This window comes from Pseudoalteromonas sp. PAST1, from assembly GCF_021532515.1.
In the GTDB taxonomy this organism is placed as follows: Bacteria; Pseudomonadota; Gammaproteobacteria; order Enterobacterales; family Alteromonadaceae; genus Pseudoalteromonas; species Pseudoalteromonas simplex.
Window position 1 is genome coordinate 1 of record NZ_JAKGBH010000018.1, and the last position, 89,810, is coordinate 89,810.

The following is an 89,810-nucleotide window of genomic DNA, read 5'->3' on the forward strand; positions in this document are numbered from 1 at the left end:
AGGATCTGTAATTGAATTAAAATGTTTCAGAAAAGTAGTGCTCATATTTATGCGACCAAGTAATTATTATGCCTTGATCTGATCACTACTTGCTCTATAAGTTCAATTTATAATGATCTTGCCGTGAGTGAATAACTGATAAAGTGATTATTAGATTAGCACTCCCACATTTTAAAAATTTATTTGGTACAATCAGCCTTTGATATGGCTAACAGATAGGTTTTCCTTAATGCATCCGCGAAATCGCCACTTTAATGGCTACGACTTTACTTTGCTATGTAAAGATACTCCTGCCCTAACACCTTATATAACGCAAACGCCAGCGGGCACTGATACCATTGATTTCACCAATGCGTTAGCAGTTAAAACCCTCAACCAAGCGTTATTAAAAAGCCATTATAAAATCGATTTTTGGGATTTACCCGACAACTACCTTTGCCCGCCAGTTCCTGGCAGAGTGGATTACATTCATCATTTGGCCGATTTATTAGCAAGCGATAGCCAAGGTCGTATTCCTACGGGTAAGCAAGTAAAAGTGCTTGATGTAGGCACGGGTGCAAATGTGATTTACCCGCTTACGGGTAATCACGAATATGGCTGGCACTTCACAGGCTCAGATATTGATGTATTGTCTGTTAAAATTGCTAAGCAAATTGTGCAATTTAACCGCCTCAAAATAAATGTTAAGCAGCAAAGTAACGCCAATAAAATGTTTACGGGCGTAATATCGAATAAAGATGTCTTTCATCTAACTTTATGCAACCCACCGTTTCATGCCAGCGAGCAACAGGCAAATGCAGGTACTGAACGTAAATGGAAAAACTTAAACAAAGCGCCACAAAAAGCGCTTAATTTTGGTGGCCGTCAAAACGAGCTTTGGTGTGAAGGCGGTGAACGCGAATTTATCAGTAAAATGTGTATTGAGAGCCAAGAGTTTGCAGAGCAATGTATTTGGTTTACATCACTTGTTTCAAAGTCTGACACTTTACCTCATATAAAAAAGTTACTCAGCACACTTGATGTGAAAGAAGTAAAAGTTATAAAAATGGCACAAGGCCAAAAAATAAGTCGCTTTATTGCTTGGAGCTATTTTGACCAAACCGACCGCGAAGCCATTCTTAACGAACTAGTATAAGGATAATAAAATGATCGACTTTCGTTCAGACACAGTTACAAAACCAACAGCAGCCATGCGCGCGGTCATGAATGACGCCCCAGTAGGTGACGACGTTTATGGTGACGACCCAAGCGTTAATCAGCTTGAACAATTTGCTGTTGAGCGCCATGGCTTCGAAAGCGCCCTTTATTGTAGCTCAGGTACGCAAGCCAATTTACTAGCATTAATGGCGCATTGTGAACGTGGCGACGAATACATTTGTGGTCAACAAGCGCATAACTACAAATTTGAGGGTGGCGGTGCCGCTGTATTAGGTTCTATTCAGCCGCAACCAATTGAAAATAATGCCGATGGCAGCATAGATTTAAACAAAGTTGTGGCTGCAATTAAAGCTGATGACTTTCACTTTGCTAGAACCAAACTACTTAGCTTAGAAAACACCATTGGTGGCAAAGTTCTCCCGCTAAGTTATCTTAAACAAGCTAGAGAGTGTGTTGATAAACATAACCTTGCTCTGCACTTAGACGGTGCCCGCGTGTATAACGCGGCGGTTAAGTTAGGTGTTGATATCACTGAGATCACCCAGTATTTTGATTCAGTGTCTATTTGCTTATCAAAAGGACTCGGTGCGCCGGTTGGCTCACTATTACTAGGTAGCAAAGCACTGATTGATAAAGCGCGCCGCTGGCGTAAAGTACTTGGTGGTGGTATGCGCCAAGCGGGTATGCTGGCAGCCGCTGGTCAGTATGCACTTGAGCATCACGTAACAAGACTTGCTGAAGATCACGATAACGCGGCGTATTTAGCAGAGCAATTAAACACGTTAGCTGGTTTTGATACATCACCTTTTCAAATCGATACCAACATTGTTTACGCAAACGTTGCCGAACATATCGACTTAAAAGCAGTGGCACATGCGCTAAAAGAACAAAATATGTTATTTTCGCCAGGAAAACCACTGCGATTAGTGACCCATTTAGGCGTCACTAAGCAAGATATTGATAGCTTTATCTCAGCATTAGCGGCCGAGATTTAACGCTTCTTTATAATGTTTGCGGCACACTGATACATACCGGTCGTTGCCGCCAATTTCTACCTGATTACCGTCTGCAATCGCATTGCCATGCTCATCGGTACGCAGTACATGATTAGCTTTACGACCACAATGACATACTGTTTTCAACTCAATTAGTTTGTCAGCCCATGCAAGTAAGTATTGTGAGCCACTAAATAACTCACCTCTAAAATCGTTACGTAAGCCATAACACAGCACTGGAATACCAAGCTCATCAACCACATCCGTTAATTGCATTACTTGGTCTTTTGATAAGAACTGGCATTCATCAACTAAAATACAATGGCGCTTTTGCTCTGCATTTAAAGATTTGATTAGCTCAAATACATCTTTCTCTGCATCAAAAATATGCGCATCAGCCTGTAAGCCAATACGTGAAGACACCTTGCCAACACCTGCTCTATCATCAATAGCCGCTGTTAAAATAACCGGTTCCATACCACGTTCGCGGTAGTTAAATGCAGATTGTAAAAGTGTGGTAGATTTGCCTGCATTCATTGCAGAATAATAAAAGTACAGCTGTGCCATGATGTTGCCCAAATTTTAAAGTCGCAATATGCTACCCTAATCGAACGACAACATCATCCTTTACCTTATTCTTTTGTCCCATAATGAGTGTTTTGTTCTGAGCTCATATTTTGCAACATTCTTGCATAAACCCCTGCCAATTTTTTACTAGCGAGCTGCTCCCAAACTAGGTTTGCATCTAGTTTATGCTTATAGAAAAACTCATTTGAAAAAGCCAAATATGCTATTGAGGTATTGATCGGTGGGAACAGTGGAGCAAGTTTAAATTGGTAGTACTGACTAAGATCGACTTTATTCTTAGAAATCTCACAAATCACAAGTGCTGCATCAGCATTTCCCTGAGCAACTCGTTCAATCGCAGTTTGTAGCGTAAATGTGTGCTCAATAAAAAACGCATCTTCACTTGCAGCATCACCAACAAAATGGCCATTAGCAACAGCTAACGAGAATGCTTTTGATTGAAATACCTCACGTGAATTCCACTTTGAATGAAAACGTCGTTTACCGATTAAACATTGGCTCAAAGATGCGAATGAATATTTATCGAGAGGTTTGCCCTGTTTATTAACAGGGAAAACAGCATAGTCACTTTTAAGCGCGTTAAAACCAGAAATAAATGCATCAACAGTGCCGTGCTTTATTGATGATATACATTCTTGCCAAGGCATTTGTTGGTATTGAAATTGAACTTCATCTATTGCGAGATCTAATTCCTTTAGAGTATTAATTTGTGCTTGGCTATTAATAATGGGGATTTCGTTTTTAGCATCGATAAACATCGGCGCTTTATTATGATCCGCCACACAAATTTTAATTAGTAAGGGAGACGCCTCTTTCGCATAACAAGTAAAAGTAAAAAACAACCCTGTACACAAAAATACTCTAGTAAAAAACAACATCACTGTCATAATAAGTTACTAATTTAGTTAAGCTTTAAATAGTGTAGAAGGCAATTTAACTTTTTACAAAATTCCTTCGTGTTTCAGTAACCACTCTTTTCTTTCAAGGCCACCCGCATAGCCTGTGAGTTTACCGTTTGCGCCAATAATCCGATGGCACGGTACAATAATGCTAATCGGGTTTTTACCATTTGCAGCGCCCACTGCACGCACCGCTTTTGGGTTATTAATGGCAAGTGCTATCTCTTGGTAACTCTTATTTTGACCAAACTCAACATCCATCAGCGCACGCCACACTTGCCTTTGAAAGTGGGTACCTTGGGTATCAAGGGGTACTGTAAAACGTGTACGCTCACCGTTAAAGTATTCATTAAGCTCACTTATACACATTAAAATGGGTGTAAGGGTGTGCTCATCAACAGCCTCTGTTTGCATCGTAACCACTGGGTAGAAGCCAACGTAACTGACACCTTTTGCTGTACTTTGAATGGTAATATCGCCAATGGGGCTTGGCATTATAACTTGTTGCATACTCATAATTGTTGCCATAGTTGAAAAGTTAAATATGAACGAAATGGTGCACAGTGCTCACTGTTAAATTCGCTTATTCCAGCGAGGGCTTTTTTAACCCCTAAGTCGCCCGCTAGTAAAATGTCGGGGTGGCTTTGACCGCGTAGCTTGGCGTAATTAACTGTCCACGGACCAATGCCTTTGAGCTCAAGCCAATTATCAAGCTCTTGATTCTCTGGGTTTTGCTGACAATAAGCACTTAAACGCCGTAGTGCATCTTTGCGTGATTGTGGCATTTTAAAAAAGTCGAGTTCAGAATTGGCAACCCAATCAGGGCTTGGAAAATAGTGGTTAGTACTTTGCTGATTAAATTCATTCACAAGCTGAGTTACGAGATTGTGAGCCGCAGTAACACTCACTTGCTGACCAAGAACCGCACGTATGCCCGCTTCATAGTCTGACCAAATTCCCGGCAAACGCAACCCAACACAAAGCGGCATTGCGCCTTTAAGCTCTGCATCTAAATGCTGTTCAATAGTTTGCGTGTCGGCGTCTAAATCAAGCACACGACGAATGTTATGGATCACTTGCTGTAAATAACGGGTGTTATCTATATCAATCGCCACTTTAAAATGGTTTTTATGCTCAACAAAATGCGCAGTGAATTGCCCTTGGCAATATTTGTCTTTAAAAGTACGACCATAGCTCGTTGCACTCAGCCATTCTAGGCCACTAATTAAACGGCGCTGCAAAAAGTCATGCAGTGCTTGCCAGTTATAAGGCGGCCTAAATGCCAGTGTTAAGGTTAGCGTGGCGCTTGGTTTTTTATCTGACTTGCGTAACTTTGAAGGAGCGATATTTAACTGCTTCAAAAAAGCATCATTAAAACGACGAATACTATTAAAGCCAGAAGCAAATGCGATATCTGCCACCGATAAATCTGTTTCTTGTAATAACTGCTTTGCAAAATTGCATTGGTTAAATAATCGATATTGGGTGATCGAGAGTCCAAAGTGTTGGTTAAACAAACGGCGTAAATAACGGCTCGACACCCCTAGCCTGTCTGCTAAAACCTCACAATCGTAGGCCTCACCTTTATCAATCAGTTGTTTTGCGCGTAATGCGGTGGTTTTAGTACCTAGCCAAGCTGGGCTATTCGGTGCACTATCTGGGCGACAGCGAATACATGGCCGAAAACCATCTTGCGCAGCTAAGTGCGCGTATTGGTAGTATTCAACGTTCTTTTCTTGTGCCGTTGGTGCGGGGCAAATGGGTCTGCAATAAATGCCAGTACTTTTTACCGCCACAAAAAACACCCCATCAAAGCGTGGGTCGCGGCTTTGCCTTGCTGTTTGCCATTGTTGGCTAGTCATAATTATTCTCGTTACACGCTAATACCGTTAGCTTAACTGAATATTATTTTTTGACTAGCCAGTTTCGGACCTTAACTATTTAAACAGCTATTTAACTGCGGCTAGATATCGGCGTTCAACTTCCGGCCAATTGATCACTTCGTAAAATGCCGCAATATATTCAGGGCGACGATTTTGATACTTCAAGTAATATGCATGCTCCCACACATCTAGCCCTAAAATAGGTATGTGATTTTGCATAAGTGGACTATCTTGATTGAAGCTACTTTCAACAATCAATTGGTTATTTTCATCAACACATAACCACGCCCAGCCACTGCCAAAGCGACTTACCGCTGCATTCGTAAATTGTTCTTTAAACTCATTAAAGCTACCGAATGCTTCAACAATTGCTGTATTTAATTCACCACTAGGCTGACCGCCGCCATTAGGAGACATAACTTGCCAAAATAATGAGTGATTATGATGGCCACCCACATGCTCTTGTACTGCTTTTTGTAAAGACTCAGGCATTGATGAAATAGTGCGTAGTAATGTTTCAGCATCTTGCTCAGAGTAATGGCTGCCCTCGAGTGCAGCATTCGCTTTATTGATATAGGTTTGATGATGCAAGGTGTGATGTATTTCCATGGTTTTCGCATCAATGTGCGGTTCAAGTGCATCATAGTCATAAGCTAAATCGGGTAATGTAAAAGGCATACTGATTCCTTATCGTTAATGTAATAACTGCGTTTTATGGGGATGGTCAGCTAATAGCTGGTTGATTCGGTTAATGAGTGTCGGAAATGCCGATGCCATGCTGGCAAACTTAACCAGCTCATAATAGGTTTTGTGATGATGGTGCAGCACCAAGATGCGAACCTGCTGCTCTGGGTGATTTAACAGCGCGCTTAATCGTTGATGAGCATGGCATAGCCAGGTGCAGGCTTTATCTGGTTTTTGCATGACTTTAAATGTGTCGGCAAGATTCAAAGTGGCAACAACAAATGCTGCAATACAATGCTCTAACGAGCGAGTTACCGAATGGTTGATTGGAAAATTAGAAAACTGTGCGAGTAGTGTTTCAGCGCAGCTGCTGGCAACCGTGTAATGATCACGCGCAGTAATAAGCTCACCAGATTCAAATGCTAAGTTGCCTTGATAAATTGCACTTTGCCAAGGGGCAAGCGCGTCATCAATGGCGTTCGAGGTTAACGGTGTGTGGCGTGTTGTTTGAGTCATAAAAATCACCTGCACTTATACCAATCATTCTATGTGTATTTAAACTACACATAGAAAAGATCAAATGCAAATGATTTTTATTTATATTGTTATTTGTTGATTTTAAGCTATAACAACATTACTTATTGATGCGCAAAGTCGATAAGCTCTTGGCCTGTTAGGCGGTAAATAATCCATTCGTTTTGCGGTTTAGCACCAATGCTGTCGTAAAAATCAATGGCTGGTTTATTCCAATCAAGTACCACCCACTCAAAGCGACCACAGTCTTTTTCGAGAGCTTGCTTAGCGAGATATTGCATAATTTGCTTACCAGCACCTTTACCACGGCTATCTGCACTGACGTAAAGATCTTCTAAATACAAACCATTTTTGCCAAGCCATGTAGAGTAATTATAAAAATACACGGCAAAACCAATTGGCGTGTCGCCGTCTAAACAAATAACACTGTGAGCTGTAGCACCTTCACTGAATAACGTTTTTAAAATAGCTTGCTCGTCTGTTTTAACTGCGTCGGGTTCTTTTTCGTAGATAGCAAGTTCGGTAATAAAATGTAGGATTGTTGCAGCATCACTTGCGACTGCCGGACGAATTGTAATTGCGTTACTCACTCTGTATTCCTTTTTTACATCATTATTGTAACGCCCAGTTTATAAGGGCTTTAGCATGGTGTAAACGCCCTTTACAGAAATACACGGCATTAAAAAGGGGCTACTAAAAGTTAGCCCCATATGCTTTATTTACTCATCGACTTATAAAGAACCGGAAGTACAAATAAAGTTAAAAAGGTAGCACTGACCAAGCCGCCAACAATAACCGTGGCAAGGGGCTTTTGTATTTCGGCGCCTATTCCTGTGCTAAGTAGCATTGGAATTAGCCCAAGCATTGAAGTAAGCGCGGTCATAAGTACGGGTCTAAGCCGTGAAACTGCGCCTTCAAATACTGCTTTATCTTTGCTATCTCCTGCACTAACCCTTTGATTAATGCTTTCGACCATCACCACACCATTCAATACCGCAACACCAAATAGTGTAATAAACCCTACTGAGCTGGGTACAGACAAGTATTGCCCAGAGACATACAATGCAATCACTCCCCCAATCACAGCCAAAGGAACATTGACAAGAATAAGTACCACTTGCGATAGGTTACTAAAGGCAAAATACAGCAATAACGCAATGAGTAATAAGGCTACTGGCACTACTATCATCAGCCGCTGCTGTGCCCGTTGCTGGTTTTCGAACTGCCCACCAATGGCTACACTGTAACCACTTGGTAGCTGTATTTTATCGGCTATGGCAGCGCGTATATCGGCAACTACAGAGCCCATATCTCGCCCCTGCACATTCGCTTGAATAACCACCCGCCTTTGAACATCATCGCGACGAACTTGTGGAGCGCCAGACTCTATTTGTACATCGGCCACATCCCCTACCCTAACAATGGCACCCGCTGGGGTTCGCAGTCGAAGATCAGCAACCACATTCGGGTTTTGCCGAAAGCTTTTTGCTATACGCACATAAATATCATAGCGCTCATTGGCATTAATGATTTGCCCTGCAGATTGCCCGCCAATACCGTGCTGAACTACATCCATCAAATCAGACACCGATAAACCAAAGCGCGACAATGCCAAACGGTTAGGTTTAACTATCAGCTGCGCTTCACCGCCTATTTGCTCCATAGCAACATCTTTAGCACCAGGTATTTGCTGAACTAGCTGCTCAATTTGTTGGCCTTTTTCAGTTAAAACGCCTAGGTCACTGCCGAATAATTTAATGGCCAATTGCGCTTTAACACCGGATAAAAGCTCATCGACTCGGGTTGCTATGGGCTGCGAAAAGTTAAACAAAAGCCCTGGGAACTGCTCAAGCTTGGCTTCCATTAGTTGCTGTAATTCGACCCGCGTTTTCGCGTTTACCCATTGCTCATGAGGTTTTAAGCCTAAATAGATTTCAATGTTATTAACCGGTTCAGGATCTCCCCCCACTTCAGCCCGACCGATCCGGCTCAGCGCATATTCCACCTCACTAAATTCAAGCAGCATGGCTTCAAGCTTTGGTGCAACTAAGATTGCCGTATCGAGACTTGCAGATGGAGCAAGTGTCACACGAAGGTTAATAGTGCCTTCTTCAAGCTCTGGCACAAATTCAGTACCCAACCTTGGAAGCATAATGGCCGCTACAATCAGTAATAACCCTGCTATAGCTAAAACGCTACGTTTAGCCTGCAATGCTTTTTGTAAAGCCCGTTGATAAAGCATATCGATAGGTTTTAACAGAATACTTTGCTTTACTGTCACGCCCTTGGCAAATAAGTACACGCACAGAGCTGGCACCACAACCAAGGCAACGATCACAGCGCTAATAATCGCAAGCATAATACTTACAGCCATTGGCTGAAATAACTTCGCCTCAACGCCTTCAAAGCTAAACAGCGGTAAAAATACCGTTAGTATGATCAAAGAGGCAAAAAAGATAGGCCGTGCGACTTCTTTTGCAGCAATAGCCACCAGCTGCGAAGAAGGCTTATGTTGATTATGTTTAAGCCCTAAGTGCCTAAATACATTCTCAACCATCACAACAGAGCCATCTACCAGCATACCGATTGCAACAGCAATCCCACCTAACGACATTAAGTTTGCCGACAAGCCAAGCCATGCCATTACACTCAGTGCTAAGCCTATCGAGATAGGGATCGACAACAACACCAAAAATGTTGCCCTTAAATCCAACAAAAATAGCGCTAATACAATGATAATAAATACAAAAGCTAAAAGCAGTGCGTCAATAACCGTTTGTACCGCTTGGCTTATAAGCTCTGCTTGGTCGTAAATGGCTTTAAATTCAACCCCTTTTGGCAGTGCTTGATTTATCATCTCGACACGCGCGTTAATGCCATCAATCGTTTGCTTGGTATTAGCGCCCATTCGCTTGAGCACTATACCAGTCACCACTTCACCACGATTGACTATTTCGCCTTGTTCATTGCGTTTAGATAAGGTGACAGCGCCTTGGCGAATTTCACTACCAAGCTCAACATTCGCAACATCAGCCACTTGAACAACCGTCCCATCAATGGTTTTGATAGGTGTTTGTGCAATCTCAGCAAGCCCTTTTTCGCCTGGGGTAAACCAACCTGTACCACGAATAACAAGCTGCTCTTGACCACGGTTCATATACCAGCCACCCACATTACTGTTGTTAGCATCTAGTGCGTTACTAACATCTTGCTGTGTTAAGTCATAAGCAAGGAGCTTATTGGGGTTTATGTTCACTTGATACTGCTTTACCTCACCGCCAAATGACAGAATATCGGTCACACCATCAATAGGTAATATAAGTAATTTAACCACCCAATCATTCAAACTACGCAATGCCATGCTATCTATGTTGGCATCTGGCTTTGCTTCAAGTAAATACTGATAGACTTGTCCAAGTCCTGATGTATTAGGGCCCATGGTTGGCATACCCACACCATCTGGGATCAACTCTTTAGCAGACTGCAAACGTTCAAAAACCAGTTGCCTAGCAAAGTAAATATCGACGCCTTCTTTAAACACCACAGTGACGCCCGATAACCCTGTTTTAGAAATAGAACGCACCTGCTCTACATCGGGCAGCGCATACATAACCGCTTCTATCGGGTATGTGATCAGCTGCTCTACTTCTTCAGCCGCAAGCCCTGGCGCTTCGGTATTCACTGCAACTTGCACATTCGTCACATCAGGAAAGGCGTCTAAATTAAGTTTTGGGATCATAAATGCACTCACTGCAATCGCTGCAAGCAAGGCCAATACAACCAGTAAACGGTTCTTTATCACCGCCTCTATTAATAAATTAAACATGTATCACCTCTAGTGGTTATGCGGATCAAATCCGCCTTTAGCTAGCTGTGATACAATAAAAAAAGCACCTTGGGTGACAACTTCAAGCCCGGCTTTAATACCTAACACTTCGCGATAATCACCAAAACGTCTGCCAAGGGTTACTTCTTGGGCAGCAAAGCCACCATCGTCATCAACGACAAATAACTGCCAGTCACCATCTGCACTGCGTGTTAATGCGTTTTCAGGTACGGCAAGTACCTCTTGGTCTGTTTCAAAATGAAAATACACATCCGCAAACATGCCTGAGTGCAAACTATGCTGGGTGTTTTTTACCTCGAGCCTAACGGTTCGTGAACGTGTTTGTTCATCAATGGTATGTGCTTCTTGAATAACCCTTGCTTGATAGCGATTGCCGTTAACTTCTAAAAGCGCCGTAGAGCCATTACTGATAGTACGGTCTTGATTAGCTGAAAGCTGAGCAGCAACCCAAAGCGCAGATTCATCGGCTATTAGCATCAGCTCAATCCCCGAATCTACTCGCTGACCTTGGGCAAAGTTATCGGTTAAAACAGCCCCCGATGTTTGTGCAAATAAGGTGTATTCACCGAGTTTTTCTGGGCTTATGGTGAGTGTTTGTGCAATAGCTTGTTTTGATAAACCAAAGGCAACTAACCGGCTATAAGCCACTTCATATTCGGCTTTGGCAGTTAAGATTTGTTTTTCGCTGACTGTGCCTGCGGTCATTTTAGTAACGCGTTGCCACTCGGCTTCTGCTAATCTAAATTCTGTTTGCTGGCTAGCCACTTCGCCACTAAATAAAGTGACTAAAGAGTCTCCTTTATTTACATGCTGCCCTAATAAGGCATGGCGTTTTACAACGATAGAATCAACGCGCGGTGACACCACATAACTGGCGTAGCCATTGGCTTTTATTTCGCCCGGTGCATACAAGGTTTGCTTGTGTTTTTTCAGTACAAGGCGTTCTACTTTGATATTAGCGAGTTGCTGTTGCTGCTCAGTTAAACTGACTTCATTAGCATGCTAAGCTTGCTCATTTTCTTGGTGGTAATGCGCTTGCTCTGTCGCATAAATATTTGTCACAGTCATATAGCATACGCACAGCAATGCATAACGCATAAAATTTCTTAAATACATAGAGTGTCTCTTACTTAAAATGGGCTAAGCCCAACTAAAATCTAAAAAAGGTTTTGGATTAAGTAAGAGCTAAAATAGGTGGGCGATGTAGCGGTGCTAAGTCAGCCGATTTGAAGTTGAAATCAAGTGATTCAATTTTAGCGAAATAAACATCAGTAGGTTCAGACAATTGCAGCGAATCGACAAACGCAGGGCTGTGACAAACATGACAATGGCCTTTCTCGGCTGAGTCAGACAACTGTTTGCTAAGCTCGGCATGCTCTGATTGATGTAACTGGTGATCGCCATTGGCTGCGCAATGGGCTTCAAGGTCAATTTCTTCTGATAACAGTACCGAGGTGTGATTAAACGCAGCATTATGATCGGCCACATCAAAGCTATCCAGCAGTGGCTGGAGCAATAATACGCTAATCAAAATAATAAATGCAGCTTTCACATTGAGCCTAAAAATTAGAACTAAAAATTGGTACAACGGCGCTAAATTAACAAATCCACCGGCATTTGAACAGTAAATTATAATCTGTACACGACAAATCATTACAAACATTTCAATACCACGGCACGCATGGTATAAAAATAAAGCAAATCAATAACTCGGTATTTTTATGGGACACGGACACCACCACCATCATCACGATACAAATAACCAAAGCACCCGCCAACTCATGCTGGCAGTTGCAATCAATGTGTTATTAACTGTTGCGCAGGTGATTGGCGGCCTTGTTTCTGGCAGCTTATCGTTAATTGCTGATGCACTGCATAATTTAAGTGATGCCTCGTCGTTATTCATTGCCCTAATCGCCCGAAAAATTGGTGCCAAACCTGCCAATGATCGTTATCAATACGGTTATAAACGCGCTGAAATTTTAGCAACCTTATTTAATAGTTTAAGTTTAATTGTGATTGGTGGTTACTTAATTGTTGAAGCTATCTCCAACTATTTAAACCCTGAGCCCATTGATGGTTGGATCATCATTTGGGTTGCGGGTTTTGCGCTAGTTGTTGACCTTGTCACCGCCCTTTTAACTTACAAAGCAGGTGCTAAAGACAGTATGAATATTCGTGCTGCGTTTATACATAATGTGTCTGATGCATTAGCTTCAGTGGTGGTGATCATAGCAGGTACCTTAATTATTCTTTATCAATGGTATATTGTTGATTTAATTGCCACTATGCTGATTTCTTTGTATGTCATTTACCATGGTGTTTTGCTGTTAATAGCGAGCAGTAAAATATTGATGCAGGCAGCCCCTGATAATTTTGCTTTAACAGCAGCTATTACTGAGCTCAAAACCCAATTTGCAATTACTGATATTGATTATCTCAAAACGTGGCAAATAGACGATCATCACGTTCATTGCGAGCTAAAGTTTAGTGCCAAGCACAACATCAATAACGATGAAATACGTCACTTTTTGCATGATAACTTTGCAATTGAAAGCTGCACCATTGAACAAGTTTTAGTGTAAATGTTACGCGTTATCATTTACTATTCAGTTTTGTTTTGACAGCAAACTGAAGGAACAAACCTTGTTGAAGTTGTGGTTACGTCGTACGCATTTATTGCTTGCCTTAGTAAGCGGTTTATTTTTGATTTGTTTAAGTTTGACCGGTGCGTTGCTTATTTACGCAAAAGACATTCAATACCTTACTCAAAGCGATAAATGGACTGTAACACCAGCGGCTTCAGCACTTGATTTTGATAGCCTCATAAAACATATTTCAGCTTCAACTAAACAACCGGTTACCCTGTTAATGCCTGAGCAGCGCAGTGATCTTGCCTGGCAATTACAGTTAGCTAATAACCGCTATGTCAGTGTTAACCCATACAATGGTCAAGTTCTACATGAGTACGATTACTACAGCACGATTTATGGTTTTACCATGGCTTTGCACCGCTGGTTGCTTTATGAAGATGCCGATAAGAACCGCCCGCTAAGAAATTGGGTTTCGGTATGTGCTCTAATACTCATTTTTGAGATTCTGCTTGGCTTTTATATTTGGGTTAAGCCAAAAAATCGTATTAAACGTTTGGCTATTAAGCGTAAAGCAAAATTCAGAGTGTTAATGTATCAGCTACATACCGTTCTGGGTGTGTATTTTTTAATTCCACTCATTTTAATCGCTTACACAGGTATGGCGTTTAACTGGAAGCCACAAACCAAAGCCGTATTAGAATTTGTGATGCAAGGCACTGTTGAAGAGAGACCTAAACCGCCAGCCGTTATTCCCCCTTTAGCGGACACGCCTTTACAAGTGCAAAAAGCGTTTGAAAACGCACAAACTGTATTTCCTGAGGGTAAGTTATTTAGAATTTATTTACCGAAAAAACCAACTGATAACATAGGTTTTAGAATAGAGAACCCGGGTGAAAGCCATGCCTATAGTTGGGTATGGGCGAACCCATATTCAGCAGATATTGTTGCAAGCTATGATGCCAGCCAAAGCTCATGGACCACGCAAACATGGAACTTTAAATATAAGTTTCATATTGGTGATTTTGCAGGCTCTATCGTGCAATTACTGTGGTTACTATTTGCTTTATCACCGTTGTTTTTCACGATTTCAGGTGTTTACTTTTGGTACAAACGGCATTACAAATAAACAACCATTACTAAACATACCATTCGCCATGAATAATGAGCTCAAAAATGCCTTTAACACCGAAATGATATTGGCTAGAACTAGTTATGAGAAAGCAGATTACACAACCGCCTTTTATCACTTAGAGCGGGCTCATATTCTCGGTCAAAGCTATATTATTCCGCACACTTACTCACATTGGTGGATGTGTAAAATTGGTTTTAAAACCCATAATACCAAGGAAATAATTGGCCAATTTGTTCGTATGGCTGCTTCAATTGTATTTTCGCGTATTTGGGTACCACTCGGTAACACCGGCGGCACTAATGTTAGCCCTTTCAAACCAATGCCTATACCTGACGACTTAAAACGCTTTTTAAACTAAAAATACATCTTTCTTCTTGCTAAACCTAATAGCTATTTGCTTAATAACTAATTTAAAAAGTAGGTACAAAACAACACAGTTAATTATTGCAAACAATTATCATTAGCCTTGCCTTTACACTTCTTTACATTTAGACTGCCGCACAATCACATAATAAATACCGATTTAACAAGGACAAGCATGTTAAAAACCTCACTTACTCTGGTCGCTCTTGCAATTAGCGGCCAATCATTTGCTGATAATGCCATCAATAAAAAACTTACCGCAGAAGAAATGGAACACGTTGTTGTATCGGGCAGCCGTGTATTTGAAAGCATTGATGAAGTACCCGCTTCTGTCACGATTATTAGCCAAAAGCAAATTGAAGAGCATTTAAAAGTTAATCCAGAACTACAAAGCTTACTTGCGCAAATGGTACCTGGTCTTGCACCTGATACAGGTAGTTCGAGTAATACAGGTCAGAGTTTACGTGGCCGTGCACCACTTGTGATGATTGATGGTGTGCCACAATCTACACCACTCAGAAACGGCTCGTTAGGGGTCAAAACACTCGACCCAAGTGCCATTGCACGTATTGAAGTGATCAAAGGGGCTACCTCTGTTTATGGAAATGGTGCATCGGGCGGTATTATTAACTACATCACAAAACAAGCAACAAGTGATGGTCAGCCTGAAGGTGAAATTAGCCTATCTTCACGCTTTAGTGCAGTAAAACTTGAAGAAAGCGCTGGTGCCCGTGTCTCTGCAGCGATTAACGGCCGAGCTGATAAAGTTAGCTACTTATTTACCGCAAGTTACGAAGAAAATGGTGTTCAACGTGACGCAGAAGGCGATATTCTTGGCTTACAATATGGTTTATCTGATGCAGTAACCGAAAACTACTTCACCAAACTAGGTTATGATTTTGACGATGAGAAGCAACTGCAATTTAGCTATAACTACTTTAGCTCTCAACAAAAAACCGATTTAGGTGACGTAGTTGGTAACCTAAACGATGGCGAAAAAACCTATGCCATTCATGTACCTAAAGAGCTGCAAAAGAAAGGTAAACCACAAGGCCCAGATGGTAACGAAAACATTACCTTAAAATACACAGACTATGCCCTGTTTACTAATACCCAAATGACGCTCGATCTTTACATGCAAGACATCGAGAACGTGTTTTTCTTTTCTACCAACCTAGCTAACCCAGACGAAGGCTACGAAGGCGGCCAATCAATTATTCGCTCTGAAAAGAAAGGGGCGCGCGCTACCTTTAATACCCTTGTTGATTTTGACAATGTTGAAGCTACCTTCATTTATGGCCTAGATGCACTGAATGATGTGACGTCTCAGCCACTTGTAGATGGCCGTGTTTGGGTACCAGAAATGGATATGGAAAGCCTTGCTGGCTTTTTACAAACAAAATGGGTTATCAATAATGATTTAGTTATTAAAGCGGGTGTGCGCCAAGAGAGCATTGATTTAACCGTTGATGACTATGAAACCTTAAAGCTTTGCCGCTCAGAAACACAGTGCTCAGTGCCGCTTAGTGTAAAGGGTGACACCATAGATTATGATGCAACCACTTATAATGTAGGTGTGAAATACAATTTACTTGAGGCCTTCAGCCCGTTTGCCAATTATTCACAAGGCTCTGATATCTCAGATATTGGCCGCCTATTACGTGCAGCAACGGTAAATGATATTGGCTTAATTCAAACAGAAGCATCAATCATAGATAACTATGAGATTGGTTTTACCTCGCAGTTTGATGACTTACGTTTTGAATTTGCTGCTTACCGCAGTACATCAGAGTTTGGCACCACAAACAGCTTTAATGAAGTAACCGGTGTGTATGAGCCGGTACGTGCACCGCAAGAGATTTGGGGTTACGAAACATTAGTTGATTATAAAATTAACCCAACTCTAAAACTGGTTGCAACTTACAGCTATGTTGAAGGTAAAAACACCGAAGACGACATTTACTTAGGTTCGCGCCAAATAAGCCCACCAAAAGGCACTGCTAACTTAAACTGGCAGCCTAATGATGAATTATCACTGACGGTGAGTTATTTATATGTGGGTTCACGCAAACGCTTTGAACCAAATGCAGACGGCGACTATGTTGGCGACCAAGGGCCAATTAGCAGCTACAACCTGTTCAACCTAAGCGGTCGCTATAACTTTAGCGATAACTGGCAAGCGTTTATGGGGGTAGAAAACCTATTTAACAATGATTACTACCCTGCCCGTGCCCAGTCATACACCTACGGTGGCTATAACATTAAAGGTTTAGGTACCACTGTGACACTTGGTGCAACCTATAGTTTCTAAATTAAACTTTGTTTAGAACAACAAGCCCTTCTTAGTAAGGGCTTTTTTCATTTAAGAATAGAAACGATAAACTGTTCATTTATCAACCATTAACGCAAACTTAAACGAGAATCACAATCAATAGTAAACAACTGATTTACAAAGGAAAAAGTTTGCAATCTTGTTTTTATATACTACAATTACCGCAACTTGGAATTTGAGGACAGCATTATGAAAGGTAACCAAAAAGTCATCGATAGTTTTAACAAACTACTCGCAAACGAATTAGCTGCTATAGATCAATACTTTATTCATTCTCGTATGTATGACGATTGGGGCCTAAATAAGCTGTATGAGCGCCTTAACCACGAAATGGAAGAAGAAAAAGATCACGCTGATTGGTTGATCAAACGTATTCTGTTTTTAGAAGGCGTACCAAACATGACTAAGCGTCGTGACCTTTTAATTGGCTCAGACGTAAAGAGCATGATGCAAAATGACCTTACACTTGAGCTAGAAGTGGTTGACTGTGTTAAAGAAGCCATTGCCATCTGTGAACAAGAAAAAGACTATCAATCACGTGAAGTGCTTGAGAAGCTATTGTTTGATACAGAAGAAGATCATGTTTACTGGTTAGAACAACAGCTTGGTCTAATCGACAAAATTGGTAGCCAAAACTACCATCAATCTCAAATGGGCGAATAGAGGCTAATTGTATGAAAGGTGATAAAAGCGTCATTGCTGCACTTAATAAAGTATTAGCGAATGAATTAGTAGGTATTAACCAATACTTTTTACACGCTCGTATGTTTAAAGATTTTGGTTTTTCAAAATTAGACAAAGCTGATTACAAAGTATCTATTCAAAAAATGAAAAACGCCGACCGTTTAATTGAGCGTATTTTGTTTTTAGAAGGTTTACCAAATTTACAAGATTTAGGCCGCCTACGTATAGGTGAAAACTCTGAAGAAATGATCGAAGCGAATATGAGCTTTGAACTTGATTCATTACCTGATCTTAAAGCGGCAATTAAACTTGCTGAAGAGAAAAAAGATTACATCAGCCGTGAAGCGCTAGATAACATCTTAAATGAGCAAGAAGAACAGATTGATTGGCTTGAAACACAGCAGCAGTTAATCAAAACCGCAGGGCTTGAGAATTACCTGCAATCTCAAATGTAATTTGCTAAAACTTAAAAAAGCAGCCTAGGCTGCTTTTTTTATGGCTAAAATTTGTGATTAATCGTCTTCGCGATCAATGATTGACACTTTATTACTTAAAATTAAAGAATTAGGAATTAAATGCACCGCTCCCTCGCCTTTAATTGTGATATAGCGCAAATTAAGATCAATCACAGTGCCCTTTGAGTTACTCACTTCAATGTAATTACCAAGCTTAATGGGTTTATAAAGCACAATCATGACACCTGCGACTAGGTTTGAAATAGCATCCTTCAACGCAAAACCCAAAGCAAAGCCTGTTAGGCCTAAGCCAGCAACTAACGCGGCTACGTCAAAACCCAGTTTCGATAACGCCAGCACAATACCAATGAATAATAAAATAGCGCGCTGCGAGTTAGAAATCAGCCGAAAAGTTTCAAGAGCGGTTGAATCAAAGCGACGTTGAAACTGTTTAATAGCGCGGTCAATAATAAGGCTTGCTATATAAAAAGCAGCAAGCACTAAAAATGCTTGAATAAATTGGCTAGTCATAGAATTATCAGTTAAAAAATAAAGCCATCATAGGCTTAAAATTGTGTGAGGGAAACTATTATTGCTTTTCAAACACACAAGACACGTCAGGTTTACTCAGCGTGTAAGTAATATCGGCATTATCTTTAAAACGCAGATCTTCTGTTGTTGAACCGTTGTCGCCTTCATTATCACAGCGAAAATAGCGCTTAGTTCTAACAATGCCATTTACAAAGTATTTTAACTTCGAACTGACAACACAGTAGTTAGGGATCTTCTTCACCTGGGTTCCGTTATGTAAGTCACTAAAGTCGATTAACGTTCCTAACCTAAAGCCTTGCGTAGGTTCTTTTATCAATGCAAAGGATGCGTTTTGGCAAACCGCATCGCTACCCTCTTTTACTTTATAATTGCCTTGTTTATCTTTTATCAAAGCCAAAAACTGCGTTTTATTGCTTGGCTTTACATCAAGCAAAGCACTTGCATAAGACGATGTTGAAAACAAAAAAAACACTAAACAAAAGTAATATCTCATTGAAAATCCATAAACTTATAGACACTTAACTAGCATAGCATGCTGATTATGGTTGGTGAATTAATTACCTACTAGTTAATACGACTAAAACATGAAATTAGTTCTGTGATTTAACTTCTCATAGGAAACAAAGCTGTTTATATGCTATAAATTTTAAAGTGACATCTTTGGAGGGAATCTTATGAAATTAATCAAACTAATTACCTTAACGACATTTCTTGCTTTAACAAGCATGCAAAGCCTGGCGAGTGATGACGAATGGAAATCGATTGCCGAGAAAAAGGTAAGCTACAAAAGCGAAACCGATACTGTTAACCCAATCACTAGCAGTCGTTACAGCCATATTAAAATTAAATGTACTCATGGCACAGTGAATCTTAAGAAAATTAAAGTTATTATGAATACCGGTGAAGAAAAGGTGTTTGATAACCTTGGTGTTTTAACCAAAGGAATGTCATCACGTAGCTTAAGTTTACCTGACAAAAACGACGCCAAACTCGATAAAATCAAACTTGAATATGAATCGGTAGGCAGCACAGCCCTGAGTATGGCAGGTGTAACCGAAAAAGCCGAAGTCGAAATTCTCGCGAAAAAAGCTAAGAAAGATGATTAAAGTTGCGAGTCAATGATCTTTGAGACCATGCACCTTAAGTAGCAGCAGCTTTATACTGCTACTTTTTAAATACAAACGCGCGAAACACGTTTCACGCCTTCGAGTGCCCATGTAGGTCGTCATTTATGGCGACAAAAACCGTGGAAATTTTCACGTAGGAACGGCTTCAGCCGTGAACCTTAGATGTTCGGCGTTAAAACGCCTCCTAAACGATGCGCTATTTAATATTTTTTGGCAATAAAAAAGGCCATGTTGCGCTTACAACATGGCCTTTTTGCATTGACACAACTTAGAAATCTAAGTTTGATAAAACGTCATCATCAACGTTATTAGACAAGGTCACTTTAAGTTTAGGGGTACGAGCCATTTCACGTTTAATCGCAAAATTAGCTTCTTCGTTACGCGCCCAACTACGACGAGCAATACCGTTGTTTACATCAAATAAGAGCATAGATTTCAAACGACGCTCGGCAGCTTCACTACCATCGAGTAGCATACCAAAACCGCCGTTGATCACTTCGCCCCAGCCAACACCGCCACCGTTGTGGATAGATACCCAAGTAGCACCGCGGAAACCATCACCAATTACATTGTGAATCGCCATATCTGCTGTGAAGCGGCTACCATCATAAATGTTTGATGTTTCACGGAAAGGTGAATCAGTACCACTTACATCGTGGTGGTCACGCCCAAGAACAACCGGACCAATTTCGCCACGATTAATAGCATCATTAAACGCTTTAGCAATTTCAGCGCGGCCTTGTGCATCGGCATATAAAATACGAGCTTGCGAACCAACAACCAGTTTGTTTTGCTTCGCATCTTTGATCCATGTGATGTTGTCTTGCATTTGCTGTTGGATCTCTTCAGGCGAGTCTGCCATGATTTTATTTAAAACGTCTGCAGCAATCGCATCTGTTTTATCAAGATCTTCAGGTTTACCTGACGTACATACCCAGCGGAACGGGCCAAAGCCGTAGTCAAAACACATTGGGCCAAGAATATCTTGTACATAAGATGGGTATTTAAAATCAATCCCATTTTCAGCCATTACATCGCCACCAGCGCGTGATGCTTCTAGCAAGAACGCATTACCGTAATCAAAGAAGTAAGTACCTTTTGCCGTGTGTTTGTTAACAGCATCGGCGTGGCGTTTAAGCGTCGCTTGTACTTTTTCTTTAAATACTTCTGGCTCTTCACGGATTAAACGATTTGACTCTTCATAGCTGATATCAACCGGGTAGTAACCGCCTGACCATGGGTTATGAAGTGAAGTTTGGTCTGAACCTAAGTGAATGAAAATATCTTCAGCTAAGAAGCTTTCCCATACATCAACCACGTTACCGATAAAGGCAATTGAAACCACTTCTTCATTTTGTTGAGCCGTACGTACACGCTCAACAAGCTCTGGCATGTTATCAATTAGCTCATCAACCCAACCTTGTTGATGACGCTTAATAGCCGCCTTAGGGTTAACCTCAGCACATACGGTGATACAGTTAGCAATGTTACCCGCTTTAGGCTGAGCACCACTCATACCGCCTAAACCAGCAGTTAAGAAGATCTTACCTTTTGGTGATTCGCCTTTTTCGAGCACTTTACGGAACGCATTCATTACCGTAATGGTTGTACCGTGAACAATACCTTGTGGGCCAATGTACATAAATGAACCCGCAGTCATTTGACCGTATTGAGTTACACCCAGTGCATTGAATTTTTCCCAGTCATCCGGCTTCGAATAGTTCGGGATCATCATACCGTTCGTTACAACCACGCGCGGTGCTTCAACTGATGATGGAAATAACCCCATAGGGTGACCCGAGTACATGTGTAGCGTTTGGTCTTCTTCCATTTCGCTTAAGTACTTCATAGTTAATAAGTACTGCGCCCAGTTTTGGAATACCGCACCGTTACCACCGTAAGTGATTAGCTCTTCAGGATGCTGTGCTACTGCAGGATCAAGGTTATTGTCGATCATTAACATGATAGCGGCAGCTTGTTCGCATTTAGCCGGGTAATCACTGATTGAGCGCGCTTTAAGCTCATAGTTAGGCTTAAAGCGATACATGTAAATACGGCCAAATTGCTTAAGCTCTGCGGCAAATTCAGCGGCTAATTCTTTGTGCCATTCTTTAGGGAAATAACGCAATGCGTTACGAATCGCTAATTGCTTTTCGTCAGCCGATAAAATGTCTTTACGTTTTGGAGCACGGTTTGCATCACTTGGATACGGTTTTGGCTCTGGTAATACGCTTGGGATACCTTGCTTAATTTGTTCTTGAAAAGTCATTATTTGCTCCCTTAGTTAACTTTAAACGCTTGCGATTTAACAAGTTCTACCATGGCATCAATGTCTGGCTTAAGTAAGCGGTCTTCTTCTAGTTTGGCAACTTTGCTGCGAATGAGCGCAAAGTTTTCTTCAATGATGTCTGAACACTTGTTAGGACGTCTAAATTCGATTGCTTGCGCTGCATACATCAGCTCAATAGCAAAGATTTTATCAAGGTTACCTAAAATCTGGTTTAACTTACGACCAGAGATACTACCCATAGATACGTGATCTTCTTGGCCCATTGATGTTGGTACGCTGTCTGCTGATGGTGGGAAACACAATGATTTATTTTCTGTTACCAATGCCGCAGTCACATATTGCGGGATCATCATGCCAGAGTTTAAGCCACCCGATGTCGTTAACAAACGTGGTAAGCCGTGTAAGCCCTCAAGCAGTAAGTAACAACGACGATCAGCAATGTTACCAAGCTCTGCCGCTGCGATTGATGCGTAATCTAATACCATAGCAAGTGGTTGACCGTGGAAACCACCACCCGAAATGGCTTCTTCTTCGCTGATCACAATTGGGTTATCTGTTACAGAGTTCATTTCTGTTTCAGCAAGCTCTTTTAAATGGTAGTACGCGTTACGCGATGCACCATGAACTTGTGGAATACAACGTAATGAGTAAGGGTCTTGAACACGGTCACAATCAGTGTGTGAAGCCATGTTTTCAGAGCCTGCAAAAAAGCTACGCATACGTGCTGCAACTTCAACATTACCTTTAAAAGCACGAATTGCGTGTAACTCTTCACGGAACGGTGATTCGCTACCTTGCATACCTTCAATGCTCATAGCACCTGCGATATCTGCAAGGTCTAATAAGTAACGCATTTTAGTAAGCGCAGTAATGGCATGCGATAAAATAAACTGAGTACCGTTAATTAATGCTAGGCCTTCTTTAGCATGTAAATCTAAAGGCGCTAAACCATGCTCTTTTAATACGTCTGCTGCTGGCTTGATTGTGTCGTTTACCCAAAACTCACCTTCACCTAAAAGAGGTAAGAATAAGTGTGATAACGGTGCTAAATCGCCTGACGCGCCAACTGAGCCTTGCTCTGGTACAACAGGGATAATATCAAGTTCAATAAACTTAAGCATACGCTCAACAACGGTTAAACGAATACCTGAAAAACCTTGGCTTAATGCGTGTACTTTGGTGATTAGCATCAGCTTTGAAATCGGTTTAGCGATTGGCTCACCCACACCAACAGCGTGTGTGATCAATAAGTTCTTTTGTAATAAGTTAGTTTCTTCTGGAGAAATTTGTGTATCACACAATGGGCCAAAGCCCGTATTGATACCATAAATGGCTTTATCTGAGGCAGCCATTTTGTCTACGTTTTGGCGGCTTTTATTAATTTTATCAATTGCTTCTTGGCAAAGCTCTGCCTGTAACGTACCGGCTGCAATAGCATTAACGCTATCTAACGTTAATTGGTCAACACCATACTTAAATGTCATTTATAATTCCTAAAGAACAGGATTAAGTTTTATTTAGGTGGAGTCTAGCTTGCTCTAGTTGTTTTACAAATGCATAATTATCGTTATTCATTCCAGATTTATCGAACTTAAAGAAGAGCTATGCAAGTTCATGACGTAGACCTGCGCTTATTGCGCGTTTTTGTAGCAATTGTTGAGTGTGGCGGGCTTTCAGCCGCAGAGTCACGTTTGAATATTGGCCGCTCCACCATCAGTGCGCATTTATCAGATTTAGAAGTAAGGCTTGGTATTAAATTATGTAAACGTGGCCGCAGTGGTTTTGAAATTACAGACGCTGGCGCCATCACTTATCAGGCATCGATAGAACTGCTTCAGCAATGCGAAGCCTTTGCTAATACCGTAGCAAGCTCTAAAAACGAGTTATCGGGACGTTTAAGTATTGCCATGATAGATACCATGGTCAGCGACCCGCGTTGTGCCATTCCCCGCGTAATCGCAAAGTTAAAGGGCAAAGGTAAAAACATTCAGTTCGATATTAATGTGTGCGAGGCACGAGAGGTAGAAACCGCAGTAGCCAATGGCCGTTCATTAGTGGGAATTGGTGTTAGCCGCCATCATATTCGCGGCTTAGATTACACCGCCCTACACAATGAAACTAACTTTTTGTATTGCGCAGTCGGTCACCCATTATTTGAGTGTGAAGACAAACAAATAGATGAGCTCATTAAAGAAGCCGAAGTGATTACCAGTAACTACATGCGTGATAAAGAAAGCCGAAACGACGGTTTAAACTATCAAAACAGTGCTGTTGCTTATCATGATGAAGGTATTGCACATTTAATTTTATCGGGTGAGTTTATTGGTTATTTACCCGATCACTACGCACAGTTCTGGGTCGATAAAGGTATTTTTAAAGCTATTCAACCGAGTAAATATCACTACGATATTCCTGTGGTATTGATCACCTCAAAAACAAATGCCAGCTCGCCTTTAGCAAATGCCATGATTGACGAAATTAGGCGTTGTTACTCGGTTTAGTGTTTTTGTTTAAAGATTTTTGCTCTTTAATGAGCACAAGGCTAAAGGCGATCATGGCAATGTTTGTAGTTACAGGGTTAAACGCTTCGATTAAAAGTGCGGGTTGTAAAACGGCAACAAACAGCGCTAGCCCAACTAAAGCAGCAATGTTGAGAATATTGATAAAGATTGAACGATAAAAAATAAAAAACAGCACGGCAAATATAATTTCACCTATGCCAGCTGCCCGAGTGATGAGCATTGAGATTTCAGCATTGAAGCCAAAACTGGCCGTCATTTTTAATTCAAGAGGAGCAATATGAATTAGTTTTGGCATCAGCCCATGATAAAGCCAACTAAAGCTGATAATAAATCTAGCTATTTGAATCGTTGTTAAATGCTTCATTAGACACGTTTGTTTTGTGTGCTCTGATATCCAGAGCACACAATAAAGCTTATAAGCTAGTAGGTTTACCGAAACGGTTCTCAGCTTCATCACCTGCTAAAAAGCCATTTTCGATTAACGCCCAAATACCACCAATCAGTGGAACTAAGCCAATCAGTACCCACCAACCTGATTTATTACGGTCGTGCCAGCGTTTAACTTGAACCGCAAGCGAAACCCACATAAGCGGGATATAAAAGATGAGTGTGATTACAGAGATTGCTGTTTCATTACCACCTGTTAATAATGCAACTACGAACATAAAAACAAATGAAGCTACAATAATACCTAAGAAAGAATACCAATAAGTCTTACGAGGAATACGTCCTTTAAAAGAAAATAAGATTTCTTTCATGCTTAAGGTAGTTGTTTCTGTTGACGCTGTAGCAAGGTTTGCTTCTGGTGCTTGATATACGTTTTCTGACACTGTCATTTCCTTTGATATGTGTTAAGCAAACTAATTAAACTTAGCTTGCTGATTTATATTGTTAAATTAGCTGAATATAGCGTGAATAAGATACCACAAAATGATTAAATATAGGTACTAAAAATTTCTGAAAGCTATAGAAAAGTAAGTATTAGCGCATAAAAAAGCACCCTTAGGTGCTTTTAATTAGTTCGGTTGTTGCCAATATTTGGCGTATAAATTTGGATAGGTTTGCTTTAAAAACTTGGCCTTATCTTTAAAGCGTTTACCTTTTGGTTGCTCAAGGCCAGATGGTACAAAGGGTAATTCGTCATCATTACGCTCTTCGTAAAGCATACCGGCAATTAGGTCATATTCATCTAAATACGGGTAAGGCTGTTCGTTTAAATGATAAACAGGCGTACACTCAGCAATTGAGTCTGGGTTTTCAAGCGCTTTCAAAAAAGCCTGTTCACCACGTGAAATAAGCCAACATAAAAACTCAGAAAAACCATAATCGTCGTTACATCCGGCCATCACATATGCAGCGCCAAATAAATCCCAGGTATAAGCTTTGCGCATACGTAGGTTAAACTGCTTATCGAACTCCATCAGCTGTTGGTCAGATAAATCAGTCAGCTTTGCTTTTAATGCATTACAAACAGACTCAGGCTCGGCAGTTTTATCTTCGGCGGTTACGAGTTGCCAAAATTCACTTTCGCTTAAAACACTCATGATAAAATCTCTTTCACGCGCCCTACTTGACCATCATCAAGCTGTACTTTAATACCATGCGGGTGATTTGGTGATTTAGTTAAAATACGTGATACCACACCTTGAGTTAACTGACCTGTTCGTTGATCTTGTTTTAATACAATGTTGACTTCGCAGCCAATTGAAATTTGTGAACGCGTAGGCACTGCCATTGCTATATCTCTTTCAATAATTTTTGCCGATTATAGCCATTTGCAGCTGGCTTACCAAATTAAACCTGTTTGATTGGGCTGTTTTTAAGCAGCGCCTTTGGCAATATCTCATTTAAACGTTCAGTGATGGCTTCAGCTTTACCTTTTATTTGAAAGTCATAACCTTGGCCGTTGTTATCTAATATGACGGCTAAATAGTTATCAGCAACTTTCAGTTGCGTAATACGGCTTAATTCAAGAGTCTTTTCTTGCTCGCCATAATAAACCTGCTTAACCGTTAAACTCGTGTCTGTTGCCGTGAGTGTTTTACTAAGCGCTGATTTGGCTGCAAATTTTTCTGTTGAGCGATAGGCTTGCACCATAAAAGCAATTGCAAATATAAAACCGGTAAAACTTGAAATAGGTAATGAATCTGATTGCAAGCTGTACACACCTACACAAATAAATAACACAGCAAGAGCCAGGTTTAATCTAACCATCTGTTTAGGGGTTAAATTTAAGTACATTATTATTCCTTTAAAAATGAAATTGCTTTTACATTGATAGTTAAATCTTTTGCACTCAATTCTTTGATAATTAGACTGCTAATTAACTGGGTTTGCTCAGCGGTTATCGGCAGCTCTTTACAATAACAACTGACTTTTAGTGATTGCGGTAGCTTTTTTAGATCAGCAGTATGCGTTAACCATGAAAATTCGTGTACGTGCTCTTTTGCTAGTTCGCACGCTTGCGTTAAAGCAACTCGAATAACTTTATCTAGACGCTTTTCTGTTTTAGTCATGTTCTGCTTGTTGTTTTTTAAATTCTTCGTAACTGTCTTGCTGGCGTTTAACACACTCATGGTATTCTTTATCTGCCAAATAATTGCATTCACTTAAACGTGCTGATTGAATTTCATGATAACGGGCATCAGAGCTACACGCTGATAAAGCCACAGCAAGCGTTGCAATCACGGCTAATTTTAAAGCGTTAAAAAACATTAAATTTCCTTCATGTAGTTATACATTGGTGCTGCAATTTCCTGTATATTGCGTGGGTTTAAATATTACAACCAAAGGGTTCTATATGATGTTGTCGCAGTTACAACAGCTGTTTCAGCGTATCGATAAAAGTAAAATTTTTCAATCATTTGTTATTGCTGTCATTGTTATTTCAGCACTAACTGTGGGGGCACACACCTATTCGTTACATCCAACAGTTGAGCTTGCCTTACATTGGATGGACTTAGGTATCACGGTATTCTTTTTAGTTGAACTGGTGATCCGCTTTATCGCAAGCCGAGGCTTTAAAGACTTTTTCAGCAAAGGTTGGAATATCTTCGATTTTATAATCGTGGTGGGTAGCCTTTACCCTGCAGCAGGCTCAACAATTTTTATCGCTCGATTACTGCGTATTTTCCGCGTATTGCGACTTGTATCCATGATCCCAGAGCTTAGACTGCTGGTTAACTCGCTTCTAAAAGCTATTCCGCAAATGGGCTATATCGCCCTGCTCATGTTCGTGATCTTCTATATTTATGCCGCCATGGGTAGCATGCTGTTTGCTGACATCAACCCAGTACTGTGGGGCGATGTGTCTATTTCGATGCTCACCCTATTCAGGATTGCCACGTTTGAGGATTGGACCGATGTTATGTATGAAACGATGGCTGTATATGAGCTCAGCTGGATTTTTTATCTAACCTTCATCTTTTTAACAGCCTTTGTATTTTTAAACATGATGGTTGGTGCGATTTTAGAAGTTATGTCTGAAGAGCATCGTAACGCCCGTGAAGAGCAAACATCTGATGCCGACATGCCCGCAACCAAAGGGCAAATAGCTCAGCTGCAAGCTGAAATGGCTGAACTAAAACAACTACTGAAAGAAAAGCAGTAAGGTTTTTAAATAATTGTTTTTAGCTATTAGGCGCTAGACCTTAGCGCCTTTTTTTACCCTCGTTTTTCTACTTTCCATGGCGGGTTTAAGCGGTTTTCTCCGGCCCAATACAATTTAATTTTATTCCCTGATGGGTCTTTTAGAATTGCTTCCGTCCATAAATAACGCTGTGCAGTAGGCGGCTGTTCAAAGCGAATGCCTTTTTCAACAAGGCTTGCATAGAGCTCATCGAGCTGCTCATGTTCAAAATATATTACCGCACTATTACTAAATTCTTCAGTTTCTAATGACAGCGAAAATGTGGCACCACCATCTGGGCATTGAAAGCGTGCGTAATGCGGGGTATCTACAATCTGAATCATTCCCAGTGTTAAGTAAAAAGCCACCGCTTCATTCGTATCCTTTACAGGTAACGTCACCTGATTGAGATTCATTTGCTACTCCCATGTAATGCTTTATTCGCTGCTTCAGCATATCGTGTTCATTAAATTAAGCAAAAGATAAGTGACGACAGTAAATTTAGTAAGAGTTTGTAGGAGGCGTTTCAACGCCGAACATCTAAATTCACGGATGAAGCCGTTCCTACACGATTTCCATGTGCAATATTGGGAATGGTTTGCCCATATCATCTAAGGGCGAGCGTGAGGCAATTTTAAAGCCCCTATATTGATAAAATCCAACCGCAAGTGGGTTTTGCTCATTAACATCCACTTTGTTGGCAGCTAATTGCTCAACTGCATAGTTGAGTAGTGCTTTACCTATGCCCTTACCTCTTGCGGCATCTAAAATGAACAACATTTCTATTTTGCATTCATGTACGCCTATAAAGCCTAAAATTGCCTGATGCTCATCCTTAATGCACTTTAAAGTCACATTCGGAAACGCTTGCTCGATAATAATTGGCTTAAAAAAAGTGATGTCGTCTTCTGTTATAAAATCATGGGTTGCTCGAACTGAGTTTTCCCATACAGCAAGTAGCTCTGGGTAATCTTCAGCGTTCACACTATCTATTTTCATTATTTGCCATTTTATAGGAGTTTTGTGCCTTGTGTTCTCTAATCAAATAACAAAATGATTCGTTACACGCTTTAGTTATTTATTCCATTAAAGCATGCAAAGTATATGAAACAAAGAGTATTTTACACTTTAAACTTACCCACTAAATCATTTAGAGTTTTCGATAACAGGTTTAGTTTTTCACCATTGCCTCTGGCACTATGGGCAATTTCGCTTACATCATCAGCCGCATTTTTTATTTCAACAACATTGCGGTTAATGTCTTCTGCTACATGTTGTTGCTCTTCGGCTGCAGTGGCAATCTGTGTATTTAAATCGCTGATATTGACGATAGACGCTGTTATTTCGCTAAATTGCTGTTGTGCTGAATGGGCTAACTCCACTGTTTTGTTTGTGCGATCTAAGCTGGTTGTCATCTCTTTTGACACTTGATCAGACATCCTGCGCAACGTATCTAACTGACTTGCTATTTCTTCTGTCGATTCTGAGGTTCTTTGTGATAACGCACGCACCTCATCTGCGACAACTGCAAAACCTCGACCATGCTCACCCGCCCTCGCCGCTTCAATTGCTGCATTTAAAGCTAACAAATTGGTTTGCTCTGCGATGCCTCTTATCACGCTTAAAATCGACATGATATTTTCACTTTCAGCATCGAGTTGGTTTATATCTTTAGTTGCTTTGGTGATCACCTTAGATAGAGATACAACGCTATCAACCGTTTTAGATATAACACTTTGTCCAAGCTCAGAGGCCTGTTGTGTTTGCGATGCAAGTTCGGCTGCATTGGCACAACTGGCAGAGACTTCATTGGCTGTCGCTGCCATTTCATTAATCGCTGTGGCCGCCATTTCGAGGGCTTGTTGTTGCTGAGATGTTGAGCCAGATAATTGCGCCGCTTGTGATGACGTTTGCGCCGAGGTATCACTCACATTTTGCGCACACTCATTAATTTGCGTGACTAAATCAGAAATCAAATTCAAAAATAAATTAAAGCTGTTAGCCAGTTTGGCCGTTTCATCGCGTGTTTTAATCACTAACCGCTTTGTTAAGTCACCACCACCTTGCGATATTTCAGTTAGACCATCACTTACTTCAACAATAGGTGCAGAAATTAATTTAGAAATATAGCTAGCAACTAAAATGAACACAGCAATCAAGATTGCACTGATGACTAAAATAGTAATCGTCATCGCGTTTGCAGCACTCATCACTTCAGATTTTTCTACTAAGCCTATAAATTTCCAGCCTAGTTTTTGCGAGGTATAAATATTCGCTAAGTAATCTTTGCCATTAATGTCGATTTCAAATTGACCCTGATTATTTTCAGCGAGCTGTTTGTATTTTCCGTTATTGACTTGTGCTAGCTGCTTAAACCTGTAATCAGCATTTTTAACGTCAACGAGTACATTGCCACTATCTTCAATCAACATTAGATAGCCAGTTTCACCAAGTTTAATGTTCGCAATAATATCGGTAAGGCCCTGCAAGGATACATCCATGCCCTGTACACCAATAAGCTCCCCCGCTTCCTTAATCGCTTTAACAGTAGAAACAATTACCATGTCATCTGCTGCCCAATAATAGGCATTGGTTCTTACCGTTTTACCATTTGCTGCTTTGCCAGTTTCGTACCAAGGCCTTACTCTTGGGTCATAATTCGCTGTAACTTCACCCTCTGGCCATTGAATATAACCACCTTGCTCATTCCCCATGTAGATATAAGCAAGTCCCTGATGGGTGGCACCAAAGTGATCAAATAAACGAAAGGCGTTTTTTTCGATGTTACTACCACTTAGATGATCAAGCTTTTCTGCACTAGGTGATTGCATATGGGTTTTAACACCTTGCTTGGCGTCTAAGATAGCGGAATGGGATGCAAGATAATTGACGTTTTTCTCTATTTCAGCAAAAAACATACTGATACCGTTATCAACTTGTTTCGCTTCTCTTTGACTAAGCTCGGCGAAACTATCGAGGGCTTGTTGTCTTGTTTGTGTAATTACAAGCACAGCAATAATTATCAACGGCAGCGCAATTGCTGACGCAAAGGCGAGTTTTAATTTTTTGAAATGTTCATAGCCAACTTCCAACTAAGCACTTAAGAAAATATAGTGAGACCTCGGAAGTTCAGCAAATAATTAAGTGTTTATTTTTATGGGGCAAAGCAAGCTTGACCACATAAAGTTAACGTGAAATTTATACCCCTTATGCTTGCTTTTACTCAAAACTTACCTGTTAAAAATATGACATTTAGTTGACAGACACGTGGAATGTACTAACTTTAGTTTTAGTAATTAACATGCTTTTAACAAAGTGTTGCTAGATACTTTCCAACCAATTGGCAGCATTTGCTGGATGCAAATTAGCTGCCTATTCCTACTTCATGTTTAAGCATATAGCAAAGTAAAGCTTGGGCATCAGGGTGTTTATCTGCTTTTAACCCTGTTAAAACACCTTGTTGATCCGCCGCCGACTTATGCTGGCCTAACTTCTCTTTTGCCTGAATTGAGTCAAGTTCGATTTTAATACCCACTATGCCACGCAGTAATTTGGCTTGATAATCAGCTGGCAACAAACTGGTGTCGTTTAAAATACTTGGCTCGTATTGGCTAATTAACTCATTTAGGCAGGCTAAGGTGTTGTCATCATCAAGGTATTCTACTATGCCTTGGGCATGCACCGCAGCGTAGTTCCAGGTCGATACAGCTGGCTTCTCACTATACCAAGTGGGTGAAATATAACTATGTGGGCCATTAAAAACCACTAATACACGGGTATCTTGCAAGCTTTTGCCATGACGATTAGCCTGTGACACATGACCATATAAGGTACCAAACTCGCCCTCATCGGGTTTATACACTAATGGTAGATGGGTTGCCTCAAACTCACTATCAACCATTAATGCAAAGCTGTAGGTTTTGATAAACTGCGATACTCGCTCTGGTGTCATTTTCCACTTGTTGGGTGTGTGCATGCTTTTCTCAATTTATTAAAAATTGCTCCGATTGCTTGAATCTAACATTGTAATTGATCAAGAGTTTTCTACTAGCCTTTAGCCACGACTTAAATCACAAATAATGTTATGTCCTTTAACCAATTCGAAAAAACTAACAAATCAAAAGGCCTTTTAACTGCACACTTAATAAATGATAATAATTTACATTACCATTTATTAAGTGATATATTCCGATTAATCGGTACAGGGTGTTGCGGATTTTAATTAATTGGAGACTGAAGAAAAACTCTTCTTGTCTCTTGGTTACTAAATCAATGTTAAAGGATATACACAATGGAAATTTTTAAACTGCCGCAATATCTATGGATTAATGATTCCAACTATCTAAAGAGAAAAACCTCCGTTTTGCTGGGGATATCATAAGCCCACTCCATGATTTTCCACTCGTCATGACTTTCAACATGACACAACAATAGCCTAAGCATAGGCCTCACTATTTATAGACGTAATAGGACTACGGATAAAAAATGACAAAGACTAACTACTTTAAACTCACGCCTGTCGCACTTTCTTGTTTAGCGATATTTAGTCAATCTTTACAGGCTGAGCAAAAAAAGCATCACGATATGGAAGTACTCACAGTCGTGGGTGAACATAACAATGCTCAAAGCTATAAAGTTGAGCAAATGAGTACCGCAACGGGTTTAGAGTTATCGTTTCTTGAAACACCACAATCAACCACAGTCGTAACTCAGCAAGCGATAAAAGATCAACAACTAAACTCAGTTATTGAAGTGATGAACAGCGTAGCGGGGATTAATACCCGCCCTTCTGACAACGACCGATACTCAATCAGTGCCCGCGGTATTGGCGTAAGTAGTATTTTGTATGACGGTGTGGCGACAACCTACGATACACGCTTTAACTATGGTGACAACTTAATGGATAGCGCAATTTATCAGCGCATAGAAGTTGTTCGCGGAGCAACTGGTTTGATGTTAGGTGCGGGCAGTCCATCGGCAGCTATCAATTTAGTGCGTAAGCGTCCGACAGAACAATTTCAAGCAAACGTAAGCCTAAGTATTGGTTCATGGCAACAGTTACGCGGTATTGTTGACTTATCGGGAGGCTTGAATCAAGACGCAAGCGTTCGAGGTCGAGTCGTCATAGCATATCAAGATCGCGAAAGTTATCAGCATCGTTACGAGCAACAAAGACAAACCCTTTACGGTATTATTGAAGCAGATTTAGGGCGTGACACATTACTAACCTTAGGAACTGATTATCAAGATACAAAGCCTGAAGGCTCAATGTCTGGTGGATTACCGCTATTTGACAACCAAGGTAATAGAACTAATTACAGTCACCGCACATCAACTGCTCCTCGCTGGGCATCATCTAAAACCAAAGCGTTGAACAGCTTTGCCACGATTGAACATAACTTTAGTGATGACTGGCAAGTTAAAGCAAGCTACATCTATGGCGATAACGATTTAGAATATGATGTGTTATGGCCAACGGGTAACCCAGACCCAATAACCAATGAAGGAATGATACCTGGCTCACTTTCATTTATTGATGGCAATCGCACTCAACATACATACGACTTAAAATTATCGGGCCGTTTTATGTTACTCGATCGTTCTCAACAAGTTCTAATTGGTGTAAATCAGCAGAAACAAGAGTTTGCCAACCCATATTATGGCTCTTTAAATGAAGCACCGCCTTTGGGTGATTTTAGAGATAAAAACTTTACTTATCCCACCCCTCAATGGAGTGATGAAATCTTGTATGGCTCATGGGGAGAAACAAAGCAACAAGCAATATATCTTGCTTCTGATATTGAAGTAACTGACGCGCTTTCAATGGTTATAGGCGGACGGATTGATAATTGGGAAACTGAGCAAGACAATTTCGGAACCATTCATAATTACGAAGTTGATAATGAATTTACCAGTTACATTGGCGCTACCTATACTGTTGGGCAAAATGTATCTTTGTATGCTAACTACACCGATATTTTCACACCACAAAGTAGAGTTCAATCCGATGGCAGCTACCTAGATCCTGTTAAAGGAAAAAACTACGAAGCAGGTGTTAAAGCAAGCCTATTTGAAGAAGCGCTAGATACCTCATTTTCAGTGTTTGAGATCCTTCAAGATAATGTTGGCGAAGCAACAGGAGAAACATTACCTGGTACTACTGTGCCTATTTACCGTGGTATTGATGGCACCAAAACGCAAGGATTCGAATTTGAAGCAAATGGTTCAATTAATGAGCATTGGAATGTTTATTTTGGATATAGCCAATTTGAAACAAAAGACCCTGATGGAGAAAAGATAACGACCACTAGCCCAAAACACCAAGTAAAGCTTTTCAGTACATATGAATTAAATAATATACTAAGTGGTCTACAACTGGGAGCTGGTTTTAATTGGCAAAGTGAAATCAATAGAAATGTCACTAAGCCTGATAGAAGTTCAGTTGAGGTTAGTCAGCAAAGTTATGCGCTTTTTCGACTAATGGCAAGATACAACGTAAACGAACAACTTACATTGCGCGCTAATTTAGAGAACGCATTTGATAAACGTTATTACAGCCAAATTGGGTTTTATAACCAGTTTCAATATGGCGCACCGAGAAACTTTAGTATCACTGCTCAATATCGTTTTTAATAACATTCACGAGTAATAACTAAATTCGCCTCTATATACGAGGCGAATTTAGAAACAGAGTAAAAATCAGCTGAGTTTTCAACAGAAGCTCTGAGTTAGTAGAATAAGGTTTTATACACAAGTAAAACCAGTTCTAGCCATCAACAATAATACGTAACATGCGACGCAGTGGCTCAGCAGCACCCCATAACAGTTGGTCACCAACCGTAAACGCACTGATATACTCTGGGCCCATCGCTAATTTACGAATACGACCTACCGGAATAGACAGCGTGCCAGTTACTTTTACAGGCGTTAAATCTGTAGCGGTAATGTCGCGATCATTCGGGATCACTTTGACCCACTCATTGTGAGAAGCCAGAATTTCTTCAATTTGCTCAACGCTAATGTCTTTGCGCAGCTTAATTGTCATTGCTTGTGAGTGACAGCGCATTGCACCAATGCGAACACATAAGCCATCAACAGGGATAGGTTGTTCACTGCTGCCTAAAATCTTGTTCGCTTCAACTTGCGCTTTCCACTCTTCTTTACTTTGACCGCTTGGCATTGGTACATCAATCCAAGGGATAAGGCTACCAGCTAGAGGAACACCAAACTGGTCTTGTGGTAAATCGCTTGAGGCAATTTTTTCGGTGACTAACTTATCAATCTCAAGAATCGCAGCATTTGGATCTGCAAGCTTGTCTGCCACTGTTTCGTGAATTGCACCCATTTGCGCAATTAACTCTTTCATGTTGCGTGCGCCTGCGCCAGAAGCCGCTTGATATGTCATTGGGCTTACCCATTCAATCAAGTCTTGCTCAAATAAACCGCCCAGTGCTAATAGCATTAGTGATACGGTACAGTTACCGCCCACATAGGTTTTAACACCTTGCTCTAAACCCGCACTGATAACGTCTTTGTTTACCGGATCTAGCACAATAATACTGTCGTCACTCATACGCAGTGCCGATGCGGCATCAATCCAGTAACCTTGCCAACCTGATTCACGTAATTGCGGGTAAACGGCTTTGGTATACTCACCGCCTTGGCAAGTGACAATAATGTCCATCTTCGCAAGCTCAGCGATATCATTGGCATCTAAAAGCGGTTTAGCAGGACCCGCAAGGTCAGGGCCTAATTGACCGGTTTGTGAGGTGGTGAAAAAAGTCGTGTCGATACTAGAAAAATCATTTTCTTGCTGCATACGTTCTAATAACACAGAGCCAACCATGCCCCGCCAACCGACTAATCCTACTTTTTTCATTGTTTGTTCCACTGTTTGATTCATTCAAATTACCTAAACTGTTAAAAATTAAAGTCCATTGCGTGAGAGTTTAATTTTTACAGAAGTAATCTAGCATTGCGGCCTTAGCAAAACCAGCGCAAACCGAGTAACATCAAAATTTTTCATCATCGTTTATTTAAGTAATGGGCAAGCGTCTGGCAGTACCATGTTTAGCGCACCAGCATGCACTTCAAAACGTTGTTGCTTTGAGCTGATTGGCTCGCCATCTAAGTTTATTGGCATTTCTGTTTGTGTTTGCCATTCAAGCCAAGGCACTTGAAAGCGTTTTACCCACTGTTGTGAAGAGTTAGGGTAATTACTGAGCTCTTCAATAACCGCTGGTACATCTGAGATTGCAAATGATGTAAACGCCACTAAATCAACCAAGCCATCATTTATGTACGCATGTGGCGCAAGTGGCTGGCCACCGCCCGCTTGGCGGCCATTACATACGGCAGCGGCAATAATATCGCCCGAAGTACGTTCACCATCAGGCAGCGTTAACTCGCCACTGTAAGGTACAAAACTCAGCGCTTGTACAAGACCAGCCAAGGTATACGCGCCACCACCGAGTAAGTTTTTCAGTGCTGGCGGTGTGGTTGCGGTAATTTTTGCCCCAAAGCCTGCACTGGCTACGTTCACAAAATAACGCTTATCAACCTCTACCGTATCAATTGCATGCGGCTGACCCTGTGCGGCAAGTTTCAGTGCTGGCAAGTACCCGTGAGGAATATTAGCGGCTGTAGCAAAATCATTTGCTGTGCCCATAGGTAAAATAGCAAGCTCTAAACGTTGTGACTTTTCCAGTTTCATTAATGCATTAACGGCTTCATTAACGGTGCCATCACCACCAGCTACGACAATACGTTTTACACCCTCTGCGACGGCTTCATTAATAAAGCGCTCAATGTCACCGCCTTCATAAGTAACACGCACTGCAAGTGGCTGACTAGTTCGAAATTGACCGATGGCGTCACGAAGCTGCTCATCAGCCGCTTTTTTGCCATTTATAATTAACCGTAAGTCCATTTTTAATCCCTGTTTTAACACTTAGAACTACCATAACACGCAATGGTTTAATATACCCAAACTACCTCAAGATGCGAGTTTCAGTTGGAATTAAAAGCGATTTAGGCAAGGCATTGATTGCAAGTAATAGTGGTTCTATTGTTAAAATCAATAACGCAGTATAAATCGCTTTTAAACCAACCCTTTGGGCGCTTCACAGGCACTTACTCTCATCGTTGTTACTTCTTAAAAGGGACTGCCATTCTTGCAAAGTAACGCCTTGATATTAAGCACCTGTGAAACGCTGAATTCTGCATCTTGAGGTGGTTTGGGTATAGAAAAAAGCCCTGCTAGTGCAGGGCTAAATCAACGTTAGGATTTATTATTGTATCCTTCCTTGGTCAGAGTATTAGAACTGGTATTTGTACTCAATTGAGAACTCAGTGCCTTTCTCTTTAGAGCGAGTTAAAGTTCCCGCTGACTCTATTTCAGATTTTGCGCCCAAGATATTAGTCACTTTGAACTTCAAGCTTGAGTTGAAATCAGGGAAATAGGTGTAGTTAAAGTCTAGAGAGTGGAAAGGTTGCTCCATCCAATCTTCTTGACCTTCAATGCCAGGAATAATAATTCGCTCACCAAATACGTTATAGATTAGCGTTGAAGCATGCTGCCCACTAGGTGCGTCATAGCCTAACTGCATATTCACAACATATTTTGAATGGCCCGTCATGCGACGTGTTGTATTTGTAACCGCTGCAGAAACTCCTGTTTGTTCAACAATCGCCTGACGGTCCATGTTGATTTCTGAGTCACTTAACGTCACGTTACCTGTCATGAACACGTCTTGCCAGAATCCACCTAAGAAAGCAAAATCTTTCAGGTATTCAAATTCAACACCCGCAACATAACCATCTTCTGCATTAGCAATACGTACCAGAGGTGGACCATCTTGTGCAGGTGATTGAACGGACTCAATTGGGTCAACCATGTCTTTATAGAACACACCAACAGAGAAGTTCTCGCCCGTATCAAAATAGTTTTCCCAGCGGAAATCATAGTTTTTGATTTGCGTTGTACGTAGACCTGGCGTACCACCTACAGGGTATTCAGTAAGCGGATCGATGTAAGTTGCGTCAGAAATCTCACGTAAATCTGGGCGAACAACAGTTTCACCATAGCTTAAGCGCCATTGCGTTTCGTCACTTTGTACATAAGTTAAAGCTAGTGCGCTATAAACGTCATCTTCACGGAATGCGAGCTGATCTAACTCATCATAATCAATTGAAGATGCAAGGCCACCAGTAAATGGGTCAAGAGGAACAGATACTTGACGGAAATCTTCCCAACGTAAACCACCGGTAATACGCCATGTATTATTGAAGAAGAAATCTGCTTCGAAGTAATAGGCATCCACTTTCTGCGCTGACTTATAGTCATCGCCTGAAACCGTTGTGTCGTTCAGGATTGGTTGCGTTAGTGTCGCGTTCGAGAGTACATCATCAGACAAAATAGTGTTTAACTCATTTCCGTTTAAGTCAACATCTGAGAATGCACGTGTATTGATATCAAAACGACGGTTAGTTGCTGAACGCTCTTTAGAGATAAAATCAGCACCTGATTTAAGCTCAACATCCACGCCATCTAGCATAATAGGCAACGTAAAGTTAAAACCGTAGTTCTCTACTTCATCATCCAAATCTTGGAAAGTGTAACGTGCAGCTGTTGTTGCATTGGTTAGTGCACTTTCGTTTACTGTATCGTAAAACCCATCTTCGTTAGCATCAGTAACAATGAAACGAGTTTCCATGTTACCTGGTGCGTAACGGTTTGAGCGACCAATTGAATACTTCCAGTCAAAACCCGCGTAATTCAACCAATCAAAAGTATGCATACCTTTTAATTGATTAACGATCAGCTCACGCTCTTCATAACGAACATCATAAGAACGTACACGCTTGTTGTCTGAGGTATTGTTGTTTTGGTCAATACCTAAACGATCTGAAATTTTATCTTCAGTATCACGTAGGATTAAAGCTGTGTAGTCAACTTTATGCGCTTTGTCATACTCAACACCAACCGTAACCATCCCTGATGTTTTAACCGTGTGCTCTGTACTTAGTACTTGGTCATAACCACGGATCATGGTTGTTGAATTTTCACCAATCAAGAAGCCTTGACCTTGATACTCATCTGCAACAACGTGCTTATTATCGTAGCTAAGCGACGATAAGAAACCGTAGCGCCATTTATCTGATTCGAAGCTGTTACCTAATGTGGCAGTAAACTTCGTATTCGGGTCAACCTTTGCTGATTTTGGATCATAATCGCGATTTAACGATAGGGCTAAAGCACGGCTTTGCTCAGGTGTTAAATCATCAAGCGATTGACCACTTTGGTATACATCAAGGATAGGACGTGGAATTTCGCGTGTGCCATCATCAACACCGTACCAATCATCCGAACCACCGTTGTATTCAAGGCCATCATCAAAGTTATTAGTGTTGTAACCAAGCTGACCCGACACATCAAATACAAATTGATCAGGAATTGATTTCAAACGAATATCAACGTTACCACCACCAAAAGACGCAGGCATTGACGGTGAATACGATTTTTGTACTGATAAACTTTCGATAATACCTGATGGAAATAAATCCAGTGGTAATACAGAACGTGTTGGATCTGGACTTGGTACAGCAGAGTTATTTAACTGTGTACTTGAATATCGCTCACCTAAACCACGAACATAAATAAACTTACCATCAACAAGTGTTAAACCTGTTACACGGCGTAGCGCTGCAGCAGCGTCACTATCACCACTTCGTGAAATTTGCTCTGCACCCATAATATCAGCAACGAATGCTTGCTGTTTACGCTCTTCTAGAACAGCTGTTGCAGTGCCTTTTAAACGACTTGCACTAACAACAACTTCTTCAAGAACAGCCTCTTCGTCTGCTTCAGCTGCGTGTACTGAGACACTCAAGCCGCATAAGATAGCTGCGCTTAGTGCTGTTAAGCTGAACTGTTTTGAATATTGTTTCATGTTTACCTCTATCTGAAATAAGTTACAGAAAGTTGTTTAAAGGTGCTAAACACGTTGTTTAGCACCTCGCTTACTGTGTTATTCCAGACCTACCGTCCAACCTTCAGTCCAGTTGTTATCAGCAGATACTGCACCAATGTGCGTTGTTGTATCGAAGAAACCGTCGATTGCTTTCACGTCTGTCGCTGTTGTTGTATCGATAGTAAAGATACCATTTACAACTTGCGTTTGACCTGTAGCAACTAAGTTACCTAATGTGTTTGTCCACCAGTTTTCAACGCTGAAATCTACACCACTTGGGTCTTTGAAGTTTTCAGAACATGCAATCACTGATGATTTAATCATTAAGGTACCATCTTGGGCATTGTTCACTGTTTCACTTTCACCAGAAGCTGCACCTTCAATCTCAAGACATTCGCCCATGCCTTCAGGGCCCGTTACGATTGTGTTATAGATTTGCGCACCCGTACCTTCACGGAAGTACATACCTTCTGAGTCATCTTCACCGTCAAAGGTATTACCAATGATTGTTAAGTTAGCAATTGTTGGGTTTGACTTAGGCGTTTTAGACGGTGTAGACCCATCGTTGTCTGCTTCAATACCACGGTTCGCGTCTGAGTTATCAGCTGCTTGCTTAACAAGAATATGCTGCATTTTACCTTGGAAACCATTGTCCCAGTCGATGCTGTCATCTTGAATGCTTGTTAGTACTAAGTACTTCGCTTGTACGTTACCACCGAAGAATTCAACACCGTCATCCGCGTTTTGGTGAACTTGCACATACTCAACAGTAGTACCAGAACCAACACCACCGAAAGTAATACCGTTTAATTCGTTATCTGGTGCGATTTCGTAACCACCATTCATCACACGAACATAACGCAGCGTACCTGAGTTGTCCGTTGTATCAGTACCACCGAACACGGCACCTGACTCCACACCTTCAACTTGAAGTGCACAATCGCCTTCTGCTGGACACTTGTTCGATGGTGCATTACCAAGAAGAACTAAACCACCCCATTGGCCCGCAGCTGTAGTGCCGCCCATAACATCTTGGCTTGAAGTGAACGAGATTGGCTCATCTTTAGTACCGTTAGCATTAATTTTTGAACCACGGCTAATTACTAAGTAATCATCACCTGTACGGCCATATACTGTTACGCCTGGCTCAATTGTTAAAGTTGCTGAATCTGCATTATCTTCACCTACAAATACAGCACCGCTTAATGCATAGTAGTTACCCGCTGTAAGTGTTAAATCTGCAGTAATGCGACCAGACACTTCACATGTTGTTGTGCTGCCATCAACTGGAGAAATTGACGTTGTACCTGATGGACAACCTGCTACAGCTGGTGGTGCCGTTACTTCACCGCCACCGTAACCAAATGCCCAACCTTCACGCCAGTCATCTGAGTCATTTAATGCACCAACAAAGTCAACTGTATCGAAGAACGCATCAACAGTATTTGCTACATCTTGGCCAGCACCTAGTAATGGCGAGCCTGCAATTGGTTGACCGTTTGCACCAAGCATTGGCTTGTCATTGATTACGTTACCAGATTGTGCTGTAAACCATGTTTCAAGCTCAAGTAACGTGTTGCCGCTACCATCAACTGGATTTTTGAAGTTTTCGCCATTAGTACACGACATAAACGTGTTTTGCATTAAGATAGTGCCATCGTTAGCGTTATTTACTGTTTCGCTTGCACCGTCTTCTGCACCTTCAATCTCTAAACACTCACCCATTTCATCAGAGCCAGTGATCACTGAGTTATAAAGGTGTAAACCTGTACCTTCACGAAGGTAGATACCTTCAGCATCATCTTCACCATCAAAGTTGTTACCGATGATTGTTAAGTTAGAGATGATTGGTAATGATTTTGGTTCTTTAGAAGGTGTGCTACCGTCGTTATCTGCTTCGATACCACGGTTTGCATCTGTTGAATCAGGATCTTGTTCAACATAAACGAATTGCATTTTACCTTGGTAACCATTGTCCCAGTCGATGCTATCGTCATCGATGCTTGTTAATACAACGTGCTTAAGGTTTACTGCACCACCGAAGAATTCAACACCATCATCTGAATTATTGTGAACTTGTAAGTATTCAACTGTTGTACCAGAACCTACAGCACCAAACGTAATACCATTTAGTTCGTTATCTGGTGCAATTTCATAACCAGCATTTTTAACAACAACATATTTTAATGTACCTGAATTATCTGTGTTATCCGTACCGCCAAATACAGCACCTGATTCAACACCTTCAACTTGAAGAGCACAATCGCCTTCAGCAGGACACTTATTAGAAATACCATTACCAAGAAGCACCATACCGCCCCATTGGCCTGCAGATGTTTCATCACCCACTACATCTTGCTTAGAAGTAAAGATGATAGGGTCGTTTTTAGTACCTGTAGCTTCAATTTTAGAGTCACGGCTAACAACTAGGTAATCAGAGCCGCTGTTACCGAATACGACCGCACCTGCTTCAATTGTTAATGTTGCACTGTCTGCTTTATCGTTACCAACAAATACTGCACCATCAAGTGCCCAGAATGCGTCTGTTGATAATGTTGTATCTTCTGTAATTACGCCTGAAAGAACTTGAACTGTTACATCACGACCTAATGCAGCAGATACTTCATTCGAAAGGCTTTGGCTGTATACACCTGGTAACTCTTCAGTTGTTGGTGGTGTAGTTGGGTTAGTAGGTGTAGTTGGTTGCTCAACTGTTTCGTCCACGTTGATGTTGATGTCACCACCGCCACAACCTGCTAAAGAGATTGCTGTAGCTACAAGACTAACCTTGAATAAGCCAGATAATTTCATTGTTCACTCCGTTAAGATAGATATTTAATTATTGTGTTAGCGCATAAACTCAAGTCACCGAAAAAGCACTGCAAAATAATGCTTTTGGGTCACTTGAGTTTTAAACTGCGACTACCTTACGGGAGCTGTATGACAAACTAGTTACACTTTAATAAACATAAAATGACAATATTAATTATTTAAAAAAGAGTAAGTTAGTAAATTTTAGGAACGGAAAAAAGCCGCCCGAAGGCAGCTTTGGTGTTGCGATTATAAATTAGTTCTTTTGTACGCTTACCTGTTGAATACGATTTAGAGTAAAGCGGTACGTAATGTTTCGGCGTGCACTTTTTCACGCTTCACATACTTGATCCATTGCTCAGCTAAACGCTGCGACTTTTTGTGTTTTTCCGCTTGCTCAAACGCTAAAATCGAGGCATCAAAGTTTTGTAAATTGTACTGCGCCATACCTAAGGCAACATACACATTTGATTCAAACTCTAAGCCTCCTTTATCTAGGGCTTTACGTGCAGCATCCGCTGCTTCTTCATATTTTTCAAGGTTAATGCTTACCTCTGCAATACGTTGTTCGTACTGACCATGCGACACTAAATCAGCGGCTTTTGCAAAATAAGCAAGTGACTTTTCACCCTCTTTTGCTTGTACCATTGCTTCTGCAACAAAGGCATAGTTTTTCGCTGATTTTTCAGCGACACCGTCTTGCATAGCTTTACTCATCACGTTCGCCGCTTTAAAAGCCAGGCCGTTGTATAAATAAACTTGCGATAATTGACGTAAATCTGATTTAGATTTCATGAAACCTTGTTGATATGCCGCTTCTAAAATCGCTAATTGTTTTTTTTCTGCGCCCGTTTCACCGTACATGCCACCTAACTGAACCCAGTACTCTGGCTTGTTGTAAAGCTTAACTAAACGCTCAAGTACCTCGACCACCTTGTCAGACTGATTAAGTGAGTAATACATAGCACGCTGTAAGATTAACCAGTTTTCTTTTGGCATTTCACCTTTGCTGTCGGCTTCAGCGATAGCAAGGTTAATGTTCTCAATGCCTTTTTGGTAATCTTTAAGCTGATAATACGCTTGAGATTTTAATACGTAATAAGCATCTGTTTTCGGCTTGTCGTTAATCACATCCCACTGTGCTAAATATTTGATTACCTTTTCGTAATCGCTATTAGCCATGGCAAGTTGCGCTAAGCTAAAGGTGGTGCTTACACGTAATGTTTCTGGAATAGCATCTTCGTTTACTACTTTTTCAAACGAGGCAATTGCTTTATCAAGGTCATTTTCGTTGTAGTAAATAAAACCGTAGAAATTATGCATCATGGCAATTTCATACGAGTTCATGCTTGAAGAGCGCTCTTGAATACTATCAAGTGCTTCTAGCCCTGCTTTTGCATCACCATCATCAGCCAGCTTTTGTGCTCGTGCTAATTGGCTATACACTTTTTCACGCAGTGCAGGTACTCGTTTGGTTTTTTGCTCCTCAGCGTAAGCTGTTGCCAGTGTGACACCTGGTAACATGCTAACAACGCTTGGAATTACCAGGCTGCTTGTGAAAGCAGCCGCGCAAATCACGGCAACTTTTAAAGGTTTCATAATCGCATTCCTCTTTTCTAACCGTTAATTTGGAAAGAAATTTTGTTCTGTACGCCCGCTACTTCAACAGCTTCACCGTTAACAACGCGCGGTTTATATTTAAATTTAAGTGCTGCATCCATCGCAGCGCGGTCAAACAGTGATTCTGGTTCAGCTTTAATCACTTTCGGGTCACGAACTGTGCCTTGCTTGGTTACTGTAAACTCAACAATCACATAGCCTTCGATACCACGCGATAAAGCTCGGCGCGGGTAAACAGGCGCTACTTTTACAATCGGTAGGTATTCACCATCGCTTGATTCAAGGGCTAAGCCGCCAGCTAAGTTAACGTCGGCTTCAACACTGGCACCAAAGTCAAAGTTGGCATTACTCGCGTTAGGATCACTGTTTTGCATTTGCGGTGATTCCATTGGCGGAGGTGGCTCTTTTGGCGTTGGTGGCTTTTGCGGTTTACGTTCTTTCTTTTGCACTGTCTCTTCTTTTTTCAGACGAACAAAATCAAGTACGTTTCCTTTTACGGGCTCAGACATGGCCCCTTCACCACCGGTGATCAGTGCCTGCATGCCTAAAAACAGCATAACAGTCACGATACCAGCGATGATTAATGCAACTATATAACGCATTGCTCACATTCCTTATGATGCTTCTTGCGCAGCAATCGACACATCAAATGCGCCTGCAGCACGCGATGCATCCATTACTTTAATAAGTACATCGGTTGTGGCTTTCTTATCAGCTTGAATAACCACGCTACCTTGTGGGTTTTCAGCTTTTAAGCGCTCGATATTTGCTTGAACTGCACGAACATCTACTTGGCGTTTGTTGATCCAAATTTCACCTTTGTCAGAAATAGCAACTAAGATGTTGGCACGCTCTTTTTTCACTGCTGTTGCTGCTTCAGGGCGGTTTACATCAATACCGGCTTCTTTTACGAATGATGCAGTTACGATAAAGAAGATAAGCATGATGAAAACAACGTCTAGCATTGGCGTCATGTTGATTTCTTCAGCGTCGTCTTCTTGAAATAAGTTACCTAGTGGCGCTCTCATTATTAGTCTCCTAGTGGGTGATGCTCACATCACCCTAAAATTCGTTTAGTGGTCTAAGACCATGTTGTCTTCAAGTAATTGCACTTCGCGTTTTGCACGACGTTGTAAGAACGTTGATGCGAAAACCCCTGAAAGTGCACCCACCATGCCGGCCATTGTTGGAATAGTGGCTTTAGACACCCCTGATGCCATCGAACGTGCACTGCCTGTGCCTGTGATTGCCATTACATCAAATACTTCGATCATGCCAGTTACGGTACCTAACAGACCTAAAAGTGGACATAACGCAACCATTACGTTGATTAGCGCAAGGTTATTATTTAGTTGCATGCCAGCGCGTGAAATCATCGCTTGGCGAATTTGCTCTGCGTTCCAGCTGTTACGCTCTGCTCTATTGCTCCAAGTGCTTTTTACGTCTTTCTTGTAGCGTTTAAAGCCACCAAAAAAATACATAAAACGCTCAAGTATCAATAACCACATCGCGAAGATGAGGACCCCGATGACCAAGAGAACTTGGCCACCTGTGTCGAGGAAATCACGTAGAGCATTGATTGCATCAATCAATAGCACCATGATTTATGCTCCTTTCTCGCTTCGCTCTGCGATGATACCTGCGCTTTGCTCTTGTAAAATCAACAGCATGTTTTTAGAGCGCGTGTTAAGAAGTGTGTATAAGAATACTGTAGGGATAGCCACAACCAGACCAAGTACCGTTGTTACAAGTGCCTGAGAAATACCACCCGCCATTAGTTTAGGGTCACCTGTACCAAACAAGGTAATTGCTTGGAAGGTGTTAATCATACCGGTTACCGTACCTAGTAGACCAAGTAGTGGTGCTACCACAGAGATAATCTTAATTAGCGTCAGGTTACGAGTAATTTTTGGCATTTCACGAATGATTGCTTCGCTTAATTTAAGCTCAAGCGTGTCGTACGCTACATCTGGGTACTGATCTTTCACTTTCATTACGCGACCAAGAGGGTTGTCATCACGTGCCACTGTGTCTTTAAGCTGACGACGGATTTTGCTACCCATAATCATCAGAGATACAAAGCGCTCAAGTGCAATTAGTAAAGCGATTAAGCCAACACCTAAGATAATGTAACCAACTGTACCACCTTGATGAACTTGCTCCTCAGTATCTGGTGCTTGAACTAAAAGACCTAAAATTGAACCGCCAGTTGGGTCAAGTGCAAACGGTACAACACCTGAGTTTGCTTGTTGTAAATCAGCAGCCGTTGCTGTGTAACGGCTGCTAGGCTGACGCGTAAGCTGGCTGATTGTATTTGTAGCTGGTGTGTACTCTAGGTATTTACCATCAGCGATTAAGTTAAATGCACCAACGCGCACCACTTCTTTTTGTGCTTTGCTGCCACCTTCGACGATAACATCTGTTGTAAAGCGAGATACTTTACCTTGCTCAGTCATTTCGCGCTGTAATTCAAACCATACTTTTTCGATATCATCGATAGAAGCAAGCTTTGACGTTGAACCCATTTTTTGTGCCAGCTCATCCATGAAGTTACTACGACCAGGAAGCTCTGCAGAAACAACTGACGTCATGAATTTATTGCTTGAATCACCCGCTACTTGTTGTAACACACCGAATAGCTCTTTAAGTGAACCCATGCGGTTTGAAAGCGTGTCTGTTAAGTTAGCTAGCTTTACTTCGTTTTCTTCAAACTGAGTTTCTAAGCGCTCCGACTCGTTAAGCATTGCAGTACGTTTTGCTTGTGTATCTTTGAGCATTTGTACTTGTTCGTTTTGACGCGCCATGAACTCTTGTTCACGTTGTTTATTTTCAGCGCTTTGCTGTGCTTTACCTTGCTCTAATGTTTTTAGTAATGAGTCTAAATCCATTGGCTCAGCTGCTAGGCTGCTACCAGCAAAACCAAGGCCAGCTGCAAACACGGCCATTTTTGTCATTTTCGTTAATAATTTCATCTCAAACCTCTTATTCAGCAGCGTGGACTGGCAGTGTTAACATATCTGGGGCAAGTTGCTTACGTGCAATGCGTAAACCTTTGTTGATTTGGCTGATTGCAGAATCTGGTAATTCAACAAACGATTTTGTTTGTGTATCCCAGCTACCTGCTTTTTTGCCGTCGCGTGTTAAATAAATAAGTTCTAAACGACCGATGCGTAAGAAATCCACTTCGCGCTCTTGACCATCTACGTTAAGTAATGCTGTGTACGCTTCGATAGTGCGACCGTAATCTACTTCTACTTGGTAAGCTTCAAGTAAGCGGCGGAATTTTTCACTTGAAGTAATGTCTGCGCGGTCCATCATTTCTTTTAATGATGCAATACGGTTGCTACGTTCTTCAGTTAAGAAAGGCACGTCTAGTGCAACGAATTGCTCAAGACCTGTGATCATACGCATCATTAACGGCGTAATTTGACGCTCAATAACTGATACCTGATCCATTGACTCGTTTAACGCGTCCATTTCTGCAATTTGGTTGTTTAATTGCTTAGTAAGTTGCGCGTTATAAACAGTTAAGCCGTCAATTTCTTTATTAAGGGCTTTGAATTGTTGTAAACGACCTTGCATTGAATCTGCAATCTTGTCGATTTTAGTTTGTGATTGCGCTGCAGATTTGTTTATCTCGCTGCTTTTATCAATTACTTTATCTAGATCGTTTGCATGTACTGCTGCAGATGCCGCTACAATACCTGCTAAAATCAGTGGTTTAACGCCTTTCATCGCATACACCTTTACTCGTTAAGTTAGCTTAATTTGCTAGTTGGGTTGTTTTATTGTGCGAAAGGATAACGATGAAAAATGACAAGCATGTTGCGCAAAAAATACAAAAATATGACAGCTGTAACAATTAGTTTATATTGCGCAAAGATAAGTCAAAAGTTGCAGGGTTTCGGGAACTAAATATGAGATGTTATTTGCTGATAAGTACTTTGCCAGTCTTGATAATTAACAGGGACAGCAGCATAGAGCCCTTTATTTTCAAGGACTAAAGACGGAAAGCCTTGAATTGGTAAGTTTCTCGCTTGGTTTATTTCGTCCATAAGTAATGAATTTATTTTTTCACTTTCTATTTCTTTAAGGAATGCGTTTTTTTCTAACCCTATTTGCTCAGCAAGGCTTGCAAGGGTGCTGATGTCAGATGGATTCTGTGCATCTAGGTAGTAGGCTTTTTGAATGGCATAAAGCATCTCTTGCTCTTTATTTTGCTGCCTTGCGACAAGCACTGCACGGCATGCTGGGTAAGTAGAACGGCGCGGTTGCGCGGTATGCCAAAACTCATGATTAAATGGTGTGCCAAGTTGCTGCTCAATGCGCTGCCATGTTTGCTGTAAAAACTGCTGCATTTCTTTTCGCATTGGCTCATCTGAATCAGGCGCAAGGCCACCCACTTTATATTCAATAGCAAGTTTGTCGCCAATGGCTGCTTGAAGCTTTAACCAAGTTTCTCTGAAGCCCCAGCACCAACTACACATTGGGTCATAAACATAAATTAGCTTTGCCATTTAATTAACCTCACTTAAACCTGATACAACTAGATTGCGCCCTTTTGCTTTGGCCTTATACAAGTTTTCATCAGCATGCTTAATTGCTTTACTAAATTGGCTTCCCCTTTCGAGGCTGGCAATACCAATACTGCAAGTTATAGATATAGATTGCCCAACATCATAGGGGATCTGTTTTTGAGCAACAAAAGCGCGCAACTTTTCAGCTACAGAGTGTGCAATTGTTAGCCCTGTTTTAGGTAGCAAAATAATAAACTCTTCGCCGCCATAGCGTGCTTTTATATCGGTTCCTCGCAGTTTATCGTGCAACATAGAAGTAAATGCAATAAGTACTTGATCACCAAAATCATGGCCATAACTATCGTTGAGTGACTTAAAATTATCTAAATCAATTAATAATACCGACATAGGTAAGTAGTTTGCCGCTTCAGCTTCAAGGCGGGGTTGAATATGTTCATAAATATAACGACGATTAGCAAGACCTGTAAGTGGGTCAGTCAATGCATCGCGTTTTTCTATTAAGGTAATACCAGCAATTTTTTGATGGCTTTTTTGTCTAAAGTATTCACTAATCGCAGCGAACAAAATTACTAAACTAAAGGACGCTAAAAAGCGTGAAGTTTCAACTTGCCCATAGTGTGCTTGACCAAAATTAGGGCTAAACAGCAGTGCAACTGCACTAGCATACATAATCCCAACCAACACACTGCCCACTTTTAACCCTAAGGTGACATAAGCCACAATAGGGTAAAACATTAGCCAATATAAAGCGGTATTCTCTTTACCGCCGGTGTACACTAAGGCCAGACAAAGCAATAAGATAATAGATAAAATAATGCAGCTAACAGGCACCAGAGCACCTGTGCGAAAGTAATACAGCATGCACAGCACGATGGTTACATCACTCACAACCAACATAATAGTTAATGGTAAAGCGTAAATTTGATAGTTAGATAACACCAACGAAGTGATTAAAACAATGGCAAAAAAAGCCATGGTAAATAAGGTGAAGGCACGGCGCTGTTTATCCGCCGTGTCGACACTGTTTAAAGTAATGGCATTAAGCCAGTTTTGATCCAAGATTGCAGTCTCTTAACAACTAAACTTTAAATTTGAGCACTAATTTTTCGAGCTCATAAAACTGGGCTTTTAATTTTGTACACTCGTTTAAGGTGTTATTCAGATTGCTCTGGCCTTGATTAGAAAGCTCGCTAATTGAGTGTATGTCACTGTCTAGGCTTTGAATGACTTGGTTTTGCTCAGTCGTGGCATTTGCAACACTGTGGTTCACCTCATCAATTGACTCAATGGCACGAGTTACTTCAGCCATTTTATCGCCTGCTACATGTGCTTGTTCAACACTCTTTTCGCTATCACGAATACTTGCAGTCATTACTTCAACCGCAGACGCAGAGCCTTGTTGTAACTGAGAAATTGTGTCTTCGATTTCTTGCGTTGATTGCTGTGTACGATGCGCAAGTTGGCGTACTTCGTCGGCGACAACCGCAAAGCCTCGACCCGCTTCACCCGCACGGGCAGCTTCAATTGCAGCATTAAGGGCTAGTAAATTAGTTTGCTCACTAACCCCTTTGATCACTTCAAGCACTTGGCCGATGCTTACGGTGTGTGCATCTAAACTATTAATGGTTTTTTGCGCCTGCTCCATATTACGAGACAAGGCATTAATTGCCGTTAAATTATCAGCTAATGCAGATTGGCTTTGTAATGATTGGCTGTTAGCACTGGTTGCTAAGGTTGACGCATTACTTGCACTATTTGAGATTTCTACCGCACTCGATGTCAGTTCATTGATTGCAGTTGCTACGTTATCTGTACGCTTTGTTTGGTCAGCATACATGTCGAGCGTGCCTTGCGTTTGATTAACTAAACTCTCAACTAAGCGCTCAAGCTCAACGGTGGTATTTTTAACTTGCTCGATTGATGTATGAATCTTCTCGATGAACGCATTAAAGTAATGGCTCAACTCACCAAACTCGTCATTATTTTCAACTTCAAGACGACGGGTTAAATCCCCCTCGCCTTGTGCAATATCCTTAATTGCATCGTTCAAGCGCTGCATTGGGCGCATTAAGTAGCGAAGTAAAAACTGCATCATCAGTACAATCGCGACAATACCTAACAGCATATAAATAGCTGCCATATTTCTAAATGAGGCAACCGATGAATAAGCTATTTCTTCGTTAATAACTACACCTAAATACCAATCAACGTTTTGAATACCTTTAACCTTGGTAAACGATACTAATTTGTCTGAGTCATCAATTTGAACTTCAACGAACTCAGATTGAAGCGATAAGTCTTTGCCAAATAAGTCACGCATGTTTTTATCGATAAACTTCGTTTCTGGGTGGCTTAAAATATGCCCTTCGCTATCAAGTAAAAAGCCATAACCAAACCCTAAAAAGTCAATTTCGTTGACGATTTTGGTAATCGTTTTCATGTCGATGTCGGCACCCGCAACACCACTAAACACACCGTTTGCTTGCATTGGCGCTACAGCAGAAATAGTTAGTTCATTGGTAGTTACATCAATATAAGGGGCTGTAAACGCAGTACTGCTTTTATTTTCAACAAGTTTGTACCATGGACGTTTGGTAGCATCGTAATCAGGTGGTAAAACAACCGATTGATCATTCAATACAAAAGTGCCATCAGTGATACCAATATAGGTATTTTTAAAATCACCTGCTTTGTCGGCTGTGTTTAGTTGTTTAAGTGTTAACTCTTTACTATCACCTAGCTGATAGGTGTCTGCGACAGACGAAACAATCGCTAATTTAGCGTTTAACCAGTTAGCTATATTTTGCGATACTGATTGAGAAATCTCTTGCAGAACAAGCGAAAGCTGCTCCTGCGTTTGGCTGCGCATAGAGACGAAGTTATTGACGGTAAATAATCCGAGCACAATCACTAAAACCAGTGATGCAGCCGCAGTTACCTTGGTGGTAAATTTCAAAGTGCTTTTGGAGCTTTGCATGACAAACCTATTTGTTATTTTTTTCGTTGTTAGCACTTTTATATTTAACAAATTTAAAGCCATTTGTCTTATAAAATTAAGCTAAAACTAGGAAATCGTTACTTATAATTAAAGTACGCTTTCTTTATAAATCAATTACTTTATTAGCGGCAGCACATTCAACTTCTAAAGCCACATTAATAAAAAGCAGCAAAACACTTTTTGGAACGTTCCTATAAATTACTGCTTTAATCACCCCTGAATACGTATTCATTAAATCATTCTGTCATCTAATTTTGTTGGCTAAAGCAAAAAATGGCACAAAAAAACCCCGCAACTCTGTGCGGGGTTTTTATTAATAGTTATTTTTAGTTGATGCGTTTTTTCCAGCTATCTGCTAAACGTACAACGTTTAAGCCATACCAAGCGATAAAAGCATAACAAATCACAGGTACAAAGAAGCTTTGTTGAATGTTTACTGTATCAGCTACCACACCTTGTACTAATGGTACTAAGGCGCCACCAACGATTGCTAAACATAACCAACCCGAACCTTTACTTGTGAGTGAACCTAGGCCTTCAATAGCAACAGAGAAAATAGTCGGGAACATGATTGAATTGAATAAACCAATCGCAAGTACTGAATAAAGCGCCACATCACCTTCAGTGAATATAGTCACTAACAGCAATACAATAACCATCATGGCATTAAAGAATAACGCTTTTGAAGGCGCAATCTTTTGCAATGCTGCAGAGCCAATGAAACGACCCACCATTGCACCGCCCCAATAATAAGCAATTAGGCTTGCCGCCGCATGCTCTTCAAGGCCTGCAATGTGCGCTTCGCCAAAGTAGTTTACTAAGAAGCTACCAATTGAAACCTCAGCACCGACGTAACAGAAGATACCTACAACACCCATCATTAAATGAGGTGCTTCAGCTAGGCTGTGGCCTTTCGCTTTGCAGTCTTGCTCTTCTGTGTGCTCTGCAATCACGGGTAATTTAAAGAAGGCAAATACTACAGCAATGGTCAGTAGTGCAGCTGCAAGCATGAGGTAAGGCACTTTGACAGATTCAGCGGTGGCCGCGTTTGCAGCTAGTGTGCCTGCTGTACCAAAGAATAAAATACCACCCACATATGGACCAACTGTGGTACCGAGTGAGTTAAGTGCTTGAGCTAAATTTAAACGTGACGACGCCGTTTTTTCAGGACCTAACGCCACAACGTACGGGTTAGCAGATACCTGTAATACGGTAATACCTGCCGCTAATACAAATAACGCACCTAAAAATAACCAGTACTCATGTACTACAACCGCTGGGTAAAATAACATACAGCCAATTGATGCTACGACTAAGCCAGTTAGTACACCATTTTTGTAGCCCATTTTTTTAACCAACATACCCGCTGGTAGCGACACAATAAAGTAAGCACCAAAGAAACAAAACTGAACCAGCATTGCTTCTGTGTAGGTTAAATCGAATACCCCTTTTAAGCGCGGGATCAACACGTCATTTAAAACTGTAATAAAACCCCATAAAAAGAACAGGGTTGTCATTGCTGTCAGTGGTAGCAGGTAGTTTTTATTTTGCTGCGAACCATCGGCGACAAACGATTGGTTTGTATTTATTTCACTCACGTGGTTTTCACTCCGTTAACAAGTTACCTTTGATTCTACACATTGAAGTAAAAATAGCACAAAGATTTACTAGGAACGTTCCAATATTTTTATTTCCTGCTATAGTTGCAAGATGTACACAGATTTATTAATAACGCATGGCCACAGTTAACTTTAAAAGCCCTGATTTTCTTAAGCAGCATATTCAAGATACCCTTGCTTTTTATCACCCCCATTGTGTTGATCATTCAGCCCATGGCTTAGCTGGCTTTTATCAGTTTTTTAAAAATAATGGCGCGATCTACGATAAACACACTCGCCATTTAGTCTCGAGCACCCGCTTTGTTTTTAACTATGCAATGGCGTACATAGAGTTTAAAGAGCCAGAATATTTAAGCCTCACTAAACATGGTTTAGCTCACCTTGAACATGCGCATAAACAAGCATCTGGTGGTTATGCTTGGCTTATTGAGCAAGATGATAACGGCAAAGTAACCGTGTTAGACGACACCAATCATTGCTACGGGCTTGCCTTTGTTATGCTTGCAAACGCAGTAGCCTTAAAAGCAGGGGTAAACGACTGCAAAAATACCCTTTCGCAAGTTTGGGATTTATTAGAGCAGCACTACTTTGAACCCCAGCATAATGCCTATTTAGATGAGCAAAATGCCGATTTTAGCTGTGCAGATGACTATCGCGGCCAAAATGCCAATATGCATTTATGCGAAGCCTTACTGATGTGTTTTGAAGCAACCAACGAGACCCGTTATTTAAAACGTGCTAAACAACTTGCCGAAACTTTCACAGTAAAACTGGCTGCACAGAGCCAACAGTTTGTCTGGGAACACTATTCTAAAAATTGGCAACTCGATTTAGATTACAACAAAGATGACCCGCAGCATTTATTTAGACCTTGGGGATTTCAACCAGGTCATCAAACTGAGTGGGCAAAACTGTTACTTATTTTAAACCGCCATATTGATGAACCTTGGCTGGTAACGCGCGCTAAAAGCCTGTTTGATGAAACCCTTAGGATTGCATGGGATCAGCAACATGGGGGCATTTTCTATGGCTTTGCACCAGATAAACAAATTTGTGATAGCGATAAATACTTTTGGGTGCAGGCCGAATCATTAGCCGCAGCAGCCCTACTCGCTGATGCCACAAATGACGAAAGCTATTGGCAATGGTACGAAAAAATTTGGCAATACAGTTGGCAACATATGGTAGATCACCAATATGGTGCGTGGTATCGCATTTTATCAGCACAAAACCAACCCTACAGTGACGAAAAATCGCCAGCAGGCAAAACCGACTACCATACTATGGGTGCCTGCTACGAAGTATTAAGAACCTTAACCTTGAGGAATGCATAATGAGTTTAGTGTGTTTTGGCGAAGCATTAATCGACTTTTTATCAGATGGTAAACAACCAGAGTCATTTACCAAATACGCAGGTGGCGCACCTGCCAATGTGGCTGTTGCAGCAGCAAAACTAGGCCTAAACACCAGCTTTTGCGGTATGCTAGGCGATGATATGTTCGGTCACTTTATTAAACAAGAGCTTGAGCAGCATGCGGTAAACACTGATTACTGTACATTCACCGATGCGGCTAAAACAGCATTGGCGTTTGTATCACTCGATGAAAATGGCGAACGCTCGTTTAGTTTTTATCGCCCACCAGCTGCCGATTTACTGTATCGAGTGGACGACTTTGAGCATGCAATGTTTGCAAATCACGCCATCATGCACGTATGCAGCAACAGTTTAACTGAGCACAATATCTATCAAACAACAATTTATGGTTTAACGCAGGCGAAAAAAGCAGGTGCAATTTGTAGCTTTGATATGAATCTGCGCGAAAACCTGTGGCCAAGTATGCGCCATACGCTTGATAGAATGTGGCATGTTATTTCTCTGGCAGATATCGTTAAACTCTCATTTGAAGAGCTTGAGTTTTTAAATCAAAGAAGCCATCAAGAAATGCCACTTGAGCATACTATTGATGCCATTTTAAAGGCCGGTGTAACCTGTTTGCTAGTTACCAATGGCGGCGAAGCAATCAGCTTTTATCACGCAGACTTTAAAGGTCAAGTTAGCCCACCAGCTACAAAAGTAGTTGATACCACAGCCGCAGGCGATGCGTTTATTGGCGGCATGCTGTCAAAGATTGGCCAGCACTGTGAAAACAAACAAAGTTTTAAAGCGTTTTGTCAAACCCCAGCTAACATCGAACAAACCATTGCTTATGCAGCTAAAGCTGGCGCTTTTGCTGTAAGCCGTTATGGTGCATTTGCGTCTTTACCAAGCGCAGCCGATTTAGCCTAGAACTTTGTTTAGGTTGAGTAATAAGCCCAGTATAAAGTAGTTTATGCTGGGCTTCTTCGCTATTGGTCAGTTTTACATTTATCGATAATTGGTAAATACCTAAACACCTTCATGTTTGGATCGATCACCACATGATCCCCCGCTTTTAAAGCAATGCTAATCTCGCCATTTTCAACATAATAAGTTTGCAACGAACCGTTTATTTGCACCGGAACTGGCATAGGGAATGGCTTATCTTGCAAAGAGTTTTTGTTCCATTTCAGCGTTAAGCTGTTAGCTGATTGAATAACATCAAGTTCAGGTAATTGAGCCTGTTTTAAATACACATCAAACAGCCAGCTATAATCTTTCGCCGTTAAGCGGTTAACAATAGCAATAAACTCATCGGTATTTCGATATCGCGGTGAAATTGGGTAAGCTAATTGCTTGGTGTCGTTCACCCCATAAAGCAGCTCACGGGTGGCTTGCCAAAATAACTCATCACCAATTAACCAGCGTAAGGTATGTAAAGTCCAACTGCCTTTGCCATAAATATCAGGGTTGAATGCTTGATCTGAGGTTATGTCGCCATCAAGTACAATGGCCTGACAGTTTTTAAGCCCTAAATACGACTTATACATGCTGTGGTTATAGCCCGCTTCACCGAATTTATACAAGCTATAACTTGGCTGCATGTAACTGCCAAAGCCTTCGTGTAGCCATGCATCGTTGAGTTTTTCATGGGTCATTAAATTACCAAACCACTCATGAGCTAACTCATGCTGTAATAACCAATCATAACCGCCAGCATCACGCTTATATTTTTTACCATAAGCATTGATCGTTTGATGTTCCATACCTAAATGCGGTGTTTCAACAAAGCCCAGTTTGTCATTCCCCCATGGGTAAGGCCCTAAAAAGCGCTCAAAAAACGCGACTTGAGAACGCAAATCCTGCTCTATTAGCATCGACGCTTGCTGTGTGTGTTTAGCAAGTGCCCAAAATTCAATCGGAACCTCAGTGCCATTAATACTAGTATAACTACGCTCAATACGTTGATACGGGCCTATGTTCAGGGCAATGTTATAGTCGCTTGCAGGCACAGATAGCAGCCAATCAAATTGTTGTTTGTTTGCTCCGACTGGTTTTACGCTTTGCAATACCCCGTTGGTTACTGCACTTAAGCCATTTGGTACCGTGAGCCTTATGCGCATGCTATCGGCTTTGTCAGCAAAATGATCTTTACAAGGCCAGAATAAATCACAACCTTCGCCCTGCACTGCGGTAGCTATCCACGGCTCGCCGCTTTCTGTTTCAGCAAATACAAACCCGCCATCCCAAGGCGCGTTTTTAGCAATATGGGGGTTGCCCTCATAGGCCACAGCAACACTTACTGTGCTACCCGCAGGGTATTGCTTAACTAAATCAATGTTTAGCACACCTGCATTGCGGGTATAGTTAAGTGTTTTATCGTCTGAGGTAATTGCAGTGATTAAAAACCGGCTATCAAGTTTTAGTTCAACAAATTGGCTTGCAGATAGCATTTTAAACTGCGTTTTCGACACCCCTTTAATGCGTTTATCATCAGGAAACACTTCAAGTGATAAGTCGTAAAATTGCACATCGCTTTTCAGTGCAACTGCCGATAATGGCTGACCGGTATCACCAACTCTTGGCTCAAGTGGCAAAGGTTTAACACTACAGCTCGCTAGAATGGCGGTCATAGCAACGGCTGACACGCTTTTAAATAATTGAGTTACCTGCAAAACATCTACTCCATGTTGTTATTTGTATTATTAAAATATGACATAGGTTAAAAGTTAAAACTGTGCTTTGCGGTGAATAACTTGTTACAAAAATTCAATCCGTTTAATACAGCAACATTGGTCAGAAAACGGCTTTCATGGTATGTTTTCTCCTAATTTTAGAAAAAGGAATTCATCCTATGAATAATAAGCTTCTTGCTGGGGGCGCAATTGCCATTGTTGCAGGTGCGTTGTTGTACTCACAAAATAAAGCCAGTGTTGATGTAGATTTACCTGAGCTTGCATACGTTCCTGCCGATACGGCAGTTTTTTATGGTCAACTTAAACCGTTTCCGTACAGCAAATACTTTGCGCTTATGCCAGATGCAATGAAAGGCACGAGCGATTTAACGCCCATCATTGCTGAGCTTAAAACAGTTGATGATAAGAATGCCCTATTCCTTGCATCACTGATGGAAAAATACCAGCAATCATTGAGCTCTTACGATGCCTTCAAATCGATATGGGGCTTTGGTGATAACTACAAAGGCATGATGTACGCGCAAGGTTTAATGCCGATTGTGCGTTTTCAGGTCGCTGATCAAAGCAGCATTATCAAAAGCATTAAACAATCTGCTGATGAAGCCGGTATTGCTTATACTACAGAAAGCCTTGAAGGTGTAAGTTACACGCGCTTTGCCATTGAGCTTGAAGGCTTAGATAACTTCAACCTAATTGCATCAACTCACAATAATTGGGCTACCTTAACGCTGACCACTGCTCTTTCTAATGACCAAGACTTACGTATAGCCCTTGGCGTAGAAAAACCGGCTCAATCACTGGCTGAAACTAAAAAACTACCTGAGCTTATTAAAACTTTTTCGCTTGATGGTAACTCGGTTGGCTTTGTTGATCATCAACGTATCGCCAATGCTGTAACAGGCAAAGAAGACTCTCGCTTACACCAAATGCTCAAAGAACTACTTGATAAAGCCCAGCAAGCGAATGCGTTAGCAATGATTTCAACACCTGAGTGTCAAGATGATATTGCTGCCATTGCCGCTAAATGGCCTGCAACAGTATCAGGCACAACAAAAACCCGTATTACCGCCGACTACGCCGACTTTGACGTAAAAGCGGTACTGCAAAGCACAGATCAAGACTTACTAAATACCCTACAAGCTGTGCGTGGTTTTGTACCAAAACATACCACCGGGCTTGACGGGCAAATGATGAGTGTTGCCTATGGTATTGATGTTGCAAAAGTCCTGCCACTTGCCAACACACTAACCGGTGCAATTAAGTCAGCTGAGTTTAACTGTGGCCCAATTGTCGCACTACAAAATGAAATGCAAGAAGTAAGCACTGCTGGCCTTGCTATGATGTCGGGCTTTGCTAATGGCGTACAAGGTATGAGTGTGAGCGTTCAAGACGCTGCATTTACTATCGATGACTACAACGGCCCACAAATAGACAAGCTTGATGCCATCGTTACCCTATCGGCGACTGATGCCCATGGCTTGTATTCAATTGCGCAAGGTTTTGTACCGCCGCTTGCTAACATAAAACTACCAGCCAATGGTGATGCAGTACTGATCAATGAATACATTCCATCGCCTGTGCCACTTAACTTTGATATAAAAATGGCACTTAAAGGCAATCATATTGTGATTTTCACGGGTGATAAGTCAGCACAAATCGCCGAAACCTTAGAGTCGCAAAGTGTCACTAAAAATGGCTTTGTGAACATGGCATTCGACGTACAAAAAATCTTATTACCTTTACTTGATACAATTGCATCAACGGGTCAATTAAGTGATGAAGAAATGGCTGAGCTTGACTCCCTTCGCGACCAACCTGTCGGTGTTTATTTTGCCACAGACATTACCGATAACGGCATCGGCCTTGAGAGTAACGTACAAATTACTAAAAAGTAATTTTGAGTTTGAATCTAAAAAGAGCGCTATTTAGCGCTCTTTTTTTGTTGCCATTTAAGTGAGTTGTTGGTGTCTCGACTATTACAGATGGTGTCGTTAGAACTCTCAATACCACCGAGTTTGGCAAGTCGGTCGTACAGTACAACATTGCAGGTTGCAGCTAGGTTCATACAGCCTATGGTTGGTACATAAACCACTTCATCACACCATTTCAGCACGTCTTTACTCACCGAGCCATCTTCAGGGCCAAACACATAAAATGCGTTTTCAGGGTGCTTAAATTCGGGCAGCGGCGTTGCACCTTCAACAAGCTCAATCACCACAGTTGTGGCACCTTCAGGCTTTGCTTGCTCTAGGCTTTCGACTTGCGTAAGTGGGATATGCTCAAGCACATTTTTGGTATCGGTGTGATACTTATTAGCGCGTAAATAGCGGCTACCAGTAAAAAACACCTGCTTGGCGTTGTAACAACCCGCGGCACGTAATACGCCACCCACATTGGTTGGGCTTTTTGGGTTTAACAGACCAATGCTTGCTTTAAGGGCGCTCATTAATCAATGTCTCTGGTTGGCCATTCGGCCACGTAAAGGTCAAAGTCATCTAGGTCAACATCACAGTCTTTCACTGTTTTGTCACGCACAGAAATACCCAGCTGATGCATCATGTCTTTACTGCCACCGTTCAGTAGCGGGTGCCAAGACGCAAGGCCACGGCCTTCGTAAAGGCGACGGTAGCTACAGCTTTGCGGCATAAAAAAGATATCTTTAAGGTTTTCTTTAGTGAGCTTTACACATGAAGGCACCAAAGTTTGGCGGTTCGCATATTCGCTACACCCACAGGTGTCGTTGTCTAGGTATTGGCAAACGATATTAGTGAAAATGAGTTCTTCACCCTCGCGAAGTTGATCCGTTGCGGTAAATTCATCTTCGTCTTCGCTGTCGATAAACGTGTTTAAACAACATTTACCACAGCCGTCACAAATGGCTTCCCATTCGGGTTGTGACATTTGCTCAAGCGAGCGCTTAAGCCAAAATTGATCTTCTAACATGGTATTACTCAAAGCCCCTAAACAGCGCGCATTCTAGCGTAAAGCCAGCATGCGCGCAAAGGTGCTATTTTTGCTCGTTAACCCAACGCTTAATTTTCTCTTCAAGAATCGGCATCGGTAATGCGCCATCAATTAGCACTTGCGTATGGAAAGCTTTAATATCGAACTTATCGCCTAACTCTTTGCTCGCGTAGTCACGTAGTTCTTGAATTTTGAACTGACCTAACTTGTACGACAGCGCTTGGCCCGGCCATGCAATATAACGCTCAACTTCGGCAATAATGTCACTTTCGGCCATTGATGAGTTAGCCAACATGTAATCAATACCTTGTTGACGTGTCCAACCTTTTGCGTGGAAACCAGTATCAAGTACTAAGCGCATTGCACGTAATTGCTCATCTGATAAACGGCCGTACCACATGTAAGGGTCGGTAAATAAGCCAAGCTCTTTTCCTAAGCTTTCTGCATACAATGCCCAACCTTCTGCAAATACCGTGTAGCCACCAAATTTACGGAATAGTGGTAATCCTTCAATTTCTTGTTGCAAGGCAATTTGAAAGTGGTGACCCGGTGCCGCTTCGTGAATAGACAAGGTTTCAAGTAAAAACTTAGGCTGTGCTTTTAGATTAAAGGTATTGATATAGAAAATACCTGGGCGTGAGCCATCTGGTGCTGGCGACTGATAAGATGCACCTGCAGCTGATTCAGCGCGAAAATCTTCAACTGCTTTTACAACGTATGGCGCTTTTGGCGCAATATCGAACATTTGCGGTAGCTTAGCATCAATCTTTTCTTTTACTGCTTCGTACGCAGCAATTAGCTCTTCTGGCGTATCGTAGTAAAACTCATCTGAGGTTCTAAGGTGTTCAAAAAACGCTTTTAAATCGCCTTCAAAACCAACAGTCTCTTTGACTTTTTTCATCTCAGATAAAATGCGCGATACTTCGTTTAAACCAATGTCATGAATTTCATCGGCGTTTAGGCTAAGCGTTGTATGCTGTTTAATTTGATACTCATACCATGCTTTACCATTTGGTAGGTCGCTGTAACCAATGCTTTCACGGGCATTTGGAATGTATTCATTCGCTAAAAAGTCAGCCATTTTTTGATACGCAGGCACTAAACGTTCGCTGATCATCGCCGTGTACGCGCTTGTTAGCTGTGCTTTTTGCTCGTCGCTGAAAGATTCAGGTAACTGAGCAATTGGCCCCCAGAATAATGACTCTTCTGGTTTTTCTACAATATGAGTTTGAAATTGCGGTAATAGTTTTTCAGCAAGCGGTTTAGGAAGAACCACTTTGTCTTTCATGCCTTGGCGCATTGATTGCTCAACACTGTCTAACCACGCGATAAAACCGTCAGCACGTTTTTCAAATGCTTGATAATCTTCAACCGTGTTAAAAGGCTGTGCACTTTGCCCAGAGCCTAACGCAGCAAAGGTATTGTGCGCCCCGCCCATTTGGTTAATTGGCATTAAGTAACTTGGAAATTGAGCACCTTCAATCGCAAGGTCTAAATCGCGCGCTAGAATTTCGTAGCTCAATAATGACTGACCCTTTAATTGCGCTTTGTCGATATTTGCTAATTTATTTTGGTATTCTTTAACAAAATTAAGCCGCTCGTCGCGGTTGGCTTTACTAATGGGTGCAATAAATTGATCGTTAAATTCGCTACGGCCAATGTAAGTGCCGCTAACAGGGCTAAATTTTAAACCTGCTTCAAAGTAATCTGCTAGTAATAAATCAAGTTGCTCTGTGGCTGACGTTGCGCTTGGTGCTTGTTTGCTTACTGCCTGCGTTGTTTTTTCGTTGCTTGGCGTTGATTCATTACAACCAAGTAATGCAAACATCACTGCCGAACTAAGTAGTGCTAGTTTTACGTTTTTCATTCTTTCCCTGCCCTTATATTAAGTACGCGTAAATTATGAGGGTTTAGTTCCCTATTTAGCAAGTATCGCTGCAACTTATCGCAGTTTATTTACACTTTGTAAGCTGATTGCTAGAGTGGCGGCTCGACTTACCAATTTTGAATAAAAATGAAAAAGACAGCTCTTGCTATTAGCTTAGGCCTAGCTTGCCTAACACCTTTAAATACCTATGCAACCACCTACTTATCGGCAAAAGCCATGGTAGATGTAAATTCAGGTAAACTGATTAAATCACCACTTATTAGTATAGATAATGGTCAAATTACAGCTGTGCAAAGCAATAAACAGCCAAACTTAAAAGACGGCGATAAGCACATTCAATTACCAGAACTGACTTTGCTGCCGGGTTTAATGGATATGCATGTGCATTTAACGAGCGATCCTACCGTGCCGCGCAGTGAGCGAATTGGTCAATCGATTCCGCGTAAAGCAATTAAAGCTGCACACTTTGCCGAAAAAACACTGTATGCAGGTTTTACAACGCTGCGTAACTTAGGCGCAGAAGGCTACAGCGTGATTGCTGTACGCGATGGCATTAATGCAGGCGATATTGTTGGCCCGCGTATTTGGGCGGCTGGCCCGTCTTTAGGTGTTACTGGCGGTCACTGTGATAACAACCGTTTACCACCAGAAATGAAATACACCGCCGAAGGTGTTGCTGATGGCCCATGGGCAGTGCGCGCTAAAGTACGGGAAAACATTAAGTACGGTGCCAATGCTATTAAGTTTTGCGCTACAGGCGGGGTATTTTCAAAAGGCACAAAAGTCGGTATTCAACAATATAGCCAAGATGAAATGAACGCCATTGTTGACGAAGCTCATTTACGTGGCCTAACCGTTGCAGCCCATGCGCACGGTACCAGTGGTATTAAAGCGGCCATTGTTGCCGGTGTAGACAGTGTTGAGCACGTTAGCTTTGTTGATGACGAAGCCATTAAACTTGCGAAAAAACACGGCACTTGGTTTTCAATGGATATTTACAACACTGAGTACACCCTTGCCTTTGGTGAACAAAATGGGGTTGCAGAAGAAAACCTCAATAAAGAACGCCAAGTATCTAAAAAGCAACGTGATAGCTTTAGCCGCGCAGTAAAAGCAGGTGTAAACATGGTATTTGGTACCGATGCAGCGATTTACCCTCATGGCGATAACGCAAAGCAGTTTTCGCGTATGGTTGAATTTGGTATGACACCGCTGCAAGCATTGCAGTCTGCCACCATCAATAGTGCCAAACTACTTAAAGCTGATAATCAACTTGGGCAAATCAAAAACGGTTTCTTAGCCGATATTATCGCCGTTAAAGGCAACCCGCTTGAAAACATTGCAGTACTTGAAGATGTACAATTTGTAATGAAAGACGGTAAAGTTTTTAAATAAGCCACAATGTTGGCTTTGCACTTGCAAAGCCAACCACACCTCATGTAACCATTTTGAAAACAAATTTACCAACAAAAAACACACCCGTTAAAAAAATGTATCTAGGTTAAAAAAATACTCATAATGGTTAAATAAAACTTGAAATGAAAATGTCTCGCATTATCATTGCCGAAAAATTTCGACAATTACCTATAATCATGACATATAAATATTCAATTTTAGCCCTAGCCTGCTTAAGCGCATTCAATGCAAACGCCAACGATTTAGACTCAGTTGAACGTATTACCGTTTACGACAAACAAAACCGTGTGGTACTTGAATCTGGCCTTGCCACAAAGTCAAATATGACCCTAATGGAAACACCTGCACCTGTTGTAGTTGTTGATCAAGAGCTTATCAACTCGCAAGGCGCAACTAACTTACAAGACTTAGTGCGTAACATCAGTGGTGTAACCCAAGCCGGTAACAACTACGGTATTGGTGATAACTTAGTGATCCGCGGTTTAGGCGCTAACTATACTTACGATGGCATGTATGGCGGTGCAGGCCTAGGTAACACCTTTAACCCTACACGCTCAATGACCAATGTTGAATCTGTAGAAGTACTTAAAGGCCCTGCAACAGGTTTATATGGTATGGGTAGCGCAGGTGGTGTTATCAACCTAATCGAGAAGAAACCACAATTTACTGAAAAACACACGGTAAATGCAGAACTTGGTCAATGGGATAGCTACTCATTAGGCTTTGATAGCACAGCAGCATTAACCGACAACCTTGCTTATCGCGTTAACGCAAAAACCGCTCGCAGCGATGGCTACCGCGACTTAAAAGACGACCGTGATGAAATTTATGGCGCGTTAAAATACGTATTAAGCGACAAACAAGACATCATGATTTCTGCCGCTTATATTAAAGATGCCATTGCCGTTGACTCAATTGGCCACCCTATTCGTATTTTTAACAGCGACTCAGTGAATGGCAAAACCGCAGGTGAAGTAACCGCCGCCGATTTAATTAACGACGCAACTGCACAAGGCCTGCAACTAACCGAACAGCAACGCCAACAATTAGCTGACTCACTGGCAGCAAATGATGGCCTAACACCTTACACTTTTGGTCATAACGGTATCATCTCGCCAATGGCGAATGACAACGAAGGCGAAGAGCTGCGCTTTAAGTTAACCCATAACTACTTTATTACTGATAATTTATTTTTAAATCAGCAACTTCAATACCGTAATTACGAATCGAGCTTTGCCCGCCAAACGGGTGCTTATAACTATGTTTATTGGAACCGTAATGGCGTGATCAATGCCGACCCGCGCGCTCCTTTAGTGGTTGATGACGTACTTTACCCATTTGCAGCGCGTCGCCAAGAATACCGCCAAGTAGAGGCTGACGAAAAATCATGGCAATACTTTGCTGACTTACGTTATGACTTTAGCTTTGCCGGAATCGATAACGAACTACTTGTAAACGCCAACTACGAAGACCGCGATATTCGTTTTAAACAATACTCAATTTACGATGCCGACAAGGTCATTAAAAACAAAGATGGAGAGGTTATTTACCAAGGTCAATTACCTTACATTTTTGATATTCGTAACCCGAACTGGGGCGAAGGCAGCTTTTACGACTACGATCCGCTAAAAACCAGCGATTACAACAAAAAGGTTCAAGCTTGGGGTGTGGGTATTCAACATGTTGCCTATATTCACGACACTTTCACTACCCGTGTAGGCGTTGCCTTTAACCGTATTAAACAAAGCTACGAACACTTTGGTGTTGATGCGCGCTACCGTGCTAGTGCCGCCGAGCCAACGCCAGAAGCAGATACATCAGACAGCGGTATGACCTATAACCTAGGTGCAACTTATAAACTTAGCGATGATATTTCGTTCTTTGTAAACCACTCTAAAGGCCGCACAGCCTACAGCGTACTTGGTAGTGTATCGGGTAACGAAGCAGACCGCGATGACGCCGAGTCAGTCAGTAACGACATTGGTATGCGTGTAAAAGCCTTTGACGATCAACTACTGGCATCACTTGTGGTATTTGATAGTGCCCGTACCAACCTTGAGTATGCCAACCCAGAGTACGAAGCCGGTGTATCTGATGCCTCAGTACCAAAAAGCTTTTACGATGGTGAAGAGCAAACCAAAGGTGTTGAGCTTGATTTAAATGCCGATTTAAACGAGCAGTGGAAACTTAACGTAAACGCGGTGTATCAAGACGCGCGCGATAAGCAAAATCCAAATTCATCAAGCTTTGATTCTCGCCAAAAAGGTGTGCCTTATGTAACAGCAAGCAGCTGGTTAAGCTATGACGCTAAATGGTTTGATTTAGCCGAGCCACTGACAATTAGCGCAGGCGTACAATATGTTGATGACCGCAGCACAAACTCAACCTCGTTTGGTATACCTGATGGCTACGTACCGAGCTACACGGTTTACGACGCCGCCATTCAATACCAAACAGATGATTGGAAACTACAGTTAAACCTAAATAACTTGTTTAACAAAACCTATTACTCAAAAGCAATGTTCTTAGGCGGAATGCCAGGTGAAGAGCGTAATGCTAAATTAACCTTTAGCTACACACTTTAATTGTGAAATAGATAGCAAAAAGTGCGGCTTAGTTAAGCCGCGCTTTTTTGTTTTAGAGCAACGCCCCATTTAAAAATGAATGCGCTTCTTCTACTAATTGGTTTCGTGAATTGGATGTGCCACGTTTAAAATTGCACCGCAAAATTCTATTTGCTATTTTACACGCTCATAAATGGATGATTTAAAGATTTAAGGATGAACCCACTACAACAATACCCTATACCAGATAGACCAAGTAACCCAACCCCTTTAGAAATGGCTATTTATAATTATGAATTACTAGCCAAAAAACACTACGACGATAAACGCCGTAAATCTGCTGCGTCTAAAGAAAAGCTTCAAAGAGATTACGAACACTTACAAAAAGAACGCACACGTTTAGAGTATTTGCTTATCGCACAACAAAGTTTAGAGTCTTACCAAGCTAAAAGTGAAAATTAAAAATCATATGATGCCAGCCAACGTTATGTTACCCAAAAATGTTAAGTGGGATGGCAAAACATGAAGCTGTTTTCATTAAAGCCTGTAACTAATTCTTACGACATGGTTGAGTGGGATATACTTTCATTCGCAGATAAAATACAACCTGAGTTGCCATCTCATCAAGATGCTTGCATGTTCCTTCTAGATATACATATGAATAATGACTCTTTATTGGAGTATTGGCCTGTAGGGTATGAGTTATCTTTTTTACCTGAGTACTTAGAAGATAACCATGATATCAGTATCATGGATGGGTTTATTGCTCTTCGAATAAATGCATATGAAGTTTTAAAAGACTTGTTAACCCCTTTAGGGGAGTTCATTGAAACAAAGGCTGATGGTGAACCTATTGTAATTTTTAACTTGCGTACATTTGGACAAGAAGATGAAGCTAAATGTGAGCGTGAATATTTAGATGGTTACCCGCTAGATTATACCAAGATTGCTTTTGTTAATGACGATGTAAAAAATAAGCCTGTCTTTAAAAGCAAGTTTACCGGTGGTTCTCGTTTGTATTGTACAGATGAGTTTAAATCTGCTGTAGAAGCTAATAATTTGACTGGTGTCTTTATTGACGAGGATCTTAATAATATTTTTTCTAGTTAAGTAATGGTCTTAGGCGGTATGCCAGGTGAAGAGCGTAATGCTAAATTAACATTTAGCTACACACTTAAATTGTGAATAAAGAGCAAAAAGCGCGGCTTAGTAAGGTCGCGCTTTTGTTTAGTGAGAGCAAGTTTGAGTAGTAGATTATTGTTGGACAAAAACGAGTTTCGTAAATCAGAATATTAGTACTTTGTGAATTACTTGAGGTATGGGAAAGTCGCTTAACTCGGTGTCCAAAAATAATGGTGCAGATAACTATCACTAAAGCTAAAGCGAGTAGCCTGGACTATTGAGTTTGTTAACTTTCGTTCAAGCCCTGTTCAAACCGATCCTTAATTTTCGAAACATCCACTTCTTTTAGCTCAACTCCCTCAACACCTGGCATCTTATCACCTTTATAATTTATGTTCCCGTATGGGAAGACATGAGGGTTCTCTTCATTAATTTCTTCCAGCATACAATCTAGAACAAGTCTAGATTTCGAAGTTGGCTTAGCTCTAAAGCTATTGCCATCAATGCTTGGTAACATTTTTAACTGCTGTGCAAAAACATTATTGCTATTATTCAAAAAGCGATTATTAGCGAAAATATATGATTGATTGGCTAAAAAGCCTCGACCAATAAAAATTACAAATCCGATATTTCTGTAATCTTTATGAAAATTAAATCTAGTAACACGATTTAAACCTTTATGTTCAATGTCGTGATATTGACAGTACCCATCGGAAAGTAAATGACATAACTCCAACACAGTTATGCTCAATTGATGGGAATCTAAACAGTTGGCATGCTTCACTTTGTCTTCTGACTCGAGGCAGTAAATCAAGCCTGTATTGAATGATTTTAAGCCTTTTTTATCTCTGTTATTGGCATATTTCCTATTGATCTCATTCAGCTTATTTGTTACACCTTCAATGAGAGGGGTAAGTTGTTTAGATAGTTCAATACTTACAACTTTTCCTATGGACTTATTTGCAAACGCATCTGCTTTTGATCGCTCGATCTCTTCAGAAATCGCTATATCAACCCTTGTTAGTAACCCACCTTTAGGGCCATTAACATCAACAAAACAAATCTCTTTGAGGCTATCTTCTTCTGGGTTCGAGCTAACAATAAAATCTGGGGTCCAGTAATCTCGACTCATAGACTTTAAACGCTCCATGCAATTAAAACTACTTGTGTGCCCTTTTTGAACTTGACCATCAAATTTCTCAATGTGATTCGTTGGTAACTTTAATTTCTTTATAAGGTAATTGTAAGAAAAATCTTCACTATTCATGACTTTGCGCCTTTTTTAAGATAATTATGCGTTGTAATCAACAAATTAATTTTAGTAAAAGCATTGCCCTATTTTTGTAATAGAATGTGACCATTGCTAATAAGTTTTGGTATGGCAAATTAACGCCAATTAGGTGTGAGTCACTTGTCACCACAACAAGAAAAGGGACAATAACAATTTACAGTTCCCTGCTTTTAGCACCTGAAAAACTGTCAGATTCAATTGATTACTCAACAAACCTGACAGCGTTAACTGACTCAGCTTAAAGCGTCATCACGATTCGGCCTGTGATATCGCCTTTTAACATGTCGTCAAAAATATCGTTGATATCTTCTAGGCGTTTTTCTTCAATAATGGCTGTAACTTTACCTTTGGCTGCAAAGTCGAGGCATTCTTGTAAGTCTTTACGGGTACCAACGATTGAGCCTACAACAGACACACCATTTAATACGGTGTCGAAAATTGGCAATGGCATATCTTCGGGTGGTAAACCTACAAGCACGCATTTACCGCCACGGCGCACGCTTTTATAAGCTTGCTCAAAACCTGGTTTTGATACGGCCGTACACACAACGCCATGTGCCCCGCCTACTTGTTCAAAAATGGTTTCTGAAGGCACTTGCTTCATAAAATCTATGGTGATGTCTGCGCCAAGCTCTTTGGCCAGTGCCAATTTGCTCTCGCCGGTATCAACGGCAATTACATTAAAGCCCATTGCTTTTGCGTACTGCACTGCTAAATGGCCTAGGCCGCCAACACCAACAATTGCAACCCAATCACCCGCTTTGGCATCAGTCACTTTAAGCGCTTTATAGGTTGTAACCCCCGCACAAAATAGTGGTGCGGCTTCTGAAAAACCTAATCCTTCAGGAATTTTAACCACGTAATCACCATGGGCTACACAGTACTCGGCGTAACCACCATCGACTGAATAACCTGTGTTGTGCTGCTCAAGGCATAAAGTTTCTTTACCTTCTAAACAAAACTCACAATGACCACAGGCGCTGTATAACCAAGGAACACCAACACGATCTCCCACTGATAAGTGTTTAATGTTTGCGCCTACTTTTTCGATAGTACCTACCCCTTCATGGCCCGGTACTAATGGCATTTTAGGTTTGACTGGCCAATCTCCATGACAAGCATGTAAATCTGTGTGACACACTCCACACGCGGCAATTTTAACTAGCACATCGTTAATTCCCACCTCAGGGCATGGGATATCTTCGATTGTTAATTTACCTTTGTACTCTTTATTTACTGCAGCTTTCATAACGTTCCTCCATGGTATTATTGGATTTCAGCCTATACGATAAACTTATTAACTGTCACTATTATTGATCCACATCAAATAGCTAATCACTGCGGCATTTAATTAAACTACACTTTAAATTCAATAACTTAAAACTAAATAATGGCGTATCTACACTTTAGTAGTAGCAGATTGCATAGTGGCTATTTCTTTTAGTTATACCCCGAGCGTGCTAGCATTTAATTTCTGAAATTTTTGAATACTAAAAATTATGAGCCTATCTGAAAAAAACTTAGCTTTTGTTATGCACTGCGGTGAAATGGGTAGCCGTTGGGGCTTTAACCGCACCATTGGTCAAATGTGTGGATTATTAACCATTACTAAAGAGCCAATGACCGCCAATGAAATTGCCGATACCTTAAGTATCTCGCGCGGAAACGTCAGTATGGGTATTAAAGAGCTACAGTCTTGGCGCTTAATTAAAGTGCATCATATTCCGGGTGACCGTAAAGAATACTACGGCCCTGCTGGCAGCATTTGGGATATGGCCAACCGCGTATTCGAAGAGCGTAAAAAGCGCGAGATAGACCCTACCCTTAGCCTGCTTCGCGATAACATTTTAGAAGAAGCCCACAATGATGATGAACGCTTTGCTCAGCAGCAAATGCAAGAAATTCACGACCTACTTGAAACCGTAACCAAATGGTCAGCAGAGCTACAACGCTTAAGCCCTGAACAACTTCAAAGCCTAATGAAACTAGGCTCTGGCATTGGCAAGGTGCTTGATTTTAAAGATAAGATTTTGAAAAAACCGGGGAAAGGGGAATAAGTTAGCGAGTTGCTAGGGGAAAGTTTGTAGGAGGCGTTTCAACGCCGAACATCTAAACTTCACGGCTGAAGCCGTTCCTACGGGACTCACCGTAGGCGTGAAACTTGTTTCGCGCGCTCTCTTGTAGGCCGTGCTTTAGCGCGTTTTGAATGGATAGTCATAACTACTCTTGCCTTTGCTATACTAATAATTAAGCGTTTATTTACGTTCTGACTTAAATGGATATTAAGCTATGTATAAAGAGACAGAAATAAATTACTCGTTAATTATTATTTTATTAGTAATTAGTGCCTTTATAATTTTCTCGCCTGAACTGGCTGACCTCAAAATAATTATATTATCGATAAACCTGCTTGTTACTTTGCTGTTCTTTTCACTAACAATAGTCATCGATGAGCAAAAGCTACGTTGGTATTTTGGGTTTGGGATTATTAGCAAAGATGTTGAATTATCTCAGATTGTAGAAAACTCAGCTTACAAAACAAAGTGGTATCAAGGAATTGGCATTCGTATGCTAAGTGATGGCTGGTTATACAATGCGTCAGTTGGTCAAGCTATTAAAATAACTTTAGCTGACAGAAAAAACATATACCTTGGCTGTAAAAACGTTGATGCACTGCAACAAGCACTCAAGGTAAAGGTTTAAAAATTGTATCGAAGGGAAAGTTACAGGAGTAAAGTTAGCAAGTATAGATTAATAATTTTGTATTTTTCCTCTTAAGCGCAGCGTCTCTTGGCCTCTTTGTGAGTAATTCACTTAGAGATCTTTTGCAGTAGTAATATTTAACATAAAAAGCGCGAGATAAACTCGCGCTTTATGCAAATCCCCTAGTACCTAGTTACCTAGGCTCTAGTATCTAATTACTTAATCGCTGGGTAACCGATGCGATCTGATAAGTAACCAACACTGGTTGCAAAGTAATACGAGCGATTCCAGTGCATAAGTGCTTTGTAGTTATCGTAGGCTAGATACATACGACCGTTTACGTCATCTGGCATTACCATTGCGGCGGTAACATCAACGTTTGGTAGGTCGCTACCATCCATTTTACGAACACCTATTGCTTGCCAATCAGCAAGGCTGCGCTCTGAATCTTTCCAATACTCTAACCATTGGCTGCGCGTTTTAGTGCCACGCTTAAGAATATTTGAGTTATCAAAGCCTTCAGGTAGTTTAACTTGGCGACCCCAGGTTAAATCATCGTTCCAACCTGCTTGCTTAAGGTAGTTAGCAATTGAAGCGAATGCATCTTCTTCTGTAGTCCAAATGTCTTTGCGACCATCACCGTTGTAATCAACAGCGTAAGCGTTAAATGAGGTTGGCATAAACTGCGTTTGCCCCATTGCGCCAGCCCATGAGCCTTTGAACTTATCAAGGGTAATATGACCCTCTTTTAAGATATCAAGTGCTGCCCAAAGTTGGTTTTTGTACATGGTTTCGCGGCGACCATCAAAAGCAAGTGTAACTAATGATGCAATGACACTGTGACCACCTTGGATTTTACCAAAGTTACTTTCAAGGCCCCAAAGTGCAACAATAAAGCGTGCTTGAACGCCGTATTCTTTAGCGACTTTTTCCAGAACCTCTTGATTTTCTTTGTATAGCTTACGCGCGCGGTCAATTTTCCATTGCGGCACACGTTTTGGTAAATAAGTTTCGAGGGTTTCTTTTACTTCAGGCTGATTTTTATCAGCTGAGATCACTTTCTTTTTGAATTTAGCTGTTGCAAGTGCTTGATCAACTAAGGCTTCATCATAGCCTTTTTCAAGTGCTTCTTTTTTTAATGCTGCAACGTAAACGTCAAAATCAGCTTGTGTCTTTTGTTCTGCCAATACTGAAGTACTTAGTGAAGCACTGAGTAAAATGACGGCAAGTTTTTTAATCACTCTCAACTCCCTTGTCTTTTTTAAATTGGGTTAACAAATTTTCTTCCGGCGGAGGTAATTGCAAGTAGAACCCTTGGTCAATTAACGCTTGCTTAACCGCGTCTAAGTCTGCCACACCTAACTTTTCACGGCTTGCTAGATTAATCATCATCACGTACTTAGGTTGACCAAACGTTTCTAGTAATGGTTCAGGTACGCGTGAGAAATCATCTCTTTTTTCTACAAAAAGGTATGTATCCGCTTTTTTAATACTTTTATACACCGCAGTTAGCATTATGGCCCTATAATATCTTGCTTAACGAAGGCGCACACTATAACATGAGTGATATAATAAGTTAGAAAAAATAGATTAGATTTTTAATGTATATCCCTTGTTCAGCCTGTGTTTATACTTAAATAATGCTAATCCAGACAATTCAATTGAGCGTGTATGTCGGAACAAATTTTTGAATTAAAAGGGAACCTTTTTACGTTATCTGTTTTACATTTATTTTCAGCAGATACAGTCCTTTTAAGTAAGCAGTTAGATGAGAAAATCGCCCAAGCACCTAAGTTCTTTGCCGGTGCGCCTATCGTAATCAACTTAAGCGACGTACAAGATGAAGCGCTTGATTTCTCTTTCTTAAAATCAATGTTAAGCGGCCTTTCGTTAAACCCTGTTGGGGTTTGTAATGGCTCTCAAGAGCAAAACGAAAGCGCAAAAGCTGCGGGCCTGTCGGTGTTAAATTATTCACAAGACGTTAAGGGTGCAACCGCTAAACAACAAACAAATACATCTATCGTTGAAAAAACCGTTCACCTGCCTGCGCAAGTTATTCATGGCACTGTACGTTCGGGCCAGCAAGTGTATGCAAAAGACCGCGACCTAATCGTAATTGGTGCTGTAAGTCATGGCGCCGAAGTGATTAGCGACGGTAACGTGCACATTTATGGCACCCTTCGCGGCCGTGCAATTGCAGGGGCTAAAGGTTACAACGAAGCAAATATATTTTGCCAAAAATTAGAAGCAGAACTTGTTTCGATTAATGGTAGTTATTGGATCAGCGACTCTCTACAAGGTGAACACTGGGGCAGCGCAGTACAAATCCAACAAAAAAATGATTCATTAGAAATTTCAGCTTTGGTTAAAGGATAAATCTCATGGCAAAAGTGATTGTCGTTACTTCTGGTAAAGGTGGTGTTGGTAAAACCACATCGAGTGCTGCGATTGGCACAGGTTTAGCGCTTAAAGGCTTTAAAACCGTTATTATCGACTTTGATATTGGTCTACGTAATCTTGACCTTATCATGGGTTGTGAACGCCGTGTTGTTTATGATTTCGTAAACGTAATCAATGGCGAAGCTAACCTAAATCAAGCACTTATTAAAGATAAGCGCGTAGATAAGCTACATATTTTACCTGCCTCACAAACCCGTGATAAAGACGCCCTAACCCGTGACGGTGTTGAGCGCGTACTAAACGAGCTGAAAAAAGATTTTGATTACATTGTGTGTGATTCTCCAGCGGGTATCGAAGCTGGTGCAATGATGGCAATGTACTTCGCTGATGAAGCGATTGTAACAACGAACCCAGAAGTATCATCAGTACGTGACTCTGACCGTATTCTTGGCATTTTACACAGCAAATCAAAACGTGCTGAAGAAGGCCTTGAAAGCGTAAAAGAACATCTACTATTAACTCGCTATAATCCTGAGCGTGTTGAAAAAGGCGAAATGCTTTCGGTAGAAGACGTACAAGAAATCTTAGCGATTAAACTACTGGGCGTTATTCCTGAATCACAAGCTGTACTTAGTGCATCGAACTCTGGTCAACCGGTTATCCTTGATGGTGAATCGGATGCAGGCCAAGCATACACAGATGCAATCAATCGTTTATTAGGCGAAACTGTTGATTTTCGTTTCTTAGACGTAGAGAAAAAAGGCTTATTTAAACGGATTTTTGGAGGTTAATGTGTCTTTACTTGACTACTTCCGCTCAGAAAAGAAAAGCAGTGCGTCATTAGCAAAAGAGCGATTGCAGATCATTGTCGCGCACGAACGTTCACAGCGTGGTACACCAGATTACCTACCACAGCTAAAACAAGACATCCTTGATGTTATTCGTAAATACGTGAATGTAAACACTGATGCAGTTCAGGTGCAGTTTGACCAAAACGAAGATGACTTAGCCGTACTTGAGCTAAACGTCACCTTACCTGACGAAGAAAAGAAATAGTCAAAATTGGGCGCTTAGTTTTTTAACAGCGCCCTTTTTTTATTTCTGCCACTGCATATGAAACTCATAGTCGTCTTCGCCTAGAGTTTTAAACCCTGCCCGTTGATATAGCCCATACGCTGGATTCGCTTTTAGCACCGTTAAATTAATCTCTGCTGTTTGTGCTTTTAGTGTATCTAACACCTTAGTGCCTAATCCTTTGCCCTGCTCTTTAGGTGCAATTTGTAGCTGTAATAAACTGATTGCTTGGTCACTCAAGATGAACTTGGCAGCGCCTACACATTGCCCATCATTTAACACTAAATGACTGTGCTCAAAGTGTTCTGCCACTCTTGCTTGATGTTGCTCAAGTGATAAAAATAATCCCTGATTTTCTAAGTGCTCAACCATGGTATTTAATCTTAAGTCGAGTAAATAGGCTTTGTCTTGCTCCGTTGTTTTTACAAATTCAATCATTTTTGTCTTAAAAAAGAAAAAGGTACTTTAATAAAAGTACCTTTTTAGGTTGTAACAAACAACATGCCTATGGTTAAAAGTTATAATTTGCGCCTAAGTAAAAACGGCGGCCCGAATATTGGTTATAGGTAAAGCGATTGCTTTGTTTCCAATATCCTTCTTCTATTTCTTCAGTTAGGTTTACCACTGACGCAGTAAACGAAAGATCCTCTGTTAGGTTATATGAGGCATTTACATCTAGCTGACCATAGTCTTTGGTATACAAGTTGTAGCCTTGGTGAATACCGTTGGCACGGTCATCTTTCCAGTTATATGACGCACGAACACTAAAGTCGTCATTCTCAAAATACACCGACACATTATATTGGTGCTTAGCGGTACCTGGTATTTCGGCCTCTGTTTTTTGTCCGTCTGTCGAGACTTCGCTGGTGCTGGTATCTGTGTAGGTATAGTTAGTTAAAATACCAAAACCATTATCAAACGAGTGCTGGAAGAACAGCTCTAAGCCTTCTGATTTTGCATCACCCCCGCCCACTTTGGTGTTCATTTCGACCTCAATTGGGCCGTTACAACAATCGTGTTCACGCTCTACAATTTCTACGGTCGAGATTGGTAAGTTAGAAATATCTTTAGAGAATAACGTGGCACCTAGTGCAGAACCATCGCCGTAATACCATTCAATACCTAAATCAAATTGGTCAGATAACATAGGTTCAAGGCCTGTGTTTACCGAGGTACCATTACCACGGCCTGTCCATGAATCTGGCGAGTTAATATTAACTGGAGGACCGTAAGACTCTGCTTGGCTTAAGTCTGAATAGCTCACTCTTGCCATGGTGCGTGCTGCGGCAAAGCGCACCACAAGATCTTCGGTTGCATCCCATGCAAGGTTAAAGCTTGGTAGTACTTCACTGCCATCGCTACTACGCTCGTTTGGATCCGTGTCGTCATCGTCTTGACCTATAACATCATCGTAGGTCAAGGTGCTTAGTTCAGTATTAACATAGCGCACACCAACATTACCGCGGAAATCTTGCCACTCAAAATCAGCTTGTGTATAAACAGACCAAATTTTTTCTTCTAAAGCATAAGTACCCGAAAGCGTTGGCACCACTGTCTGGCTAAAGTTTTCTTTTAAGTAATCATCCAGCGCTCTAAAATCAAACGCTAAAAAGTTAAATGCGCCAGTATCACCTGCACTGTTATCAACCACATGGTCGCTTACCAATGTTGGCGCATCTGGGTGAAAATCTGGATTATGGAACCACTCAGTGCCTGGCAAGTAACCGCGGTAACCGCCGTTATCAGAGATGCCGTCATCCCAACGAAAGTCGTTACGAATGCCTTTAATCTCGTGGTCGCGGTATTTACCACCCACATAAACACGAGTGAAAAAACTGCCATCAAGGTCAAATTTTACATCTGTTTGAAAGTAATCTTCTGAGTCTTCATTTTCAGATGAGTAAGAGTCAAACCAATCATAATACTGGTATGCTTCTTTATCGGTGGCTAAATCAGTCGACACTTCGTAGCTTGGTTTACCGTTTTCAATTGACCATAACCAGCTGTTTACTGAGCCTAAACGCGCATCAATATTGGCGTAGGTTTCTTTTGAGGTGCCGCCTTCAGCTTCAGTATGACCCAGTTTTACTGTAATGCTGTAAGTATCGCCATAATAAGTACCTTCAAAATCATAGGTGTTTGATTTTGACTCGCCAAAACGCTCGCGCCCTGTTAACTGCGGTGATAACAAGCCACGGCGAACAGCCACACCACCATTTACATCGGCATCACCCCAGTTATTATCATTAAGTAACCCATTATCGCCATTACCGTAGGCAACCACGGTATCGCCATCAAGCACAATGCCGTAATACGGATTGTGGTTATCATTCCATTCTGCAAAAGTAATGCTTTGCCCTGTTTGGTCGTAGCCTAACTTGGCACCAAAATAGTTAAAGTTTAAATCAAGTCTGTCACTCGGTGCCCACTGCACAGCGACTTGATAACCATCGCGTGTGCGGTCTTGGTTTGAGTTATTAACACTCATCGCACGAGGTGCCCATACATTGTTGTACACTTCGCCAGTGGCTTGGTCTACCAGCGCTGGACGCTCTGCGCCTTCAACGGTATCTGAGTGAAAACGCCAGTGTGATGCGTTGTTAGTGATAGTTGTTACGGTGCGATCTTGACGAGTAAAACCGGCCAATACACCAAAGTTTTCGTCGTCATTTTTCCATGAATACAGCACGTTAACTTGCGGCTTAGTGTCTTCAGACACATCATCGTAAGTCATCTCGGCACTTAACGCCCCTGAGTTTGCTTCCATCTCAAGCGGTTTACGGGTGTGTAAAATAACCGTACCACCAATGCCGCCTTCATCGATGCGTGCTTCTGCACTTTTGTACACTTCTACACTTTTGATCATGCTTGAAGGCAATAACGTGTAATTAAAACTACGGGTAGGAGTACCAGAACCTGATGAAGCAATATAGTTACCGTTTAATTGGGTGAGAGTCCAATCCGGTGACGTACCACGAATACTCACGCGGCTACCTTCGCCACCATCGCGGTCAATCAAAACGCCCGATACACGTTGCAAAGAATCAGCGACATTTTTATCAGGAAACTTACCAATATCCTCTGCGGTAATTGCATCAACGGTAGCTGTTGAAAGCCGTTTTATTGCTAAGTTTTCTGCAGTTGAAGAACGAATACCTCGTACTTCAATCACTTCTACATCTTCATTTACTTGCTCTGCTGCGTAACTTGTATTGATTGCCGCCAGTAGCGAAATCAAAATTGCATTTCGCTTAAAATGCCTTCCTTGCCCTTTTGTTTTTATTACAGTTTGCTTGCCCATGCCTATCTCCAGTTGTGTGTTCTGCAAGCTTTATGAGGTCTATACATCTCATAAAACATCTTATTGTTGTCGGTTTTTAAACTGATTATCGGTAGTTAACAGCTTGTTAAACTCAAACTCAGAATAGGGTGAGCGGTCAAAAAGTGATAATAAAAATTCGGTGAGAGATATGACAAAATCGGCGTTTGGAATATTTTATATTCATTTTTATAATTTCTGCTTTATAGTTAGGCCTGTCGTTGCAAAGCTAGTTCACTCATCAACACAGACTTAGTTAAAATAGTAACTAATTGATAGTAAACACCAAATTATTTTTCATTACAATTTTAAGTTTACGTTAAATTAATTAACTAATGAGTAGGTGTAATAGATATGGTAAAAACACGTCCATGAACAATGGTAAATTTCTTGAAGTATGCCTCAACGAAGGGTGCTTAAAGCAGCTTGTTAACAACATTTCAATGGCTAGTAACTTAGGTGCAAAACGCTTTGAGCTATGCAGTAATTTACACAAGGGTGGCTTAACACCAAGTGTTAATGCGATTGATTGTGCTGTAAAAAGCCTAACCAATAACGCAGAGTTAGTGGTGATGATACGCCCCAAAGCAAACAACTTTTTCGTTAGTGCTGAGTGTCACCAAGTTATGCAAAAACAAATAACAATGGCCGCTAATGCAGGAGCGCATGGCGTGGTATTTGGTGCAGTAAAACACGGCGAACTTGATTTAGAGGTGACCCGCTCTTTAGTTACCACCGCCAAACAGCATGGCCTGATGGTGACTTTTCACCGTGCATTCGATACCCTTACAAACCCGTTAAGCGCACTTGAGAAACTGATTAGCTTAAAGGTTGACCGCATCTTAACAGCGGGCACGCCATGGCAAAGCGATCAAACTGCATTTGATGGTCTAAATCAGCTCAACACATACTTAGCACACAGCGCTAATCAGATAGAAATTGTTATGGGGGGTGGCGTTACTTTAGAAAACGCGGCAACACTTTGGCAATTAATAAAAAACCATTCAGCAAAGGCGGCTGTGTATGTACACTCATGCGTGCATAACGAAAATGGTGCAATTAATGCTGAGGCTATCAATAAGCTACTTTCAAAGGATTAAGCATGGCAACGTATTTTTTAGGTATTGATGGCGGTGGCAGTAAGTGTAAAGTTCGTTTAGAAAACGAAAACGGCTCATTGCTGAGTGAAGCCATAAGTGGTTCAGCAAATGTGGCCACCAGCTGTCAACAAAGCCAAGAGTCAATACTTCACGCTACTGAACTTGCATTTCTTGAGGCTGGGCTTGCCTTAAGCGAGCTGAAAAACACTTATGTGCATGCCGGACTTGCCGGAGCTAATATCGACTCAGCTTACCAAGCTATGACCAAGTGGCAGCACCCTTTTGCCAAGTTTACCCTGTCAACAGATATGCTGATTGCCTGTAAAGGCGCGCATCAACACCATGATGGCGCAGTGATTATTCTGGGCACGGGCTTTTGTGCGGGTTACCAGCAGCAAAACCAATTTAGCGAATTAGGTGGCTATGGTTTATTACTGAGCGATGGTGCCAGTGGGGGTTGGTTAGGCTTACAACTTTGCCGTAAAGCATTTGCAGTACTTGATGGTGTTGCGCAAAGTTCTGCCGCAATAGATACCCTACTCACTCAGCTTAACTGCAACTCAAGCCAAGCGTTAAGTCAGTGTTTAATATCAGCGCGCCCTGCAGAGCTTGCCAAATTTGCGCCGCTCGTTTTTAGCCATTCTGACGATGCTTTTTGTCAGCAATTAATCAATGAAGCGTGCGCATACATTACCCGCTATATCGCTTACTTTGAAAAACAAGGTATTGAAAAAGTCACCTTGATGGGCGGCATTGCCAGTGCCATCACGCCTTACTTAACTGATGCCAGTAAAGCGCATCTAACCCCCGCCCTTGCCAGTGCAGAGCAAGGGGCTATTTTAATGGCGAGAGAGGCAATTTAATCGCCTAATTGCGAGCGCATTTGTGAGGGAATTTCACCAAACAGACGCCGAAATTGTTTGCTGAAGTAACTTGGCTCAGAAAACCCACACTGGTAGGCCACTTGTGAAATGGGCAGTTGCGTTTCAATTAGCAGCTTACGGGCATTTTCAAGACGCACTTCGTTAATAAATTGATTAGGTGTTTTCGCTAAGTGCTTTTTAAAGCGGCGCTCTAAAGCACTTACCGACAAGTGTGCAAGCTCTGCTAATTCATCAATGCTGATCTGACGATGATAATGCTCGCGAATAAATTTTACCGGCTCTTCAATTGCCCTTACATGAGAAAGCGCTTTTGAGGTTTTTTGTAGATGTCGGGTCACTCCGTAAGTACCAATCACATTGCCATCATGATCTTTTAAAGCATGCTTTGATGTAGAAAACCAACCAAGCTCACCTTGTTGGGTTTGGTTAAGCTCTAAACGGTCAGTCACTATGTAGCCTTCCATCACCCGTTTATCGTCGTTGACGTACTGAAACGCAAGGTGCTTTGGCGAAAAATCAAAGTCTGTTTTTAGCAATATTTGCTCCAGTGTTTTATAACCCTGATGCTCAATAAAATGCTGATTACAATGCAAGATTCTACTATCTGTGTCTTTTACCCAAAAGAGGATATCTGGCAGTAAATCAAATGCAGCAATTAGCTGATTTACGCCAGCTTTTTTTATTATTTCTTGAATATCCATCGCTTAATTTTGTCTCAACAAAGAACAGTCCTATATATTTTAAACGCCGATTTTGTTGCATTGTCAACCGAATTTTTATTAGCGCTTATTGGCTAAGCTTTCCTATTATCAATAACATGATATTAACAGTAGCAAACGCTATTTAAATTAGGAGCGCTTAAGATGAGCAAAGCTAAGATCCGCATGGCAATGGTAGGCGGTGGCGATGGTGCCTTCATTGGCGCTATTCATCGAATTGCAGCGCGATTAGACGGAATGATAGAGCTTGTTGCAGGCGCATTCAGTTCAGACGCAAACAAATGTAAAGCAACCGGTGAATTACTCGGGCTTGATAGCAGCCGCTGCTACGATAGTTACCAGACACTATTTGCCGAAGAAGCAAAATTACCCGCTGATGAGCGTATTGATTTTGTGGCTATTGTTACGCCAAACCACTTACATTTTCCGGTCGCGAAAATGGCGATTGAACATGGTTTTCATGTGCTCTCAGATAAACCTGCAACGCTTACTCTCGCAGAAGCAGAGCAATTACAAAGTATTATTGCAAAACAGCAGGTTTTATATGGCTTAACCCACACTTACACCGGTTACCCTATGGTCAAAGAAGCCAAGCATCGCGTAAAAGCAGGCGAGCTCGGCAGCATACGAAAAGTCATTGTTGAGTACACTCAAGGCTGGTTAGCACACAGCGAAGACGAAGGTTCAAAACAAGCGAGCTGGCGTTTAGACACCAGTAAATCTGGCATTAGTTGTTGTATGGGCGACATTGGCGTGCATGCAGCTAACTTAGCCGAGTATGTTTCTGATCTCGAAATCACCGAGCTTTGCGCCGATTTAAATCATGTGGTTGAAGGCCGAGCCCTTGATGATGATGGCACAGTGCTTCTTAGATTCAATAATGGTTGTAAAGGCGTTTTACTGGCAAGCCAAATTGCTATTGGCGATGAAAACAACTTACGTCTGCGTATTTATGGCGATAAAGCCAGTCTTGAGTGGTCACAACTTGAGCCTAATAGCTTATGGCTACGAGGCCACAATCAAGCCGCAACATTACTTAGAGCTGGCGTGGGTGAATTACACCCTGACACGCAAAATGCCCTGCGCGCTCCTGCCGGTCACCCAGAGGGCTACCTTGAAGCCTTTGCCAATATTTACCGCAATTTTGCAGCACAAATTCATGCATTTAAGCAAGGCGACAACGCAACAAATTCAGCATTTGATGTGCCAGGCATCAATGAGGCTGTGCGTGGTATGGCGTTTATTGAGCATGTTGTTGCTTCATCGAAGCAAGATACTAAATGGCACAAATTACAGATTGGATAAAAAAGAATGAACAAAATAAAAGGGCCAGCAATATTTTTGGCGCAGTTTATTTCAGATCAAGCCCCTTTCAATAGTTTTCGTGGTTTATGTGAGTGGGCAAGCGGTTTAGGTTACAAAGCGATTCAAGTGCCAACCTCAAATCCGACTATTTTTGATTTAGAAAAAGCAGCTCAAAGCCAGCATTACTGCGATGAAGTCACTGGTATTGCCACAGAGTATGGACTTACAATTTCAGAGTTATCAACACATTTGCAAGGCCAGTTAATTGCTGTGCACCCTGCCTACGATGAAATGTTCGATAACTTTGCCGCAGAGCATGTAAAAGGTAACCCTGCAGCGCGAACAAAGTGGGCAACAGAGCAACTGATGATGGCTGCTAAAGCAAGTAAAAACCTTGGCTTAACAACCCATGCGACATTCTCGGGTTCTTTTTTATGGCATACCTTTTACCCGTGGCCACAGCGTCCACAAGGACTTGTTGAACAAGGTTTTAGTGAACTTGCTAAGCGTTGGTTACCTATTTTAGATTGCTTTGACGAGCATGGCGTGGATGTGTGTTATGAATTGCATCCGGGTGAAGACCTACATGATGGTGTGACATTTGAGCGCTTTTTAGCAGCAACCAATAATCACCCACGCGTTAATATTCTTTATGATCCGAGCCATTTTGTATTGCAACAGCTCGACTATTTAGCGTTTATCGATATTTATCATTCGCGCATTAAGGCGTTTCATGTCAAAGATGCCGAATTTATCGCAAATGGCCGCTCAGGTGTTTATGGCGGATTTCAAAACTGGCAAGACCGCCCGGGGCGTTTTCGTTCTTTAGGTGATGGCCAAGTAGATTTTAAGCAAATCTTCAGCAAGTTAACTCAATATGGTTTTGATGGTTGGGCTGTACTTGAATGGGAATGCTGCTTAAAGCACCCAGAAGATGGGGCAAGAGAAGGCGTTGAGTTTATTAAAGCACATTTAATAAACCCAACAGACAAAGCCTTTGACGATTTTGCCAGTGGCGCAACAAACACTGAGCGGAATAATCGAATTTTAGGTTTATAAAACCGACAACAATAGAACACAGGACACACAATATGGACAACAATAATTATAACCGCATTGTCTTTCGGCTTTGCTGTATAGCACTGATTGTGACCTCTATGACCTTTGCCATACGTGCTGGTATTTTAGGGCAACTTGGCAGTGAATTTGGCCTCACCGACACCGAATTAGGTTGGGTTAATGCTATGGCATTTTTAGGCTTTCCGGTCGCGACTATGGTCGGCGGTATTATTTATAATGCCATTGGCGCGAAGAAATTAGTGGCGTTAGCGTTTATCTGTCATTTACTTGGCCTTGTTTTGACCATAACAGCTGATGGTTTTTGGGGCTTACTGATTTCTACCTTTTTAATTGGTTTTGCCAACGGCGCTGTTGAAGCTGGCTGTAACCCGCTGATTGCAGAAATGTACCCTAAAAACACCACCACTATGCTAAACCGTTTTCATGTTTGGTTCCCAGGTGGCATTGTGATTGGCGCACTTGCGTCGAACTTTATGTCGGGAGCGGGTTTAAACTGGCAATGGCAAGTAGCGTTAATTTTAGTTCCTACGGTTATCTATGGCGCTATGCTGATCAAAGCACAATTCCCACGCTTTGATACACGCTCTCACTCTACCAGCAGCAATATTCGCCACTTATTTACGCCGTTATACATCTTTTTAATTGCTTGTATGACGTTTACCGCAACCACTGAATTTGGCACACAACAATGGATTGAGCGTATTTTAGGTTCATCGGGTGCCTCTCCTATGGTGGTATTAGCCTTGATCACTGGCCTAATGGCGGTTGGTCGCTTCTTTGCAGGCCCTATAGTGCATAAGCTCAACCCTACCGGTGTATTACTTGGCTCTGCCATTTGTGCAAGCTTAGGTATCTTTATGATGAGCCAAGCCGAGGGCAGCATGATTTATTTAGCAGCGATATTATTTGCTCTTGGGGTTACCTACTTTTGGCCGACCATGCTTGGCTGCGTTGCTGAATACATTCCAAAGTCAGGGGCGCTGGGTATGTCGTTAATGGGCGGTGCAGGCATGTTTGCTATGAGCATCTGGAACCCTGTAATTGGTAGCTGGATAGATACGGCACGCTCATCGGCACAGGCAAGTGGCGCAAGCGCTGAACAAATTGAAATTTTAGCCGGACAGGCTGTATTACAAAACCTACTGATCTTCCCAATTATTTTAATCGTCGCATTCATTGGGTTGCATTTGGTAATTAATAACAACAAACGCACCGAAAAATGTGCGTCTTAAGCAAGTAAATCGTCGAGGAACACACAATGTTTAAATCTCTTAAAGCACTGACTTTAATGCTCACCGTTAGTAGCTGTGCACTCGCTAATGCGGCTGACAATCAGCTTACACAACAAGAAAAGCAAGCTGGCTGGCAGTTGTTGTTTGACGGCAAAGATATGTCGCAATGGCGTAATTTTAAAAGCGAATCTTTAAATCCTGCATGGGTCGTTGAAGATGGCGCTATGACATTAACCAAAGGTGGTGGCGACCTGCTTACTAAAAAGCAGTACCAAAACTTTGAATTACAGATCGATTGGAAAATCTCTACCAAAGGCAATAGCGGTATTTTTGTATTAGCAGATGAAACCGGACAGATGATTTACTCTCATGCGCCTGAAATTCAAATTATCGATAACGAAGAACACCCAGATACCGAAATTGACTCGCACTTAGCAGGGTCAATTTACGATTTATTTGCAGCCCCAGTTGCGGCTCACAAACCAGCAAATAGCTGGAACCATGTACGCATTAAAATGCAAGACAACCACTTACAAGTTTGGCAAAACGGTATTAGCACCACCAGCATTGTGATTGGCAGTACAACATGGAATACCCTTGTTAAAGGCAGTAAGTTTGCAACCTGGAAAAACTTTGCAAAGGCTGAACAAGGTCATATCGGGCTTCAAGACCATGGTGACAAAGTGTGGTTTAAAAATATAAAAATCAAGGAGCTATAAGATGTCTGATTTTAAACATAAGGTATTAGTTGTTGGCTCAGGTGCTGGCGGTGCAATGGCCGCTTATACGCTAACCAAACTTGGCCACAAAGTGTTATTACTTGAAGCGGGCCGTAATTATGACCCGAAAACAGAAAGCCCGATGTTTCGTCGTAACAGTGAGGCTCCACTTATGGGGGCTGGTAACAAAGACAAAAACTTTGGCTTTTACGATGCAACCGTTGATGGCGGCTGGCAAGTGCCTGATGAGCCATACACCAGCGCCAAAGGAAGCGACTTTTATTGGTGGCGCGCACGTATGTTAGGTGGTCGAACAAATCACTGGGGCCGCTATTCATTACGCTTTAGTGAGCACGATTTTAAAGGCAAAAGCCGAGATGGTCACGGTGCCGACTGGCCATTTGAGTACGCTGATTTAGCACCTTGGTACGATAAAACTGAAGAACTTGTGGGTGTATGTGGCACCAATACAGGCCATGAAGATATGCCAGATTCGTCACCGGGTATTTTACAGCCGCCACCAAAGCCGCGTGTTCCTGAGCTTTTAATTGCCGCTTCGGCAAAGAAAATGGGCATTCAAGCAGTGCCTATGCATCGCGCGGTATTAACTCGCCCTAAAGATGATCGCATGGCGTGTTTTTATGCAACACCTTGTGGCTCTGGTTGTTCAATTGGTGCTGCTTTTCAAACTACGACATCGCTATTACCTATGGCAAAAGCCACTGGTAACTTAAAAGTCATTACCGATGCCATGGTTAAATCAGTCAAAGTTGATGAGCAAGGTAAAGTCACTGGCGTCACCTATGTTGATAAACACATTGTAACCGAACATGCTATTGATGCCGATGTGGTTATCTTAGCCGCCAGCGCCTGTGAATCAGCGCGTATTTTATTAAATTCAAAGAATAAAAAGCACCCTAAAGGCCTTGCTAACTCAAGTGGCCAAGTAGGTCGAAACTTAATGGATTCGACGGGTGCATGGTTAGGTGCGCAAATTCCGGCACTTAAAGGTCGCCCACGTTATAACGAAGATGGACATACCGCTAATCACTTATTTATTCCTTGGTGGGGTCATCAAGCACAAGCTAACAATGAATTAGATTTCCCACGTGGTTATCACTTTGAAATTGGCAGTGGCTTTGGCCAGCCGGGTTCGGGTGTGTCAGGTGATAAACAAGGCTATGGCCCAGCTCTTAAACAGCAAATTCGTGATGCATATGGCTCTTACGTTGGTTTTGCTCTGCGTGGCGAGATGTTACCGAACAAAGATACCTACATGGAAATTGACGAAAACGTTAAAGATAAATGGGGCATTCCGGTATCAAAGTTCCACTTTAAGTGGTCTGACAGAGAATTAAAGCAAATTGAGCATGGTTTAAAAACCGCTAAGCAAATCTTAGAAAATATGGGCGCAACCGTGGGTGAACTCCCGCCTGCTGAAAAAGCAATTTCAAAAGGTGGCGAAATCATTCACGAAGTGGGCACCACACGCATGGGTAGCTCAAAGAAAGACTCGGTCACCAATCAATGGGGGCAAACATGGGATTGTAATAACCTATTTGTAATGGATGCAGGTGTATTTGCTTCTAACCCTCATAAAAACTGTACGCTCACCATCATGACGCTGGCAATGCGTAATTCAACTTGGCTTGCTCAACAAATTGATAACGGGGTACTTTAATAATGCATCATCGTAACGAACACGACACATATAACTATGTTTCTAATATGAGCCGCCGTGAGTCTTTAAAATGGCTTGGGTTATTGGCTGCTGGCTCTGCGGTTAGTTTAACTGCAGGTTGCACAAAAGCACTTGAAGATGACGTTGCTGTCTCTGCAAAAGAGCATTGGCCTGATTTAGATATCAAGCCTGTAACCGCTAAAGGCTATGGTCAAGATCCTAATTTGGTTATGCCACCAGAATCACCTTGGCCACTGACCTTAACAGCAGACGAACTCACGTTAGTAGCGGTTTTAGCTGATTACATTGTGCCGCGCGAAGGTGCTATTCCTTCAGCCAGTGAGCTACAAGTACCGGCTGTTATTAATGAGTGGGTGAGCGCGCCTTATGAAGGTCAACAACGCGATAGAATTAAAATTTTAAATTCATTAGCGTGGCTTAACGATGAAGCACAGCTTCGTTTTAAAAAGCAATTTGTTGCACTTAACGAAAAGCAACACCGCGCGATTTTAGATGATATTACGTTTTTAAACGAGCAAACACCTCTACAATTTCAGCGTATTGGTAAAGCTTTTTTACGCTTTAAAGAGTTAGTGCTTGCTGCCTTTTTCTGTACACCTGAAGGCTGTAAAGACATAGGTTACCTTGGTAATGTGCCTATTGCAGGCGATTACCCTGGCCCTTCTGATGAAGCAAAAGCCCATTTAGATCAGGTTTTAGCTGAGCTTGGTTTAAGCGAGTACGCCTATATCGATTAACTTTCCCCCTTGTGTTATTTGTAACACCGTGCAGGGGGTCAGCCCCCTGCTTTTTTTAGGATTGAAGTATGTTTAAAACCCGCATTTTATTGCTCATTATTAGCCTTGTATTTAGTGGTCAATTATTCGCAAAACTGCCAGTGAGTGTGCAGCTATGGTCAGTCAAAGACACCTTAAAAAATGACTTTCATGGTACGCTTAAGTCTCTTGCCGAAATGGGGTTTGACGGCGTGGAGTTTGCCGGAGACTTTGGCCCATACTCACATAACCCAGCAGCCTTAAAAGCAAAGCTCAGTGAATTAGGCTTAGTTGCCAGTAGTGCCCATATCGGCTTTGATGCACTCAGTGAAAACACTATTGATAGCACCCTGCTGTTTTACAAGACCCTTGGCGTTACTACACTTTATGTACCTTGGGATGAAAGAGCATGGCACCCTGAGGGAGTTAAATCTCTGGTTAAAGAGCTTACTAAAGTCAGTGATTATGCAACCCGCTTTGATATGAAGATCGGTTTTCACAATCATAATAAAGAGTTTAATGCTTTTAATAATGCAACGTTTTGGGATTACATTGCCACTAATACCCCCAAGACCATGCCATTGCAGTTAGATATTGGCTGGGTCAATTACGCTGCTAAAGATCCAATCTACTTTATTAAAAAGTACCCTAACCGCACGCTTGCTACACACATTAAAGTACGTACGATTCAGGGTAGCAACATGAGCCCTATTATCGGCGAAAACAACATTGATTGGCCTGCCATCATCGATACTTTAGAGTCGCACGGCAACACCAAGTGGTTAGTGCTTGAGCAAGAAGAATACCCAAACGGGTTAACCCCACTACAAAGCGTTGCTAAATCAAAACAAAACTTAGATAAGATTTTACTTGGTTTGTAGAGTTATTTTAGGAATGAGCTCGCTTTAACCACGTGAGCTCATGGCTTGAGTTTAATTTAAATAGTCGTTCACTCACAGCTCTATATTAGGGTTCATCTTGCCAGGAGCTATTGCCTATAGAACGCTAGTTTGTTATGGATCAATAAGCTTTATGTACACAACTTGCCTAGGTTCTCCAACCTTAGTGCAATCTTCATCAATTTGATCAGCTAAAGCATCACCGTAGTTATCACGAATATATGACAATACTTCTGTTCGACTAAATGTTGAAGAACCTTTTGACTCACCATAGTACACCTTTCCATAATCAAAATTTACTGCACCATGTTCTTGTAAAAGGGGTTTAATTTGATCTTTAAGTAATTTCTCTTGATAAAGTAGAGCCTTGATTTGACGCTTGATTCCAATTAAATCCTGAGCGAATTGCTCTATTTTATTATCGTTTTCCATAACCTAACCTTTTTATTTTTTAACACTGAAGTTTGAATGATTGTTAGCTTGGCGCGATTACTGAATATATTATTTGTAGCAGAGTCATTAACTAATTTCTAGCCAAAAGAAGTTTACCAAGCGAATATCTAAAATTCAGATAATTACGAACAATTTGATAAATAAAATAAAAAATAAGCAGTATACTTTGATTAAAATTAGATAGATAACGTTCTTTTTTTGCTAACCAAAAATAGACCCGAATTCAGATAATAAGTGCACCACTCATGGTTAAACGGTGAGAAGAGATCAACTGCCTGTTGGTGGTACTCTGTAATCGCCAAAAAACAAGAGTAGATACCATGAGTTACAAGCAGTTGATCGA

General features: G+C 41.4%; 84 protein-coding genes. 33 read left to right on the forward strand and 51 right to left on the reverse strand.

Features of this window, described 5'->3' with window-relative positions; genetic code table 11:
* Positions 1-229: 229 nt before the first annotated feature.
* Together rlmF and ltaE are read left to right on the forward strand one after the other, a co-directional pair.
* Positions 230-1,135: a 23S rRNA (adenine(1618)-N(6))-methyltransferase RlmF gene (gene rlmF / locus L1272_RS10530; RefSeq protein ID WP_138617422.1), complete on the forward strand. Its 906-nt coding sequence runs from the start codon at positions 230-232 to the stop codon at positions 1,133-1,135.
* A 10-nt stretch (positions 1,136-1,145) separates the two neighbouring features.
* Complete coding sequence (ltaE, locus tag L1272_RS10535) at positions 1,146-2,153, forward strand: low-specificity L-threonine aldolase (RefSeq protein ID WP_235373335.1); 1,008 nt, start codon at positions 1,146-1,148, stop codon at positions 2,151-2,153.
* On the opposite strand, the gene L1272_RS10540 is transcribed toward ltaE, so the two are convergent.
* The 10 genes from L1272_RS10540 to L1272_RS10585 all read right to left on the reverse strand — a co-directional run bounded on the left by L1272_RS10540 (position 2,136) and on the right by L1272_RS10585 (position 12,140).
* On the reverse strand, positions 2,136-2,720 hold the full coding sequence (locus L1272_RS10540) for a thymidine kinase (RefSeq protein ID WP_054552107.1): 585 nt from the start codon (positions 2,718-2,720) through the stop codon (positions 2,136-2,138). The genes ltaE and L1272_RS10540 overlap by 18 nt on opposite strands.
* A gap of 65 nt (positions 2,721-2,785) precedes the next feature.
* Complete coding sequence (locus L1272_RS10545) at positions 2,786-3,523, reverse strand: hypothetical protein (RefSeq protein ID WP_054552106.1); 738 nt, start codon at positions 3,521-3,523, stop codon at positions 2,786-2,788.
* 159 nt (positions 3,524-3,682) lie between these two features.
* Positions 3,683-4,150: a methylated-DNA--[protein]-cysteine S-methyltransferase gene (locus L1272_RS10550; RefSeq protein WP_235373394.1), complete on the reverse strand. Its 468-nt coding sequence runs from the start codon at positions 4,148-4,150 to the stop codon at positions 3,683-3,685.
* 2 nt (positions 4,151-4,152) lie between these two features.
* On the reverse strand, positions 4,153-5,502 hold the full coding sequence (locus L1272_RS10555) for a DNA-3-methyladenine glycosylase 2 family protein (RefSeq protein WP_194441066.1): 1,350 nt from the start codon (positions 5,500-5,502) through the stop codon (positions 4,153-4,155).
* A gap of 87 nt (positions 5,503-5,589) precedes the next feature.
* A complete protein-coding gene (locus L1272_RS10560; RefSeq protein WP_235373337.1) occupies positions 5,590-6,201 on the reverse strand; it encodes a superoxide dismutase in 612 nt (203 codons plus the stop codon).
* A 15-nt stretch (positions 6,202-6,216) separates the two neighbouring features.
* Entirely contained in the window at positions 6,217-6,723 is a 507-nt protein-coding gene (locus L1272_RS10565; protein WP_138599957.1) for a hypothetical protein, read from the reverse strand.
* Between the two features lie 122 nt (positions 6,724-6,845).
* Positions 6,846-7,331: a GNAT family N-acetyltransferase gene (locus L1272_RS10570; RefSeq protein ID WP_062565571.1), complete on the reverse strand. Its 486-nt coding sequence runs from the start codon at positions 7,329-7,331 to the stop codon at positions 6,846-6,848.
* Positions 7,332-7,456: 125 nt separating this feature from the next.
* Positions 7,457-10,567 carry an efflux RND transporter permease subunit gene (locus L1272_RS10575; protein ID WP_235373338.1) on the reverse strand — a complete coding sequence of 1,037 codons (3,111 nt, stop codon included), beginning with the start codon at positions 10,565-10,567 and terminating at the stop codon, positions 7,457-7,459.
* Between the two features lie 9 nt (positions 10,568-10,576).
* Positions 10,577-11,542, reverse strand: coding sequence for an efflux RND transporter periplasmic adaptor subunit (locus tag L1272_RS10580; protein WP_328250156.1), 966 nt, complete (start codon positions 11,540-11,542; stop codon positions 10,577-10,579).
* Positions 11,543-11,762: 220 nt separating this feature from the next.
* Positions 11,763-12,140 (reverse strand): hypothetical protein, encoded by a 378-nt coding sequence (locus tag L1272_RS10585; RefSeq protein WP_054552100.1) that lies wholly within the window; start codon positions 12,138-12,140, stop codon positions 11,763-11,765.
* A 169-nt stretch (positions 12,141-12,309) separates the two neighbouring features.
* Between L1272_RS10585 and L1272_RS10590 the strand changes: the two genes are divergently transcribed.
* From L1272_RS10590 to bfr (L1272_RS10615), 6 genes are all read left to right on the forward strand, one after another.
* The gene (locus tag L1272_RS10590; RefSeq protein WP_138617428.1) at positions 12,310-13,173 is read left to right on the forward strand and encodes a cation diffusion facilitator family transporter; all 864 of its coding nucleotides are present in this window, start codon (positions 12,310-12,312) and stop codon (positions 13,171-13,173) included.
* Between the two features lie 64 nt (positions 13,174-13,237).
* On the forward strand, positions 13,238-14,308 hold the full coding sequence (locus L1272_RS10595; RefSeq protein WP_235373395.1) for a PepSY-associated TM helix domain-containing protein: 1,071 nt from the start codon (positions 13,238-13,240) through the stop codon (positions 14,306-14,308).
* 28 nt (positions 14,309-14,336) lie between these two features.
* A complete protein-coding gene (locus tag L1272_RS10600; protein WP_209328337.1) occupies positions 14,337-14,672 on the forward strand; it encodes a DUF3703 domain-containing protein in 336 nt (111 codons plus the stop codon).
* A 180-nt stretch (positions 14,673-14,852) separates the two neighbouring features.
* On the forward strand, positions 14,853-16,988 hold the full coding sequence (locus tag L1272_RS10605) for a TonB-dependent receptor (protein ID WP_209328336.1): 2,136 nt from the start codon (positions 14,853-14,855) through the stop codon (positions 16,986-16,988).
* A 210-nt stretch (positions 16,989-17,198) separates the two neighbouring features.
* Entirely contained in the window at positions 17,199-17,672 is a 474-nt protein-coding gene (bfr, locus tag L1272_RS10610; RefSeq protein ID WP_054552096.1) for a bacterioferritin, read from the forward strand.
* An 11-nt stretch (positions 17,673-17,683) separates the two neighbouring features.
* Complete coding sequence (gene bfr / locus L1272_RS10615) at positions 17,684-18,148, forward strand: bacterioferritin (protein WP_054552095.1); 465 nt, start codon at positions 17,684-17,686, stop codon at positions 18,146-18,148.
* Positions 18,149-18,205: 57 nt separating this feature from the next.
* Here bfr (L1272_RS10615) and L1272_RS10620 read toward each other — a convergent pair whose 3' ends face one another.
* Both L1272_RS10620 and L1272_RS10625 read right to left on the reverse strand, forming a co-directional pair.
* Positions 18,206-18,679: a mechanosensitive ion channel family protein gene (locus L1272_RS10620; RefSeq protein WP_054552094.1), complete on the reverse strand. Its 474-nt coding sequence runs from the start codon at positions 18,677-18,679 to the stop codon at positions 18,206-18,208.
* Between the two features lie 58 nt (positions 18,680-18,737).
* Entirely contained in the window at positions 18,738-19,193 is a 456-nt protein-coding gene (locus tag L1272_RS10625) for a hypothetical protein (RefSeq protein WP_054552093.1), read from the reverse strand.
* Between the two features lie 181 nt (positions 19,194-19,374).
* Here L1272_RS10625 and L1272_RS10630 point away from each other — a divergent pair, with 181 nt between their 5' ends.
* Positions 19,375-19,806 (forward strand): hypothetical protein, encoded by a 432-nt coding sequence (locus L1272_RS10630; RefSeq protein ID WP_138599963.1) that lies wholly within the window; start codon positions 19,375-19,377, stop codon positions 19,804-19,806.
* Positions 19,807-20,095: 289 nt separating this feature from the next.
* Here the strand turns inward: L1272_RS10630 and L1272_RS10635 are convergent, their stop codons facing one another.
* Positions 20,096-22,096: a urocanate hydratase gene (locus L1272_RS10635; RefSeq protein ID WP_138599964.1), complete on the reverse strand. Its 2,001-nt coding sequence runs from the start codon at positions 22,094-22,096 to the stop codon at positions 20,096-20,098.
* 11 nt (positions 22,097-22,107) lie between these two features.
* Positions 22,108-23,601, reverse strand: coding sequence for a histidine ammonia-lyase (hutH, locus tag L1272_RS10640; protein ID WP_166340888.1), 1,494 nt, complete (start codon positions 23,599-23,601; stop codon positions 22,108-22,110).
* A gap of 120 nt (positions 23,602-23,721) precedes the next feature.
* Here hutH and L1272_RS10645 point away from each other — a divergent pair, with 120 nt between their 5' ends.
* A complete protein-coding gene (locus L1272_RS10645; protein WP_235373340.1) occupies positions 23,722-24,618 on the forward strand; it encodes a LysR family transcriptional regulator in 897 nt (298 codons plus the stop codon).
* On the opposite strand, the gene L1272_RS10650 is transcribed toward L1272_RS10645, so the two are convergent.
* From L1272_RS10650 to L1272_RS10680, 7 genes are all read right to left on the reverse strand, one after another.
* Positions 24,596-25,003 carry a DoxX-like family protein gene (locus tag L1272_RS10650; RefSeq protein ID WP_235373343.1) on the reverse strand — a complete coding sequence of 136 codons (408 nt, stop codon included), beginning with the start codon at positions 25,001-25,003 and terminating at the stop codon, positions 24,596-24,598. The two genes, L1272_RS10645 and L1272_RS10650, sit on opposite strands and share 23 nt — an antisense overlap.
* Positions 25,004-25,052: 49 nt before the next feature.
* The gene (locus tag L1272_RS10655; protein WP_138599969.1) at positions 25,053-25,469 is read right to left on the reverse strand and encodes a DUF805 domain-containing protein; all 417 of its coding nucleotides are present in this window, start codon (positions 25,467-25,469) and stop codon (positions 25,053-25,055) included.
* 186 nt (positions 25,470-25,655) lie between these two features.
* Positions 25,656-26,183, reverse strand: a complete 528-nt coding sequence (locus tag L1272_RS10660) for a DUF4240 domain-containing protein (RefSeq protein WP_054552086.1) — start codon at positions 26,181-26,183, stop codon at positions 25,656-25,658.
* Positions 26,180-26,374: a YwbE family protein gene (locus L1272_RS10665; RefSeq protein ID WP_036971837.1), complete on the reverse strand. Its 195-nt coding sequence runs from the start codon at positions 26,372-26,374 to the stop codon at positions 26,180-26,182. The genes L1272_RS10660 and L1272_RS10665 overlap by 4 nt, the downstream gene beginning before the upstream one ends.
* A gap of 59 nt (positions 26,375-26,433) precedes the next feature.
* Positions 26,434-26,880 carry a hypothetical protein gene (locus L1272_RS10670; RefSeq protein ID WP_054552085.1) on the reverse strand — a complete coding sequence of 149 codons (447 nt, stop codon included), beginning with the start codon at positions 26,878-26,880 and terminating at the stop codon, positions 26,434-26,436.
* Positions 26,881-26,882: 2 nt separating this feature from the next.
* Entirely contained in the window at positions 26,883-27,155 is a 273-nt protein-coding gene (locus tag L1272_RS10675) for a hypothetical protein (protein ID WP_054552084.1), read from the reverse strand.
* Positions 27,148-27,354, reverse strand: a complete 207-nt coding sequence (locus L1272_RS10680) for a hypothetical protein (protein WP_054552083.1) — start codon at positions 27,352-27,354, stop codon at positions 27,148-27,150. The genes L1272_RS10675 and L1272_RS10680 overlap by 8 nt, the downstream gene beginning before the upstream one ends.
* Positions 27,355-27,442: 88 nt before the next feature.
* On the opposite strand from L1272_RS10680, the gene L1272_RS10685 reads away from it, so the two are divergent.
* Positions 27,443-28,249 (forward strand): ion transporter, encoded by an 807-nt coding sequence (locus L1272_RS10685; protein WP_171041553.1) that lies wholly within the window; start codon positions 27,443-27,445, stop codon positions 28,247-28,249.
* Positions 28,250-28,302: 53 nt separating this feature from the next.
* Here L1272_RS10685 and L1272_RS10690 read toward each other — a convergent pair whose 3' ends face one another.
* The 4 genes from L1272_RS10690 to L1272_RS10705 form a co-directional block, all read right to left on the reverse strand.
* Positions 28,303-28,683, reverse strand: coding sequence for a VOC family protein (locus L1272_RS10690; RefSeq protein WP_235373344.1), 381 nt, complete (start codon positions 28,681-28,683; stop codon positions 28,303-28,305).
* 148 nt (positions 28,684-28,831) lie between these two features.
* On the reverse strand, positions 28,832-29,266 hold the full coding sequence (locus tag L1272_RS10695) for a GNAT family N-acetyltransferase (RefSeq protein WP_235373345.1): 435 nt from the start codon (positions 29,264-29,266) through the stop codon (positions 28,832-28,834).
* A 122-nt stretch (positions 29,267-29,388) separates the two neighbouring features.
* Positions 29,389-31,359, reverse strand: a complete 1,971-nt coding sequence (locus L1272_RS10700) for a methyl-accepting chemotaxis protein (RefSeq protein WP_235373347.1) — start codon at positions 31,357-31,359, stop codon at positions 29,389-29,391.
* A gap of 272 nt (positions 31,360-31,631) precedes the next feature.
* Positions 31,632-32,243: an FMN-binding negative transcriptional regulator gene (locus L1272_RS10705; RefSeq protein WP_054552078.1), complete on the reverse strand. Its 612-nt coding sequence runs from the start codon at positions 32,241-32,243 to the stop codon at positions 31,632-31,634.
* Positions 32,244-32,851: 608 nt separating this feature from the next.
* On the opposite strand from L1272_RS10705, the gene L1272_RS10710 reads away from it, so the two are divergent.
* A complete protein-coding gene (locus L1272_RS10710) occupies positions 32,852-34,900 on the forward strand; it encodes a TonB-dependent siderophore receptor (RefSeq protein WP_235373396.1) in 2,049 nt (682 codons plus the stop codon).
* Positions 34,901-35,033: 133 nt separating this feature from the next.
* Here L1272_RS10710 and asd read toward each other — a convergent pair whose 3' ends face one another.
* From asd to L1272_RS10780, 14 genes are all read right to left on the reverse strand, one after another.
* Positions 35,034-36,170 (reverse strand): aspartate-semialdehyde dehydrogenase, encoded by a 1,137-nt coding sequence (gene asd / locus L1272_RS10715; RefSeq protein ID WP_235373349.1) that lies wholly within the window; start codon positions 36,168-36,170, stop codon positions 35,034-35,036.
* 129 nt (positions 36,171-36,299) lie between these two features.
* Positions 36,300-37,196 carry a lipid kinase YegS gene (gene yegS, locus L1272_RS10720; RefSeq protein ID WP_235373351.1) on the reverse strand — a complete coding sequence of 299 codons (897 nt, stop codon included), beginning with the start codon at positions 37,194-37,196 and terminating at the stop codon, positions 36,300-36,302.
* Positions 37,197-37,584: 388 nt separating this feature from the next.
* Complete coding sequence (locus L1272_RS10725; protein ID WP_235373353.1) at positions 37,585-40,218, reverse strand: TonB-dependent receptor domain-containing protein; 2,634 nt, start codon at positions 40,216-40,218, stop codon at positions 37,585-37,587.
* A gap of 78 nt (positions 40,219-40,296) precedes the next feature.
* Positions 40,297-43,050 carry a hypothetical protein gene (locus tag L1272_RS10730; protein ID WP_235373354.1) on the reverse strand — a complete coding sequence of 918 codons (2,754 nt, stop codon included), beginning with the start codon at positions 43,048-43,050 and terminating at the stop codon, positions 40,297-40,299.
* A 291-nt stretch (positions 43,051-43,341) separates the two neighbouring features.
* Positions 43,342-44,649: a tetratricopeptide repeat protein gene (locus tag L1272_RS10735; protein WP_235373355.1), complete on the reverse strand. Its 1,308-nt coding sequence runs from the start codon at positions 44,647-44,649 to the stop codon at positions 43,342-43,344.
* Between the two features lie 17 nt (positions 44,650-44,666).
* Complete coding sequence (locus L1272_RS10740) at positions 44,667-45,272, reverse strand: energy transducer TonB (RefSeq protein ID WP_054552071.1); 606 nt, start codon at positions 45,270-45,272, stop codon at positions 44,667-44,669.
* Positions 45,273-45,284: 12 nt separating this feature from the next.
* The gene (locus tag L1272_RS10745) at positions 45,285-45,698 is read right to left on the reverse strand and encodes an ExbD/TolR family protein (RefSeq protein ID WP_036971869.1); all 414 of its coding nucleotides are present in this window, start codon (positions 45,696-45,698) and stop codon (positions 45,285-45,287) included.
* 45 nt (positions 45,699-45,743) lie between these two features.
* Entirely contained in the window at positions 45,744-46,271 is a 528-nt protein-coding gene (locus L1272_RS10750; protein ID WP_054552070.1) for a MotA/TolQ/ExbB proton channel family protein, read from the reverse strand.
* Between the two features lie 3 nt (positions 46,272-46,274).
* Positions 46,275-47,642, reverse strand: coding sequence for a MotA/TolQ/ExbB proton channel family protein (locus L1272_RS10755; RefSeq protein ID WP_054552069.1), 1,368 nt, complete (start codon positions 47,640-47,642; stop codon positions 46,275-46,277).
* Positions 47,643-47,652: 10 nt separating this feature from the next.
* A complete protein-coding gene (locus L1272_RS10760; RefSeq protein ID WP_235373357.1) occupies positions 47,653-48,405 on the reverse strand; it encodes a DUF3450 domain-containing protein in 753 nt (250 codons plus the stop codon).
* A 176-nt stretch (positions 48,406-48,581) separates the two neighbouring features.
* Positions 48,582-49,187, reverse strand: coding sequence for a DsbA family protein (locus L1272_RS10765; RefSeq protein ID WP_235373358.1), 606 nt, complete (start codon positions 49,185-49,187; stop codon positions 48,582-48,584).
* A complete protein-coding gene (locus tag L1272_RS10770; protein WP_235373360.1) occupies positions 49,188-50,267 on the reverse strand; it encodes a diguanylate cyclase in 1,080 nt (359 codons plus the stop codon).
* Between the two features lie 19 nt (positions 50,268-50,286).
* Positions 50,287-52,185, reverse strand: coding sequence for a methyl-accepting chemotaxis protein (locus tag L1272_RS10775; RefSeq protein ID WP_138616700.1), 1,899 nt, complete (start codon positions 52,183-52,185; stop codon positions 50,287-50,289).
* Between the two features lie 347 nt (positions 52,186-52,532).
* Positions 52,533-53,804 carry a glucose/galactose MFS transporter gene (locus L1272_RS10780; protein WP_166340869.1) on the reverse strand — a complete coding sequence of 424 codons (1,272 nt, stop codon included), beginning with the start codon at positions 53,802-53,804 and terminating at the stop codon, positions 52,533-52,535.
* Positions 53,805-53,941: 137 nt separating this feature from the next.
* On the opposite strand from L1272_RS10780, the gene L1272_RS10785 reads away from it, so the two are divergent.
* On the forward strand, positions 53,942-55,159 hold the full coding sequence (locus tag L1272_RS10785) for an AGE family epimerase/isomerase (protein WP_199528968.1): 1,218 nt from the start codon (positions 53,942-53,944) through the stop codon (positions 55,157-55,159).
* A complete protein-coding gene (locus tag L1272_RS10790) occupies positions 55,159-56,112 on the forward strand; it encodes a carbohydrate kinase family protein (RefSeq protein ID WP_054552062.1) in 954 nt (317 codons plus the stop codon). Before L1272_RS10785 ends, L1272_RS10790 begins: the two co-directional genes overlap by 1 nt.
* A gap of 59 nt (positions 56,113-56,171) precedes the next feature.
* On the opposite strand, the gene L1272_RS10795 is transcribed toward L1272_RS10790, so the two are convergent.
* On the reverse strand, positions 56,172-57,857 hold the full coding sequence (locus L1272_RS10795) for a M1 family metallopeptidase (protein WP_235373362.1): 1,686 nt from the start codon (positions 57,855-57,857) through the stop codon (positions 56,172-56,174).
* A 179-nt stretch (positions 57,858-58,036) separates the two neighbouring features.
* On the opposite strand from L1272_RS10795, the gene L1272_RS10800 reads away from it, so the two are divergent.
* On the forward strand, positions 58,037-59,773 hold the full coding sequence (locus tag L1272_RS10800; protein WP_235373365.1) for a hypothetical protein: 1,737 nt from the start codon (positions 58,037-58,039) through the stop codon (positions 59,771-59,773).
* Between the two features lie 26 nt (positions 59,774-59,799).
* Here the strand turns inward: L1272_RS10800 and L1272_RS10805 are convergent, their stop codons facing one another.
* From L1272_RS10805 to L1272_RS10815, 3 genes are all read right to left on the reverse strand, one after another.
* Complete coding sequence (locus L1272_RS10805; protein ID WP_054552060.1) at positions 59,800-60,324, reverse strand: RNA methyltransferase; 525 nt, start codon at positions 60,322-60,324, stop codon at positions 59,800-59,802.
* Positions 60,324-60,821, reverse strand: coding sequence for a YcgN family cysteine cluster protein (locus L1272_RS10810; RefSeq protein ID WP_138616689.1), 498 nt, complete (start codon positions 60,819-60,821; stop codon positions 60,324-60,326). Before L1272_RS10810 ends, L1272_RS10805 begins: the two co-directional genes overlap by 1 nt.
* A gap of 64 nt (positions 60,822-60,885) precedes the next feature.
* The gene (locus L1272_RS10815; protein WP_138600814.1) at positions 60,886-62,709 is read right to left on the reverse strand and encodes a DUF885 domain-containing protein; all 1,824 of its coding nucleotides are present in this window, start codon (positions 62,707-62,709) and stop codon (positions 60,886-60,888) included.
* A 147-nt stretch (positions 62,710-62,856) separates the two neighbouring features.
* Between L1272_RS10815 and L1272_RS10820 the strand changes: the two genes are divergently transcribed.
* The 4 genes from L1272_RS10820 (at position 62,857) to L1272_RS10835 (ending at position 67,820) form a co-directional block, all read left to right on the forward strand.
* On the forward strand, positions 62,857-64,125 hold the full coding sequence (locus L1272_RS10820) for a Xaa-Pro dipeptidase (protein WP_235373366.1): 1,269 nt from the start codon (positions 62,857-62,859) through the stop codon (positions 64,123-64,125).
* A gap of 197 nt (positions 64,126-64,322) precedes the next feature.
* On the forward strand, positions 64,323-66,731 hold the full coding sequence (locus L1272_RS10825; RefSeq protein ID WP_410445981.1) for a TonB-dependent receptor: 2,409 nt from the start codon (positions 64,323-64,325) through the stop codon (positions 66,729-66,731).
* 195 nt (positions 66,732-66,926) lie between these two features.
* The gene (locus L1272_RS10830) at positions 66,927-67,172 is read left to right on the forward strand and encodes a hypothetical protein (RefSeq protein WP_235373369.1); all 246 of its coding nucleotides are present in this window, start codon (positions 66,927-66,929) and stop codon (positions 67,170-67,172) included.
* A 60-nt stretch (positions 67,173-67,232) separates the two neighbouring features.
* Positions 67,233-67,820: a hypothetical protein gene (locus tag L1272_RS10835; protein ID WP_235373371.1), complete on the forward strand. Its 588-nt coding sequence runs from the start codon at positions 67,233-67,235 to the stop codon at positions 67,818-67,820.
* A gap of 298 nt (positions 67,821-68,118) precedes the next feature.
* Here L1272_RS10835 and L1272_RS10840 read toward each other — a convergent pair whose 3' ends face one another.
* Both L1272_RS10840 and adhP read right to left on the reverse strand, forming a co-directional pair.
* Positions 68,119-69,099: a hypothetical protein gene (locus tag L1272_RS10840; RefSeq protein ID WP_235373372.1), complete on the reverse strand. Its 981-nt coding sequence runs from the start codon at positions 69,097-69,099 to the stop codon at positions 68,119-68,121.
* 262 nt (positions 69,100-69,361) lie between these two features.
* Complete coding sequence (gene adhP, locus L1272_RS10845) at positions 69,362-70,372, reverse strand: alcohol dehydrogenase AdhP (RefSeq protein ID WP_235373374.1); 1,011 nt, start codon at positions 70,370-70,372, stop codon at positions 69,362-69,364.
* 250 nt (positions 70,373-70,622) lie between these two features.
* Between adhP and L1272_RS10850 the strand changes: the two genes are divergently transcribed.
* Both L1272_RS10850 and L1272_RS10855 read left to right on the forward strand, forming a co-directional pair.
* Positions 70,623-71,180: a GbsR/MarR family transcriptional regulator gene (locus L1272_RS10850; protein WP_054552053.1), complete on the forward strand. Its 558-nt coding sequence runs from the start codon at positions 70,623-70,625 to the stop codon at positions 71,178-71,180.
* A gap of 232 nt (positions 71,181-71,412) precedes the next feature.
* Complete coding sequence (locus L1272_RS10855) at positions 71,413-71,826, forward strand: hypothetical protein (protein WP_235373376.1); 414 nt, start codon at positions 71,413-71,415, stop codon at positions 71,824-71,826.
* 215 nt (positions 71,827-72,041) lie between these two features.
* On the opposite strand, the gene L1272_RS10860 is transcribed toward L1272_RS10855, so the two are convergent.
* Both L1272_RS10860 and L1272_RS10865 read right to left on the reverse strand, forming a co-directional pair.
* Positions 72,042-73,067 carry a lytic murein transglycosylase gene (locus L1272_RS10860; RefSeq protein WP_130167596.1) on the reverse strand — a complete coding sequence of 342 codons (1,026 nt, stop codon included), beginning with the start codon at positions 73,065-73,067 and terminating at the stop codon, positions 72,042-72,044.
* A complete protein-coding gene (locus tag L1272_RS10865; RefSeq protein WP_054552050.1) occupies positions 73,060-73,341 on the reverse strand; it encodes a YcgL domain-containing protein in 282 nt (93 codons plus the stop codon). Before L1272_RS10865 ends, L1272_RS10860 begins: the two co-directional genes overlap by 8 nt.
* A 156-nt stretch (positions 73,342-73,497) precedes the next feature.
* Here L1272_RS10865 and minC point away from each other — a divergent pair, with 156 nt between their 5' ends.
* Genes minC through minE form a run of 3 tightly spaced genes read left to right on the forward strand, consistent with a single transcriptional unit; the run spans position 73,498 to position 75,282 of the window.
* Complete coding sequence (minC, locus tag L1272_RS10870; RefSeq protein ID WP_235373377.1) at positions 73,498-74,202, forward strand: septum site-determining protein MinC; 705 nt, start codon at positions 73,498-73,500, stop codon at positions 74,200-74,202.
* Between the two features lie 5 nt (positions 74,203-74,207).
* Positions 74,208-75,017 (forward strand): septum site-determining protein MinD, encoded by an 810-nt coding sequence (gene minD, locus L1272_RS10875; RefSeq protein WP_054552048.1) that lies wholly within the window; start codon positions 74,208-74,210, stop codon positions 75,015-75,017.
* A 1-nt stretch (position 75,018) separates the two neighbouring features.
* Positions 75,019-75,282 carry a cell division topological specificity factor MinE gene (minE, locus tag L1272_RS10880; protein ID WP_054552047.1) on the forward strand — a complete coding sequence of 88 codons (264 nt, stop codon included), beginning with the start codon at positions 75,019-75,021 and terminating at the stop codon, positions 75,280-75,282.
* A 39-nt stretch (positions 75,283-75,321) separates the two neighbouring features.
* Here minE and L1272_RS10885 read toward each other — a convergent pair whose 3' ends face one another.
* A complete protein-coding gene (locus tag L1272_RS10885; protein ID WP_235373379.1) occupies positions 75,322-75,738 on the reverse strand; it encodes a GNAT family N-acetyltransferase in 417 nt (138 codons plus the stop codon).
* A gap of 73 nt (positions 75,739-75,811) precedes the next feature.
* Positions 75,812-78,601 carry a TonB-dependent receptor gene (locus L1272_RS10890; protein WP_235373381.1) on the reverse strand — a complete coding sequence of 930 codons (2,790 nt, stop codon included), beginning with the start codon at positions 78,599-78,601 and terminating at the stop codon, positions 75,812-75,814.
* Positions 78,602-78,990: 389 nt separating this feature from the next.
* Here L1272_RS10890 and L1272_RS10895 point away from each other — a divergent pair, with 389 nt between their 5' ends.
* Both L1272_RS10895 and L1272_RS10900 read left to right on the forward strand, forming a co-directional pair.
* Positions 78,991-79,719 (forward strand): copper homeostasis protein CutC, encoded by a 729-nt coding sequence (locus L1272_RS10895; protein WP_235373383.1) that lies wholly within the window; start codon positions 78,991-78,993, stop codon positions 79,717-79,719.
* Between the two features lie 2 nt (positions 79,720-79,721).
* A complete protein-coding gene (locus L1272_RS10900) occupies positions 79,722-80,582 on the forward strand; it encodes a BadF/BadG/BcrA/BcrD ATPase family protein (RefSeq protein WP_235373384.1) in 861 nt (286 codons plus the stop codon).
* Here the strand turns inward: L1272_RS10900 and L1272_RS10905 are convergent.
* The gene (locus L1272_RS10905; RefSeq protein WP_054552042.1) at positions 80,579-81,304 is read right to left on the reverse strand and encodes an AraC family transcriptional regulator; all 726 of its coding nucleotides are present in this window, start codon (positions 81,302-81,304) and stop codon (positions 80,579-80,581) included. The genes L1272_RS10900 and L1272_RS10905 overlap by 4 nt on opposite strands.
* Before the next feature lie 162 nt (positions 81,305-81,466).
* Here L1272_RS10905 and L1272_RS10910 point away from each other — a divergent pair, with 162 nt between their 5' ends.
* The 7 genes from L1272_RS10910 (at position 81,467) to L1272_RS10940 (ending at position 88,996) form a co-directional block, all read left to right on the forward strand.
* Positions 81,467-82,627 (forward strand): Gfo/Idh/MocA family protein, encoded by a 1,161-nt coding sequence (locus L1272_RS10910; RefSeq protein WP_235373385.1) that lies wholly within the window; start codon positions 81,467-81,469, stop codon positions 82,625-82,627.
* A gap of 6 nt (positions 82,628-82,633) precedes the next feature.
* Positions 82,634-83,686 (forward strand): sugar phosphate isomerase/epimerase family protein, encoded by a 1,053-nt coding sequence (locus tag L1272_RS10915; RefSeq protein WP_235373387.1) that lies wholly within the window; start codon positions 82,634-82,636, stop codon positions 83,684-83,686.
* Between the two features lie 32 nt (positions 83,687-83,718).
* Positions 83,719-84,939 (forward strand): MFS transporter, encoded by a 1,221-nt coding sequence (locus L1272_RS10920; protein ID WP_187491022.1) that lies wholly within the window; start codon positions 83,719-83,721, stop codon positions 84,937-84,939.
* Positions 84,940-84,965: 26 nt separating this feature from the next.
* Positions 84,966-85,658: a 3-keto-disaccharide hydrolase gene (locus L1272_RS10925; protein WP_199528988.1), complete on the forward strand. Its 693-nt coding sequence runs from the start codon at positions 84,966-84,968 to the stop codon at positions 85,656-85,658.
* 1 nt (position 85,659) lies between these two features.
* Complete coding sequence (locus L1272_RS10930) at positions 85,660-87,339, forward strand: GMC family oxidoreductase (protein ID WP_235373388.1); 1,680 nt, start codon at positions 85,660-85,662, stop codon at positions 87,337-87,339.
* Positions 87,340-87,341: 2 nt separating this feature from the next.
* On the forward strand, positions 87,342-88,097 hold the full coding sequence (locus L1272_RS10935; protein WP_235373389.1) for a gluconate 2-dehydrogenase subunit 3 family protein: 756 nt from the start codon (positions 87,342-87,344) through the stop codon (positions 88,095-88,097).
* A 68-nt stretch (positions 88,098-88,165) separates the two neighbouring features.
* Positions 88,166-88,996: a sugar phosphate isomerase/epimerase family protein gene (locus L1272_RS10940; protein WP_235373391.1), complete on the forward strand. Its 831-nt coding sequence runs from the start codon at positions 88,166-88,168 to the stop codon at positions 88,994-88,996.
* 132 nt (positions 88,997-89,128) lie between these two features.
* Here the strand turns inward: L1272_RS10940 and L1272_RS10945 are convergent, their stop codons facing one another.
* The gene (locus L1272_RS10945; protein ID WP_235373393.1) at positions 89,129-89,446 is read right to left on the reverse strand and encodes a hypothetical protein; all 318 of its coding nucleotides are present in this window, start codon (positions 89,444-89,446) and stop codon (positions 89,129-89,131) included.
* Positions 89,447-89,810: the final 364 nt, after the last annotated feature.

Coding starts and splice junctions, on each gene's coding strand:
- L1272_RS10865 (WP_054552050.1), bottom strand. CDS start 73,341: ATGCTAACTGCGGTGTATAAAAGTATTAAAAAAGCGGATACATACCTT.
- L1272_RS10710 (WP_235373396.1), top strand. CDS start 32,852: ATGGAAGTACTCACAGTCGTGGGTGAACATAACAATGCTCAAAGCTAT.
- minC (WP_235373377.1), top strand. CDS start 73,498: ATGTCGGAACAAATTTTTGAATTAAAAGGGAACCTTTTTACGTTATCT.
- L1272_RS10765 (WP_235373358.1), bottom strand. CDS start 49,187: ATGGCAAAGCTAATTTATGTTTATGACCCAATGTGTAGTTGGTGCTGG.
- L1272_RS10690 (WP_235373344.1), bottom strand. CDS start 28,683: ATGAATCTCAATCAGGTGACGTTACCTGTAAAGGATACGAATGAAGCG.
- L1272_RS10745 (WP_036971869.1), bottom strand. CDS start 45,698: ATGAGAGCGCCACTAGGTAACTTATTTCAAGAAGACGACGCTGAAGAA.
- L1272_RS10620 (WP_054552094.1), bottom strand. CDS start 18,679: ATGACTAGCCAATTTATTCAAGCATTTTTAGTGCTTGCTGCTTTTTAT.
- L1272_RS10625 (WP_054552093.1), bottom strand. CDS start 19,193: ATGAGATATTACTTTTGTTTAGTGTTTTTTTTGTTTTCAACATCGTCT.
- L1272_RS10685 (WP_171041553.1), top strand. CDS start 27,443: ATGTTGTCGCAGTTACAACAGCTGTTTCAGCGTATCGATAAAAGTAAA.
- L1272_RS10920 (WP_187491022.1), top strand. CDS start 83,719: ATGGACAACAATAATTATAACCGCATTGTCTTTCGGCTTTGCTGTATA.
- L1272_RS10925 (WP_199528988.1), top strand. CDS start 84,966: ATGTTTAAATCTCTTAAAGCACTGACTTTAATGCTCACCGTTAGTAGC.
- L1272_RS10790 (WP_054552062.1), top strand. CDS start 55,159: ATGAGTTTAGTGTGTTTTGGCGAAGCATTAATCGACTTTTTATCAGAT.
- L1272_RS10680 (WP_054552083.1), bottom strand. CDS start 27,354: ATGTTTTTTAACGCTTTAAAATTAGCCGTGATTGCAACGCTTGCTGTG.
- L1272_RS10825 (WP_410445981.1), top strand. CDS start 64,323: ATGACATATAAATATTCAATTTTAGCCCTAGCCTGCTTAAGCGCATTC.
- L1272_RS10775 (WP_138616700.1), bottom strand. CDS start 52,185: ATGCAAAGCTCCAAAAGCACTTTGAAATTTACCACCAAGGTAACTGCG.
- L1272_RS10730 (WP_235373354.1), bottom strand. CDS start 43,050: ATGAAATTATCTGGCTTATTCAAGGTTAGTCTTGTAGCTACAGCAATC.
- L1272_RS10910 (WP_235373385.1), top strand. CDS start 81,467: ATGAGCAAAGCTAAGATCCGCATGGCAATGGTAGGCGGTGGCGATGGT.
- L1272_RS10760 (WP_235373357.1), bottom strand. CDS start 48,405: ATGAAAGGCGTTAAACCACTGATTTTAGCAGGTATTGTAGCGGCATCT.
- L1272_RS10885 (WP_235373379.1), bottom strand. CDS start 75,738: ATGATTGAATTTGTAAAAACAACGGAGCAAGACAAAGCCTATTTACTC.
- L1272_RS10550 (WP_235373394.1), bottom strand. CDS start 4,150: ATGCAACAAGTTATAATGCCAAGCCCCATTGGCGATATTACCATTCAA.
- L1272_RS10560 (WP_235373337.1), bottom strand. CDS start 6,201: ATGCCTTTTACATTACCCGATTTAGCTTATGACTATGATGCACTTGAA.
- ltaE (WP_235373335.1), top strand. CDS start 1,146: ATGATCGACTTTCGTTCAGACACAGTTACAAAACCAACAGCAGCCATG.
- L1272_RS10855 (WP_235373376.1), top strand. CDS start 71,413: ATGTATAAAGAGACAGAAATAAATTACTCGTTAATTATTATTTTATTA.
- L1272_RS10590 (WP_138617428.1), top strand. CDS start 12,310: ATGGGACACGGACACCACCACCATCATCACGATACAAATAACCAAAGC.
- L1272_RS10665 (WP_036971837.1), bottom strand. CDS start 26,374: ATGGCAGTGCCTACGCGTTCACAAATTTCAATTGGCTGCGAAGTCAAC.
- L1272_RS10630 (WP_138599963.1), top strand. CDS start 19,375: ATGAAATTAATCAAACTAATTACCTTAACGACATTTCTTGCTTTAACA.
- L1272_RS10815 (WP_138600814.1), bottom strand. CDS start 62,709: ATGAAAAACGTAAAACTAGCACTACTTAGTTCGGCAGTGATGTTTGCA.
- L1272_RS10540 (WP_054552107.1), bottom strand. CDS start 2,720: ATGGCACAGCTGTACTTTTATTATTCTGCAATGAATGCAGGCAAATCT.
- L1272_RS10940 (WP_235373391.1), top strand. CDS start 88,166: ATGTTTAAAACCCGCATTTTATTGCTCATTATTAGCCTTGTATTTAGT.
- L1272_RS10670 (WP_054552085.1), bottom strand. CDS start 26,880: ATGTACTTAAATTTAACCCCTAAACAGATGGTTAGATTAAACCTGGCT.
- L1272_RS10890 (WP_235373381.1), bottom strand. CDS start 78,601: ATGGGCAAGCAAACTGTAATAAAAACAAAAGGGCAAGGAAGGCATTTT.
- L1272_RS10650 (WP_235373343.1), bottom strand. CDS start 25,003: ATGAAGCATTTAACAACGATTCAAATAGCTAGATTTATTATCAGCTTT.
- L1272_RS10605 (WP_209328336.1), top strand. CDS start 14,853: ATGTTAAAAACCTCACTTACTCTGGTCGCTCTTGCAATTAGCGGCCAA.
- L1272_RS10905 (WP_054552042.1), bottom strand. CDS start 81,304: ATGGATATTCAAGAAATAATAAAAAAAGCTGGCGTAAATCAGCTAATT.
- L1272_RS10575 (WP_235373338.1), bottom strand. CDS start 10,567: ATGTTTAATTTATTAATAGAGGCGGTGATAAAGAACCGTTTACTGGTT.
- minD (WP_054552048.1), top strand. CDS start 74,208: ATGGCAAAAGTGATTGTCGTTACTTCTGGTAAAGGTGGTGTTGGTAAA.
- L1272_RS10755 (WP_054552069.1), bottom strand. CDS start 47,642: ATGAAATTATTAACGAAAATGACAAAAATGGCCGTGTTTGCAGCTGGC.
- L1272_RS10850 (WP_054552053.1), top strand. CDS start 70,623: ATGAGCCTATCTGAAAAAAACTTAGCTTTTGTTATGCACTGCGGTGAA.
- L1272_RS10800 (WP_235373365.1), top strand. CDS start 58,037: ATGAATAATAAGCTTCTTGCTGGGGGCGCAATTGCCATTGTTGCAGGT.
- asd (WP_235373349.1), bottom strand. CDS start 36,170: ATGAATCAAACAGTGGAACAAACAATGAAAAAAGTAGGATTAGTCGGT.
- L1272_RS10750 (WP_054552070.1), bottom strand. CDS start 46,271: ATGGTGCTATTGATTGATGCAATCAATGCTCTACGTGATTTCCTCGAC.
- L1272_RS10675 (WP_054552084.1), bottom strand. CDS start 27,155: ATGACTAAAACAGAAAAGCGTCTAGATAAAGTTATTCGAGTTGCTTTA.
- L1272_RS10900 (WP_235373384.1), top strand. CDS start 79,722: ATGGCAACGTATTTTTTAGGTATTGATGGCGGTGGCAGTAAGTGTAAA.
- L1272_RS10660 (WP_054552086.1), bottom strand. CDS start 26,183: ATGAGTGTTTTAAGCGAAAGTGAATTTTGGCAACTCGTAACCGCCGAA.
- L1272_RS10895 (WP_235373383.1), top strand. CDS start 78,991: ATGAACAATGGTAAATTTCTTGAAGTATGCCTCAACGAAGGGTGCTTA.
- L1272_RS10600 (WP_209328337.1), top strand. CDS start 14,337: ATGAATAATGAGCTCAAAAATGCCTTTAACACCGAAATGATATTGGCT.
- L1272_RS10785 (WP_199528968.1), top strand. CDS start 53,942: ATGGCCACAGTTAACTTTAAAAGCCCTGATTTTCTTAAGCAGCATATT.
- hutH (WP_166340888.1), bottom strand. CDS start 23,601: ATGACATTTAAGTATGGTGTTGACCAATTAACGTTAGATAGCGTTAAT.
- L1272_RS10735 (WP_235373355.1), bottom strand. CDS start 44,649: ATGAAACCTTTAAAAGTTGCCGTGATTTGCGCGGCTGCTTTCACAAGC.
- L1272_RS10915 (WP_235373387.1), top strand. CDS start 82,634: ATGAACAAAATAAAAGGGCCAGCAATATTTTTGGCGCAGTTTATTTCA.
- L1272_RS10840 (WP_235373372.1), bottom strand. CDS start 69,099: ATGAATAGTGAAGATTTTTCTTACAATTACCTTATAAAGAAATTAAAG.
- L1272_RS10555 (WP_194441066.1), bottom strand. CDS start 5,502: ATGACTAGCCAACAATGGCAAACAGCAAGGCAAAGCCGCGACCCACGC.
- L1272_RS10565 (WP_138599957.1), bottom strand. CDS start 6,723: ATGACTCAAACAACACGCCACACACCGTTAACCTCGAACGCCATTGAT.
- L1272_RS10725 (WP_235373353.1), bottom strand. CDS start 40,218: ATGAAACAATATTCAAAACAGTTCAGCTTAACAGCACTAAGCGCAGCT.
- L1272_RS10935 (WP_235373389.1), top strand. CDS start 87,342: ATGCATCATCGTAACGAACACGACACATATAACTATGTTTCTAATATG.
- L1272_RS10645 (WP_235373340.1), top strand. CDS start 23,722: ATGCAAGTTCATGACGTAGACCTGCGCTTATTGCGCGTTTTTGTAGCA.
- L1272_RS10945 (WP_235373393.1), bottom strand. CDS start 89,446: ATGGAAAACGATAATAAAATAGAGCAATTCGCTCAGGATTTAATTGGA.
- adhP (WP_235373374.1), bottom strand. CDS start 70,372: ATGAAAGCTGCAGTAAATAAAGAGTACAAAGGTAAATTAACAATCGAA.
- L1272_RS10805 (WP_054552060.1), bottom strand. CDS start 60,324: ATGAGCGCCCTTAAAGCAAGCATTGGTCTGTTAAACCCAAAAAGCCCA.
- L1272_RS10820 (WP_235373366.1), top strand. CDS start 62,857: ATGAAAAAGACAGCTCTTGCTATTAGCTTAGGCCTAGCTTGCCTAACA.
- L1272_RS10930 (WP_235373388.1), top strand. CDS start 85,660: ATGTCTGATTTTAAACATAAGGTATTAGTTGTTGGCTCAGGTGCTGGC.
- L1272_RS10695 (WP_235373345.1), bottom strand. CDS start 29,266: ATGAAAATAGATAGTGTGAACGCTGAAGATTACCCAGAGCTACTTGCT.
- L1272_RS10835 (WP_235373371.1), top strand. CDS start 67,233: ATGAAGCTGTTTTCATTAAAGCCTGTAACTAATTCTTACGACATGGTT.
- L1272_RS10635 (WP_138599964.1), bottom strand. CDS start 22,096: ATGACTTTTCAAGAACAAATTAAGCAAGGTATCCCAAGCGTATTACCA.
- L1272_RS10705 (WP_054552078.1), bottom strand. CDS start 32,243: ATGCACACACCCAACAAGTGGAAAATGACACCAGAGCGAGTATCGCAG.
- rlmF (WP_138617422.1), top strand. CDS start 230: ATGCATCCGCGAAATCGCCACTTTAATGGCTACGACTTTACTTTGCTA.
- L1272_RS10740 (WP_054552071.1), bottom strand. CDS start 45,272: ATGCGTTATATAGTTGCATTAATCATCGCTGGTATCGTGACTGTTATG.
- L1272_RS10810 (WP_138616689.1), bottom strand. CDS start 60,821: ATGTTAGAAGATCAATTTTGGCTTAAGCGCTCGCTTGAGCAAATGTCA.
- L1272_RS10830 (WP_235373369.1), top strand. CDS start 66,927: ATGAACCCACTACAACAATACCCTATACCAGATAGACCAAGTAACCCA.
- yegS (WP_235373351.1), bottom strand. CDS start 37,196: ATGGACTTACGGTTAATTATAAATGGCAAAAAAGCGGCTGATGAGCAG.
- bfr (WP_054552095.1), top strand. CDS start 17,684: ATGAAAGGTGATAAAAGCGTCATTGCTGCACTTAATAAAGTATTAGCG.
- bfr (WP_054552096.1), top strand. CDS start 17,199: ATGAAAGGTAACCAAAAAGTCATCGATAGTTTTAACAAACTACTCGCA.